At 36.5% G+C, this 115,343-nt stretch carries 115 protein-coding genes (1 of these 115 only partly in view); 110 read left to right on the forward strand and 5 right to left on the reverse strand.

Going from position 1 to position 115,343, the window contains the following annotated elements; all coding sequences use genetic code 11:
* Positions 1-250 precede the first annotated feature (250 nt).
* On the reverse strand, positions 251-949 hold the full coding sequence (locus MHB55_RS07020; RefSeq protein ID WP_229654110.1) for a YetF domain-containing protein: 699 nt from the start codon (positions 947-949) through the stop codon (positions 251-253).
* 156 nt (positions 950-1,105) lie between these two features.
* Entirely contained in the window at positions 1,106-1,375 is a 270-nt protein-coding gene (locus MHB55_RS07025) for a translation initiation factor 2 (protein WP_154311136.1), read from the reverse strand.
* Positions 1,376-1,910: 535 nt separating this feature from the next.
* On the opposite strand from MHB55_RS07025, the gene MHB55_RS07030 reads away from it, so the two are divergent.
* The gene (locus MHB55_RS07030; RefSeq protein ID WP_445678246.1) at positions 1,911-3,353 is read left to right on the forward strand and encodes a spore germination protein; all 1,443 of its coding nucleotides are present in this window, start codon (positions 1,911-1,913) and stop codon (positions 3,351-3,353) included.
* A gap of 128 nt (positions 3,354-3,481) precedes the next feature.
* Positions 3,482-4,216 (forward strand): polysaccharide deacetylase family protein, encoded by a 735-nt coding sequence (locus MHB55_RS07035; RefSeq protein ID WP_154311135.1) that lies wholly within the window; start codon positions 3,482-3,484, stop codon positions 4,214-4,216.
* Between the two features lie 174 nt (positions 4,217-4,390).
* Here the strand turns inward: MHB55_RS07035 and MHB55_RS07040 are convergent, their stop codons facing one another.
* Complete coding sequence (locus MHB55_RS07040) at positions 4,391-4,534, reverse strand: YjcZ family sporulation protein (RefSeq protein WP_154311134.1); 144 nt, start codon at positions 4,532-4,534, stop codon at positions 4,391-4,393.
* 650 nt (positions 4,535-5,184) lie between these two features.
* Between MHB55_RS07040 and MHB55_RS07045 the strand changes: the two genes are divergently transcribed.
* Together MHB55_RS07045 and MHB55_RS07050 are read left to right on the forward strand one after the other, a co-directional pair.
* The gene (locus tag MHB55_RS07045) at positions 5,185-5,385 is read left to right on the forward strand and encodes a hypothetical protein (protein ID WP_340862884.1); all 201 of its coding nucleotides are present in this window, start codon (positions 5,185-5,187) and stop codon (positions 5,383-5,385) included.
* A gap of 91 nt (positions 5,386-5,476) precedes the next feature.
* A complete protein-coding gene (locus MHB55_RS07050) occupies positions 5,477-6,601 on the forward strand; it encodes a CamS family sex pheromone protein (RefSeq protein WP_340862885.1) in 1,125 nt (374 codons plus the stop codon).
* 735 nt (positions 6,602-7,336) lie between these two features.
* Here MHB55_RS07050 and MHB55_RS07055 read toward each other — a convergent pair.
* On the reverse strand, positions 7,337-7,735 hold the full coding sequence (locus MHB55_RS07055) for a VOC family protein (protein WP_340862886.1): 399 nt from the start codon (positions 7,733-7,735) through the stop codon (positions 7,337-7,339).
* A 653-nt stretch (positions 7,736-8,388) separates the two neighbouring features.
* Between MHB55_RS07055 and topA the strand changes: the two genes are divergently transcribed.
* The 98 genes from topA to MHB55_RS07545 all read left to right on the forward strand — a co-directional run bounded on the left by topA (position 8,389) and on the right by MHB55_RS07545 (position 109,227).
* Positions 8,389-10,464: a type I DNA topoisomerase gene (topA, locus tag MHB55_RS07060; protein ID WP_154311130.1), complete on the forward strand. Its 2,076-nt coding sequence runs from the start codon at positions 8,389-8,391 to the stop codon at positions 10,462-10,464.
* Between the two features lie 15 nt (positions 10,465-10,479).
* On the forward strand, positions 10,480-11,790 hold the full coding sequence (gene trmFO, locus MHB55_RS07065; protein ID WP_154311129.1) for an FADH(2)-oxidizing methylenetetrahydrofolate--tRNA-(uracil(54)-C(5))-methyltransferase TrmFO: 1,311 nt from the start codon (positions 10,480-10,482) through the stop codon (positions 11,788-11,790).
* Between the two features lie 46 nt (positions 11,791-11,836).
* Complete coding sequence (gene xerC, locus MHB55_RS07070; RefSeq protein ID WP_154311128.1) at positions 11,837-12,754, forward strand: tyrosine recombinase XerC; 918 nt, start codon at positions 11,837-11,839, stop codon at positions 12,752-12,754.
* Positions 12,755-12,772: 18 nt separating this feature from the next.
* Positions 12,773-13,333, forward strand: a complete 561-nt coding sequence (hslV, locus tag MHB55_RS07075) for an ATP-dependent protease subunit HslV (RefSeq protein WP_144538044.1) — start codon at positions 12,773-12,775, stop codon at positions 13,331-13,333.
* On the forward strand, positions 13,320-14,714 hold the full coding sequence (hslU, locus tag MHB55_RS07080; RefSeq protein WP_154312326.1) for an ATP-dependent protease ATPase subunit HslU: 1,395 nt from the start codon (positions 13,320-13,322) through the stop codon (positions 14,712-14,714). Before hslV ends, hslU begins: the two co-directional genes overlap by 14 nt.
* 86 nt (positions 14,715-14,800) lie before the next feature.
* Positions 14,801-15,580, forward strand: a complete 780-nt coding sequence (gene codY / locus MHB55_RS07085) for a GTP-sensing pleiotropic transcriptional regulator CodY (RefSeq protein WP_144538045.1) — start codon at positions 14,801-14,803, stop codon at positions 15,578-15,580.
* Positions 15,581-15,859: 279 nt separating this feature from the next.
* Positions 15,860-16,252, forward strand: a complete 393-nt coding sequence (flgB, locus tag MHB55_RS07090) for a flagellar basal body rod protein FlgB (protein WP_154311127.1) — start codon at positions 15,860-15,862, stop codon at positions 16,250-16,252.
* Between the two features lie 2 nt (positions 16,253-16,254).
* Positions 16,255-16,716, forward strand: a complete 462-nt coding sequence (gene flgC, locus MHB55_RS07095) for a flagellar basal body rod protein FlgC (RefSeq protein WP_340862887.1) — start codon at positions 16,255-16,257, stop codon at positions 16,714-16,716.
* 20 nt (positions 16,717-16,736) lie between these two features.
* The gene (gene fliE / locus MHB55_RS07100) at positions 16,737-17,042 is read left to right on the forward strand and encodes a flagellar hook-basal body complex protein FliE (protein WP_154311125.1); all 306 of its coding nucleotides are present in this window, start codon (positions 16,737-16,739) and stop codon (positions 17,040-17,042) included.
* Positions 17,043-17,099: 57 nt separating this feature from the next.
* Positions 17,100-18,686 carry a flagellar basal-body MS-ring/collar protein FliF gene (fliF, locus tag MHB55_RS07105; RefSeq protein ID WP_340862888.1) on the forward strand — a complete coding sequence of 529 codons (1,587 nt, stop codon included), beginning with the start codon at positions 17,100-17,102 and terminating at the stop codon, positions 18,684-18,686.
* Positions 18,687-18,698: 12 nt separating this feature from the next.
* Complete coding sequence (gene fliG, locus MHB55_RS07110) at positions 18,699-19,712, forward strand: flagellar motor switch protein FliG (RefSeq protein ID WP_151110556.1); 1,014 nt, start codon at positions 18,699-18,701, stop codon at positions 19,710-19,712.
* Complete coding sequence (gene fliH, locus MHB55_RS07115; protein WP_154311123.1) at positions 19,696-20,472, forward strand: flagellar assembly protein FliH; 777 nt, start codon at positions 19,696-19,698, stop codon at positions 20,470-20,472. The genes fliG and fliH overlap by 17 nt, the downstream gene beginning before the upstream one ends.
* A 6-nt stretch (positions 20,473-20,478) precedes the next feature.
* Positions 20,479-21,801 carry a flagellar protein export ATPase FliI gene (fliI, locus tag MHB55_RS07120; protein WP_154311122.1) on the forward strand — a complete coding sequence of 441 codons (1,323 nt, stop codon included), beginning with the start codon at positions 20,479-20,481 and terminating at the stop codon, positions 21,799-21,801.
* Between the two features lies 1 nt (position 21,802).
* Positions 21,803-22,252 (forward strand): flagellar export protein FliJ, encoded by a 450-nt coding sequence (fliJ, locus tag MHB55_RS07125; protein ID WP_154311121.1) that lies wholly within the window; start codon positions 21,803-21,805, stop codon positions 22,250-22,252.
* Between the two features lie 8 nt (positions 22,253-22,260).
* Entirely contained in the window at positions 22,261-22,860 is a 600-nt protein-coding gene (locus MHB55_RS07130) for a MotE family protein (protein ID WP_340862889.1), read from the forward strand.
* Positions 22,861-22,894: 34 nt separating this feature from the next.
* Positions 22,895-24,121, forward strand: coding sequence for a flagellar hook-length control protein FliK (locus tag MHB55_RS07135; RefSeq protein WP_340862890.1), 1,227 nt, complete (start codon positions 22,895-22,897; stop codon positions 24,119-24,121).
* 2 nt (positions 24,122-24,123) lie between these two features.
* Entirely contained in the window at positions 24,124-24,762 is a 639-nt protein-coding gene (gene flgD / locus MHB55_RS07140) for a flagellar hook assembly protein FlgD (RefSeq protein WP_154311118.1), read from the forward strand.
* Between the two features lie 21 nt (positions 24,763-24,783).
* Positions 24,784-25,164 (forward strand): TIGR02530 family flagellar biosynthesis protein, encoded by a 381-nt coding sequence (locus tag MHB55_RS07145; RefSeq protein ID WP_154311117.1) that lies wholly within the window; start codon positions 24,784-24,786, stop codon positions 25,162-25,164.
* 74 nt (positions 25,165-25,238) lie between these two features.
* Positions 25,239-26,165 (forward strand): flagellar basal body rod protein FlgG, encoded by a 927-nt coding sequence (flgG, locus tag MHB55_RS07150; protein ID WP_154311116.1) that lies wholly within the window; start codon positions 25,239-25,241, stop codon positions 26,163-26,165.
* A gap of 61 nt (positions 26,166-26,226) precedes the next feature.
* The gene (locus tag MHB55_RS07155) at positions 26,227-26,448 is read left to right on the forward strand and encodes a flagellar FlbD family protein (protein WP_154311115.1); all 222 of its coding nucleotides are present in this window, start codon (positions 26,227-26,229) and stop codon (positions 26,446-26,448) included.
* Positions 26,438-26,869, forward strand: a complete 432-nt coding sequence (gene fliL / locus MHB55_RS07160; RefSeq protein WP_154311114.1) for a flagellar basal body-associated protein FliL — start codon at positions 26,438-26,440, stop codon at positions 26,867-26,869. The genes MHB55_RS07155 and fliL overlap by 11 nt, the downstream gene beginning before the upstream one ends.
* 28 nt (positions 26,870-26,897) lie before the next feature.
* Positions 26,898-27,896 (forward strand): flagellar motor switch protein FliM, encoded by a 999-nt coding sequence (fliM, locus tag MHB55_RS07165; RefSeq protein WP_151110537.1) that lies wholly within the window; start codon positions 26,898-26,900, stop codon positions 27,894-27,896.
* Positions 27,889-29,055, forward strand: a complete 1,167-nt coding sequence (fliY, locus tag MHB55_RS07170) for a flagellar motor switch phosphatase FliY (RefSeq protein WP_151113725.1) — start codon at positions 27,889-27,891, stop codon at positions 29,053-29,055. Before fliM ends, fliY begins: the two co-directional genes overlap by 8 nt.
* Before the next feature lie 19 nt (positions 29,056-29,074).
* Positions 29,075-29,437 (forward strand): response regulator, encoded by a 363-nt coding sequence (locus MHB55_RS07175; protein WP_144538062.1) that lies wholly within the window; start codon positions 29,075-29,077, stop codon positions 29,435-29,437.
* 6 nt (positions 29,438-29,443) lie between these two features.
* On the forward strand, positions 29,444-30,148 hold the full coding sequence (locus MHB55_RS07180; RefSeq protein WP_191963874.1) for a flagellar biosynthetic protein FliO: 705 nt from the start codon (positions 29,444-29,446) through the stop codon (positions 30,146-30,148).
* The gene (fliP, locus tag MHB55_RS07185) at positions 30,141-30,806 is read left to right on the forward strand and encodes a flagellar type III secretion system pore protein FliP (protein WP_144538064.1); all 666 of its coding nucleotides are present in this window, start codon (positions 30,141-30,143) and stop codon (positions 30,804-30,806) included. Before MHB55_RS07180 ends, fliP begins: the two co-directional genes overlap by 8 nt.
* 12 nt (positions 30,807-30,818) lie before the next feature.
* Entirely contained in the window at positions 30,819-31,088 is a 270-nt protein-coding gene (gene fliQ, locus MHB55_RS07190; protein ID WP_144538065.1) for a flagellar biosynthesis protein FliQ, read from the forward strand.
* 4 nt (positions 31,089-31,092) lie between these two features.
* Complete coding sequence (fliR, locus tag MHB55_RS07195; RefSeq protein ID WP_154312325.1) at positions 31,093-31,869, forward strand: flagellar biosynthetic protein FliR; 777 nt, start codon at positions 31,093-31,095, stop codon at positions 31,867-31,869.
* A gap of 1 nt (position 31,870) precedes the next feature.
* Positions 31,871-32,956: a flagellar biosynthesis protein FlhB gene (gene flhB / locus MHB55_RS07200; RefSeq protein ID WP_340862891.1), complete on the forward strand. Its 1,086-nt coding sequence runs from the start codon at positions 31,871-31,873 to the stop codon at positions 32,954-32,956.
* Positions 32,957-32,974: 18 nt separating this feature from the next.
* Positions 32,975-35,008, forward strand: coding sequence for a flagellar biosynthesis protein FlhA (gene flhA, locus MHB55_RS07205; RefSeq protein ID WP_144538068.1), 2,034 nt, complete (start codon positions 32,975-32,977; stop codon positions 35,006-35,008).
* Positions 35,005-36,117, forward strand: coding sequence for a flagellar biosynthesis protein FlhF (gene flhF, locus MHB55_RS07210; protein WP_340862892.1), 1,113 nt, complete (start codon positions 35,005-35,007; stop codon positions 36,115-36,117). The genes flhA and flhF overlap by 4 nt, the downstream gene beginning before the upstream one ends.
* Positions 36,101-36,964: a MinD/ParA family protein gene (locus MHB55_RS07215; protein WP_154311110.1), complete on the forward strand. Its 864-nt coding sequence runs from the start codon at positions 36,101-36,103 to the stop codon at positions 36,962-36,964. Before flhF ends, MHB55_RS07215 begins: the two co-directional genes overlap by 17 nt.
* 9 nt (positions 36,965-36,973) lie before the next feature.
* Positions 36,974-38,044 (forward strand): protein-glutamate methylesterase/protein-glutamine glutaminase, encoded by a 1,071-nt coding sequence (locus MHB55_RS07220; RefSeq protein ID WP_151110523.1) that lies wholly within the window; start codon positions 36,974-36,976, stop codon positions 38,042-38,044.
* 15 nt (positions 38,045-38,059) lie between these two features.
* Positions 38,060-40,102 (forward strand): chemotaxis protein CheA, encoded by a 2,043-nt coding sequence (locus MHB55_RS07225; protein ID WP_151110521.1) that lies wholly within the window; start codon positions 38,060-38,062, stop codon positions 40,100-40,102.
* A 12-nt stretch (positions 40,103-40,114) separates the two neighbouring features.
* The gene (locus MHB55_RS07230; RefSeq protein WP_144538073.1) at positions 40,115-40,570 is read left to right on the forward strand and encodes a chemotaxis protein CheW; all 456 of its coding nucleotides are present in this window, start codon (positions 40,115-40,117) and stop codon (positions 40,568-40,570) included.
* A gap of 3 nt (positions 40,571-40,573) precedes the next feature.
* Positions 40,574-41,203 carry a chemotaxis protein CheC gene (locus MHB55_RS07235; RefSeq protein WP_144538074.1) on the forward strand — a complete coding sequence of 210 codons (630 nt, stop codon included), beginning with the start codon at positions 40,574-40,576 and terminating at the stop codon, positions 41,201-41,203.
* A 1-nt stretch (position 41,204) separates the two neighbouring features.
* Positions 41,205-41,711 (forward strand): chemotaxis protein CheD, encoded by a 507-nt coding sequence (locus MHB55_RS07240; RefSeq protein ID WP_154311109.1) that lies wholly within the window; start codon positions 41,205-41,207, stop codon positions 41,709-41,711.
* Positions 41,711-42,007, forward strand: coding sequence for a hypothetical protein (locus MHB55_RS07245; protein WP_144538076.1), 297 nt, complete (start codon positions 41,711-41,713; stop codon positions 42,005-42,007). Before MHB55_RS07240 ends, MHB55_RS07245 begins: the two co-directional genes overlap by 1 nt.
* A 66-nt stretch (positions 42,008-42,073) precedes the next feature.
* The gene (locus MHB55_RS07250) at positions 42,074-42,874 is read left to right on the forward strand and encodes a FliA/WhiG family RNA polymerase sigma factor (protein WP_340862893.1); all 801 of its coding nucleotides are present in this window, start codon (positions 42,074-42,076) and stop codon (positions 42,872-42,874) included.
* An 18-nt stretch (positions 42,875-42,892) separates the two neighbouring features.
* Positions 42,893-43,192, forward strand: a complete 300-nt coding sequence (locus MHB55_RS07255; protein WP_144538078.1) for an RNA polymerase subunit sigma — start codon at positions 42,893-42,895, stop codon at positions 43,190-43,192.
* An 8-nt stretch (positions 43,193-43,200) separates the two neighbouring features.
* Positions 43,201-43,698: a hypothetical protein gene (locus MHB55_RS07260; protein ID WP_151110517.1), complete on the forward strand. Its 498-nt coding sequence runs from the start codon at positions 43,201-43,203 to the stop codon at positions 43,696-43,698.
* A gap of 150 nt (positions 43,699-43,848) precedes the next feature.
* Complete coding sequence (gene rpsB, locus MHB55_RS07265; RefSeq protein ID WP_144538080.1) at positions 43,849-44,571, forward strand: 30S ribosomal protein S2; 723 nt, start codon at positions 43,849-43,851, stop codon at positions 44,569-44,571.
* 91 nt (positions 44,572-44,662) lie between these two features.
* Positions 44,663-45,547 (forward strand): translation elongation factor Ts, encoded by an 885-nt coding sequence (gene tsf / locus MHB55_RS07270; RefSeq protein ID WP_144538081.1) that lies wholly within the window; start codon positions 44,663-44,665, stop codon positions 45,545-45,547.
* 107 nt (positions 45,548-45,654) lie between these two features.
* Positions 45,655-46,380 (forward strand): UMP kinase, encoded by a 726-nt coding sequence (pyrH, locus tag MHB55_RS07275; RefSeq protein ID WP_144538082.1) that lies wholly within the window; start codon positions 45,655-45,657, stop codon positions 46,378-46,380.
* The gene (frr, locus tag MHB55_RS07280; protein WP_144538083.1) at positions 46,380-46,937 is read left to right on the forward strand and encodes a ribosome recycling factor; all 558 of its coding nucleotides are present in this window, start codon (positions 46,380-46,382) and stop codon (positions 46,935-46,937) included. Before pyrH ends, frr begins: the two co-directional genes overlap by 1 nt.
* A 138-nt stretch (positions 46,938-47,075) precedes the next feature.
* On the forward strand, positions 47,076-47,870 hold the full coding sequence (locus tag MHB55_RS07285; protein ID WP_151110515.1) for an isoprenyl transferase: 795 nt from the start codon (positions 47,076-47,078) through the stop codon (positions 47,868-47,870).
* Positions 47,867-48,658 carry a phosphatidate cytidylyltransferase gene (locus tag MHB55_RS07290; RefSeq protein WP_151110513.1) on the forward strand — a complete coding sequence of 264 codons (792 nt, stop codon included), beginning with the start codon at positions 47,867-47,869 and terminating at the stop codon, positions 48,656-48,658. The genes MHB55_RS07285 and MHB55_RS07290 overlap by 4 nt, the downstream gene beginning before the upstream one ends.
* An 18-nt stretch (positions 48,659-48,676) precedes the next feature.
* Positions 48,677-49,825: a 1-deoxy-D-xylulose-5-phosphate reductoisomerase gene (dxr, locus tag MHB55_RS07295; RefSeq protein WP_144538086.1), complete on the forward strand. Its 1,149-nt coding sequence runs from the start codon at positions 48,677-48,679 to the stop codon at positions 49,823-49,825.
* Between the two features lie 41 nt (positions 49,826-49,866).
* Complete coding sequence (gene rseP, locus MHB55_RS07300; RefSeq protein ID WP_340844318.1) at positions 49,867-51,126, forward strand: RIP metalloprotease RseP; 1,260 nt, start codon at positions 49,867-49,869, stop codon at positions 51,124-51,126.
* 356 nt (positions 51,127-51,482) lie between these two features.
* Positions 51,483-55,796: a PolC-type DNA polymerase III gene (locus MHB55_RS07305; RefSeq protein WP_427658679.1), complete on the forward strand. Its 4,314-nt coding sequence runs from the start codon at positions 51,483-51,485 to the stop codon at positions 55,794-55,796.
* Between the two features lie 135 nt (positions 55,797-55,931).
* On the forward strand, positions 55,932-56,411 hold the full coding sequence (gene rimP, locus MHB55_RS07310; RefSeq protein ID WP_144538089.1) for a ribosome maturation factor RimP: 480 nt from the start codon (positions 55,932-55,934) through the stop codon (positions 56,409-56,411).
* A 22-nt stretch (positions 56,412-56,433) separates the two neighbouring features.
* Positions 56,434-57,564: a transcription termination factor NusA gene (gene nusA, locus MHB55_RS07315; RefSeq protein ID WP_144538090.1), complete on the forward strand. Its 1,131-nt coding sequence runs from the start codon at positions 56,434-56,436 to the stop codon at positions 57,562-57,564.
* Between the two features lie 20 nt (positions 57,565-57,584).
* The gene (gene rnpM / locus MHB55_RS07320) at positions 57,585-57,863 is read left to right on the forward strand and encodes an RNase P modulator RnpM (protein WP_144538091.1); all 279 of its coding nucleotides are present in this window, start codon (positions 57,585-57,587) and stop codon (positions 57,861-57,863) included.
* Positions 57,860-58,180: a YlxQ family RNA-binding protein gene (locus MHB55_RS07325; RefSeq protein WP_144538092.1), complete on the forward strand. Its 321-nt coding sequence runs from the start codon at positions 57,860-57,862 to the stop codon at positions 58,178-58,180. The genes rnpM and MHB55_RS07325 overlap by 4 nt, the downstream gene beginning before the upstream one ends.
* Before the next feature lie 4 nt (positions 58,181-58,184).
* Positions 58,185-60,560 (forward strand): translation initiation factor IF-2, encoded by a 2,376-nt coding sequence (gene infB, locus MHB55_RS07330; protein WP_144538093.1) that lies wholly within the window; start codon positions 58,185-58,187, stop codon positions 60,558-60,560.
* Complete coding sequence (locus MHB55_RS07335) at positions 60,560-60,838, forward strand: DUF503 domain-containing protein (RefSeq protein ID WP_144538094.1); 279 nt, start codon at positions 60,560-60,562, stop codon at positions 60,836-60,838. The genes infB and MHB55_RS07335 overlap by 1 nt, the downstream gene beginning before the upstream one ends.
* 22 nt (positions 60,839-60,860) lie before the next feature.
* Positions 60,861-61,205: a 30S ribosome-binding factor RbfA gene (gene rbfA / locus MHB55_RS07340; RefSeq protein WP_144538095.1), complete on the forward strand. Its 345-nt coding sequence runs from the start codon at positions 60,861-60,863 to the stop codon at positions 61,203-61,205.
* Between the two features lie 71 nt (positions 61,206-61,276).
* Complete coding sequence (gene truB / locus MHB55_RS07345; RefSeq protein ID WP_144538254.1) at positions 61,277-62,197, forward strand: tRNA pseudouridine(55) synthase TruB; 921 nt, start codon at positions 61,277-61,279, stop codon at positions 62,195-62,197.
* 1 nt (position 62,198) lies between these two features.
* Entirely contained in the window at positions 62,199-63,143 is a 945-nt protein-coding gene (gene ribF / locus MHB55_RS07350; protein ID WP_144538096.1) for a riboflavin biosynthesis protein RibF, read from the forward strand.
* A 228-nt stretch (positions 63,144-63,371) separates the two neighbouring features.
* Entirely contained in the window at positions 63,372-63,641 is a 270-nt protein-coding gene (gene rpsO / locus MHB55_RS07355; RefSeq protein WP_053589935.1) for a 30S ribosomal protein S15, read from the forward strand.
* Between the two features lie 343 nt (positions 63,642-63,984).
* Complete coding sequence (gene pnp, locus MHB55_RS07360; RefSeq protein ID WP_154311101.1) at positions 63,985-66,102, forward strand: polyribonucleotide nucleotidyltransferase; 2,118 nt, start codon at positions 63,985-63,987, stop codon at positions 66,100-66,102.
* Between the two features lie 249 nt (positions 66,103-66,351).
* Positions 66,352-67,581 (forward strand): M16 family metallopeptidase, encoded by a 1,230-nt coding sequence (locus MHB55_RS07365; protein WP_154311100.1) that lies wholly within the window; start codon positions 66,352-66,354, stop codon positions 67,579-67,581.
* 432 nt (positions 67,582-68,013) lie between these two features.
* The gene (locus MHB55_RS07370; protein WP_144538099.1) at positions 68,014-68,286 is read left to right on the forward strand and encodes a YlmC/YmxH family sporulation protein; all 273 of its coding nucleotides are present in this window, start codon (positions 68,014-68,016) and stop codon (positions 68,284-68,286) included.
* Positions 68,283-69,080, forward strand: coding sequence for an NAD(P)-dependent oxidoreductase (locus MHB55_RS07375; RefSeq protein WP_340862894.1), 798 nt, complete (start codon positions 68,283-68,285; stop codon positions 69,078-69,080). The genes MHB55_RS07370 and MHB55_RS07375 overlap by 4 nt, the downstream gene beginning before the upstream one ends.
* Positions 69,080-69,667, forward strand: coding sequence for a dipicolinate synthase subunit B (locus MHB55_RS07380; RefSeq protein ID WP_151110509.1), 588 nt, complete (start codon positions 69,080-69,082; stop codon positions 69,665-69,667). The genes MHB55_RS07375 and MHB55_RS07380 overlap by 1 nt, the downstream gene beginning before the upstream one ends.
* An 80-nt stretch (positions 69,668-69,747) precedes the next feature.
* The gene (locus MHB55_RS07385; protein WP_154311098.1) at positions 69,748-70,785 is read left to right on the forward strand and encodes an aspartate-semialdehyde dehydrogenase; all 1,038 of its coding nucleotides are present in this window, start codon (positions 69,748-69,750) and stop codon (positions 70,783-70,785) included.
* A gap of 267 nt (positions 70,786-71,052) precedes the next feature.
* Positions 71,053-71,934 carry a 4-hydroxy-tetrahydrodipicolinate synthase gene (dapA, locus tag MHB55_RS07390; RefSeq protein WP_340844320.1) on the forward strand — a complete coding sequence of 294 codons (882 nt, stop codon included), beginning with the start codon at positions 71,053-71,055 and terminating at the stop codon, positions 71,932-71,934.
* 117 nt (positions 71,935-72,051) lie between these two features.
* Positions 72,052-73,719, forward strand: a complete 1,668-nt coding sequence (locus MHB55_RS07395; protein WP_154311096.1) for a ribonuclease J — start codon at positions 72,052-72,054, stop codon at positions 73,717-73,719.
* Between the two features lie 119 nt (positions 73,720-73,838).
* Positions 73,839-76,148, forward strand: coding sequence for a DNA translocase FtsK (locus tag MHB55_RS07400; protein WP_404814863.1), 2,310 nt, complete (start codon positions 73,839-73,841; stop codon positions 76,146-76,148).
* Between the two features lie 494 nt (positions 76,149-76,642).
* The gene (locus tag MHB55_RS07405; RefSeq protein ID WP_144538105.1) at positions 76,643-77,371 is read left to right on the forward strand and encodes a GntR family transcriptional regulator; all 729 of its coding nucleotides are present in this window, start codon (positions 76,643-76,645) and stop codon (positions 77,369-77,371) included.
* A gap of 42 nt (positions 77,372-77,413) precedes the next feature.
* On the forward strand, positions 77,414-78,490 hold the full coding sequence (locus MHB55_RS07410; protein WP_144538106.1) for a BMP family lipoprotein: 1,077 nt from the start codon (positions 77,414-77,416) through the stop codon (positions 78,488-78,490).
* Between the two features lie 132 nt (positions 78,491-78,622).
* The gene (locus MHB55_RS07415) at positions 78,623-80,170 is read left to right on the forward strand and encodes an ABC transporter ATP-binding protein (protein WP_144538107.1); all 1,548 of its coding nucleotides are present in this window, start codon (positions 78,623-78,625) and stop codon (positions 80,168-80,170) included.
* The gene (locus MHB55_RS07420) at positions 80,160-81,206 is read left to right on the forward strand and encodes an ABC transporter permease (RefSeq protein WP_154311093.1); all 1,047 of its coding nucleotides are present in this window, start codon (positions 80,160-80,162) and stop codon (positions 81,204-81,206) included. The genes MHB55_RS07415 and MHB55_RS07420 overlap by 11 nt, the downstream gene beginning before the upstream one ends.
* Positions 81,207-82,166, forward strand: a complete 960-nt coding sequence (locus MHB55_RS07425) for an ABC transporter permease (protein ID WP_144538109.1) — start codon at positions 81,207-81,209, stop codon at positions 82,164-82,166.
* A gap of 216 nt (positions 82,167-82,382) precedes the next feature.
* Positions 82,383-83,660, forward strand: a complete 1,278-nt coding sequence (gene yfmF / locus MHB55_RS07430; RefSeq protein WP_340862895.1) for an EF-P 5-aminopentanol modification-associated protein YfmF — start codon at positions 82,383-82,385, stop codon at positions 83,658-83,660.
* Positions 83,653-84,957 (forward strand): EF-P 5-aminopentanol modification-associated protein YfmH, encoded by a 1,305-nt coding sequence (gene yfmH / locus MHB55_RS07435; protein WP_340862896.1) that lies wholly within the window; start codon positions 83,653-83,655, stop codon positions 84,955-84,957. Before yfmF ends, yfmH begins: the two co-directional genes overlap by 8 nt.
* On the forward strand, positions 84,950-85,681 hold the full coding sequence (gene ymfI, locus MHB55_RS07440; RefSeq protein ID WP_154311091.1) for an elongation factor P 5-aminopentanone reductase: 732 nt from the start codon (positions 84,950-84,952) through the stop codon (positions 85,679-85,681). The genes yfmH and ymfI overlap by 8 nt, the downstream gene beginning before the upstream one ends.
* Positions 85,682-85,797: 116 nt before the next feature.
* Positions 85,798-86,607: a DUF3388 domain-containing protein gene (locus MHB55_RS07445; protein ID WP_151110492.1), complete on the forward strand. Its 810-nt coding sequence runs from the start codon at positions 85,798-85,800 to the stop codon at positions 86,605-86,607.
* A gap of 16 nt (positions 86,608-86,623) precedes the next feature.
* Positions 86,624-87,493 (forward strand): helix-turn-helix domain-containing protein, encoded by an 870-nt coding sequence (locus MHB55_RS07450; RefSeq protein WP_154311090.1) that lies wholly within the window; start codon positions 86,624-86,626, stop codon positions 87,491-87,493.
* 50 nt (positions 87,494-87,543) lie between these two features.
* Positions 87,544-88,122: a CDP-diacylglycerol--glycerol-3-phosphate 3-phosphatidyltransferase gene (gene pgsA / locus MHB55_RS07455; protein WP_144538115.1), complete on the forward strand. Its 579-nt coding sequence runs from the start codon at positions 87,544-87,546 to the stop codon at positions 88,120-88,122.
* Between the two features lie 15 nt (positions 88,123-88,137).
* A complete protein-coding gene (locus tag MHB55_RS07460) occupies positions 88,138-89,394 on the forward strand; it encodes a competence/damage-inducible protein A (RefSeq protein WP_154311089.1) in 1,257 nt (418 codons plus the stop codon).
* A 172-nt stretch (positions 89,395-89,566) separates the two neighbouring features.
* On the forward strand, positions 89,567-90,634 hold the full coding sequence (gene recA / locus MHB55_RS07465) for a recombinase RecA (protein WP_225215853.1): 1,068 nt from the start codon (positions 89,567-89,569) through the stop codon (positions 90,632-90,634).
* A gap of 598 nt (positions 90,635-91,232) precedes the next feature.
* Positions 91,233-92,786 (forward strand): ribonuclease Y, encoded by a 1,554-nt coding sequence (gene rny, locus MHB55_RS07470; RefSeq protein WP_144538257.1) that lies wholly within the window; start codon positions 91,233-91,235, stop codon positions 92,784-92,786.
* A 77-nt stretch (positions 92,787-92,863) separates the two neighbouring features.
* Complete coding sequence (locus tag MHB55_RS07475; protein ID WP_144538117.1) at positions 92,864-93,661, forward strand: TIGR00282 family metallophosphoesterase; 798 nt, start codon at positions 92,864-92,866, stop codon at positions 93,659-93,661.
* An 86-nt stretch (positions 93,662-93,747) separates the two neighbouring features.
* Positions 93,748-94,014 (forward strand): stage V sporulation protein S, encoded by a 267-nt coding sequence (locus MHB55_RS07480; RefSeq protein ID WP_144538118.1) that lies wholly within the window; start codon positions 93,748-93,750, stop codon positions 94,012-94,014.
* A gap of 263 nt (positions 94,015-94,277) precedes the next feature.
* Positions 94,278-96,032, forward strand: a complete 1,755-nt coding sequence (locus MHB55_RS07485; protein ID WP_340862898.1) for a 2-oxoacid:acceptor oxidoreductase subunit alpha — start codon at positions 94,278-94,280, stop codon at positions 96,030-96,032.
* A complete protein-coding gene (locus MHB55_RS07490) occupies positions 96,019-96,885 on the forward strand; it encodes a 2-oxoacid:ferredoxin oxidoreductase subunit beta (protein ID WP_144538120.1) in 867 nt (288 codons plus the stop codon). Before MHB55_RS07485 ends, MHB55_RS07490 begins: the two co-directional genes overlap by 14 nt.
* Before the next feature lie 768 nt (positions 96,886-97,653).
* The gene (gene miaB / locus MHB55_RS07495) at positions 97,654-99,201 is read left to right on the forward strand and encodes a tRNA (N6-isopentenyl adenosine(37)-C2)-methylthiotransferase MiaB (protein WP_340862899.1); all 1,548 of its coding nucleotides are present in this window, start codon (positions 97,654-97,656) and stop codon (positions 99,199-99,201) included.
* Positions 99,201-99,635, forward strand: coding sequence for a RicAFT regulatory complex protein RicA family protein (locus tag MHB55_RS07500; RefSeq protein ID WP_144538122.1), 435 nt, complete (start codon positions 99,201-99,203; stop codon positions 99,633-99,635). The genes miaB and MHB55_RS07500 overlap by 1 nt, the downstream gene beginning before the upstream one ends.
* A 230-nt stretch (positions 99,636-99,865) precedes the next feature.
* On the forward strand, positions 99,866-100,855 hold the full coding sequence (locus MHB55_RS07505; protein WP_151110482.1) for a TAXI family TRAP transporter solute-binding subunit: 990 nt from the start codon (positions 99,866-99,868) through the stop codon (positions 100,853-100,855).
* A gap of 72 nt (positions 100,856-100,927) precedes the next feature.
* Entirely contained in the window at positions 100,928-101,443 is a 516-nt protein-coding gene (locus tag MHB55_RS07510) for a DUF1850 domain-containing protein (RefSeq protein WP_340862900.1), read from the forward strand.
* Positions 101,427-103,451 (forward strand): TRAP transporter permease, encoded by a 2,025-nt coding sequence (locus MHB55_RS07515; protein ID WP_144538124.1) that lies wholly within the window; start codon positions 101,427-101,429, stop codon positions 103,449-103,451. Before MHB55_RS07510 ends, MHB55_RS07515 begins: the two co-directional genes overlap by 17 nt.
* Before the next feature lie 108 nt (positions 103,452-103,559).
* Complete coding sequence (locus MHB55_RS07520; RefSeq protein ID WP_144538125.1) at positions 103,560-104,597, forward strand: LytTR family transcriptional regulator DNA-binding domain-containing protein; 1,038 nt, start codon at positions 103,560-103,562, stop codon at positions 104,595-104,597.
* Positions 104,598-104,737: 140 nt separating this feature from the next.
* Entirely contained in the window at positions 104,738-105,586 is an 849-nt protein-coding gene (locus MHB55_RS07525; RefSeq protein ID WP_340862901.1) for an ABC transporter ATP-binding protein, read from the forward strand.
* Positions 105,583-106,290, forward strand: coding sequence for an ABC transporter permease (locus MHB55_RS07530; protein WP_144538127.1), 708 nt, complete (start codon positions 105,583-105,585; stop codon positions 106,288-106,290). Before MHB55_RS07525 ends, MHB55_RS07530 begins: the two co-directional genes overlap by 4 nt.
* 337 nt (positions 106,291-106,627) lie before the next feature.
* Positions 106,628-107,821, forward strand: coding sequence for an MFS transporter (locus MHB55_RS07535; protein WP_340862902.1), 1,194 nt, complete (start codon positions 106,628-106,630; stop codon positions 107,819-107,821).
* A 119-nt stretch (positions 107,822-107,940) separates the two neighbouring features.
* Positions 107,941-108,396, forward strand: a complete 456-nt coding sequence (locus MHB55_RS07540) for a helix-turn-helix transcriptional regulator (protein ID WP_151110472.1) — start codon at positions 107,941-107,943, stop codon at positions 108,394-108,396.
* A gap of 54 nt (positions 108,397-108,450) precedes the next feature.
* Entirely contained in the window at positions 108,451-109,227 is a 777-nt protein-coding gene (locus MHB55_RS07545) for a hypothetical protein (RefSeq protein WP_151110470.1), read from the forward strand.
* Between the two features lie 111 nt (positions 109,228-109,338).
* Here the strand turns inward: MHB55_RS07545 and MHB55_RS07550 are convergent, their stop codons facing one another.
* Complete coding sequence (locus tag MHB55_RS07550) at positions 109,339-109,791, reverse strand: NUDIX hydrolase (protein ID WP_340862903.1); 453 nt, start codon at positions 109,789-109,791, stop codon at positions 109,339-109,341.
* Positions 109,792-109,950: 159 nt separating this feature from the next.
* Here MHB55_RS07550 and MHB55_RS07555 point away from each other — a divergent pair, with 159 nt between their 5' ends.
* The 8 genes from MHB55_RS07555 to MHB55_RS07590 form a co-directional block, all read left to right on the forward strand.
* Entirely contained in the window at positions 109,951-110,277 is a 327-nt protein-coding gene (locus MHB55_RS07555) for a hypothetical protein (RefSeq protein ID WP_144538132.1), read from the forward strand.
* 18 nt (positions 110,278-110,295) lie between these two features.
* On the forward strand, positions 110,296-110,994 hold the full coding sequence (locus MHB55_RS07560) for a class I SAM-dependent methyltransferase (protein ID WP_340862904.1): 699 nt from the start codon (positions 110,296-110,298) through the stop codon (positions 110,992-110,994).
* Between the two features lie 53 nt (positions 110,995-111,047).
* Positions 111,048-111,884: an alpha/beta fold hydrolase gene (locus MHB55_RS07565; protein WP_340862905.1), complete on the forward strand. Its 837-nt coding sequence runs from the start codon at positions 111,048-111,050 to the stop codon at positions 111,882-111,884.
* 68 nt (positions 111,885-111,952) lie between these two features.
* Positions 111,953-112,753 (forward strand): methyltransferase domain-containing protein, encoded by an 801-nt coding sequence (locus MHB55_RS07570; protein ID WP_144538259.1) that lies wholly within the window; start codon positions 111,953-111,955, stop codon positions 112,751-112,753.
* Between the two features lie 8 nt (positions 112,754-112,761).
* A complete protein-coding gene (locus tag MHB55_RS07575; RefSeq protein WP_151110460.1) occupies positions 112,762-113,238 on the forward strand; it encodes an AraC family transcriptional regulator in 477 nt (158 codons plus the stop codon).
* A 136-nt stretch (positions 113,239-113,374) separates the two neighbouring features.
* The gene (locus MHB55_RS07580) at positions 113,375-114,046 is read left to right on the forward strand and encodes an AlkZ-related protein (RefSeq protein ID WP_191696359.1); all 672 of its coding nucleotides are present in this window, start codon (positions 113,375-113,377) and stop codon (positions 114,044-114,046) included.
* A gap of 96 nt (positions 114,047-114,142) precedes the next feature.
* Complete coding sequence (locus tag MHB55_RS07585; protein ID WP_340862906.1) at positions 114,143-114,496, forward strand: VOC family protein; 354 nt, start codon at positions 114,143-114,145, stop codon at positions 114,494-114,496.
* Positions 114,497-114,943: 447 nt separating this feature from the next.
* Positions 114,944-115,343, forward strand: partial view of a protein adenylyltransferase SelO gene (locus tag MHB55_RS07590; RefSeq protein ID WP_340862907.1) — the 5' end (the start) only. 1,070 nt of this gene lie beyond the right edge of the window; the window shows 400 of its 1,470 coding nt (coding positions 1-400); it begins with the start codon at positions 114,944-114,946; its stop codon lies beyond the right edge, outside the window.

A 115,343-nucleotide genomic window follows, 5' to 3' on the forward strand; every position in this document is an offset into this window, starting at 1 on the left:
TAATAATATGTAAAGAATGTGTCATAGTTCGTAGATAGTACGTCGCAATATAAAAAGGATCTTCTAAAGAAGATCCTGAGACCAACTGGACAATAAAGCGGAGGTTAAAAACAGACACACACCCCAGCTGTTTTATAGCATATGAGTGGGGAAAATTATTGAATGGGTATTTGTCTAGAAAGGTGCAATGGTTTAGCACTTTATTTAAGTTTTTTTCAATTTGCAAGCATAGTGCTGTCATAACGAATAGTTATAAACCGTTATCTTTCAGGTTAACCGAAAGCGATCCATTAGTTTGTAATTGTGCAAAGTACACCTCTTCAATCAATTGAACCCCTTGTTTACGTAGCTTTTTCATTACCCATTCTTCGTCTAAATTTAATTCTTTTAAATTTTTAACTAGAAGTTTGCCATCTGATATGATTTCTGTTGGCATAAAGGTAGGTAAAGAAACATCTGCCTTCACATCTTGTTTTGTTGCGTTTTGTTCCGAAGGCTTTTTGAATACACTAAGCTCTCCATTTGTTTCTAATACCGCAAACAGAACGTCATCTATAGAGAAGATGGATTGTTCTCTTAATAACATCATAACTTCGTCCATGTTCATGCGTAAAGATTTCAAGGATTTTAAAGATATTTTTCCATCTTTAATAATAATAGTCGGTTCATCATCTAAAAGTAGACGTATTTTAGGAGAAAGCTGAGAAAGATAAGTCATAAGGATCGTGAGTACAGCCCACCATATTAATGAAATTATTCCGTCAAAATAGGGAGTCTCTTTTTGTGAAGCTATTTCTGAAGCAATTGACCCGATAGTTATACCAGTGATGTAATGAAAGAAAGTGAGCTGACTTATCTGCTTCTTACCTAATATGCGTGCTAAAAATAGCAAAATTAAAAATGAAGAGGTAGTTCTCCATATCATTTCCCAAAAATTTATATCATTCATTATGAACAGTGCTCCTTTAAAAATTACTTCTACATATTGTGACCGATTAGTATAGAACTATTCTCAATAATGGTATTTTAAAGGTTTAATTAAGTTATTTTATGTATACTACTTTATCCAGGATATTAAAAAAATAAAAAAGTAAGAGATAAATTTTTATCCCTTACTGCGCTCAATATTATTTAACTTTCTTGTTAATTCGTTAATTTGTTTTTGCATTTGCTCTAATTGAGCTGTTTGATTTGATTGCTCGGAAGAATTTTGAGCATTTGACTTTTCCAATTCTTGAAGAGCGATTCCTGCAGCTAAGGCTGTTATCCCATCACCTAATGTAGCAAGTGTGCCTCCAAAAAAAGCTAGTTTAGCCACTAAAATATCCGTAGATTCTTCACCTTGACCATTTTTAAAGTTATTATTATTTTTCATTAGCATACTTCCTTGTTTATATTATAAGCAACAACGCCTTAAAACATATTATTCACATAAATTGAATAAGTATGGGCGTTTTTCAAAAGAAACTTAATAAAAATAGGACCCATCAAAAAAAGGTCCTAAAAACAGCTGAGAATTACCCAGAAGGAGGGCAGAATTAAACACACAACTTAGTAGTACTTACAGTCTAAGTTAAGGGAAAATTATTGTATAGGGGGATATTAATTAAAATAGTATTCTTAAACAAATTTTATGAATAGTGACAAAATATTTTAGGACTGTATAAATCCTTTTATAAAGTTAAAAGTAAAAAAGATTATTGATTTGTATTAATAAGTCGATTGTGATGATTAATGAATAAAATGTTCACTTTTTTGGAGTATGCCATACCTCAATGTAATTAGTTCTCAGAATGACTTTCAAACTTTTATATTATCCGTTTTTTGTTTATAGCTTTCTTAAATAAGTAAAGAATATAAAGAAAAAATATACGGAAGGAGGGGATATAGTGAATCCAATAGAGGAACCGATGGATCTTCAAACATATAAAAATCTATTTAAGAAGAATGCAGATGTAATCTTTCAATTGTATACCTATGGAGAATTTAAAGTTCATTTTATAACTTGTGACTCTATGGTAAACATTCAGCTTTTGAATGAAGTGATTGTCCCCCGAGTTCAAGAGACATGCACTCAGATAGAGCAAACATCGGTTGAGGAAACTATACTAGAGAAACTTCATATCCCAGAACTAAAAATACTAAACACAAAAGAAGAAGTTATCACAAAGCTATTTAATGGTTATTTAATTTTATATTTTGAGGATGGAAATCATACTTTTTCAAGCAATATATCAAAGAAGCCCAATAGAAGTCCAGAAGAGTCCAAAATGGAAGTACTTATTAAGGGACCAAGAGATAACTTTATTGAGGATATATCGGTTAATATCGCCATAATAAGAAAAAGATTGCCTACCAATTCTTTAAGTGTTGAAAAAATGGAGATAGGGAAAAGGTCAAAGACAACGGTAGCCATCCTTTATATGGAGGACATTGCCAGTAAGGATATACTCCAGGATATTTTAAATCAAATAAAAAAAGTTGATATAGATATCGTATTTAGTGGAGAGTTGTTTATGGAAAGGGTGAACAAGCGATCACTTATTTTTCCGAAAAATGATTATACAGGAAGACCAGATTTTGCAGTACAAGCGTTGGTACGAGGAAGATTTCTTATACTAGTAGATGGGGTTTCGTATGTTGTGATTACCCCAGTGAATTTATTTTTGCTTTTAAAGGCCGGTGAGGATATAGAATATCCTGTTATATATAGCTCTGCAGAAAGGCTATTAAGAATAATTGGCCTTATGATAGGTGTGGCATTACCAGCTTTTTGGTTAGCGTTAACAACCTTTCATCAGGATCAGCTGCCCTTTCAATTATTGGCCACAGTTGTCCAAAATAATACTGGTCTCCCACTGCCTTCTGTGTTGGAGATGCTCATTATGTTAATCATGTTTGAACTTTTTAGAGAAGCAAGCCTTCGATTACCGAGTGTTATTGGAGGAACTATCAGCGTAATAGGAGGAATAATAGTCGGGGACGCGGCAATTCGGGCAGGGTTGACTAGTCCTGCAATGATTGTAATTATTGCTATATCAACTATTGCTACTTTTACTCTAGTCAATCAATCCCTTGTTACTTCTGTGAGTATTGTTCGAATCATTATGATTCTCATAACATCAATATTTGGCTTATTTGGGTTTTTTATCACCATATATCTATTACTTCTTTATTTATCAAATATGAGAATATTTGGGGTGTCTTACATGAACATTGCAACGGACCTTAGTTGGTCCACTATTAAAAAATCTTTGTTTAGGCCATCTGCTACCGAATATAAGGAACGTCCTCATTCACTTGATCCCCATGATTCCACACGAACTGGAGGAATAGAACCTGAAAAGAAATAACCAATTAGGCATAATCTGTGGAATATTATGCCTGAAGACCAAAAGTTTTATGATTGTATAAAACCTTTTATTAAGTAAAAAGTAAACAAAGGTTGGTGATTTTTTAAGAGATTGGATTGTGATGATTAATGAAAAAGGTATTCACTTTATTTATATGCTTGCTGTTTTTCGGGTTAATACTTGCACTTGAATCCGATATATGGGCTTCAGCTGAGAAGGACAGATTTTATTATGAGAAAACAGGGGAAATAATGTGGGAAATTGATACGGAAGAAAAAGTAGTGGCTCTTACGTTTGACGATGGACCTCATCCAAAATACACAGCGGAGATATTAGATATTTTAGCAAAACATAACGCGAAAGCAACCTTTTTTGTTATTGGTGAAAATGCTGAAAAAAACCCAGAGTTAATTTTACGACAATACAGCGAGGGACATGAAATAGCAAATCATACCTTTACTCATCCGCTAAAAACAACACTATCCAAATTAGAGATTGAGTTAAAACAAACAGATGATTTAATTTTTAGTATCACTGGGTATCATCCAGAACTTTTCCGACCCGTTGAAGGACAATATACCGACCAAATGATTCAAAGTGTTGTAAAAAAGGGTTATAGAGTGGTGATGTGGTCTTGGCATCAAGATACAGAGGATTGGAAAAGTCCGGGAGTTCATCGTATAGAAAAAACAGTATTAAAGGGAGTAGAGCCTGGAAACATAATTTTATTTCATGATGGTGGAGGCAATCGAAGTCAAACTGTTAAAGCTTTGGATAATATTGTTGAGAAACTTCAAGAACGAGGTTATGAATTTGTAACAGTGTCAGATTTGATTAAGATGAAAAATGTAGTTGAAAAATAGGTTATAAGAAGCAATATCTTAAACTTGTTAACTAGATAAATACTAGAGCCTAGATTTTATTGATCTCCTAGTTTCCGATAACTTCAGAAAAATTATAAATCTGGTATAAGATGTTGGGAAATAAATAAGACAGGTCAAAAATCCTGTCTTATTCTATCGACTATATTGCTGATTTTAGCAATAGTTACCGTGATGTCCGCGGTGATTTATAAAAGTCGCACCAATAATTATTAACAATATAAACAATACAATAAGTAATGCAAATCCTGCACCAGATGGTCTAACATATTCAGGACCACATCCAGTTGAATAACTCATTTTCTACACCTCCGCTAACTAAGATAGTTCATATTATGTACTTTAGTTATGGTTGATTGGTTCATTTGCTTATTTAGTTATTATTTTATTAATAACGCCTGAGTGATGAAGCAAAGGGAGGTGCAAGCATCTCTCAGGGAATTTGTAATGTCTACAGTTACAACATATTCAAGTAAATAATACCGAGATTGGGCTAAGCGATATAATTAGGGACCAATTATGAATTAGGTATAGACTATCTTTATAAATACTGTATTAAAATGAATGAAAATCCGTTTGAGGTATCAGTTGATGATCTGTCATTAGATATTAAGGAGTGAAAGTATGGAAATAATAAAAAATTACGTTGATCTGTGAAGAAATTAATTTACTTAAGTAGTTAATTTAAATGGAACTGTATTTAAATTATTTATAATGATTGTATTCAAATGAAGCATAAAAATCTTTAGTTAAATTCTAAACTAATGAAAATAATGTGACAAAGTCATGACAACAGATGCTAAATAGAATTATAATTGAAACAAAGAGACCACGTGTACGCTTGTGGTGATGTGATAGTAATACTAACTTAATATATTTATATAAGGCGCTCGCAGGTTGTGGGTGCTTTTTTCATGCCTAAAAATAAAGGAGTTTGTAGGTGATGTGACATGGTCAACTGGAATGAGATAAAACAAGAGTGGGAATCCACAAAAGTAACATTAGCTACATTAGCTGAAAAACATGATATCAAACTGGGTACATTAAAGAGCCGAAAGAAAATACGATTTAAAGTAGGTAATCATACGCCTTTAAAAAAGTCTCTTTCCAAGTGTTTTTTAACGTATCTTAAGTTAGACTTATATAACTAATTTGGTTCTCTGTTTTACTTTTTAGTCTAAGTTACCTAAAATGGAAATGTAAGTAATAATTATATGTAAATTGGTAAGGAGGTTCCGGTAAATGGAATTATGGAAGAGGATATTGTTTTTTATAACACCACTATTTTTTTTAGTTTCTTGTAGTAATGATGATCAAATTGTTGTTGAAAATAAAATATCACTTTTTCAAGAAAAGAACATATATGAAATTATGCAACCTGCAAAGTCTAACGTTTCAAGAGGATTGATACTGATTAATATAAACAATATATTAAATGTAACTGAAATTGAGCAAGGACTAATGGAATTATCAGTAAATCACTTTTCTACAAACAAGTTTTATATGCAGGAAGGTCAATATTTAGAAGAAAATATTATTAGTCAATGGTTAGATAGAAAATCAAAAGAAGGTTTTGGTTTAAACCCATCTATAAAAGATAGTACGGGAGATGTTGTAAAAGATCAAAAAAATAATCCTAGGATCTTATCTCATGTATTAGAACAAAATTTTATTAATAAAGAAAATGGAAAATTAGAGGGAATATCTTTAGCAATATCTTTAAATGAATTTTACGACTTTAGAGTAACTGATGATAATGGTTTAGTTCATACAGGTCAAGTTAAGGTCGATAGTAACGATGATAATGTAAATTATGTGGAAAATTATGGTAAGGAAATAGCCGAAGTTATAATTAAAGATATTAGAAACAATAATAAAATACCTAATGTCCCTATTTATTTAACTTTATACCAAGAATCAAATATAAATGGTATACTTCCAGGAATATTTTTAGCTGAAACATTTATTCCAGAAGGAGATAGAATAGATAAATGGACTGATATAGATATAAAAAATTATACTTTCCCTTCAGATTCATTATATAGTTTAGACAAAGGAACGTATGATAAATTATTAATTTTCAAAGAAGATATTCAGAAACTTTTTGGACATTTAAATCCTAAAATAAGTGGCAAACTTCGATATCAAAACGGCGAATTAATTGATTTAAAAATAGATGTTAGTGTGCCTTTAATAAATGATCCTGAATTAATTGGTCTTTTACAACTCACTGGTGATAAAATAAATACTGTTTTAGTTGATTATCTTCCAATACCTATTACTATTACTTTTACAGATCTAAAACAAAATGTTGGAATTATCATTTGGGATCCAATAAAAAAACAGCTTTATGCGAGACCAATATAATTTTAAAGAGGCAACTTAACTAGCTGATATTCAAGAAAAAGAGTGTTTTTTATAAACTATCCTATATGAGCAATGATCATAGCAATTTATATAATCACTTTAAATTTGTTTAAAATTATTCGATTCATCAAATGTTCAAAATGAACGATCGCCTGAGAATCCCATGTTAATTGGTGAAGCAGTATTACCAATAAATAATTTGATTGATCAATGGATAGAGTACTTACAAGATAAAGGGAAATTTTGTTAAAGAATATCCACACAATGAACCTTTGGAACATAATGCGCAAGTTCCTAGTCAAACTAATGGAAATTATAGTTAATATAATATTAATTATTCATAGTTTAAGGGGGTCTTATTTATAAGATTGTTAGTACTTTTATTTGGTTGTAATTCAAAAGAAGATGATAAATATGTTTATAGGACAGAAAAAACAGACAACCAAATTCAACGTTTAGATCAGGCAAATATTCTAACCCATATTTCCCCTTCTTTAATTTCGTGAAGTTTCACAGAACATACAACATGGAACACACTAGGAGACCTATTTGTACAAGCTTATGGTAATCCTATCCTATTAGTTGCTATGCTTTATGCAAGTTATAATTTATTGATTCAACAACTAAAGGTCATTCTGACTCTACACAGGCAATGAATTAAAGCAAACCAAAGGAGGGGGGTAAATGGTATATTTTTATTTTTGAAATCAGCACGACAATACTAAGTTCTTCATATTATTTAGGAAGATTTAGTTGCCACGAAACTCCAAAGCGGTCATTTAGCCAACCGAACTTTTTACTGAAACCATAATCACCTAAAGGCATGAGTGCTTGTCCACCTTCAATGAGTTTATCATAAATATTGTCAAGTTCCTCTTCAGTATCACAAGTCACAAAGATCGAGAATGAAGGAGTGAAAGAAAATTGATGCTTCACATTACTGTCAATACACATAAATTCTTGCCCTTTTAAAGTAAAAGTAGCTTGTATTACAGTTCCTTCTTTCCCAGATTCATTAGGTCCGTATCGAACAATGCTTGTAATTTGAGAATCCTCGATGAGGGATGTGTAATAATTCATTGCCTCTTCTGCATTGTCATCTTGAAACATTAAGAATGATGTTACCTTCTCCATTATAAATCTACTCCTTTCCATACCTATCACTTAAAGTATAAATCAATTCTTATAAAAAAATTCTTTCTTCAACTAAACTAATCATATTCTAACATATCCAATTGTAATTCTTTGTAGAATATTACATTTCAGTTATTCAAAATAAATTAATTCATTTTGCGATGCTTTGGGTAGTAGCATGTATATATTACAAGCATAGATATGAGCTTAATTAAAAGAAGGATTCTTATTGTCGATTAGAAGAGAATAAGATTGTTTGTATGGAGAATTGTTTCGGTGGCAGGAGTATAATATTTCAAGTTTCGACATATTTAATAGAAGAAAGACCACTTTTTTAAAAGTGGCCTAGTATGTCGATAAATATTTTCTAATACAGATTGTAACAGATTGAGAATTAATTTATAATACAGGTTAATTAGTAGTCACTTAGTGACCAAAATAGTGACCAACTAAAAAATAATAAAAAATTTTAAAGGTGTTCAAAAAAGTATTATTTACGTATGTTGAAATATACAGCTAGATATACCTAGTTAAACAAGAATAAAAAAATATTGAAGTTTAGACTTGCAAAACTCAGAAAACTGTTATACATTTTGCAACAGGTATTTGTTTTGCAGATTGAAGCGAGTTACCTTCTATAAGGAGGCACATCTATGTCGGATTATTTAGTAATAGTAGAATCGCCAGCGAAAGCAAAAACGATTGAGCGATATCTAGGGAAAAAATATAAAGTAAAAGCATCGATTGGACATGTAAGAGATTTACCTAGAAGTCAAATGGGTGTCGATGTGGAAAATAATTATGAGCCCAAATATATTACAATACGCGGTAAAGGTCCTGTCCTTCAGGATTTAAAAAATGCTGCCAAAAAAGCGAAGAAAGTTTATCTCGCTGCTGACCCCGACAGAGAAGGGGAAGCTATTGCTTGGCATTTAGCTAACTCTCTAAATGTGGATATAGATTCAGACTGTCGAGTTGTATTTAATGAAATAACAAAAGATGCTATACTAGAATCTTTCAAACATCCAAGACCACTTGATTTGGATTTGGTAGATGCACAGCAAGCAAGACGTGTTTTAGACCGTTTAGTTGGATACAATATAAGCCCTATTCTATGGAAGAAAGTAAAAAAGGGTCTTTCGGCGGGAAGAGTTCAATCAGTAGCTTTACGTCTAATAATTGATCGTGAACAAGAAATAGAACGATTTGTTCCTGAGGAATACTGGTCTATCGAAGCTGAATTTGAAAAGGGTAAAAAAACCTTTGAAGCGCTTTATTTCGGAAAAGAAAAAGAGAAAGCTAAGCTTACTAACGAAGATGAGGTTAAGGCAGTATTAAAACTCATGAAGGGCAAAAAGTTTGAAGTCACTAATGTGACGAAAAAAGAAAGAAAACGTAATCCAGCTCCATCATTTACAACTTCTTCCTTACAGCAGGAGGCAGCAAGAAAGTTAAACTTTAGAGCTAGAAAAACAATGATGCTTGCGCAACAACTATATGAAGGAATAGATCTTGGTAAAAAAGAAGGTACCGTCGGTCTAATAACTTATATGAGAACGGATTCTACTAGAATCTCAGATACAGCTAAGACAGACGCTGCTGAATTTATTAAAAATGAATATGGCTCAGAGTTTCTTTCGATTAAGAAAGCTGAAAAACAAGATAAGAAAGCACAGGATGCACATGAGGCTGTTCGACCTACAAGTGTATTAAGAACACCTGAGTCCTTAAAGGCTATATTATCACGCGATCTTTTCCGCTTATACAAACTGATTTGGGAAAGATTTATAGCAAGCCAAATGGCTCCAGCAACATTAGATACCGTTGCTGTGGACCTTAAAAATGGAGAAGTTATTTTTAGAGCAAATGGTTCCCAAGTGAAGTTTCCTGGTTTTATGAAGGTATATGTAGAAGGTTCGGATGACCAGACGGATGACAAAGATAAATTGTTACCTGTTATGGATGTTGGAGATAAAGTTAACGCTATAGAAATTGAGCCTAAGCAGCATTTTACTCAGCCTCCACCACGTTATTCCGAGGCAAGACTTGTTAAAACACTTGAAGAACTGGGCATAGGTAGACCATCTACATATGCTCCAACATTAGATACAATTCAAAAAAGAGGTTATGTGACTCTAGAAACAAAGAGATTTGTTCCTACTGAACTAGGAACAATCATCCATCAACTTGTATTAGAATTCTTCCCAAATATCGTAGATATAAAATTTACTGCCCAAATGGAAAAAGATTTGGATAGTATAGAAGAAGGGCAAGTGGAATGGAAAAAAATAATAGACGAATTCTATGTAGAATTTGAAAAACATTTGAAGCATGCTGAAGCTGAAATGGAAAAAATAGTGATTAAAGATGAGCCTACTGGTGAGGATTGTGAAGAATGCGGTTCTCCTATGGTTTACAAGCTTGGTCGTTATGGTAAATTCATGGCATGTAGTAATTTTCCAGATTGTAGAAATACAAAAGCTATCGTTAAAGAAATTGGAGTTAAGTGCCCAGCGTGTGAAGAAGGACAGATCGTTGAGCGAAAAAGTAAAACGAAACGCTTATTCTATGGCTGCGATCAATATCCTACGTGTGATTTCTTATCATGGGATAAGCCGATAAGTAGACAATGTCCAAAATGTAATGAGATGCTGGTAGAGAAGAAGTTGAAAAAAGGAATACAAATACAATGTGTTGCGTGTGATTATAAAGAAGATCCGCAAAGTTAGAAAGAAGGATACGACATGACTGAAATAGTAAACGTTATTGGTGCTGGCTTAGCAGGAAGCGAGGCGGCATGGCAAATAGCTAGTAGAGGTGTGAAGGTACGCCTCTATGAAATGCGACCTGTTAAACAGACACCGGCTCATCATACGGATAAATTTGCTGAATTGGTTTGTTCCAATTCATTAAGAGCAAATAATTTAACTAATGCTGTAGGCGTTATTAAAGAAGAAATGCGTATGCTCAACTCCCTCATCATATCATCGGCAGATAACAGCAGTGTGCCGGCTGGTGGCGCACTTGCGGTAGACAGACATGACTTTGCGGGAAGAGTAACTGATTCAATTAGAAACCATCCGTTAATAGAAATAATAAATGAAGAGGTAACTGAAATACCTGAAGGAATAACAGTTATAGCTACTGGTCCTTTGACATCTCCTGCACTAGCAGAAAAAGTGAGAGAAGTTACAGGACAAGATTATCTTTACTTTTATGATGCTGCTGCGCCAATCGTAGAAAAAGACAGTATTGACATGGATAAGGTATACTTAAAGTCTAGATACGACAAAGGAGAAGCAGCTTACCTAAACTGTCCGATGACTGAGGAGGAGTTTAACCGCTTCTACGACGCATTAATCGAGGCAGAGGTTGTTCCTTTAAAAGAATTTGAAAAAGAAATTTATTTTGAAGGTTGTATGCCAGTAGAGGTAATGGCGGCAAGAGGAAGAAAGACGCTGTTATTTGGGCCAATGAAGCCAGTTGGTCTGGAAGACCCTAAAACCGGTAAACGACCATATGCGGTAGTCCAGCTTAGACAGGACGATGCTGCAGGGACTCTATATAATATTGTAGGGTTTCAAACACATTTAAAATGGGGACCTCAAAAGGAAGTATTAAAGTTAATTCCTGGTCTTGAAAATGTAGAAATCGTTCGTTATGGCGTGATGCATCGAAATACGTTCATTAATTCGCCATATGTTTTAAAGCCGACATACCAACTAAAAGCCAAACAAAATGTGTTCTTTGCTGGACAAATGACTGGTGTTGAAGGCTATGTAGAGTCTGCAGGAAGTGGTTTATTAGCAGGCATAAACGCTGCGAAATTGGCAAAAGGTGAAGAATTAATTGTGTTCCCAGCCGAGACGGCTCTAGGCAGCATGGCGCGTTACATCACTGAGGCAAACCCGAAGAATTTCCAGCCGATGAATGTTAACTTTGGTTTGTTTCCTGAACTACAACCGAAAGTTAGAGACAAAAAAGTTAGAACTGAACAGCTTGCAAATAGAGCGTTGACAACAATTCAAAATTTTATGAAAAATACAGCGATATAATTGCTAAAAGCCTCTAAAAAGTTGTATACTTTTAGAGGCTTTTACAATGTATAAATTGGAGTGGTTAGTTGTGATTGGGAAAGATGAACTTCATTCTTTTATTGCACACATACAACTGGAAAAAAATTATTCTAATCTTACAGTCCGAGAGTATGAAAAAGATATTATTCAATTTTTAAAGTTTTTAGAAGCTGAGGGTGTTAAGGAATTAAATGACGTGGAATATATTCATGCACGATTGTATATTACTAAGCTATATGAAGAAAAATTAGCAAGGACGTCTATTTCTAGGAAAATTTCATCCATAAGATCATATTATAAATTTTTAAACAAGGAATATAGTATTCGAGACGACGCTTTCCAGTCATTGTATCATCCCAAAAAAGAAACAAGATTGCCACAGTTTTTCTATGAAGAAGAAATGGAAAAGTTATTTGAAGAAAATAAAGGGACGGATTTATTGTCTGTTCGAAATATTGCCATACTTGAATTATTATATGCAACTGGAATGCGTGTGAGCGAACTTATTTCGATTGAAAACAGTCATATAGATAGTAGCTATGGAGTAGTCCGAGTAATGGGTAAGGGAAGGAAAGAAAGATACATACCTGTTGGAGATTATGCACTTGCTGCGGTAGAAGAATATATGCAAAATAGTCGACCAAAATTGATGAAAAAAACTACTCATCCATACTTATTTGTAAATAGTCGAGGTGAGCATCTTACCACAGATGGTGTACGTTACATTCTTAATAGCATGATTAAAAAAGCTTCTCTGCATACGAAAATATATCCTCATATGCTACGCCATACATTTGCTACTCATCTGCTTAATAATGGAGCAGATTTAAGGAGTGTCCAAGAATTGTTGGGACACACTCATCTTTCCTCGACTCAAGTTTATACACACGTTACGAAAGAGCATCTAAGAAAAACATATATGAATGCCCATCCAAGGGCGTAATTATAGGAGGTCATACAAATGAGTTCAATTCATGCAACTACTATATTTGCGGTAAGTCATAATGGAAGTTGTGCAATGGCAGGCGATGGTCAAGTTACTTTAGGAAATCAAGTGGTAATGAAGCATACTGCTAAAAAAGTTAGAAGACTGTTTAACGGTCAAGTCATAGCAGGTTTTGCGGGATCTGTCGCAGATGCATTTACGCTTTTTGAAATGTTTGAAGGTAAACTGCTAGAGTATAACGGCAATCTTCAAAGAGCAGCGGTTGAGCTAGCTAAACAGTGGCGTGGTGATAAAATGCTCCGTCAGTTAGAAGCAATGCTATTAGTGATGGACAAAAACAATTTATTACTTGTATCAGGTACAGGAGAGGTTATTGAACCTGATGACGGAATATTAGCCATTGGTTCCGGTGGTAATTATGCACTGGCAGCAGGTAGAGCGTTGAAGCAATTTGCGGGTGATAAATTAACTGCAAAGGAAATAGCAAAGGCCTCTTTAACAACGGCGGCAGACATTTGTGTTTTTACAAACCATCAAATAGTTGTGGAGGTATTAGGTGAACATGAAGGAAACTAACTTAACCCCTAAACAAATAACTGAGCACTTAAATAAGTATATTGTAGGCCAGGAAACGGCTAAAAAAGCAGTGGCAGTTGCTTTACGAAATCGTTATAGAAGACAACTGCTAGACGAGGAATTAAGAGCAGAAGTAATTCCTAAAAATATTTTAATGATTGGTCCTACAGGAGTAGGGAAAACAGAAATAGCTAGAAGAATTGCAAAGCTGACTAAAGCTCCTTTTGTGAAGGTTGAAGCGACCAAATTCACGGAAGTAGGGTATGTAGGTAGAGATGTAGAGTCTATGGTTAGAGATCTAGTAGAGGCTGCTATACGTATCGTTAGGGAAGAAAAAATGGAAGAGGTAAAGGATCAGGCAGTTCGATTGGCCAATGATGCCATTGTAAAGCTTCTTGTACCTTCCTTAAAGAAGAAGAATGCTACGCAAAATCCATTTGAGGCTCTGTTCGGTGGAAAGCCTGAAGATGATTCATCTGACAATGATGATACAGAAGTACGTATAAAACGATCCCAAATTGCCGAAGACTTAAGAGATGGCAAGCTGGAAGATGAAATGGTAACAGTTGAAGTGACAGAACAAGCTCCTTCCATATTTGATGCATTGCAAGGCGGCGGTATGGAAAGTATGGGAATGAATATGCAAGATGCTTTTTCTAACTTAATGCCAAAGAAAAAGAAAAAAAGAAAAATGAAAGTAAAAGATGCGAGAAAAGTATTAATTCAAGAAGAAGCGGGTAAATTAATAGATAACGATGAGTTGTCACAAATTGCCATTGAAAAGACTGAACAAACGGGTATTATTTTTATAGACGAGATGGATAAAATCGCTAGCAAAAGTGGTGGAAGCTCTTCTGTTGACGTCTCTCGCGAAGGTGTCCAAAGAGATATTTTACCAATTGTAGAAGGTTCGACGGTGACGACAAAATATGGAGCAGTTAGAACGGACTATATATTATTTATAGCTGCAGGAGCTTTCCATATGTCTAAGCCTTCTGATTTAATTCCAGAGCTTCAAGGACGCTTTCCTATTCGTGTAGAGCTTGAAAAGCTTTCGAAGGAAGACTTTGTCCGAATTCTAAAGGAACCTCATCAATCGCTTATAAAGCAATATGAAGCACTGCTACAAACGGAGGAAGTGAGTATTACTTTTTCTGATGAAGCGATTGAAAGAATCGGAGATATAGCATATCAGGTAAACCAAGAAACAGATAACATTGGGGCAAGACGTCTTCATACGATTCTAGAGAAAATATTAGAAGACCTTTCTTACGAGGCTTCGGAGATTTCTCCGGCACAAATTCAAATTACTCCTGCTTATATTGACTCTAAACTTGACAATATTGTGAAAAACAAAGATTTATCACAATTTATATTATAAAATCCGATTCTTATTACTTTCAAAAACAATTAAAAACCTTTAGAATATTAAAATAAATATGAAAACTACAATGGAGGATTTATTCAATGAACTTATTAGACAAAACACGCAAAATTAACTCGATGTTACAAGCATCTGCTGGGAAACCAGTTAACTTTAAAGAGATGGCTGCAACATTAAGTGAAGTTATAGAATGTAATGCATTTATCGTTAGTAGAAAAGGAAAATTACTAGGGCATGAAGTACATCAACAAATCGAAAATGACCGTATTATTAAAATGATGGAAGAGCGTCAATTCCCAGAGGATTACACAAAAAACCTTTTCCATGTTAATGAAACATCTTCTAACCTAGATGTGTACAGCGAACATTCTGTATTCCCAGTTGAAAATAGAGAATTATTTAAAGATGGCTTAACTACTATTGTTCCGATTATCGGTGGTGGTGAGCGTCTTGGTACTTTAATACTTGGACGTTTGAAAAACGAATTCCAAAATGATGATTTAATCCTTGGTGAATACGGTGCTACTGTTGTTGGTATGGAAATCTTACGTGAAAAATCAGAAGAAATTGAAGAGGAAGCAAGAAGCAAGGCTGTCGTTCAAATGGCTATCAACTCATTGTCTTACAGTGAATTAGAAGCTATTGAGCATATCTTTGAAGAGCTAGACGGTAACGAAGGCTTATTAGTAGCTTCTAAAATCGCTGACCGTGTAGGAATCACTCGTTCAGTAATCGTAAATGCACTACGCAAATTAGAAAGTGCAGGAGTTATTGAGTCAAGATCATTAGGTATGAAAGGAACTTATATTAAAGTTCTAAATGATAAATTCTTAGCTGAACTTGCTCAGCTTAAAATGCGATAATTTACTAAAAAATGGAGCCAATTCTAGATAATTCTAGAATTGGCTCTTTTTATTTATTGAAAAGTAGAGTAGAATTTGTAATTGCATGCTAAAATTCGTCAAGGTTCCCCAAATGTGACAAATATTTTGACGAACAATAAGAAAAAAAGGAAAAAAGACCTACAAAAATGCAAAAAATAGAATAGACACTGTGCATCTAATTCTTTACAATTAAATTATTGTGATTTTAACAGATTATTACTAAAATTAGGACGTTAGAAAAATAGGGGTGAGTAATTTATGGGTATTTTTAGTGGTACAATTGAGAATTTAGAACGAGGTTTAAATTTCTCAGCTATGAAACAAAAGACTATTGCGCAAAATATAGCGAATGTTGACACGCCGAATTACAAGGCAAAAAGCGTAAGTTTCAATGATTATTTAGATAATGCTAAGAAAACATCAATTTCTGCTTATCGAACAGAAGAGAAACATATTAACTTTCAAGCTAGTTCTAGTTCTTCCGCAGTATTCGATTATTCCAATCTAAGATATAGCAACAATGGCAATGGAGTAGATATGGATAAGGAGCAGGCTAACCTAGCGACCAATCAACTCTATTACAATGCTTTAGTTGATCGTATGAGCGGAAAGCTGAACACCTTACAAACGGTGATTAAAGGAGGCAGTTGATAATGTCAATATTTCACGGGATGAATACTACAGCATCAGCTCTTACTGCTCAGCGTTTACGTATGGATGTTATCTCATCTAATATGGCTAATGCAGAAACAACTCGAGCGAAAATGGTTGATGGTGAGTGGCAAGCATATAGACGGAAAACAGTAACATTGCAACCAAATGAAGGTTCATTTTCAAGTTTTTTAAATGTAGCAAGAGGCACATCAAATAAAAATGGTGTTGGTAATGGAGTAAAGGTATCTCAAGTAAAAGAGGATACTGAAACACCATTTAAGCTCGTATATGATCCAAGTCATATGGACGCAAACGAAGAAGGTTATGTTGAAATGCCTAATGTAGATCCTTTAAGAGAAATGGTTGACCTAATTTCAGCTACTCGTTCTTATGAGGCAAACGTCACTGTGTTTAACGCGAATAAAGCAATGCTTTCAAAGGCTCTTGAAATCGGAAAATAGGAAAGAAGGTTTAACTCTTTATGGCTATTGAATCAGTATCAATGTTTAATGTTGCTCAGGTAAATGCACCCATGGCGACTAATAAGGTAAGTCCGTCGCAGGCACAAGAAAACTTTGGAGATTTTCTGCAAAGTGCTATTAACTCGGTGAATGAGACTCAAAAAGCTTCAGATGTAGCAACAAATAAGCTTATCAATGGTGGAGATATAGAGCTTCATGAAGTGATGATTGCCTCTCAAAAATCAAGTATTGCTTTAAATGCTACATTAGAAATTCGAAACAAAGTCGTGGAGGCTTATCAAGAAATCATGCGTATGCAAGTTTAGTCCTCGGTTAAAGTTAATATATCGAGCTAAAATATTCACCATAACCGGAGGATAAAAATGAATGAACGTATAAAGAAAATAAAAAATGATATAACAACCTTTTGGAAAAGTCGTTCTAAAGGCCAAAAAGGAACTATGATAGGTGGTCTTTTAGGAGTAATCGCTCTTGCGGCTATACTAACTTTTTTCCTGACAAAAACTGAAATGGTTCCTCTATATTCAGAAGTAACCCCTTCGGAAGTAGGGCGCATTAAAGAAAATTTAGATTCAAAAGGCATACCAAATGAAATTGCAACTGGAGGGACTTCTATATTAGTTCCTAAGGAACAGAAGGATACACTGCTAGTGCAAATGGCGGCCGAAGGATTTCCTCAATCGGGAATGATAGATTATAGCTTTTTCTCTCAAAATGCAGGTTTTGGGATGACAGATAACGAGTTTAATGTACTTAAGCTTGCCACTACGCAAACAGAGCTAGCGAATTTGATTGGAAGTGTAGAAGGGGTTAAAGAAGCTAAGGTAATGATTACATTGCCTGAAGAAGGGGTATTTTTATCTCAAAGCAATGAATCCGCTAGTGCATCTATAGTACTTAACACAGAACCAGGTTATCAATTTTCAGAAACTCAAATAGCGTCCTTATATAATTTAGTATCTAAATCTATACCTAATTTATCTACTGAAGATATCGTTATTAGAAATCAATTCCTAGAATACTTTGATTTGGAGAAAGCAAACGGTTCTGGCGGGACAAATGTTACAGATCAAATGACATTAAAGAAAACCATTGAGCGCGACCTACAACGCCAAGTACAAACAATGCTAGGTACTTTGATGGGGCACAATAAAGTTGTTGTATCTGTAACTACAGATATAGACTTTAAACAAGAAAACCGAGAAGAAAATCTAGTGGAACCTGTTGATGTCGAAAATATGGCGGGTATCGAAATTAGTGCTCAACGAATCTCTGAAACTTTTACTGGTAATAGTCCATTAACGGGCGGTACTCCTCAATCAGAAGACGCTACTGATAATTTTACTAATTACGTAGAAGGTTCTACAGCAGATGGTGACTATGAGAGAACAGAAGATACGATTAACAATGAAGTAAATCGTATTAGAAAAGAAATTGTCGAAAGCCCATATAAAATAAGAGATATAGGCATTCAAGTGATGGTGGAACCTCCTCAAGCTGACGATGTTACTTCTTTACCAGCTGATGTCCAAGGAGATATAGAACAGATTCTTGCAACGATTGTTCGCACATCTATTGATAAAGATGCTGGCGAACTAACAGAGGAACAGATTGAAGAAAAAGTTGTTGTCTCTGTTCAAGAGCTTAAAGGTAAAAATGAACTTGCTGATGTCGCTTCCTCAACAATTCCTTGGTGGATTTATGTGATAGGTGGGGTTTTATTAGTAGCAATTATTCTCCTTGTTGTATCCTTGTTACGATCTAGAAGAAGTGAGGAAGAGGAAGAACTAATTATTCTTGAAGAAACAAGAGAAATACCAGAAGTTGATGATATTAATAATGAAAAAGAAACAGAATCTACTTTAAGACGTAAGCAACTAGAAAAAATGGCAAAAGATAAGCCTGAAGACTTTGCTAAATTGTTACGTACTTGGATAGCAGAGGATTAAGGGGGGACGGCTATGAACAAAAAAGAAAAAGGACTAACTGGTAAGCAAAAAGCCGCGCTCTTATTAATTTCTCTAGGACCGGAAGTGTCTGCTTCTATTTATAAGCATTTAAATGAAGAAGAAATCGAGCGGTTAACTCTAGAAATCTCTGGAGTGAAAAGAGTAGAGCCAGAAATAAAAGAAGACATTATAGAAGAGTTTCACAATATTGCCCTAGCACAGGATTATATTTCACAGGGCGGTATTGGTTACGCTAGAACTGTTCTTGAAAAGGCGTTAGGTAGTGAACATGCACAAGCAATCATTAACCGATTGACATCTTCGCTACAGGTTCGCCCTTTCGATTTTGCTAGAAGAGCAGAGCCAACCCAATTGTTTAATTTCATTCAAAATGAGCACCCACAAACTATTGCTCTTATTTTATCGTATCTTGAACCGCAGCAAGCAGGGATTATATTATCTTCACTGCCTCAGGAGGTACAAGCGGATATAGCAAGAAGGATAGCTACTATGGACTCCACTTCGCCTGAAGTGATTAGTGAAATTGAAGCAGTTTTAGAACGAAAGCTCTCATCCACAGTGACACAGGATTATACAGAAACCGGTGGAGTAGATGCAGTAGTAGAAGTTCTAAATGGAGTAGATCGTACTACAGAAAAAACGATTTTGGATGCTCTAGAAATTCAAGATCCAGAGCTTGCTGAAGAGATTAAGAAGAGAATGTTCGTATTCGAAGATATTGTTACTTTGGACAATCGTTCTATACAACGAGTTATTCGTGATTGTGAAAACGAGGATCTTATTCTGTCCATGAAGGTGTCGAGTGAGGAAGTAAAAGATATAATCTTCCGTAATATGTCTACACGCATGGCGGAGACATTCAAAGAAGAGATGGAAATCATGGGACCTGTTCGACTACGCGACGTAGAGGAAGCACAGAGCAGAATTGTGTCAGTAATCAGACGCTTAGAAGACGCTGGTGAAATCATTATTGCCCGTGGTGGAGGAGATGACATTATTGTCTAGAATTTTCCGAAACGTACAAATGAATGAGAACTCTGAAAAAATTCGTCCCATTCACATAAAAAATCTTTATGTGGAAGAGGATACAACAGAAGAGTCAGTTGTACATGAAAATTTTTCTGCTGATCGAAACAGAATGTTAGAGGAAGTAAATCAGGAAATAGCTAAAAAACAACAAGAACTTCAACAAGAACTAGAACATAGTAGGAACATTATTCAAAACGAGTTAAATGAGTGGAACGAGCAAAAGCTTAGTTATCAAAAAAGTGCTTATGATGAGGGTTTTGCGCAGGGACTAGAAGAGGGAAGACTAAAGGCTATGGCTGACATGCAAAATAAGCTAGCCGTAGCCAATGAAGCAATGCAAACAGCGTATACGAATGCCGCTGCTTACTTACAGCAACAAGAACAGGTGATTCTTGAGTTAAGTATTCGAAATGCGGAACGTATTTTAGGTGTTAAGTTAGAAGATGAACACGAGTTGTTTTTATCTATTGTTAGAAGGGGATTAAAGGAAGCTAGAGAAATGAAAGAAATCAAAATATATGTTTCTCCAGTATACTTTTCATTAGTCTCTGAGAATCGAGAAGAGCTTGCATCTATTTTTCCGGTAGACGTACCTTTTATGATTTTTGTTGATGAGGAAATGAATGATACCGATTGCTATATTGAGACAAACCATGGTCGGATTGTTGTAAGTATTGATGAACAAGTAAAAGAATTGAGACGTAAGCTAGTCGATATTCTTGAAAGTATGGAGTGAAAGTAAATGAAAGCAATCGATTTAATTCAACAAATACCAAACGTATCCACCTTTAAAAAGTATGGTCGCGTAAATCGTGTTGTTGGATTAATGATTGAATCCCAAGGCCCCGAGAGCTCCATTGGTGATGTATGTAAAATTCATATTAATTCCGTTAAAAATGGACCGTCAGTAATACTTGCAGAGGTAGTCGGTTTTAAAGAGGAAATAGTTATTTTAATGCCTTATACAAACATTCGCGAAATTTCAACAGGTTGCTTAGTGGAAGGAACTAATAGTCCTTTAGAGATAAAAGTAGGGCCAGAGCTGATAGGTAAAGTATTAGATTCTATGGGAAACCCGATAGATGGAACAGTATTACCTAAAGGGTTAAGCGCGGTTGGTACCGAACAAGATCCGCCAAATCCATTAACGAGACCACCTATCCATGAGCAAATTGAGGTGGGTGTGAAGGCGATTGATGGTATGCTTACAGTCGGAAAGGGACAAAGGGTTGGTATATTTGCTGGTTCGGGTGTAGGTAAAAGTACCTTATTGGGAATGATAGCAAGGAATACTAACGCTGATTTAAACGTTATAGCTCTAATTGGAGAACGTGGAAGAGAGGTTCGAGAGTTTATCGAACGTGATCTCGGCAAAGAGGGGCTGGAAAAATCTATAGTTGTTGCAGCTACATCTGATCAACCAGCACTCATGCGTATAAAAGGAGCTTTTACTGCGACTGCTATTGCAGAATATTTCCGTGATAAGGGCTTAAATGTCATGCTGATGATGGATTCTGTTACCCGTGTGGCAATGGCTCAACGTGAAATTGGACTAGCGGTAGGTGAGCCACCAGCAACAAGGGGCTATACACCTTCTGTTTTCTCTATTCTTCCGAAGTTGTTGGAGAGAACAGGTACAAATGAACGAGGAACTATTACTGCTTTCTACACAGTTTTAGTAGATGGTGACGATATGAATGAGCCAATAGCAGATACTGTACGAGGGATATTAGACGGGCATATTGTTCTGGATAGATCTCTTGCTAACAAAGGACAATTTCCTGCCATCAATGTGTTGAAAAGTATTAGTCGACTAATGAACCATATTTCAGATGAAGACCATGTAAAAGCAGCAGAAAGACTTAGAGAACTCTACTTTACTTACAATAAATCAGAGGATTTGATCAATATCGGTGCATATAAACGTGGAACCTCTCGGGAAATCGATGAGGCAATCCAATTTGAACCTTTAATAACCTCCTTTTTAAAGCAAGGATATCTCGATAAGGTTTCTTTGGAAAATAGCGTAAATGAATTAGTGACATTATCGGGTGGTGGAGCTTAAGATGGTTGCTTATCAATATAAATTTGCTAAGGTACTTACGGTTCGAGAACAAGAAAAGTCAGAGACAGAAATAGCATATAAGGAATCGGTGAATTCTTTTGAAGAGGTTGCTACTGAGCTATATAATCTTTTGAAAAAAAGAGAAAATACATTAGATGCACAAAATAATCTTTTAGTAAATGGTTTAAGTATAGATGGAATACATCATTACTCCAACTTTTTGGAAGGCTTACAAAAAAGAATTGAAGTAGTGCAGAAGGAAGTAGTTCAAGCTAGAGCAAAGATGAATTGGTATGAAGAAAAGTTATTAGAAAAAAGCTTAGAAGTTCGTAAGTTTGAAAAAATGAAAGAAAAAGATTTTGAAAACTTTCAACAAGAACAGTTTCGATTAGAGTCAATTGTATTAGATGAGATATCTTCCTTAAAGTTTCAAAACAAAGAGATTAGGTGAGTAAAGGCATGGCTAAACCGAATAACAAAAAGAAAAGCATACAAACGATGGACAAAGAGCCGAAGAAAGTGGGCTTAGGCAAGAAAATACTATATTTGTTTATCATACCGCTTCTCTTTGCTTTGGCTCTCCTTTTAACTTTTGCACAGATAACAAATATTAATGTTTTTGAAAAGGCTAAAGAACTAACCTCTCTAGGCCAAGAAGAGCCCATAGATGAAAACAAGAAAACATCTCGCTTAGAGGAGAGAGTTGTTTCTCTTCAAGCAGAGATCCAGCAAAAAGAAGTCCAAATCGATAAGCTCCAAGCCGAAGTAGATGGTTCAGAGAAATCTCAAGAATCATTGTTATTGGAACAGGAGAGTCTATTACAGCAAATTGAGGAATTAAAGAGACAAAACGAACAATCTAAAAGAGATTATGCAGAAGTAGTTTCTACTTTTGAAAAAATGTCAGCGAAGACTGCAGCACCTGTTATTACAAATATGAGTGATGCTGAGGCGCTAAGAATCTTAGCAAGTTTAAAACCAGATACAGTTGCAAAAATTTACGAAAAAATGTCCCCTAAGGATGCAGCAAAATATACCGAGCTAATGACTAAACAATAGAGCATGCTTCTTGTATTTGAAGGGAGGTGAAAAAATGAACATAGCGGCAATGATTAATATGGGAAATTCAGTAGCAGTACAATCCAAACCACAGTTACAAGCAGGTAACGGACAGGCTTTTGGTAATGTATTTGGACAAATTCTTTCTAGTCAATCTATGCAACCTTCAGATGTATCGAATGGGGCAGATAAAGAGCTAAATTTTATTCAGGATTTACTTTCCCTTTTAGATGTTCAATCTATTGAAGAAGCACAGGAGTTGCTACAAGCTAATGATTTAACGGTAGATTCTAGTTCACTAAAACAATTGTTAAATAAGCTTCTAGGCGAAACTGATGATTTGTCCGAGCTGGAAGATCAAAAACAGGACATATGGGATATTCTCGCTGTCGTTTCGGAACAACCTAATAAGCTTGTTGAATCTATCCTTTTATCCTTGAATGGACAAGCGATGGCAAACCCAGTTGAGTCGATGCAAATAGTAATAAGCCCTGTTGAAGCAAAACAAGCGGTGGAGCTTTTAAAAATTGCTCAACTTATCGGTAACAAAAGTGATTTAACTTTTAAACAAGAATCTACGCTGTTTGATTTAAAGCAAACGTTAGAAACATTAAAGGAAAACTTAATGAATGTCTCTCTTAATCAAGGAAAGAGTACAATTCCTATTCCTAAAGCCTTTTTACAGCAAATGATGATGAATCAAACTGTTGTAAAAGGAGCGAATACAGAAGTAGTGACGGAAAGTAAAGAGATAAGTTCTTTGGTTCAAGGTCAAACGGCCACTGTACAAACAAAGGTAGAAACAGTAACAATGACTCTTCCTACTGAAAAACCTGCTCAGTCAGAGGAGTTTTTGAAAGAGCTTCAAAAGGTCATGAGCCGAGTACAATTTGGACAAGCTGGTGGAGCTAATAGGTTAGTTATTAAACTATATCCAGAACAGCTTGGGACGATTCGTATCGAGTTGATACAAAAGGATGGAATCCTTACTGCAAAAATGTTAGCCTCAACTGCTTTAGGGAAAGAAATGTTAGATACACATTCTGGTCAATTAAGACAAGGATTGGCAAATCAGAACATACAGGTTGAAAAACTAGAGATTACTCAAGCATTGCAGGACACTGCTAAGCAGGAGAGAAATCAAGGCTTCCAAGATTCGTCCTTTAAGCAGCAACAAGAGCAGGAGCAACAAGATTCTAATACAGAAAATCAGGATACTCAAACTACTTTCCAAGAATTTTTAAATGAAATAGAGGTATAACTATGGCCGACTTATCACCAATTACGAGTAATATGTATTTATCGTCTAAGAAGACTACTAAAACTACGGGTAATAGTACCCTTGGTAAGGATGAATTCTTAAAGATATTAATGGCACAGCTTCAAAATCAAGATCCGACAAATCCGATGAAAGACAATGAATTCATTGCCCAAATGGCTCAATTTTCATCTTTAGAGCAAATGACAAACCTAACAGCTGCATTTGAGAAGTTTGCAGAGGCACAAGAGCAAACTCAAATGATTGAATATAGTAACTTTGTTGGAAAACAAGTGAAATGGCATGAACTGACAGACAAGCTAGATGAAGCAGGTAAGCCAATTACCAATGAAGGTATCGGTTCAATCTCGGGAGTTAAATTTGTCAATGGAAGTGTAGAGTTCACGCTTTCGGATGGAAAGAAAATTACACCGGGTAATATATCTGAAGTACTATCAAGCAATGCAAACTCTAATAGTTTAGTAGAGGCAAGTATGATGATAGGAAAAACTGTTGGCTACACTACTGAAGCTGAGGAAGCGACAGGTGTTGTTGAGTCAGTATCAAAAAAAGACGGAGTAATCGTGTTTAATCTTGTTGGAGGAACAACAATAACATCAGACAAAATTAATTCTATTCAATAATAAATAGAACGGAGACATGCAATGGACCAAGTTACTATTAACCGCGTCACGCTGCAGCCAAGTATCCGTCAACCAATCACTTCTAAACAAGTCACATCGTCAAAGCAAGCGTTTTTACAGCATTTACATGAAGCCACGGTTAAAACGGAACTAAAGGTAAGCAAACATGCTAATCAGCGATTAATAGAAAGAGATATTCATATATCAGATGCGCAGTGGCAGCTTGTAAGTGATAAAGTATCAGAAGCGCGCTCAAAAGGTGTCAATGACTCATTAGTATTGATGGATCAAGCAGCTCTAATCGTAAGTGCAAAAAATGCAACGGTTATTACTGCTATGGATCGCACGGAAGCGAAAAACCAATTGTTTACCAATATTGACGGCACAATCGTGCTAGGATAGCAGGACCTTTATAGGATGCTATGTGCAGTGGACTGATTGAAGCTAGCACACAAATCGAAGGGAGAAATTAATCAATGATTCGTTCAATGTACTCAGGTATCTCAGGACTAAAAAACTTTCAAACAAAATTAGACGTTATAGGTAACAATATCTCAAACGTAAATACTTACGGATTTAAAAAAGGTCGTACTGTTTTTAAAGATTTAATCTCTCAAACAACTTCCGGTGCCTCTGGTGCTTCAGAAAATAGAGGAGGAGTAAATCCAAAGCAAGTAGGTTTAGGATCTCAATTAGCATCAATTGATACTATTCATACTGGGGGATCCCTTCAATCAACAGGTAATACACTAGATCTTGGATTGTCTGGAGACGGGTTCTTTATTGTAGGAGAGACAAATGCCACGCCTGTTCCTGGAGGAGCTGCAGCAGGATTGCAGAATTTTCAGTACACTCGAGCTGGGAATTTTTACATGGATGCAAATGGTTACTTAGTAAATGGAGAAGGAAAGTATGTTTATGGTTTTAGTGAAAATATGGAGGATATTGATACAACTGGAACTCCAGCAGGTCCAGGGACAGACCCTAACTATTCCATCGACCCAGATGGAACACCTACAGGGACAGTAGGACCCATCCGAATTCCTACAAACGCTAAAAGTATGTCAATATCTCAAGATGGTACTGTAACTTTTGTTGATGCATTCAATGAACTTCAGTATGCAGGAAAACTTATTACTGCTAAATTTCCAAACGCGGGTGGTTTAGAGAAATCGGGCAGCAACTATTATACACCATCAAGTAACTCTGGGGATCCTTTGTTCAGCTTTGCCACAAAAAATGGTGTAGGCTCAATCCAATCAGGCTTCCTAGAAATGTCTAACGTTGACTTATCTGAAGAGTTCACAGATATGATTGTGGCACAACGCGGATTCCAAGCAAATACTCGTATTATAACAACTTCAGACCAAATTCTAGAAGAATTAGTTAACTTAAAACGATAATCTGATAGTTTCAATGTAAGGGAGGGTTGGGCCGTTCCTTGAACGGTCCGGCCCTTAATAAATGATTAGTTTGACTCGTTTAAACGGTAAAGAGTTTTCGTTAAATGCATTATACATAGAGACGGTTGAATCTTTTCCGGATACTACGATAACGCTAACGAATGGTCATAAATATGTGGCGTTAGAATCTCGAGAAGATGTGTATTATAAAATCGCTCAGTTTTACAAGGAAGTACATATTTTATCGAATCCTTATTTAAGAGGTGAACAGGATGAAGAGTAACAGCAAGGTATTGACTATTATGTTAATAATTTTAGTTTCACTTACTTTAGTAGGTGTAGTTGCACTTATTGTATTTTTACAATTGAATAACGGGGATGAAAGCAAAGAGCCTACAATAGATGAAATTGTCGAATCCTCTGTAGACATTCAGGAAATCACAACCAATTTAGCTGGCGACAAATTTATCCGAATTTCTATGAAGGTACAAACGGATAGTACTGAGGCAGCTGAGGAGCTTACAAAACGTGATTTTCAAGTGAAAAATATTCTAATCACTGAGCTTTCAGAAATGACGCCAGAGGATTTAGAAGGTAAGCAAGGAAAGATAATATTGGAATCTTCTTTAAAAACTAAAATAAATGAATTAATGGATGATGGGGAAGTACAGCAAGTATATATTACTTCTTATATTATTCAGTAAAGTACTTTTTTGAATGGAGGTGGGCAGATTGGCAGGAGATATATTATCTCAATCAGAAATAGATGCATTGTTAAGTGCCCTTTCAACCGGTGAAATGACAGCAGATGAAATGAAGAGCGAACAAGAATCAAAAAAAATTCGTTCCTACGATTTTAAAAGAGCTTTGCGTTTCTCGAAAGATCAAATACGCAGTCTTACTCGTATACATGAAAATTTTGCTCGTCTTTTAACCACATTTTTTTCTGCCCAGTTAAGAACATATGTCCAAATATCTGTAGTATCGGTTGACCAAATCCCTTTTGAAGAGTTTATACGTTCTGTACCACATATGACTCTTATAAATGTTTTTGAGGTACCACCATTAGAAGGAAATATACTAATGGAGATTAACCCAAACATCGCCTATTCTATGCTAGATTTGTTGATGGGTGGGAAAGGGCAGGCGCATACAAAGGTAGATAATTTAACAGAGATTGAAACGAAAATAATGACTAATTTATTCGAACGTTCCTTTGATAACCTGAGAGAAGCCTGGGTTAATATAGCAGATATCGATCCTATATTGACGGAGTTAGAGGTAAATCCTCAATTTCTTCAAATGATTTCGCCAAATGAAACAGTGGTTGTGATATCCTTTAATACTGTTATTGGTGAAACTAGCGGAATGATAAATATTTGTATCCCTCATGTAGTATTAGAGCCGATTGTGCCAAATCTTTCTGTTCGTTACTGGATGCAGACTAATAAGAAAGAGGTATCCCCAGAGCAATTGGCTGTACTGAAAAAACGAGTTAAATCTGCTGAAATACCAGTCGTAGCTGAGCTTGGTTCCACTGATATATCGATTGAAGATTTATTATATTTACAGCTTGGGGATGTTGTACAACTAAACGCTAAAATTGAGGATGCCCTTACAATAAAAGTAGGAGACATACCAAAATTTAAAGCACAACCAGGAAAACTAAAGAAACATATGGCAGTACAAATTATTGAAACTTTGAAAGGAGGAGAGGATGATGATGAGTGATGATATGCTCTCCCAAGAAGAAATTGAAGCCCTCCTACGAGGAACGGTTGACAATATAAGTGGAAATGAAACAGACACAAATACAACAAATGTAGAAGATTATTTAGACTCTTTTGCAATCGATACTTTAGGAGAAATTGGTAATATATCCTTTGGAAGCTCAGCGACTGCATTATCTTCGCTATTGGGTCAGAAAGTTGATATTACAACTCCAAATATAAGCATGATTAATAGAAGTAAATTAGTAGAGGAGTTTCCACATCCGTATGTTGCTGTACAAGTTCAATATACTGCTGGATTAATAGGTATGAACCTATTAGTCATTAAGCAATCAGATGCAGCAATAATTGCAGATTTAATGTTAGGCGGAGACGGAATAGATCCTAGTCCTCAACTAAGTGAAATTCAATTAAGTGCAGTTCAGGAAGCAATGAACCAAATGATGGGTTCGGCTGCTACTTCTATGTCAACTGTATTCAATAAAAAAGTGGACATCTCCCCACCATCCATAGACATTCTAAATTTATTAGAAGGTGAAGGCGAAGAAGCAATTCCTAATGATGACTTACTAATTAAAGTGTCATTTAGATTGCGTGTAGGAAGTTTAATAGACTCCAATATTATGCAGCTAATCCCTCTGGAATTCGGTCTGAATCTTGTTAAATCATTATTGGGAGAGGAAGAAGCAGAACCAGAAGCTGCTGCCACTGTATACGAAGAAAGAGTTAATAACAATCACGTATCTGCACCGGAACCAGATTATTATGAGGCACCACAGATTCAACAGCCCGTTGCTCCACAGCAACCTCAACAATCTAGACAAAGTAATACACGTCCGGTAGAAGTGCAACAAGCGCAATTTGCAAGCTTTGAAGCATCAAACCTTACTCCTAACGAGTCAAGAAATTTAAATTTACTTCTTGATATACCGCTTCAAGTAACAGTAGAATTAGGACGTACTAGAAGAACGGTAAAGGAAATTCTGGAACTTACTAGTGGTTCAATCATAGAACTGGACAAATTGGCAGGAGAGCCTGTAGATATTCTTGTCAATAATCGTCATATTGCAAAAGGCGAGGTAGTAGTAATTGATGAGAACTTTGGTGTTCGTATTACAGATATTCTAAGCCAAGCAGAACGAATTAATAATTTACGATAAGTACTGGAGGAGACATATTATGTCGAAAAGAATTTTAATAGTGGACGATGCTGCATTTATGCGCATGATGATTAAGGATATTTTATCTAAAAATGGTTTTGAAGTAGTAGGTGAGGCGGCTGACGGGGCACAAGCAGTTGAAAAATACGCTGAGCTTAAACCAGATTTAGTGACAATGGATATCACTATGCCTGAAATGGACGGTATTGCTGCATTGAAGAAGATTAAAGAAAAAGATCCTAGCGCAACTATTATTATGTGTTCAGCAATGGGGCAACAAGCAATGGTTATTGATGCCATTCAAGCAGGAGCAAAGGATTTTATCGTTAAACCATTCCAAGCAGATCGAGTAATTGAAGCAATCTCAAAAGCGATAGGGTAATTAATGATGTGGAAGCTTTACCTCAGTATTTGCATCGCATTATTTTTATTAGTTTTACCTTTTCCAATGGGAGCAGAAGCTTCTGTAGATTCAAATGAAAGCATCAAGGAACATCTGGAACGTGTAAATAACGAATCCGATGCAACTAAAAAGTCAGAACAAAATATTGAGGAAGATAATGCGGTAGTACCTGAAGAAAATACTTCGCAAGATTCGAAGTCAAGTGGAGTATCTATTACAGCTTGGGATTACATCAAAATGATATTCGCTTTGTTATTTGTGATTGCTTTACTTTATGGACTATTACGTTTCCTCAATAAAAGAAATAGAAGCTTCCAGCATAACCAACTCATCCATAATCTTGGAGGAGTTGGAATGGGGCAGGGAAAATCAATTCAATTATTGCAAGTGGGCAACTCACTCTATTTAGTTGGAATTGGAGAAAATATTAACTTATTAAAAGAAATCACTGATCCTCAAGAAATAGAAGAGTTAACTAAGATATATGAAGACAAGCTTGGTAGTGGGCCAACACTACCTCATGTAATGGAATTAATGAACAAAGTGATTAAAAACAAGACTAGTTCTACTAAAAATAATGAAAATCCTTCATTCAATGAAACGTTCCAAAAGAAATTAGAAGATATTAAAAGAGACCGTAGTGAAGTATTAAAGGATTGGAAGACAAAGGAGCGCAAAAACAATGAATGATTTCGTCCAATTTTTCTCGGACAGCGATCCGTCAAATGTCTCCACTTCTATCAAATTAATGCTATTACTTACGGTCTTGTCTTTGGCGCCGAGTATATTAATATTAATGACATCTTTTGCAAGAATCATTATAATTTTGTCTTTTGTTCGTACTGCTCTAGCAACACAGCAAATGCCACCAAACCAAGTATTAGTTGGATTGGCACTTTTCCTTACGTTTTTTATCATGGCGCCAACGCTCCAGGAAGTGAATGAAACAGCCTTAACTCCTCTATTTGACGAAGAGATAACTTTGGAAGAGGCATATGAGAATGCTAGTGGACCTTTTAAAGAGTTTATGAGTGAGCATACAAGGCAAAAGGATTTAGAGTTATTCTTACGATATACCGAGGCAGAACGACCAGAAACGATTGATGATATTCCATTAACGGTGATGGTTCCAGCTTTTGCTTTAAGTGAGATTAAGACAGCCTTTCAAATAGGCTTTATGATTTTTATCCCTTTCCTAGTGATTGACATGATCGTCGCTAGTGTATTGATGTCTATGGGGATGATGATGTTACCTCCGGTAATGATTTCATTACCATTTAAGATTTTACTATTTGTGTTAGTAGATGGATGGTATTTAGTCATGAAATCCATCTTACAAAGTTTTTAGGAGCTGATTGTATTGAGTAATGAAATGGTAATATCAATTGCAGAAAGAGCCATTTGGGTCATTCTTCTTGCATCAGGTCCTCTTTTGTTGGTTGCATTAATAACTGGTCTTGCGGTGTCTATCTTTCAGGCGACCACACAGATTCAGGAACAAACTCTTGCATTTGTTCCTAAAATTATTGCAGTATTAGTGGCTATTGTCTTTTTTGGGCCATGGATGCTGTCACAAGTAACCTCCTATGCAGCAGATATTTTTGAAAATTTAGTGAGATATATTGGTTAGTTCAATGGAAGAAATAATACCAAGCCTAACTATATTATTATTGATCATTGCAAGAGTTTCTGCGTTTTTTGTTACTTTACCTTTATTTTCACATCGTACTATTCCAGCCACGCATCGAATAGGCTTTGCAATTGTTCTTTCATGGATGATGTATTATACGTTGGATGTTACACCATTTGAAATAAATGGAGAGTACATATTACTAATTATAAAGGAAGTTATGGTTGGGTTATTTATAGGGTTACTTGCTTACATAATTCTTTCTGCCATACAAATTGCTGGTGGATTTATCGATTTCCAAATGGGATTTGCGATAGCGAATGTTATAGACCCCCAAACGGGAGCTCAAAGTCCTCTAATCGGTCAATTTCTAAACATTATTGCTCTTCTTCTATTACTAGCATTAAATGGGCATCATTTGCTATTGGATGGAATTTTTTATAGCTATCAATTTATTCCTATGGAAACTTCATCGCTAGCATTTGGGCAAGAAAACTATGTGGAGTTCATCATGAAGACATTTGCAGGAGTGTTTGCAGTTGCCTTTCAGATGTCTATTCCTATAGTAGCAACTTTGTTTTTAGTAGATATTGCATTAGGGATAACTGCTCGTACAGTTCCTCAACTGAATATATTTGTAGTGGGTTTCCCTATTAAAATAGGAGTTACATTTATTGTTTTGTTAGTCATGATGGGAGTTTTACTAGCAGTTATGCAGAAAATGTTTGAAATCATGATTATAAGTATGCGAGATTTAATGATTATTTTAGGTGGTGGCTAATATGTTGATGCTCCGATTGGATCTACAGTATTTCGCAGGAGAAAAAACAGAAAAAGCTACTCCTAAAAAACGGCAGGATTCTAGAAAAAAAGGACAAGTGTTAAAGAGCCAGGATGTTACAAGCGCCATTGTGTTGCTTGCAGTATTCCTCTTCATGTTTTTCTTTGCGGGGTTTTTACGCAATGAAATATTTACATTTTTTAATGTTACTTTTACTAAATATATGCTGATGAATACAGTAACTATAGAAATAGCCTTAGAAATTTATAAAGATATGCTGATGGAAATGGCTTTTATCTTGTTACCTATCATGCTGGTAGCTGTGGTTGCAGCTATTGCAGCTAATTTTTTTCAGTTTGGGTTGCTCTTTACGACTGAGCCCTTAAAGTTTGACTTAAAAAAAATAGACCCTATAAAAGGGTTAAAACGAATCTTCTCGATGAAGGCAATAATTGAACTATTAAAGTCCATTCTTAAAATTTCTTTTATTGGATCGGTTACGACTCTTATTATATGGATGAATCTGGAGCAAGTGCTTTCCCTTTCTTTTAAAACTGCTTGGGATACCTTATCTACCATCGGATGGCTTACAGGAATGATGGGAATAGCAGCTTCCTTTGTATTGTTGTTTATATCGATCTTAGATTTCTTCTATCAACGCTTTGATTATGAGAAAAATTTGAAGATGTCTAAGCAGGATATAAAAGACGAGCATAAGAACACAGAGGGAGATCCTATCATTAAATCCCGAATTCGTCAGCGTCAAAGAGAAATGGCCATGCGGAGAATGATGCAGGAAATTCCAACAGCAGATGTTGTTATTACGAACCCTACCCATTTTGCAATTGCTTTAAAGTATGATGATTCCTCTATGGATGCGCCAGTAGTAATAGCTAAGGGGGCAGACTTTGTTGCTCAGAAGATTAAATTGATTGCTAAAGAAAATAATGTAGTCATGGTTGAAAACCGGCCACTTGCTAGAGCAATGTACGATCAAGTTGAAATTGGTCAAAGAATTCCTGATGAATTTTTTAAGGCTGTTGCAGAGGTTCTAGCTTATGTATATCGCATTAAACAAAAAATTTAAAGATTGAGGTGGAAGTATATGCAAGTTCGCGATATATCCGTATTAGCAGCAGTAATTTCTATTGTGGCTATGCTCGTGATACCTCTTCCTCATTGGTTATTGAGTTTTTTAATAATCGTTAATATTACTATAGCTTTATTAATTTTAATGACCGCAATGAATATGCAGGAGGCGCTACAATTTTCCGTCTTTCCTACACTGTTATTACTAGTAACTTTGTTTAGGCTTGCACTTAATGTCTCAACGACACGTGCGATTTTGTCCGAGGGAGATGCAGGGAAGGTAGTTGAAACCTTTGGTACTTTTGTAACCGGGGGGAATATGTTAGTTGGTCTAGTCGTTTTTGCTATTTTAGTAATTATTCAATTCATTGTAATAACAAAAGGTGCTGAGCGTGTATCAGAGGTTGCAGCGCGCTTTACATTAGATGCTATGCCTGGTAAACAGATGAGTATTGATGCGGATCTTAATGCTGGGATGATTTCTGAAAAAGAAGCAAGAGAACGACGTGAAAAAGTCAGCGGAGAAGCAGATTTTTACGGGGCAATGGACGGTGCTACGAAATTCGTAAAAGGTGATGCTATTGCGGGTATTATTATCGTAATTATCAACCTTCTATTTGGTGTCATCATTGGAGTCGTTCAGTTTGGTTTGCCTTTTGGAGAAGCAGCGGTATTATTCTCTACATTGACTGTAGGGGACGGACTTGTGTCACAAATTCCGGCGCTTTTAATCTCTACCGCGACGGGTATAGTTGTTACAAGAGCTGCGTCAAAAGGAAATTTGGGCGGAGATATTACTGGACAGCTATTGAATCAGCCTAAGCTTCTTTATGTAGCTGCGGGGACAATTGCACTTCTAGGGATAGTAACCCCTATTGGACTTCTTTTAACTTTACCTATTTCTCTTATACTTGTCATTGGCGCTTATATGATGAGTAAGGCAGAAAAAGAAGACCCAGAAGAGCTAGAGGAATTTCAAGAGGAAGCAGCCACAGATAATATGAAAAGTCCAGAGAATGTTATTAATCTATTAAACGTAGATCCAATAGAATTTGAGTTCGGCTATGGATTGATACCACTTGTGGATACTGCACAGGGCGGAGATTTACTTGATCGAGTAGTTATGATAAGAAGACAGCTTGCATTAGAGCTTGGAATAGTTATACCGGTTGTACGGATTCGAGACAATATCCAGCTTCAGCCAAATGAGTACCGTATAAAGATTAAAGGGAACGAGATGGCTAGAGGAGAGCTATTGCTCGATCATTATTTGGCGATGAGCCCTGGTGATGACGATACAATCGATGGAATAGACACAGTAGAACCATCTTTCGGTCTTCCAGCTAAATGGATAACAGAGGCTGTAAAAGAGGAAGCAGAGATAATGGGCTATACAGTGGTTGACCCACCAAGCGTAGTCTCAACGCATATGACGGAAATTATTCGAAATCATGCACATGAATTATTAGGTAGACAGGAAACTAAGCAATTAATCGATCATATTCGCGAGACTTCACCTATATTAGTGGATGAATTAACTCCAACTCCGATGACTATAGGAGAGATTCAAAAGGTTTTAGGCAACCTGCTAAGAGAGCATGTATCGATAAGAAACTTACCTATTATTTTTGAAACACTAGCTGATTATTCAAAAATGACATCTGATGTCGATATATTAACTGAGTATACGAGACAAGCATTAGCGAAGCAAATAACTTCTCAATATGCTGGTAATAGTAATGTGCTAAAAGTTTTAACAGTATCTGGCAGAGTTGAAAAAATTGTCGCGGATAGTATTCAACAAACGGAGCATGGGAATTACCTTTCCATCGATCCGAATGACTCACAGGCTATTTTAGAATCTATGGCTAGAGAAATTGAACGTGCTTCACTGATGGAGCAGTCACCAATTATACTATGCTCTCCAGCAGTAAGAATGTATTTAAGACAAATGACAGAGAGATATTTCCCTCAAATACCGATTCTTTCCTATAACGAGTTAGAATCATCAATTGAGGTACAAAGCGTCGGGGTGGTGAATGTGGAGTGAAGATGAAAAAATATGTAGCAGCTACAATGCCAGAAGCGATGAAGGCTATTCGAAATGAATTGGGTGAGGAAGCGGTAATCTTAAGCTCTAAAGTAGTATATTCAAAGGGCTTCATTGGAATGTTCAAAAAGAAGTCTATTGAAGTATTAGCTGGCATAGACACAGTTGAACCTCCCGTTCATACACCTGATTATCCCGTCTTTAAGCAAGAGCCCGACGTTAACCATGCGTCAGAGATAAAAAAAGAACTAGAAGACTTAAAGAAAATGGTGAAATCTATCCAACGTCCGCAGCTAGAGCAGCAATACCCGGAAGAATTTCAAATACTTATAAATCATCTTAAGCAGCAGGAATTGGCAGAGGAGCTTATCACTAGCATGAGTGATGAGCTTTTTGTGCATGAAATAAATAGAGATTCTATAAATATAGAGGAACAGATTGAGCTTACAAAAGACTATATTTATAACTTGCTTAAGGATCTCCCTTTCGGAGGTATATCCTATGAAAGAAAATTCATCAATGTGTTAGGCCCAACTGGGGTTGGTAAAACAACGACTATAGCAAAAATGGCTGCTCGTGCTGTTTTAGAGAAAAAGAAAAAGGTTGGATTCATCACAACTGATACTTATCGGATTGCTGCTATTGAGCAGTTGAAGACTTACGCCGGTCTTCTTCAGGCACCCATTGAAATAGTTTACAGTCCTAAAGATTTTCAGCAAGCTGTTGAGAAGTTTGAATCATTGGATCTTGTATTTATAGACACCGCTGGTCGGAATTACAAGGAAAAGAAATTCGTTGAGGATTTACAAAAACTGATAGATTTTAAGAGTAATACAGAAACGTATCTTGTTCTCTCTTCAACCTCAAAAGAAACAGACATGAGTGTAATTATAGAACAATTTGTAGATTTTCCTATTGAAAAATTAATTTTTACTAAAATAGATGAAACAAATTCTATTGGCTCCATTATTAATTTAATGGTTAAATATAACAAGGGCCTTGCGTACTACACAGATGGTCAAGAAGTACCTGAAGATATCGTTGAAGCTAGTCTAGAAGAATTACTTGATTTATTATTAAAGGGGATTCACTATGAGAGATCAAGCTGAGGAATTAAGAATGAAGATGCTTCGAAGCCACAGTAAATTAGGTCGCTCTATAGCTGTTGTCAGCGGTAAAGGGGGAGTAGGTAAAAGTAATTTTTCAACCAACTTTACAACAATGCTTAGTGCTCAAGGAAAAAAAGTAGTATTAATAGATATGGATATCGGTATGGGTAACATCCATATTTTACTAGGTAAAACTGTTCCTACTAATTTAAAGGATTATTTACTTGGAGAAAAATTATTGGAGAGTGTCATGTATGAAGGGCCATACGGACTTCAATATATCTCAGGAGGATCTGGATTAAATGGTGTTATGGAATGGACCGATACTATGTTTCAACGACTGATTGAAGCCTTTGAATATCTTCAAAAATCCTTCGATTTTATCGTGTTTGATATGGGAGCCGGAGCAACTTCACAGGCATTAGATTTAATTGTTGCAGTGGATGATATTATCGTTATTTCAACTGCTGAGCCTACTTCGATTACAGATGCTTATTCTATGATGAAATATATACATTATAAGGATCCTGAAAAGAACTTTTTTCTTTTGTGTAATCGAGCGTTTTCAGAGGAGGAGGGAAAAGACACTACAGCTAGACTTAAATTGGCAATGTCTAAATTTCTCTCTAAGGAAGTATTAGTCCTTGGTTCCTTGCCAGAAGATCCATATGTTCGCAAAGCTGTCCAACAACAAGAACCATTTTCTGTGTTATATCCACAGGCAGAAATTAGTAAAAAGCTTTACAAGATAGTAAACAAATTTACAGAAGTACAAATAGAGGAGATACCCTCAAAACCTAGTAAATTTATCGATAGATTAAAGAGTATCTTTAAAGGGAGGCCTTAAAGATTTGGCATGATTTCTAAAAAAAAATTACTTATAGTAGATGATTCAGCCTTCATGCGCAAATTGATAGGAGATTTTTTTAAGGAAAGTACCCTAATCGAGGTAGTCGGTATCGCGCGCAATGGTGCCGATGCCATTCGAAAGATTAAATCACTTCGACCAGATGTAGTTACTATGGACGTTGAGATGCCAGAAATGAATGGACTAGAGGCTTTAAAGCAAATCATGTCTGAAAGTCCTGTTGCAGTTATCATGCTGTCTAGCAATACCCAACGGGGAACAGAAAGTACATTGCTTGCTATAGAATATGGAGCAGTAGATTTTGTAGCTAAACCAAGCGGTACCATTTCACTAGACTTACATAAGATTAAAGATGAATTGGTTGAAAAGGTAGAGCATGCAGCAACCATTCCTATTACGAAAATAAAAACACGTGCATTAATACCTTCAAACAAGCAAGAGGTAAGAGAAATACAACCAATTAAGCATTCATGGAACAAAAACAAAAAAAAGATGGTTTTGATTGGTACTTCCACGGGAGGTCCGAGAGCATTACAAGAAGTTCTACCTAACTTACCAAAAGATATGAAGGCACCTGTTCTCATCGTTCAACATATGCCTGCAGGATTTACTAAATCACTAGCGGATAGACTAAATCAACTATCCGAAATTGAGGTGAAAGAGGCCGAGCAAGGGGATATCATTCGAGATGGCCATGCTTATATTGCTCCAGGTGGCTTTCATATGAGAGTTCAAAAAACAGGAAGTGTTTATACGATTAAACTAGACGACATTGAACCACCTAGAGGAGGGCATAGACCATCTGTAGACGTACTCTTAGAAGATAATAGTATGTATAATGATTTTGATAAAATTACAGTCATTATGACAGGAATGGGGTCAGATGGCTCCAATGGCCTCAAGCAATTAAAGAAGATGGGAAATGTAGTTGCTATAGCTGAATCCGCAAGTACGTGCATTGTATATGGAATGCCTAAGGCAGCGGTGGAAACAAAATTAGTAAATGATGTAGTTGATTTAGATAAAATTGCAAACACAATAATACAATACTTGCCTTAAAGGGGTGTTAAGTTCATGGATACAAATCAATATTTAGAGATGTTCATTGAAGAAAGTAAGGAGCATTTACAAGCTTGTAATGATCATTTGCTTGAGCTAGAGAAAAATCCTCAAAATCTTTCAATCGTAAATGAGGTATTTCGTTCTGCCCACACATTAAAAGGTATGTCTGCAACGATGGGATACGAGGATATTGCCAATTTAACGCATAAAATGGAGAATGTTCTCGATGAAATTAGAAACAGTCGTTTAGATGTTACACCGGAATTACTTGATGTAGTTTTTGTTGCAGTCGATCAACTGGAAGAAATGGTTTTTAATATTGCGGATGGTGGAGATGGCAAGCTAGACGTTGAAGAAACCGTTCGAAAACTTCATTTAATCGAAAAAGGTGAAATGGAAGTTGCAGCTACTGTTATGAGTAAAGTAGATAACAATGAAAAACACCAGAATTTTTTATCCTATGACGACTATGAAATGACTGTTCTTCAACAATCGGCGGAGCAAAACTATTTTACATATGAAATCTCGGTAAAGCTACGCGAGGATTGCTTGTTAAAAGCTGCACGTGTTTATATGGTGTTTGAGCTCTTAGAAAAAATGGGTGATGTTATCAAATCCTCACCTACAGTTGAAAGATTAGAGGATGAAGACTTTGATGAACAGTTCTACATTGCAATTGTTACGACTGAAGAGCAAGAAGATGTTCAAAAGAAACTGATGAAAGTATCGGAAGTTACAGAGGTAATAGTAAATCCGGTTAGTATAGAGCAGCTAAAAACTCGTCAAAACGAAGAGTTTGAGAAGCAAGAGAGTAAAAAAGAAGAGATAAAGATTGAGGAAAAACCTTCTTCAGAAGTGAAAAAAGCGGAAGAAAAGCAATCATCACCTAAAAATGGGCAAACCCATGGTAACAAAACAATCAGAGTAAATATCGAGAGATTAGATATTTTGATGAACCTGTTTGAAGAGCTAGTAATCGATAGAGGTAGACTTCAATCTATCTCAGAAAACCTGCATGATAGTGAATTAGAAGAGACTGTAGAACGAATGGCTAGAATTACAGGAGACTTGCAAAACATCATTCTTAACATGCGTATGGTACCTGTAGATACGGTCTTTAACCGATTCCCTAAAATGGTTAGACAATTAGCTAGAGATTTAAACAAAAAAATCAATCTCCAAGTCATTGGAGCAGAAACGGAACTAGATCGTACAGTTATTGATGAAATCGGGGATCCCCTTGTTCATCTCATTAGAAACTCGTTAGATCATGGTATTGAGAGTCCTGAGATTCGTAAGGCAAATGGAAAGCCTGAGGAAGGTACCGTAGTTCTTCGAGCTTATCACAGCGGAAACCATGTGTTTATAGAAATCGAGGATGATGGAGCAGGTATAAGTCGAGAAAAAGTATTGAAAAAAGCTATAGCTAAAAATATTGTTACGCCAGAAGCTGCTGCTTTATTGTCGGATAAACAGGTAGCAGAGCTAATTTTATCTTCTGGTTTTTCAACTGCGGAAGTCATATCCGATGTATCTGGTCGTGGTGTAGGATTAGACGTAGTGAAAACAACCATTGAATCTTTAGGCGGTTCAATTGAGATTTCGTCAACAGAAGGGAAAGGCTCCTTATTCTCTATTCAATTACCTTTAACATTGTCTATTATATCAGTTATGTTAGTAGAGCTAGGTGAAGAGATTTATGCTGTTCCTCTTTCTTCTATCATTGAAACTGCTATCATCCGATCTTCTGACATTTTGAACGCACACAATCAAAAAGTAATTGATTTCCGTGGGAAGGTCGTTCCACTTGTCTTTTTAGAAGAGGTGTTTGAAGTACCTAGAGCACACAAGGAAGAAGAATTCCATTCAGTTGTTTTAGTTCGCAAAGGGGATAAAATGGCTGGTCTTGTTGTAGACTCATTCATTGGTCAACAAGAAATTGTTCTAAAATCTCTAGGAACCTATTTGTCTAGTGTATTTGCTATTTCAGGTGCAACTATTTTAGGAAATGGAAAAGTGGCTCTTATAGTAGATTGTAACGCGTTAATTATGTAAGGAGGAGAAACAATGGCAGAAGCTTTAGATTTACAAAACTTAAAAGTAGTTGTTTTTCAGTTAGCTGACAAAGAATATGTTATTCCTGTTAGTCAAGTCCAAGGAATTGAAAAACTAATCCATATAACTAGAGTTCCAAAAACTCCTTCATTTGTAAAAGGAGTTATTAATCTTCGTGGTGTAGTTACACCTATTATTGACTTAAAGAGCAGATTCAATCTAGGAGAGAGCACGTTAGATGAATCTTCTCGAATTATTATTATCTCTTTAGAGGATATGAATGTTGGAGTAATCGTGGACTCTGCAAATGATGTATTAGATATACCGATGGACTCCATAGAGCCTCAGCCAGAAGTAGTAGGAGGATTAGAACAAGATTTTATTGCAGGAGTTACTAAAATTGATAAACGTTTGTTGATTTTACTACATCTTGACTTAGTATTAAATCCTATTAAGGCTGGAGCTTAGTATATGTTTGAAAATAAGATTACGTCTATGCATCTTGATGTATTAAGGGAAATAGGTAATATTGGTGCAGCGCATGCTGCTACTGCATTATCTACCTTGTTAAATAAGAAAATAGACATGAATGTCCCTAAAGTTGAGATGGTAACTTTTGATGAAATGATGGATCTTGCTGGTGGAGCAGAAAGCGTAGTTGCTGGTATCTATCTTCGCATCGATGGAGATGTCAATGGTAGTATGTTTTTTGTTTTACCCGTTGAGCAGGCAAACCAATTCATCAGAAGATTGATCCAAGATGAAAGTTTAGACTTTGAAAAGGGACAGGTTACAGAGATGGGAGCGTCTGCGCTTCAGGAGCTAGGAAATATCTTGTCCGGTTCATATTTGTCTGCGTTGTCCGATTTCACTAAACTTAGTATTTATCCAACAGTTCCAGCACTTTGCGTTGATATGGTGGGAGCTATCATAAGTTTTGGGCTTGTAGAGCTTTCACAAGTAAGTGATTATGTCATTGTTATCGATACCGCTATTCATGAAGATGAAGATGAGAGTGGTAAAATTGTTCATGGTCATTTCTTTTTATTGCCAGAGCCGGATTCATTTCAAGCTATTTTCCGAGCATTAGGAGTAGAATAATATGATTGAACAAAGTCAAATTGGTCACGTAGTAAAAGTCGGGATAGCTGATATGAATATAGCAAAGGCACCACATACGATAAGGACATCTGGATTGGGTTCATGTGTAGGAGTTGTTCTTTACGATGATAGAAATCAAACAGCCGGCATGGTGCATGTAATGCTTCCGAATTCTAGTTTAGGAAGATCTGAAAAGATTAATATAGCCAAATTTGCTGATACTGGTATACCAGCGCTTATTGAACTATTAAAAATGGAAGGGTTGGCTCCTTCGAGACTCCGCGCTAAAATAGCTGGCGGTGCTCAAATGTTCCAATTCTCTTCCAGTAGAGATACTATGCGAATAGGTCCTAGAAATGTGGAGGCAGTAAAAGAGTATTTACACAAATACTCTATTCCCATTATATCTGAAGATACTGGGGGAAATAGTGGACGTACTATTGAGTTTGATCCATCCACAAAGCTATTGAACGTTAGAACAGTAAATCAGGGAGTGAGAGACATTTAATGGCAGGTTCAATTTTATTTAATTGCTGGGTAGCTCTTCTTGCATTTAGTTGTTACTTTCTTTTTTCATACCCCTTTGTAGAAGGGATTGTAATTTTAATACCATCTCTTATATGTGCACTATTATTTTTTATATTAGCCTTTTTTGGAAGAGCGGCTATATCATATGTTCTAGAAGATAAAACTAAAAAAGTAGAGGAAGAGGTCCTTTTATCTCAAAATACCACTTCCTCACCAATAGATTCATCAAAAGAATACGCTAACATTATAAAAAACATGATAAATAATGAATCATAAATGGGGGGCGATATATTTTCGCCTCCCCTTTTTATACGAAATTTTGGTATAATATCCATATATATAATGGAAAAGGTCGAAAGGGGGATTATTGTGTCAAAACTAAATTCGACAGAGGAGCAGCTCCTTTGGAAGAAATGGACAGAAAGCAAGGATCCTCAAGCAGGAGATTTACTTCTAAGAAAATATACTCCTCTTGTAACCTATCATGTGCAGCGTATTGGAGCTGGCATTCCTCAAAATGTTTCAAGAGATGAACTGAAAAGCCTTGGTATGATGGGACTTTTTGATGCTTTAAATAAATTTGATCATTCCAGAGATTTAAAGTTCGATACGTACGCATCCTTTCGTGTTAGAGGTGCAATAATAGACGGCTTGAGAAAAGAAGACTGGCTACCAAGGTCCTCACGTGAAAAGGCAAAAAAGCTAGACCAGAAGATTGAAGAGCTAGAACAAAAACTAATGCGTCATGCAACACCTGAGGAAATAGCACAATTTGTTGAGGTTTCGGTTGAAGAAGTTTATCAGACAGTGCAGGAGCATTTCTTCTCTAATGTTCTATCGATCGATGAACAGCTACATGACCAAGACGAAATGGATAATAAAGCATTTGTCATTAGAGATGATACGCAGACTACGCCTGAGCAGCAGCTTGTCAAGGGCGAGTTACTTAATGACCTAGTGAACCAAATTCAACACTTAAATAAGAACGAACAATTAGTTTTAAGCTTATTTTATACTGAAGAGTTAACCTTGACGGTTATAGGTGAAATGTTAGGCCTATCAACCTCCAGAATTTCTCAAATACATTCCAAGGCTCTTTTTAAGCTTCGGAAGCTTTTGGCAAGTGAAATGATGAATTCATAATATGCGGAGGGAAATTCTATGAGCTTAAAAGTTGTTGAACTACAGATTGCTATACCGAAAACATTTGATGCGGGTAAAATGTCTGAGCAAATGCAGCAACAAAGTGCTATAAACCAAGCGAATGCTCAAGCTGCAACTGAAAGGCAAATTGAGAGAAATAGAGAAACAGTTATTAAATCCAATAATATAGAAGCAGACGCCGAACAAGGCTCAAAGCAACAAACTGAGCAAGAAAATGAAAAAAGAGAAAAAAAAGAACAAGAAAATAAAGAGACAAAGCACCCCTTTAAAGGTAACTTTGTAGACTTTAGCGGATAGGAGTAAAAATGACGTCTATAATTTTAACAGTTTTATTTCTACTCCAAATAATTAGTTTTTATTTCATCGCATTGTTGAATATGAAAATGTCTAAGTATAAGGGTATGGAAGACAAGCAAGAGCAGATGATTAAAGAAATAGAAAATTCTTTTAGTGCCTACATTGCAGAAATCAAGGACGAAAATGATCGCCTTTTACATGAGCTCAAAGAACAAAATAATTACTCTTCTGAAAAGAAGGAAGTAATCTCTATTGCTAAAAAAGAGATTTCATCTGCTTCAAACGAGGAAAGCCAATCATTAATAATATCAAGACCACTAGTTTCAAAACAAAAGGCAGCTAGTAGTTATGTTCAATCTTCCAATTTACCAGAAAAAGAGATTCCTATTACTTTAAAGGAAAAAGTATTGTATTATTCGGAAGAAGGTAAAAACCCTACAGAAATAGCTAAGTTGCTCCAAATTGGAAAGACAGAAGTCGAGCTCTTCTTGAAATTTCAGGATTAAAATGGTTGAAAGTTAATTATATCTATGGTATATTACAAGACGGTATGAATATACACGCATTTCTGATGGAATTGGCAGGTGCTCTTACAAAAGAGTAGCCGATGAAAAATGAAGAATGCGGAAGACTAAACCAAACCAGGAGGAAATAAAATGTCAGTAATCTCTATGAAACAATTACTTGAGGCTGGTGTACACTTCGGTCACCAAACTCGCCGTTGGAATCCAAAAATGAAAAAATACATTTTTGTTGAGCGTAACGGAATCTACATCATCGATCTTCAAAAAACGGTGAAAAAATTAGAAGAAGCTTATGACTTCATGCGCCAAGTAGGTCAAGATGGCGGGAAAGTTCTTTTCGTTGGAACTAAAAAGCAAGCTCAAGAAGCTATTAAAGAAGAAGCAGAACGTTCAGGAAACTACTATATTAACCAACGTTGGTTAGGTGGTACTTTAACTAACTTCGGTACAATTCAAAAACGTGTAGCACGCTTAAAAGCAATTGAAAAAATGGAAGAAGACGGAACTTTCTCTGTACTTCCTAAAAAAGAAGTAGTTCAACTTAAAAAAGAACACGAACGTCTAGTTAAATTCTTAGGCGGTATCCGTGACATGAAAGCTATCCCGGATGTAATGTTCGTAGTTGACCCACGTAAAGAGCGTATTGCAGTTGCAGAAGCTCGTAAATTGAACATTCCATTAGTAGGAATCGTTGATACAAACTGTGATCCAGATGAAATCGACTATGTAATTCCTGCAAATGACGATGCAATTCGCGCAGTGAAATTATTAACTGCTAAAATGGCGGATGCATTACTAGAAGCAAGACAAGGTGAAGATGCAGAAGTAGCTTCAGCTGAAGTTGCTGCTGAGTAAGACACATGTAAGTAACAGGTGATAAGCGGCCAAACCACTTATCACCTTTTTTTGAGAAAATGACATTTAATTGTACTAGGAGGAATTTATAATGGCAGTTACAGCACAAATGGTAAAAGAATTGCGTGAAAAAACTGGCGCAGGTATGATGGATTGTAAGAAAGCTCTAGTTGAAACAGATGGCAACTTAGAAGCAGCAATTGACTTCTTACGTGAAAAAGGTCTTTCTTCTGCAGCTAAAAAAGCTGATCGTATCGCAGCTGAAGGTACAACTTTCATCGAAATCGATGGCAATAAAGCTGTATTATTAGAAATGAACGCAGAAACTGACTTCGTTGCCAAAAATGAAGGCTTCCAACAATTAGTTAAACAAGTAGCTTCTCATTTATTAACTACTGAACCAGCTTCAGTTGAAGAAGCATTAGCTTCTAACATTGAAGAAGGCGTTACAGTTGAAAATGCTATTTCTAACGCAGTAGCTAAAATTGGAGAAAAAATTACTCTTCGTCGCTTTGTTATTGAAACAAAAACAGATGCGGATGCATTTGGTCCATACCTTCACATGGGAGGTCGTATCGGAGTTCTTACAGTACTTGAAGGTTCTACTGATGAGCAAGCGGCAAAAGACGTTGCAATGCACATTGCTGCTTTAAACCCATCATACATTTCTCGTGATGAAGTATCTGCTGAGGAAGTAGAGCACGAGCGTAAAGTATTAACAGAACAAGCATTAAACGAAGGTAAGCCAGAAAATATTGTAGCTAAAATGGTAGAAGGCCGTCTTGGTAAATATTTTGAAGAAGTGTGCTTATTAGACCAATCTTTCGTTAAAAATCCAGATCAAAAAGTTCGTACATTTGTGGAATCAACTGGTGGTAAACTAGTTTCATTCACACGCTACGCTGTTGGTGAAGGAATTGAGAAACGTGAAGATAACTTTGCTGAAGAAGTAATGAGCCAAGTTAAAGGTAAATAATAAAAAATAAATAGTAAGAACGTATGTTGTTCTTATTTTATAGAAAAACTCTAGGGAGCACGTAATTTGTGTTCCCTATTTTTCAAGAAAAGAGATGGAGGATATCTATGAGCACACCACAATATAAAAGAATTGTTTTAAAACTAAGTGGCGAAGCATTGGCTGGAGAAAAAGGTTTTGGATTGTCTCCTGAGATTATTAAATCAGTAGCGGAACAAGTGAAGGAAGTTGTTGATCTTGGAGTTGAAGTTGCTGTTGTAGTTGGAGGAGGCAATATTTGGAGAGGTAAAATAGGCAGCGAAATGGGAATGGACCGTGCTAATGCCGATTATATGGGCATGTTGGCTACGGTTATGAATTCATTGGCACTGCAAGATTCTCTAGAACAATGTGGAGTTGAGACGCGTGTACAGTCTTCCATTGAAATGCGTCAAGTGGCAGAACCGTACATAAGAAGAAGAGCGATTCGTCATTTAGAAAAAAAACGTGTAGTAATATTTGCAGCGGGAACGGGTAATCCATACTTCTCGACTGATACTACAGCAGCTTTAAGAGCAGCTGAAATAGAAGCTGATGTTATCTTAATGGCTAAAAACAATGTAGATGGTGTGTATTCAGCTGATCCAAAAATGGATAAAACAGCAGTGAAATATGATGAATTGTCTTTCTTGGAGGTAATTCAGCAAGGCCTACAGGTGATGGATTCAACGGCTTCCACTTTATGTATGGACAATGATATTGCACTTATTGTATTCTCAATTATGGAAAATGGAAATATTAAACGGGCTGTCCTAGGTGACTCTATTGGAACAGTCGTTAGGAGGAATTCATAATGCCGAAACAAGTAATAGAGCAAACAAAAGACAAAATGGCTAAAACAATTCAAGTGTATACAAGAGAGCTAGCTTCTATTCGTGCTGGTCGTGCAAGCGCATCTTTACTTGATAAAATTACTGTGGACTACTATGGTGCGCCAACACCGATTAACCAAATGGCTGGTATATCGATACCAGAAGCGCGCTTACTAACAATTCAACCTTATGATAAATCCATTCTGGGAGATATCGAAAAAGCAATTATGAAATCAGACTTAGGAATCACTCCTACAAACGATGGTAATCTTATTCGTATTGCTATTCCTGCACTGACAGAAGAGCGCCGTAAAGAATTAGTAAAACAAGTTAAAAAAGAAGCTGAAGAAGCTAAAGTGAATATCCGTAATGTACGTCGTGATGGGAACGACGACCTGAAAAAAATGGAGAAAGCTGGAGAAATCACAGAAGATGATTTAAGAAGCTACACAGAAGAAATCCAAAAAATTACGGATGCAAATATTGATAAAATCGATGCAATCACTAAAGATAAAGAAAAAGAAATTCTAGAGGTTTAAGATACTCTTCTAGCAAGTAGTACAGTTGAACCTTTATCCGAAGAAGGCGTCCTTTTAGAAGGACGTCTTTTTATATTCGTTTTTATTTGTTATGATAAGACTATATGCTTCGATAAGGTTTAAAGTGGAGGTTAATGCATGCTAAAAAAACTTATTCGTAAAAATGATAAAGCGATAAGTATCTATTTAAATGAACGAGTGGAAAATGCACAAAAAGAACAGTTGCCAGACCATATCGCCATTATTATGGATGGTAATGGCAGATGGGCTAAAAAGAGAGCCTTGCCAAGAGTAGCTGGACATCATGAAGGAATGCAAACTGTAAGGAAAATAACTAGATTTGCCAATGAAGTGGGTATAAAAACGCTCACATTATATGCATTCTCAACAGAGAACTGGAAAAGGCCTAAAATTGAAGTTGAATTTTTAATGCGTTTACCTGAAGAATTTTTAAACTCCTATCTACCTGAGTTAATGGAACAAAATATTCAGGTAAGAATGATGGGTAATATTGAACTTTTGCCAGAGCATACTAAGAAGGCTGTTACAAAAGCAATGGAGCAAACTGCCGAAAATAACGGTCTCATATTAAACTTTGCTCTAAACTATGGAAGCAGAGATGAAATTGTTCAAGCGGTAAAAAAAATTGCTCTAGATATTCAAGAAGGTAATATGGAGATAAATGATATTACAGAAAATAATATTAATAGTTATTTAATGACGAAAGATTTAAGTGAACCAGATTTACTGATTAGAACTAGTGGGGAAGTACGTTTAAGTAACTTCATGCTTTGGCAACTCGCATATACAGAATTCTGGTTTACAGACACATTGTGGCCAGATTTCGATCAGGAATGTTTGATAGAAGCTATTGAAACCTTTCAAAAGCGAAATAGAAGATATGGTGGAATTAAGGAGGAAGAAACAAATTGAAAACAAGAATTATCACGGGTGCCGTCGCTTTAGCACTCTTTCTTCCAATAGTTCTGCTAGGAGGACCTGTATTTACTGTTCTTATATACGCAATTGCTACAGTAGGATTATATGAAATACTAAAAATGAAGGGTTTAAGTCTCTTTTCTTTTTCAGGTATCATATCGCTACTTCTTTTGTTTTTACTATTATTCCCTTCAGCTTATACAGAAAATATAGTTAACCTTACAGGTCATACAAAGCTCGAATGGGTATTCGTAGCTGTTTTTCTCTTGCTTATTTTCACTGTGCTAACGAAAAACAGTTTTACATTTGAGGATGCCTCCTTCGTGCTTGTGAGTACTTTATATGTAGGGATAGGTTTTTATTATTTTATTGAAACTCGAGAAAGTGGATTGGCATATCTCATATTTGCGTTACTGATTGTATGGACTACTGATTCAGGTGCTTATTTTACAGGTAGAAAAATTGGGAAACGAAAACTATGGCCAGAGATTTCTCCAAACAAAACAGTAGAAGGATTTGTAGGAGGGATACTATGGGCAATAATCACTGCTCTAATTATCCAATGGATTAATCCACTTACTTCCTCATACATTGTCCTAATCGGGATTACTATTATAGCCTCCATTTTTGGACAACTGGGGGATTTGGTTGAATCGGGTATTAAAAGACACTTTAATGTAAAAGATTCAGGTAAACTACTACCTGGACACGGTGGAATATTAGATCGCTTTGACAGTCTTCTTTTTGTCTTGCCATTATTGCACTTTTTACATTTTATATAAGGGAGACGACATTATTTCATGGGTAAAAGAATAAGTTTATTAGGTGCAACTGGTTCTATTGGGCTCCAAACTTTGGATATAATAAGAGAGCACCCAAATAAGTTTCAATTAGTTGCATTTTCGGTAGGTAAAAATATAGAAGAAACAAGAAAGATACTAAATGAGTTTCATGTAGAAGTTGTATCTGTACAAAAAGAAGAAGATGCACTTTTACTGCAACAAGAATATCCAAAAATAGAAGTAGTTTTTGGAGATGCCGGTTTGATACAAGTTGCAGCTCATACGAACGCGGATGTTCTAGTAAATGCGGTTTTAGGGAGTGTAGGTTTAAGACCAACATTAGAAGCTATTAAAAAGGGAATTACCATTGCTATTGCAAACAAAGAGACATTGGTTACGGCTGGTCATTTAGTTATGCAAGCTGCCCAACAATATAATGTGCCAATCCTGCCTGTTGACAGTGAACATTCTGCGCTATTCCAAGCGATGAATGGAGAAAAGAAAAGCGAGGTTTCCAAGCTTATTATTACTGCATCTGGAGGTAGCTTCAGAGATCGAACACGTGAAGAATTAAAAAGTGTCACTGTAAAAGAAGCGTTAAACCATCCTAACTGGTCAATGGGTTCAAAAATTACGATTGACTCAGCTACGATGATGAACAAAGGGTTGGAAGTAATTGAAGCTCATGTCCTCTTTGATATTTCCTATGATGACATTGAAGTGTTATTACATCGTGAAAGTATTATCCACTCCATGATTGAATTTAAAGATACTAGTGTTATAGCCCAATTAGGGACGCCGGATATGAGGGTGCCTATTCAATATGCGTTGTCCTATCCAGATCGTCTAGAACGATCAAATGCACACCGATTAAACTTAGCGGAAATTGGCAAGCTTCATTTTCAAGAGATGGACTACAAGAGATATCATGCATTAAAGCTGGCGATTGACGCAGGACGAGCAGGCGGAACAATGACAACTGTATTAAATGCGGCTAATGAAGCAGCAGTTAGTCTATTTTTAAAAGAAAAGATTACATTCTTAGAAATTGATGAATTAATTGAGCGAGCAATGGACGAGCATTCGAATGTTTCTTCACCAGATTTAGATACTATATTATTTGTTGATAGCCAAACGAGAAAAAGTGTACAAAACATGGTAAAATGATGTATTGAGGAAAGACAAGCAGGAGAAAAAGGTGGGGTATAATGGAAACAGCCATTGCGTTTATAATCATATTTGGAAGTATTGTTTTTTTTCATGAACTAGGGCATTTTATTTTTGCAAAAAAAGCTGGAATAATGGTTAGAGAATTTGCCATTGGTTTTGGACCTAAAATTTTTGGTATGACAAAAGGGGAAACACTGTATACAATCCGTTTATTACCTTTGGGTGGTTATGTACGGATGGCTGGAGAAGATTTAGATTCTATTGAATTACAGCCTGGATATCGTCTAGGTGTTCGCTTAAATGAGAACAATGAAATAGATCAAATTGTACTCAACCAGAACAAACAATTCCCTGATATGCTCTTTCTAGAAGTAGAAAGATCTGATTTGATGAAAGAAATGTATATCGAAGGCTACGATGAAGAAGAGCGTTTAGTTCGTTATCAAGTTGCAAGAAAAGCTGTTATTATTGAAAATAATACCGAAACCTTTATCGCCCCTTATGATCGACAATTCGGTTCCAAAACAGTTGGACAACGTTCTATGGCGATTTTCGCAGGACCTTTGTTTAACTTTATATTAGCATTCTTTATATTCTTAGCTTTAGGATTACTTCAGGGAATTCCAACTAACGAGCCTATTATTACAACAGTTGTAGATAATAGTCCAGCAGCTTTAGCAGGAATGAAAGATGGCGATTTAGTTAAAGAGATTGACGGAATGCCAATTACCGAATGGGAAGAACTATCGCTAGCCGTTAGAGATAGCGCTAACGAACCGATGACCTTCGTGATAGATAGAGATGGTACTACGGAAGAATTGATAGTAACTCCAAAGGAAGTAACGACAGAAGCAGGTAAGGTTGCCCAAATTGGTGTTCAATATATGAGTCCTTTAGAAAAAAATCCAATTGGGGCAATTTTCTTTGGGGCTGAACAAACCTATGAATGGACTAAAAGAATATTTACTATCTTAGGTACATTAGTTACTGGCTCCTTTTCTATTGATGACTTGTCTGGTCCAGTGGGAATATATAAAGCGACGGAAACAGTCGCGCAATCAGGCGTATATAACCTAATGCACTGGGCAGCTATTTTAAGTATAAATCTAGGGATTATGAATTTGTTACCATTACCAGCCCTCGATGGAGGAAGATTGTTGTTCTTCCTTTTTGAAGCAATTAGAGGAAAACCAGTCGACAAACAAAAAGAAGGAATGGTTCATTTTGTAGGAATCATGCTTCTTATGGTATTGATGGTTGTAGTCACTTGGAATGATATTCAAAGATTCTTCTTTTAAAATAATTTTGTGAGAAAATGGAAGAACTATTTATTTGTGGTTTTGATAAAATTACGTTAGGGAGGAAGTTCGAGTAGCTGAACTTCCTTTCTTTTTCTGTAAATTGTTCTTTCATATTATAAAGGAATCAATTTTTTGAAATCTATATGCATTTCAAATAAAGTAGAATTAAATTTCGCTTTCGGAGGACGCTTTCCGTGGGGTGAGCGATAAGCTATTACCCGTCGCTTATGTGCGCAGTTTTTATGTCTTATTTGTTACTCATCCCACAGAAGTCGCCGCCTAACCCTACAATCATACAGAAAAGAAATAAAATAAATAGAAAATAACTTTTAAAAGAAGGGGGAATAGCTAAGATGCAAGATGGCAAAATGAGAATGCATTTATTGCTGCAACAACTAGAGCTGACTGAAGATGCTTTTGTACAGCATTTTGAGAATGCTTCTATTACCAGATTTACGGTCCATAAAAAGCAAAGACAATGGCATTTTCAAATCAATTTAGCAAACATTCTTCCGATTGAGGTTTATACTAAATTCCAAACAAGACTACAAGAAAAATTTCAGGGTATAGCAACTGTTTATTTAAATATAAAAAGCGAAAATCCAGAAGTCTCTGAACCGCTAGTAAAAGCGTACTGGACAAGTGTCTTAAAAGAAATGAGCGATATGGCTCCTCCATTAAAAGATTGCTTGCTAGGTCAGGAGCCAGAGTGGAATGGACAGATGATACAGCTTACTTGTGGGCAGGATTTACAGCTCCGTACATTCAAAAAAAAATATATCGAACACATTTCAAATGTGTATGAAAGCTTTGGATTTCCTAAACTCGCAATAGATTTTAAATTGGTTGAGGATACCGAAGCACTAGCAGAAGCCCAAGTTGCCTTCTTAGAACAAAGAAGAATGGAAGAAGAAGAGCTAGGGAAAAAAGCTTTAGTTGATTTACAAAAGAGAGAATCTCAACGTCAGGATAGTGGAGATGCGGGAGAAGATGGACCATTCCAGCTAGGTACCCCTTTGAAAAAAGAAGAGGCGAGCGTGGAAATACGTTCTATTCAGGACGAGGAGCGTAGAGTTACGATTGAAGGCTTTGTTTTTGACGTGGAGGTTAAAGAGCTTAGAAGTGGAAGATCTCTATTAACTGCAAAAGTGACGGATTACACAGATTCAATCCTAGTTAAAATGTTCTCAAGAGACAAAGAAGACGCTGGAATGATGGCACGTCTTAAAAAGGGAATGTGGATAAAAGTAAGAGGCTCCGTGCAAAATGATACATTTGTGCGCGATTTAATCGTAATGGCTCAAGATATGTGTGAGATTAATCCAGTACTAAGATATGATACTTCAAAAGAAAAACGAGTGGAGTTACATATGCATACCCCGATGAGTCAAATGGATGCTGTTTCTTCTGTTTCAGCTCTAGTTTCTCAAGCAGCCAAATGGGGGCACAAAGCAGTAGCGATTACTGATCATGCCAATGTACAATCATTCCCAGAGGCGTATGCAGCTGGTAAGAAGAATGGTATAAAAATTTTATACGGCTTAGAGGCAAATCTAATTCACGATGGAGTGCCAATAGCTTATGACGAACAACATATTGCACTGGAAGATGCTACGTATATTGTCTTTGACGTAGAAACGACAGGGTTATCTGCTACTTATGATAAGATCATTGAGCTTGCAGCAGTAAAAATGCACAACGGTACTATTATTGACAAATTTGAAAGATTTGTTAATCCGCATCATGCTTTGTCCGCAACAACAATTGAGCTAACTGGTATCACGGATGATATGGTTCGTAATGCTCCAGAGATAGAGGATGTTATTAGAGATTTTCATGAATTTATCGGTGACGGGATTATTGTTGCGCATAATGCGTCGTTTGATATGGGCTTCTTGTATGAGGGTTATCGAAAATGCGATATTAACCATTTTGACCATCCAGTTATCGATACATTAGAACTAGCTCGTTTTTTACATCCGGAAATGAAAACACATAAACTAGGTACACTAACGAAAAAATTTAATATCGAATTAACCCAAGCCCATAGAGCGATCTTTGACTGTGAGGCAACAGGTTATCTTTTATTGCATTTATTAAAAGAAGCTGAAGCACAAGACATTCATTATCTTGATGACTTCAATAAGCATATTGGGCAAGGTGATTCCTACAAACGAGCAAGACCATCACACTGTACTATTTTAGCGGTTAACGATGAGGGTCTAAAGAATCTATTTAAATTAGTTTCCCTTTCCCATACAACTACCTTCTATCGCGTGCCACGTATTAAACGTTCGGTGCTTCAAAAGCATAGAGCAGGGTTAATAATTGGCTCTGGTTGTGATCGTGGAGAGGTTTTCGAAGGGCTTATGCAAAAGCCTTTGGAGCAAGTTGAAGAAATTGCCAAGTTCTATGATTATTTAGAGGTACATCCTAAAGAAGTGTACGCTCATTTAATTGAAATGGAACTAGTAAGAGATGAATGGAACTTAGAAGACATTATTCGCAAGCTGATTAAAGTAGGGAAAAAGTTAGGGAAACCAGTTGTTGCTACTGGAAATGTACATTATTTACATGAGACGGATGCAATGTTCCGCAAAATTTTGGTGAATTCTCAAGGGGGAGCAAATCCTTTAAATCGTCATGAGCTACCAAAGGTTCACTTTAGAACTACCAATGAAATGCTAGATTCCTTCTCGTTTTTAGGAGAAGAGCTGGCAAAAGAAATAGTCATTACGAATCCTAACAATATTGCAGATTCGATCGAAGACATTAAGCCAATCAAAGACGATCTTTATACTCCAAAAATTGAAGGAGCAGATGACGAAGTTAGAGAGTTAACCTATACGAAAGCTAAGGAAATTTATGGTGAGGAATTGCCAGAGATAGTTGAGGCACGTATTGAAAAAGAGCTTACGTCTATTATTGGACATGGATTTGCTGTTATTTATTTAATCTCTCACAAACTAGTGAAGAAATCTTTAGATGATGGTTATTTGGTTGGATCCCGTGGATCTGTAGGCTCATCACTTGTCGCAACCTTGATGGAGATAACTGAAGTAAATCCTATGCCTCCTCATTATATTTGTCCTAGCTGTAAACATTCTGTATTTTTCCAAGATGGTTCTGTAGGATCTGGATTTGACCTTCCCAATGCCAACTGTGAAAAATGTGATACTCCTTACGTTAAGGAAGGACAAGATATTCCTTTCGAAACATTCTTAGGGTTTAAAGGAGATAAGGTTCCTGATATTGACTTAAACTTTAGTGGAGAATATCAACCAACAGCACATAACTATACAAAAGAGCTGTTTGGGGAAGAGTATGTATTCCGAGCAGGTACTATAGGAACAGTAGCGGAAAAGACAGCGTATGGATATGTTCGAGGTTATATGAATGATAATAATATATCATTACGTGGAGCAGAAATAGATCGCTTAGTACAAGGATGTACAGGTGTAAAACGTACAACTGGACAGCATCCAGGAGGTATTATTGTTGTACCTGACTATATGGATATATTTGATTTTTCACCAATTCAGTTTCCGGCAGATGCACAGGATTCAGAGTGGAAAACGACGCATTTTGACTTCCATTCCATCCATGATAATCTACTGAAATTAGATATTCTTGGACACGATGATCCGACCGTTATACGGATGCTGCAAGACCTTTCTGGAATTGATCCGAAAACGATACCGACGGATGATCCGGAAGTTATGAAGATCTTTAGTGGACCAGAAACTCTTGGAGTAACAGAAGAACAAATTGATTGTAAAACGGGAACGCTAGGTATTCCGGAGTTCGGTACTCGATTCGTAAGACAAATGCTCGAGGAAACAAAACCATCAACCTTCTCAGAACTTGTTCAAATATCAGGTCTTTCTCATGGGACGGATGTTTGGTTGGGCAATGCACAAGAACTTATACAAGCAGGAACATGTCAGCTTTCAGATGTAATTGGCTGTCGTGATGATATTATGGTTTATCTAATCTATCAAGGCTTAGATCCTTCACTTGCATTTAAAATAATGGAGTCTGTGCGGAAAGGGAAAGGACTAACACCAGAATTTGAAGCAGAAATGAAATCAAAAGGTGTAGCTAACTGGTATATTGAATCATGTAAAAAGATAAAATATATGTTCCCTAAAGCTCATGCTGCTGCCTACGTTTTAATGGCCGTTCGTATTGCATATTTTAAAGTTCACTTCCCAATACTATACTATGCAGCATATTTTACAGTACGAGCATCCGATTTTGATTTAATCTCTATTGTAAATGGCTCACATACAATTCGAGCTAAGTTAGATGAAATTAATGCAAAGGGATTAGAAGCATCTAACAAAGAAAAAAGCTTGGCGACTGTATTAGAGCTTTCTCTGGAAATGTCTGAGCGAGGAATTAGAATGCAAAAGATTGATCTTTATAAATCTAAGGCACATGAATTTACTATTGAAGGGAATACTTTAATACCTCCATTTGATGCCGTTCCAGGCTTAGGTACGAACGTTGCTGTTCAAATAGTAAATGCTCGACAAAATGGAGAGTTCTTATCTAAAGAGGATTTGCAGCAAAGAGGTAAAGTTTCCAAAACGATTATTGAGTATCTGGACTCGATGGGTTGCCTAGAAGGGCTACCTGACGCGAATCAGCTATCTCTGTTTTAGTCACTAATTTGCAAACAAACCTATGGTATGGTAAGATAAAACTACCAATGTTTCATAGTTCTGTGACGAAAGAGTGGGATTTCCCGCTCTTTTCTGTTGTTATATAGAAAATCATGGTTGTGTAGGGAGGCCTTTATGAGTAATATAACTAGTAAAATTGAAGAGCTTGTTTTACCTATTTTGCAAGAGATGACCTTAGAGCTCGTTGATGTTGAATATGTTAAAGAAGGTCGCGATTGGTTTTTACGTGTATATATTGATACACCTTCTGGTGGCATTGATATTGAGCAATGTGCCCAAGTAAGTAATAAGCTAAGTGAAAAATTGGATGAAGAAGATCCTATTAAGGAAAATTATTTTTTAGAAGTTTCCTCGCCTGGGGCAGAGCGTCCTTTAAAGAAAGAAGCTGATTTTATCTCAGCTATAGGGAAATATGTTTTCATTAAAACTTATGAGCAAATTAACGGGGCTAAAGAGTTTGAAGGAACATTACTTTCTTATTCTGCTGAAGAAGGCGCTTTAATAGAAGTTCGCATCAAAACAAGAAGAGTTAAAATTCAAATTGAAAAAGAGAAAATTGCGCTTGCTCGTTTAGCAATCGATTTCTCTGCATAATGTATATTGAGGAGTGACAGCTGTGAGTAGTGAGTTATTAGATGCGTTAACTGCGCTAGAGAAGCAAAAAGGAATTTCAAGAGATGTCTTAATGGAGGCGATTGAGGCTGCATTAGTTACGGCATACAAAAGAAACTTCAATCAAGCTCAAAATGTTCGAGTGGATATCAATTTAGCTAACGGTTCTATGTTAGTTTATTCTAGAAAAGATGTAGTAGAGGAAGTTAGTGATAGCAGACTGGAGATTTCTCTTGAGGATGCACAAGCTATTAACCCACATTATGCTCTTGGAGATGTAGTAGAGGAAGAAGTTACTCCACGTAACTTTGGACGTATTGCAGCACAAACAGCAAAACAAGTGGTGACTCAGCGAGTACGTGAGGCAGAGCGTGGGTTAATATATGAAGAGTATGTTGATCGTGAAGATGATATAGTAAACGGTATTGTTGAACGACTTGATGCTCGCAATATTTATGTAGGATTAGGGAAAGTGGAAGCTGTTTTACCAGTAAACGAACAAATTCCGACTGAAACTTATCGTCCTCATGACCGTATCAAAGTTTATATTACAAAGGTTGAACGTACAACTCGTGGACCACAAGTGTTTGTTTCTAGAACACATCCAGGATTACTTCGTCGCTTATTTGAGATGGAAGTGCCTGAAATTTTCGAAGGTATTGTAGAGATTAAATCTATCGCTCGTGAAGCTGGAGATCGTTCGAAAATATCTGTATTCGCTCATAACGATGAAATTGATCCAGTTGGTTCATGTGTAGGTGCGAAAGGTGCTCGTGTTCAAACGATTGTCAACGAACTAAGCGGAGAAAAAATTGACATTGTGGAATGGTCAGAAGATCCGGTAGTTTTCGTGGCAAATGCACTTAGTCCTTCGAAAGTTTTAGACGTTCAAGTAAATGAAGAGGAAAAATCCACTACAGTAGTAGTCCCGGATTATCAGCTATCTCTCGCTATTGGTAAAAGAGGTCAAAATGCAAGACTTGCAGCTAAGCTAACAGGTTGGAAAATTGACATTAAAAGTGAGACGGATGCTAGAGAACTAGGAATTTATCCTAACGAGAATTCTCCGCAACTAATTGTAGAAGAATTAGAAAACGATATGGATGATTTTGATTTTTACAAAGACGAAGAGTAAGAATAGGAGGCTGATTTAGTATGGCCACTCAAAAAAAAATCCCATTACGAAAATGTGTTGCTACTGGAGACATGTTTCCTAAAAAAGAAATGATTCGAGTAGTTCGTTCGAAAGAAGGCGAGGTTAGCGTGGATCCGACTGGAAAGAAATCTGGTCGCGGCGCGTATGTCTCTAAAACTGTAGAAGCAGTTAACCAAGCAAAGAAGAAGAATTCTTTAGGAAATCATTTAGAAGCAAGCATACCAAATGAAATCTATGACGAGTTAATAGTCATGATCGAAAGAGAAAAATTGAAATGAATTTAGAACAACAAATTACTCAATTATTAGGACTTGCAACTAGAGCTAGAAAAACTATATCTGGTGAAGAGTTAGTCGTAAAAGAAATTAGAAGTAAAAAAGCAAAGTTAGTTATATTAGCTAATGATGCTTCACAAAATACGGCAAAAAAATTGAATGATAAATGTGCATCTTTTAACGTTGAGCTGCATGTCTTTGGAGACCGGCACGATCTCGGACATGCGACGGGAAAAGAGGCCAGGGTGGCAATAGCCATTATGGATGACGGTTTCGCTAAAAAACTGTCCGGCCTTCTCAACGAATATAACCGGGGGTGAGCTAATGACTAAAATCAGAGTTCATGAATACGCGAAACAAATTAATAAATCAAGTAAAGAAGTTATTGAGCAACTAGGAAAAATGAATATTACAGTTACGAATCATATGTCTACGCTTGAAGGGGATGCTGTAAGTAAATTAGACGGCGTTTATAAAAAAGGTGGCGCTGGAAATAATTCAGCTTCACAACAGACTAAACCTTCTAATCAAGGGCAACAAAGACCAAGTAACCAGAACCAATCTAGACCGTCTTCACAAGGACAACAGAGACCAAACAACCAGAACCAATCTAGACCGTCTTCACAAGGGCAACAAAGACCAAATAACCAAAATCAATCTAGGCCATCTTCAGGGGGACAATCACGTCCTTCAACCAATGGTCAATCACAACAAAGACCTGCAAATACGTCGAATAATCAAGGATCTAATTCTCAAGGTTCAAATAATCAACCAAAAGAGAAAAAAGTCTTTAATAATAATAACCGACCTGGAGGACAAAATCGTCCGGGTGGTCAAAATAGACCAGGGGGACAAAATCGTCCAGGCCAACGTCCAAACAAGCGTAGAAAAGGACCGACAACTCCTGTTCAACCACCAGTGCCAAGAAAAGAAAGAGAACTTCCAGAAAGAATTACTTTTACGGAATCTCTAACTGTAACAGAACTTGCGAAAAAATTAGGTCGTGAACCTGCAGAAATTATTAAAAAATTGTTCTTACTTGGTGTAATGGCAACAATTAACCAAGAGCTAGATAAGGATGCAATTGAACTTATTTGTGCAGACTACGGTGTAGAAGTGGAAGAAGAAATCAAAATCGATATTACTGATTTAGAAGTTCATTTCGAAGCTCCTGTGGAAGAAGATTCTACACACACAGTAGAGCGTCCACCAGTAGTAACAATCATGGGACACGTTGACCATGGTAAAACTACTCTGTTAGACTCTATCAGACACACTAAGGTGACAGCTGGAGAAGCGGGTGGTATCACTCAGCATATTGGTGCATACCAAGTAGTGGATAACGGTAAAAAGATTACTTTCTTAGATACTCCAGGGCATGCTGCGTTTACAACGATGCGAGCGCGCGGAGCAAAAGTAACTGATTTGACCATTTTAGTAGTTGCAGCAGATGATGGAGTAATGCCTCAAACGGTTGAAGCTATTAACCATGCGAAAGCTGCAGAAGTTCCAATCATCGTAGCAGTTAACAAAATGGATAAACCAGGAGCAAATCCTGATCGTGTAATGCAAGAACTTACAGAGCATGGTTTAGTGCCAGAAGCTTGGGGTGGAGAAACAATTTTCGTACCAATCTCTGCATTAAAAGGCGATGGTATTGATAACCTGCTTGAAATGGTTCTACTTGTTTCAGAGGTTGCTGAGCTAAAAGCTAACCCTAAACGTCTTGCTTTAGGAACAGTAATTGAAGCACAGTTAGACAAAGGTAGAGGTTCTGTTGCTACGTTATTAGTTCAAGATGGAACTTTAAAAGTTGGAGATCCAATCGTAGTAGGTCATGCATTCGGCCGTGTCCGTGCAATGGTTAATGACCTTGGCCGACGTGTGAAAGAAGCTGGTCCTTCAACTCCGGTTGAAATTACTGGATTAAACGAAGTTCCACAAGCAGGAGATCGTTTCGTTGTATTTGAAGACGAGAAAACTGCTCGTCAAGTTGGTGAAACACGTGCATCTCAAGCACAAGTGAGCCAACGTTCTGAAAAAGCACGTGTTACTTTAGACAACTTGTTTGATCAAATGAAACAAGGGGAAATGAAAGAACTAAACCTAATTGTGAAAGCAGACGTTCAAGGTACTGTAGAAGCAATGGCTGCTTCATTGATGAAAATTGAAGTTGAAGGTGTAAATGTTCGAATTATCCATACTGGAGCTGGAGCAATCACTGAGTCAGATATTAGCCTTGCAGCTGCTTCCAATGCAATTGTAATTGGATTTAACGTACGTCCTGATACAAATGCGAAACGTGCCGCTGAACAAGAGGGCGTAGATATTCGACTTCACCGTATTATTTATAAAGTAATTGAGGAAATCGAAGCAGCTATGACTGGACTACTTGATCCAGAATTCCAAGAGAAAATCATTGGTCAAGCTGAGGTTCGTGAAACATTCAAAGTATCTAAAGTGGGAACTATTGCTGGTTCGTATGTAATCGATGGCAAAATCACTCGTGATAGTGGCGTTCGCGTAATCCGTGATGGAATTGTTATTTTCGAAGGTGAGCTAGATACGCTTAAACGCTTCAAAGATGATGCTAAAGAAGTTGCAAAAGGTTATGAATGTGGTATTACGATTAAAAACTTCAATGATGTCAAAGAAAGCGATATAATCGAAGCTTACATTATGGAAGAAATTAAACGATAATGATTGTGTATGCAGAGTGTGAATTTCTCATCCCTACTGCACATTCATTGAAAGAAAAAAGAGCAGTATTACAGCGTATGCTCACTAGAACAAAACAAAAATTCAATGTTTCAATATCTGAGTTAGATCACCAAGACGTTTGGCAGCGTACTAAAATCGGAATAGTTGCCATTGCCTCTGACAAGCGTGCAGTGGAACGCGAGTTAACACTTGCCATTCGTTTTTTGGAATCTAACCCAGAATGGGAATGTATTGATATCAACAAAGAATATTTATGATAGAAGATGAGGTGTAGCAATTATGTCAATGCGTGCTAACCGAGTTGCCGAGCAAATGAAAAAAGAGTTAGGCGAAATCATAGGACGAAAATTAAAAGATCCTCGTATCGGTTTTGTCACAGTAACCGATGTAGCAGTTACAGGCGACTTACAACAAGCGACGATTTATATTACAGTGTTAAATGGTAACCGTAACGATACATTAAAGGCTTTAGAAAAAGCAAAAGGCTTTATCCGTTCAGAAATTGGGCAGCGTATCCGTTTACGAGTTACTCCTGAGTTATTGTTTGAATATGATGAATCTGCTGCTTATGGCAATCATATTGACGATTTACTAAGACAGATTAACAAATCTTCTGAGGAATAAAACACAAAAAAGAAGTCTGCTTATCCAATGAGCAGACTTCTTTCTTGTATTTTGAATATGGGGTGAATAATATGTACGAAGGCATACTTCCTCTATGGAAGGAAAAAGGGATGACCTCACATGATTGTGTCTTTAAATTACGGAAAATCTTGAAGATGAAACGAATAGGTCATACTGGAACACTAGATCCAAGTGTTGAAGGTGTGTTACCAATTTGTCTTGGTCAGGCAACTAAGGTGTCTGAATATGTAATGAATGAGGGAAAAACTTACGTGGCTACTGTTGCTATTGGAATTTCAACTACAACAGAGGATGCTGATGGAGATATAGTTTTAGAGGATAACTCGGAAAAGAAATTTTCTCGTGAGCAAATATTAAATGTACTGCAGCAACTTACGGGAGTCATTACACAAACACCTCCGATGTATTCTGCAGTTAAAGTAAATGGGAAAAAATTATACGAGTATGCAAGGGAAGGGAAAGAAGTAGATCGTCCCAGCAGACAAGTAACTATTAATGATTTAAAATTACTTGATGATGATTCCGTATTTTCTGGCCAACAAGTGTTATTCTCTATTGAGATTAACTGTAGTAAAGGCACCTACATCCGTACACTTGCCGTTCAAATAGGCGAGCTACTTGGATATCCGGCCCATATGTCATCGCTAGTGCGCACTGCTTCTGGAAATTTTACAAAATTGCAGTGTCTAACTCTTTCAGAAGTACAACAATCTTTGGAAAATGATGCTCTGGAACAAAGTATTTTACCGTTTAAACACGCATTATCCAAATGGCCATTCGAGGAACTAGATAATTCATTGAAAAAATGGATTACAAATGGCTCTGTATTGGAAATACATCCACTGCTGAATACAAATGACAAAATGGTCTTCACAGACAATGGGGAGCCAATTGCGGTATATATTAAACATCCAACAAAAAGTGGTATGATGAAACCAGAGAAAATGTTTTCATCAGATAAAGGAGAATAATATGAACGTATATCACTTATCTTATCCCAATCATTTATATAATGTTACTAACAATGAAGCTTATTCCCTAGCAATAGGATTTTTTGATGGTGTCCACACCGGACACCGTGCAGTTATCCAAGAGGCTTTAAATAAAGGTAAAGAAAAGAGTATCAAGACAGCTGTTATGACGTTTGATCCTCATCCTTCTCTTGTTCTAGGTGGGAGAAAAGAGCAAGTATTCTATATTACACCTTTGGAACAGAAAATCGAGATACTGGAACAAATGAATGTAGATGCTTTATTTGTCGTAAGGTTTACTTCAGACTTTGCGAAGCTCTCGCCTGCTCAATTTATTGACTCATTTATTAAGCATGCAAATGTTAAACATGTGACTGCAGGGTTCGATTTTACGTTTGGATCTTTTGGTAAAGGTACGATGCAGGATATGGAGGAGCTTTCTAACGGAGAATATTCCGTTTCTATAGTTGGCAAGCAAGAGCTTGCTGGCGATAAAATAAGTTCTACTAGAATACGTGAGGCACTAAAAGAGGGCAAAGTGGAAGTGGCAAAAGAGCTTTTAGGTCGTCCTTTTATGCTATCTGGTGTAGTTGTCCATGGTGATAAACGAGGTAGAACAATAGATTTTCCTACTGCTAATATCCAACCAAAGGAAGGACAATTTACTCCGGCTATTGGTGTATATGCAGTGAAGATACAGGTCCAGGAAATCTGGTATGAGGGAGTATGTAACGTTGGGTATAAGCCAACATTTAATAACCCGGAAGAAAAGAAATTATCGATTGAAGTACATATTATAAATTTCGACCAATCTATTTATGGAGAAGAAGTATCCGTGCATTGGTACAAGCGTATACGTGCCGAACAAAAGTTCAATGGGATTGACGAACTTAAAAAACAAATCGGGAAAGACAAAAATTACGCTATGGAATACTTTAAAATGTAAGCTTTTTATAATTTCTAATATCCAGAAGATAAATTTTTATGGTTATTAACCCTCTCGCTATTATTTTAAAGTAACAAATGGAATACCTTTCATAAAAGTTGCTTCGTATAAGAGATTATGCTATTCTTTATAAGTACAAAAATGTACTTAACCTTTCCTTGGCTTTCTCGATTCTCCAACGGCTGCTCAGGAACAGGGGATATTAAGATTTTTAGGAGGAAACCTATAATGGCAATTACACAAGAACGCAAAAACGAACTAATCGCTGAGTTCAGAACTCATGAAAGCGATACAGGATCTGCAGATATCCAAATCGCAATCCTTACTGAAGAGATTAACTCTTTAAACGAACATTTACGTACACATAAGAAAGATCATCACTCACGTCGTGGTCTATTCAAAATGGTTGGACGTCGTCGTAACTTATTAAAATACTTACGTGAAAACGAAGTACAACGCTACCGTGAACTAATCGCAAAACTTGGTTTACGTCGATAAGATACACCTAGGAAAGCGGGATTTATCCCGCTTTTTCTATTGGTATAAAATTTATTTCTAAGGGAAATTGTTATATATTAGTATTAGCGAGTAATTTTTGTTTTTTTTAGTAAAATATTTCGCATAGTTTCGATATTTTTGATACACTACTTATGATACATATAACCATTAGAACGTCCTTTTTTAAAGGCCGTGTTATATTTCAATTTGTACAGAAATAGCAGATAGTGAGCAAAAGAGCTTACATATACCTTTGGATATGAAAGATTTTGCGAAAATCATAGTAGAAAATAATCATCGCCTTATTTAAGGAGTTTTTTGAAGTCGAGAGGAGTCCAGAGCAATGAGTGAAAAGAAAGTATTTACACACGAATGGGCAGGCCGTCCATTGCAAGTAGAAATTGGACAACTTGCAAAACAAGCTAATGGAGCAGTATTAGTAAGATACGGAGATACTAGTGTATTATCTGTAGCTACTGCTTCTAAACAACCAAAAAATCTTGATTTCTTTCCATTAACAGTGAATTATGAAGAGAAGTTATATGCGGTTGGTAAAATTCCTGGTGGATTTATTAAACGTGAAGGACGCCCTTCAGAACGAGCTATTTTAACAAGTCGCTTAATCGACCGTCCAATTCGTCCATTGTTCCCAGATGGTTTCCGTAATGAAGTTCAAGTAATTTCTATTGTTATGTCAGTAGACCAAAACTGTTCCTCTGAAATGGCAGCGATGCTTGGCTCTTCCTTAGCACTAAGTGTATCGGATATTCCATTTGATGGACCGATCGCAGGTGTACAAGTTGGCTTAATTGGGGACGAGTTTATCATTAACCCAACAGTTGAGCAAATGGAAAAAAGCATGTTAGATCTAACTGTAGCTGGGACAAAAGATGCGATTAACATGGTAGAGGCAGGAGCTAAAGAAGTTTCTGAGGAAGTCGTTCTAGAAGCTATTATGTTCGGACACAGTGAAATCGTTAAGCTAATTGAATTCCAAGAAAAAGTGGTTGCAGAAATCGGGAAAGAGAAAAAAGAAATTCCTTTATTTGAATTAGATAAGGAGCTTTTTACGGAAGTAAAAGGGCTTTGCGAAGCTAAGCTAGTTCAAGCTATTCAAGTACAAGAGAAACATGCCCGTGAAGATGCTATATCTGAAGTGAAAACTGAAGTATTAGAACAATATACTGAAAAAGAAGCAACCGATGAAACTTTGAAGCAAGTGCGTGAAATTTTAGATGCTATGGTCAAAGAAGAAGTTCGTCGTTTGATCACAGAAGAAAAAGTACGTCCAGATGGTCGTGGCGTAGCTGAAATTCGTCCATTGTCTTCTGAAGTTGGTGTTTTACCTCGTACACATGGTTCTGGTCTATTTACGCGTGGACAAACTCAAGCTTTGAGTATTTGTACATTAGGGCCACTAGGTGATGTTCAAATTATTGATGGTATCGGCTTAGAGGAATCTAAACGTTTTATGCATCATTATAACTTCCCTCAATTTAGTGTAGGGGAAACGGGCCCAATTCGTGCTCCTGGTCGTCGTGAAATCGGTCACGGTGCTTTAGGTGAACGTGCATTAGAAGCAGTTATTCCAGATGAGAATGATTTCCCGTATACTCTACGTTTAGTTGCTGAAGTACTGGAATCTAATGGTTCTACTTCGCAAGCAAGTATTTGTGCTTCTACACTTGCTATGATGGATGCAGGCGTTCCACTTAAAGCTCCAGTTGCTGGTATTGCTATGGGACTTGTAAAAAAAGGTGAACATTATACAATCTTAACAGACATTCAAGGAATGGAAGACCATCTTGGAGATATGGACTTTAAAGTAGCTGGTACTTCTAAAGGTATAACAGCACTTCAAATGGACATTAAAATCGATGGATTGTCTAAAACGATTTTAGAGGAAGCTCTTGAGCAAGCTAAAATTGGACGTATGCAGATTCTTGAAAGTATGCTTGCTACTATTAGTGAGCCACGTGGAAAATTATCTAAATACGCACCAAAAATTACTGTTATCAAAATCAATCCTGATAAAATTCGTGATGTTATCGGACCTGGTGGTAAGCAAATCAACAAAATCATTGATGAAACTGGCGTAAAAATTGATACTGAGCAAGATGGTACAATTTATATCGCTTCACCAGATGAAGATATGATTGCTCGTGCAAAACAAATCATTGAAGACATTGTTCGCGTAGCTAAGGTTGGCGAATATTACCTAGGAAAAGTAAAACGTATTGAAAAATTCGGTGCTTTCGTAGAAATCTTTAATGGAAAAGATGGTTTGCTTCATATATCAGAAATCCAAGAAGAACGTACGAAAAACGTGGAAGACGTTCTTAAAATTGGGGACGAGTTATTAGTGAAAGTGATCGAAATTGACAATCAAGGCCGTGTTAACTTATCTCGTAAAGTAGTATTAAAAGAAGAAAAAGAACGTGCTGAACAAAAAGAAGATTAATTAATAATATATAATTACGTACAAGGTTGACCGTAGATCCAATCTACGGCAACTTTTTTTAAATAGTAAGAAAAGCGCAGGCACCTATGTTTGCCCCGACAAGCAAATGGGGAAAGTGAGGAGGCAGTTCCCCAGCCACCGGAGCTTTTTCCATTTGACCTCGAGGGGCAAGGTGCTGGAGCTAGACATTGACAAGAAACAAAAAAGTATATGCATAAATCGAAGAATAGATTAGATAGAGGTGTTATATTGATTAAGAAAACAACTTGTAAAAACGGATTACGTATTGTGTATGAACATATCCCACATGTGCGCTCAGTTGCAGTAGGGATTTGGGTGCAGGCAGGATCTCGCTATGAGCTGCCAGAGGAAAACGGGTTGACTCATTTCATCGAGCATATGCTATTTAAAGGAACTGCTACTCGTTCCGCAAGACAGATTGCTGAAGAATTTGATCGTATTGGTGGAAATATTAATGCCTTTACTTCCAAAGAAAATACTTGTTATTACGCGAAAGTACTCGATCATCATGCAAAATATGCTGTAGAGATTCTTGCAGATATGTTCTTTAACTCCACATTTGACCCAATGGAAATAGATAAAGAACGCCAAGTAGTACTTGAGGAAATCAAAATGGTAGAGGATACGCCGGATGATATTGTCCATGAATATTTATGGCAGGCTATGCTTCCTAATGATCCATTAGGTGCACCTATACTAGGAACGGAAGAAACATTAAATACATTTACTAGAGAATCCATTATTTCTTATATGGAAAAACACTACACACCAAAAAATGTAGTGATTTCTGTAGCTGGTAATATTTCAGAGGATTTATTGAGTCATATTGAAGCGTTATTTGGCGACTTTAAACAACCGTTAACAGAAGTGACACAGTTCAGTACTCCTACTATAAAACCTGTATATACAGAAAGTCATAAGGACACAGAACAAGCTCACTTATGTCTAGCATATCCAGGACTTAGTGTGAAGGCTGATAACATATACAGTCTGGTTGTGTTGAATAACATACTTGGAGGTAGTATGTCCTCAAGACTATTCCAAGAAATTCGAGAAGAAAAAGGGCTTGCCTATTCCATTTATTCCTATCATTCATCTTACGAGGACACAGGAGTAGTAGCTATATATGGTGGAACATCTTGCAATCAATTAGAAGAATTAAAGAGTTCAATCAATGAAACAATTCAAACTGTCATGGAGCAAGGTTTTACCGAAACAGAAATTTCGAATGCAAAAGAGCAACTTAAAGGAAACCTGCTATTAGGGTTGGAAAGCTCTAATTCTAGAATGAACCGTAACGGTAAAAACGAATTGTTATATGGCAAGCATCGTTCCCTAGATGAAGTAAGTGACACAATCGATGAAGTTACTCTTGAATCGGTAATGGAACTAACAAAAGAAATATTCTCTCATGAACCAGCGGTATCGGTAATCATGCCTAAAGACGTCGAGTGCTAATCGGCGTCTTTTTTTCGTTCTTAAAAAAGCATATACTTTTTTCAAGTGATTAAAGGGAATGATATAGGAGCTTTGTTGACTCAAAAGACTAAAAGAAAGCTAGCTCAAATACATACATTTTTTCGATTACGTCATCAAATATCTTCTGAAAGTTACAAAGCTTGCTTAGAATAGTTTGAGATGCTCCCGTAACCTTTATATTCTTTGTAATATTTACCTATACCACTTTTTCACACACCTAAAGTGAAAATTAGCAAATTATAATCCATGCTTTTTACCTATGTTTATAGGATGTATATATAGAACTACACAATTTAAATGAATCCTATGGGAAGTGTTCTATGCAACAGCCTTTTATTTTAATGGGATTTTAATTCACTTTGTTTTGAAAATGGCATATACATAAGTAGAGATGAACAAGGAGGGGACAGATTGTTACTTTCAGAACTTGCAGAAAAAGAGCTTATTCAAGTGAAAGATGGTACCAGATATGGGAGGCTTGCAGATACTGAATTACTTTTTAATCCACAAACCGGTAAGATACAAGGTTTTGAATTATTTCAAAAATCTTCGTCTTTCTTTCAATCCAATAAAACACCTAGAAAAAAAGAGTTTATATCGTGGGAAGAAATTATTCTCATTGGGAAAGATCGTATCCTTTTTAACGAAACAGACTCATCTATCGAAACCAGTGTATACCCATGAATAAAAAAATTGCGATAATTGGAACTGACCCACGCTTGAACTACTTGCAGCAATCTGTATCAGATTATTTAGACACCCAGCTCTATCCAACGATGACATGGGATAAAGAACTAAGGGAAACCGTCTTTTCATATGAACCAGATATAGTTTTTTTGCCAATCCAACCGATTCATACTGAAGGCCCTTTTGAATTACCTATAAGCTGTCAAACTGTTTTTATAGGGAAATCTACTGAAAGCATAGAGAAGGCAGTAAAAAAGGATAATATACAGACCTTTTATTATCTAGAAGATGAAGAATGGATATGGGACAATGCAAATTTGACTGCTGAGGGATTCATTAATTACTTCTACTCGCAAGAGAAACAAGTAATCTATAACAAAGAATTCATAATTACAGGTTATGGCCGGGTAGGTAAAAGGCTAGCTTTAGCACTGCACCATCTTGGAGCGAAGGTTATTATCTCGGTTCGATCCGAACATCAGCTCTATGAAGCGAAAAGCTATGGTTATCAAATATCTACATTAGATAACTTACTTGAAGAACAGATGAGACCTTCACTTTACATGATAAATACCATTCCGTCCAAATGGCTAAAAAATGAAAATGCTGTTTATTTTAAAAGAGTTTTTGACCTTGCATCAAATCCAGGGTGTCTGATAGATGTAGAAAACACCCCTCTTAATTATAGTCTCTCTACAAGCTTACCAGGAATGTATTTTCCACAAGATGCAGGGCAATTACTTGCCAGAGCTGTTTTAAAGCATCTGGCTTTCTTAGAGGAGGAAAAATAGTGTTAGAAGGTCTTCGAATTGGTCTTGGAATTACCGCTTCTCACTGTACTTATGAGGAAGTAATTCCAATGATCAAGCAATTTACGGATGTTGGTGCCACTGTAGTGCCCATCATCACGTATTCTGTTTTAACAGCAGCCACTCGATTCGGTACTGGAGAAGAGTGGGTAGAAAAAATAGAAGCTGCAAGTGGCAATAAAGTAGTTTCAAAAATAGTGGAGGCAGAGCCTTTTGGACCTACTAATCCACTAGACTGTATGGTGATAGCACCAATGACGGGTAATTCAATAAGTAAGCTAGCTAATGCGCAAACGGACTCTCCAGTATTAATGGCTGCTAAGGCTACGCTGCGTAACGGTAAACCTGTCGTTCTAGGGATATCAACTAATGATGCTCTTGGTCTTAATGGCATGAATATTATGAAGCTACTCTCAACTAAAAATATTTACTTTATCCCCTTTGGTCAAGACAGTCCTCACAAAAAACCTAATTCCTTAATAGCTGATTTTAAACAGATTGTGCCCACGGTTGAACATGCAATTGCCTCCAAACAAATACAGCCTTTACTCATAAATTATGAATTATAAATATTAATAATAGTGTATTTTTATAGTATGTATGATACAATATCGCCAATATGTTTTGATTTTTGAAAGGAGAGCTTTACATGTCACAAAAATTTACAACAGCAATTGTAGGGGCTACAGGTGCTGTCGGCCAAAAAATTATTGAAAAATTAGTTGAGAGAAGCTTTCCATTTGCGGAATTAAAATTGTTAGCTTCTAAGAAATCAGCAGGTAAACAAATTGAAGTAAACGGAAAAAACTATACAATCGAAGAAGCCACACCAGAGGCTTTTGAAGGTGTTGACATAGCATTTTTTTCTGCAGGAGGTTCGATTTCGAAAGCATTAGCTAAGGAGGCTAGTAAGAGAGGCGCCATAGTCGTGGATAATACAAGTGCATTTCGAATGGATCCAGATGTTCCATTAGTAGTACCAGAGGTAAATAAGCAAGCCTTGCACGAACAGCAAGGAATCATTGCTAACCCTAATTGCTCTACTATTCAGATGGTCGTAGCTTTAGAGCCAATCCGAAAGCAATATGGATTATCAAAAGTTATTGTCTCAACTTATCAGGCAGTATCAGGAGCAGGAGCGGCAGCTATTCATGAATTGACATCTCAGAGTGAGAGAATAGCAGAAAAGCAACCCACTTCTGAAATTTTACCTGTTAAAAGTGAAGAGAAGCACTTTCCGATTGCAGGAAATGTTATCCCACAAATCGATGTGTTCAATGAGGATGGATTTACATTCGAAGAACATAAAATGATGAATGAAACGAAAAAAATTATGTCTCTTCCAGATCTCTCTATTGCTGCTACTTGTGTGAGAGTGCCAGTAGTAACTGGTCATTCTGAATCGGTGTACATTGAGGTAGAAAAGGAAAATGTAACAGTAGCAGATATTAAGCAGCTCTTGGCAAGTGCAGAAGGTGTTACTCTGCAGGATGATCCTAGTGAGCAACTGTATCCTATGCCTTACTTTTCCGAGGATGAAGATGCTGTTTTCATCGGACGTATTAGGAAGGATCCTTCTAGTGAGTATGGCTTCCATATGTGGATCGTTGCTGACAATCTCTTAAAAGGTGCGGCTCTTAATTCAATTCAAATTGCTGAAGCTCTCATCGATGAAAAAATCTTATAATTAATATTATATATACGTTGGATAGGTTAGATAAACCTACCGACATATAAGAATAGTAATATAAGGAGAAAGATTAACTTTCTCCTTTTCTAACGAAGAAGAAAGTCTGTGCTTTTTTAATTGTCAAGCTCCAGCGCAAAGCTCGTCTCAAGTAAGAGGGTTGCGGTGGCTTAAGAACTGCCTCCTAGCTTTACCATTTGCTAGTCAGGGCAGACATAAGTGCTTGTGCTTTTATTAAAAGGCGAATTTGATAAGAGGTGTAATTCAATGAATATCGGAAATATTTCTACAGCAATGGTGACTCCGTTTCACGCAGACGGTACTATTGACTTTCGCGCAACCGAAGAACTTTTAGAACACTTGCTTTCAAACGGAACAGATTCCCTAGTAGTAAGTGGTACAACAGGTGAATCTCCAACACTATCGACAGATGAAAAACTAAAGCTTATACAATTTGTAGTAGAAAAAGTAAACAATCGAGTACCAGTTATCGCTGGAACAGGTAGCAATAATACAGCTGCATCTATAGAACTTTCTCAAAAGGCAGAAGCTCTTGGAGTTGATGCTTTAATGATTGTTACTCCTTACTACAACAAGCCGAATCAGCGTGGAATGATTGCACATTTTGAAGCAATTGCATCTGCGACTTCAATTCCCATTGTAGTATATAATATTCCAGGGCGTTCCGTTGTTAATCTGGAGCCTGATTCGATTGTGGCTCTAAGTAAAATTCCATCGATCCAAATTGTAAAAGAAGCTAGTGGCAGCTTAGATCAAATGACAAAAATTTTAGCGGATACGGATGATGATTTCCTTGTATATAGTGGTGATGACGGATTGACTTTACCATTGCTCGCAATAGGGGGATCTGGAATTATATCGGTTGCTTCCCATGTAATAGGGAAAGAAATGCAAGAAATGATACAACTGTTCCGTCAAGGCGAGCATTTGAAGGCTGCTAAAATACATCAACAAACGCTACCTGTGATTAAAGCGTTGTTCCAACATCCGAATCCAGTAGTAGTGAAATATGCACTTACTAAAATTGGAGTTGAAACTGGATCTTTAAGACTTCCATTAGTAGAAATGACAAAGGAAGAAAAGCTGGAATTTGATAATGTTTGGGAGAAATATTTAGAAGCCAAGTAATTACGTGAAAAGCTGAAGAATTCAACCTTCAGCTTTTTTTATTTGTGTGAAACGGTGACGTCCGATATAATAAAAAATAGTGGATGTTGGTCGGGTTAACAATTAGGAGGAAAAGAATTGGTAAAAGTTAAAAATGAACTTATTCGTATTATACCGCTCGGTGGAGTTGGCGAAATCGGTAAAGCGATGTACGTAGTAGAAATAGACGATGAAATCTTTGTAGTAGATAGCGGTCTTATGTTCCCGGAAAACGAAATGTTGGGTATTGATATCGTCATTCCTGATATTACGTATTTAGAGGAAAACAAAGATCGGGTTAAAGGAATCTTTTTAACGCATGGACATGAAGACGCAATTGGCTCTATTGCTTATTTACTGCAAAAGATTCAAGCGCCTGTATATGGCTCCAAGCTAACTATTGCTTTGGCAAAAACTCATGTAAAGGCAATGCCAGCAAAGCAACAAGTAAAGTATTTTGAAGTAACAAATAAAAGTCGAATGAACTTCCAAAACACACACGTAACATTTTTTCACACAACACATAGTATCCCGGATTCTTTAGGTATCGTATTCCATACTTCTGAAGGTGCTATTGTGCATACAGGAGAATTTAAGTTTGATCAATCTGCTAGAGGGAAATACCGCCCAGATATAGCAAAAATGGCAGGACTAGGAGAAGAAGGCGTGTTTATCCTCATGTCTGATTCAACAGAAGCAGAAAGACCCGGATATACAACATCAGAAGCAGTTATTGAAAACCAATTATCAGAAACATTCCACGCTGCTAAAGGTCGTATTCTTGTATCTCTTTATGCATCCAATTTTATAAGAATTCAACAGGTATTTGACAAAGCTGCTGAGACTGGCAAAAAAGTTGCTATTGCAGGAAAAAGCTTAGAGAATATCTTTGCTATAGGTTTAGACTTAGGTTATTTTACTGTCAAAGAAGAAACTATGATTCCGATAAAAGAAATCTCTAAATATAACGATGAAGATATTGTAATTATCGTTTCTGGTAATCAAGGAGAACCTTTAGAGGCTTTAGAGAAAATGGTTCGCAAGCATCATAAGGATATTAAGATTAAAGATACGGATACTGTACTTATAACATTTACACCATCTCCAGGAATGGAAGTTGGAGTATTTAATACGATGAATCTTATCGCAAAAGCTGGAGCAAAAGTTTTGACCTCTAGTAAAAATGTCCACGTATCAGGACATGGTAGTCAAGAGGATTTAAAAATGATGTTAAACCTCACAAAGCCTAAATACTTTATTCCAATTCAAGGGGAGTATCGTATGCTGATAGCTCATTCTAAATTGGCTCAGGACTTGGGGATGGCAAAGTCAGAAATATTTATAGCTGATAAAGGCGATATTGTAGAATACAAAAATGGAAAAATTAGAATGAGTGGAAGAGTACAAGCTGGCAACGTTCTAATAGATGGGATTGGCGTTGGAGATGTAGGTAACATTGTCTTAAGAGACCGTAAACTATTATCTCAGGACGGAATCTTTATCGTAGTAATTACACTTAACCGTGCTCAAAAGAAAATAGCTTCAGGACCTGAGATTCTATCAAGAGGTTTTGTATACGTAAGAGAATCAGAAGAGTTAATGGATGAATCCGCTAAATTAGTAAGAACAATTGTTGAAAAATATGTGAATAAAGAAACGTTTGAATGGACAAACATTAAACAAGAAATCCGTGATACGCTAAATTCATATTTATTCCAACAAACGAAGAGACGTCCGATGATTATTCCAATTATAATGGAATATTGATATCTAAAATCAGGATTTCCTTTCCCATTGTGGAAGGAAATCTTTTTTATCTTCTGAAGCTGTTATATTTTACCTGTTAAGTGCATGCTATTGGAAAAGATTATTTTTAAACAAAGTAGGTGACATTCGTGGCAAAGAAGAAAACTAAAAAGAAAGTCAAAAAAAACAAGAAAAAATCACTTCATCCATTAATGTTTGAAATTATAGGACTTCTCATATTGGGAATCGCTGTAATTTCTTTCTTTGAATATGGCCTAGTTGGCGAAGTTTTCGCGTATATAGGCTATTTCTTATTTGGTAACTGGCATATTGCAATACCGTTTATGTTCGTTATTTATGCTTTTATAATTATGATAAAACAAACGTTTCCACCATGGAATCATCGTTTGCTGTTAAGCGGTGCATTTATTTTGAGCAGTTTATTAATATTTAGCCATTTAGCACTCTTTGAGCAATTGTTTGAAGGAAAGGCATTAATGTCAAACTCTGTATTAAGGGAAAGTTATAGAGTATTAGTTGAAAGTGGAGGAATTTCAAACAGAAGTAGCTCACTTGGCGGAGGTATGATTGGTGCTATATTGTTTGCATCATTTCATGTGTTGTTTGACTCTGCAGGTGCTAAAGTTATTAGCTGGCTCTTACTTTTAATTGGTATCGTTTTATTAACTGGAAAAGCATTAGTTCCCTACTTAGTAGAGATATCACCTAAGATGGCAGAAAGCTTTAAGAAAAGAGCGAAAAAAGAAAAGCAAAAACCAGCAACAGAGACCAAAAGAGTTTCTCGCAGATCTCGTAAGGATGCAGTAGAGGAAGAGGCTGAGCAAGCTGTTACTATACATGACATGAATCCTGGGCAACAGGAAGAGCCAGAAGTAGCATCCGCTCCTATCATCTCTGCATTCACTGAAAGAATTACGAGAAGAGAAGATCCTGCTGAACAAACAGAACCAACTGAACCTATAGAGATTAACATGGATGCTGATGAACTTGAAAATGAAGATTATCAGCTGCCTAGCATTAATCTGTTGGATTCTCCAGAGCATAATGACCAAAGTGGAGAGTTAAATGCTATACAAGCAAATGCTAAAAAATTGGAGCAAACTTTCTTAAGCTTTGGTGTAAAAGCTAAGGTTATGCAGGTCCACCTAGGTCCAGCGGTTACTAAATATGAAGTTCTACCTGACGTAGGTGTCAAAGTTAGTAGAATTGTGAGCCTTCATGATGATTTAGCACTGGCGTTAGCAGCTAGAGATATTCGAATTGAAGCACCAATTCCTGGAAAATCTGCTGTAGGGATAGAAGTACCTAACAAAGAGGTGGCAATAGTCAGCCTGCGAGAGGTATTGGAAGCAAAAGAGAACAATAAGCCGAGCCAAAAGCTATTGATAGGTTTTGGCCGAGATGTAACAGGACAGGCGGTATTAGCCGAGTTAAACAAAATGCCCCATCTACTTGTGGCAGGTTCTACTGGAAGCGGGAAGAGTGTATGTATTAATGGGATTATTACAAGTATCATGATGCGAGCAAAACCGCATGAAGTGAAAATGATGATGATTGATCCTAAAATGGTTGAGCTAAATGTCTATAATGGCATTCCACATTTATTGGCACCTGTAGTAACCGATCCGCGAAAAGCATCACAGGCACTAAAGAAAATCGTTTCTGAGATGGAAAGAAGATATGACCTGTTCTCTCATACAGGAACTCGTAATATCCAAGGCTATAATGATCATATTGAAAAATGGAATGAGGAAAATGAAGAGAAGCATCCAAAGCTCCCGTTTATTGTAGTAATTGTAGATGAGCTGGCTGACTTGATGATGGTAGCTTCAAGTGATGTAGAAGATTCTATTACACGAATTGCACAAATGGCTCGTGCGGCAGGAATCCATTTAATAATAGCAACACAAAGACCAAGTGTTGACGTTATTACAGGTATTATCAAAGCTAATATACCTTCAAGAATTGCATTTGCAGTATCTTCATCCGTAGATTCTCGAACTATTCTAGATATGGGTGGCGCAGAAAAACTGCTTGGTAGAGGGGATATGTTATTTCTGCCAGCAGGAAGCTCTAAGCCGGTTCGAGTACAGGGAGCTTACTTATCAGATGCCGAGGTGGAAAGAATTGTCGACTTTGTAATTGAACAACAAAAGGCCAATTACCAAGAAGAAATGATTCCAGATGAAGTGGAAGAATCACAAGAGCAGCTGGATCGTGATGATTTATACGATGATGCTGCGCAGTTGGTTATGGAAATGCAAACGGCATCTGTTTCCTTAATACAAAGACGTTTCCGTGTAGGTTATTCTAGAGCAGCTCGAATAATTGATCAGCTTGAGCTGGGTGGAATCGTAGGACCTTATGAAGGAAGTAAGCCAAGACAAGTGTTAATATCGAAACAAGAGTATGACCAAGATACTCTGTGAGAAATTAATGCGTATAGAAGACTTATTTTAATGCTCGATTTTTATAATACGAAGCAAATTTTATTAAAAAACTAAAGAAAGATAATCGAGAGGCATTTTCTCGGTTATCTTTTTTATTTGTGTTTTATATATAAGCACTATAGAAAAAATATGAAATTACTGAATCTATATTTCGATAAAAGTATACCTGTGATATTACTAACATCCAATTGAATTATAATTCTCTATCCAAAAAAACTTTTTTAGACTAAAATAAAGTAAAGAATACAAATATCGAAGAATTCAGTGTTTATAAGCTTTTTGGCAATTAGTATCACACATTAATCCATATATTATGACAAAATGATTACATTTATATAATATTAGTATAAATTCTTTTCTAATATTCGAAAATAAAGTATTTATTTAAAGGATTAAAAATGTTATAGTATGTACTGATTAGTAGGAAAGTTTTACATCAGAGGTCTGATCTCTTCATAATGGTGGTGTTTTAAATGACAATAAAAATGGATCAAAGGCATTTGTACCTACAAGTGATCGATCGTCTTAAACAAGACATTGAAAAGGGGATATTCAAAGAAAAGGAGAAATTACCTTCTGAATTTGAATTAGCCAAGCTCCTTGGGGTTAGTCGAGCGACTTTACGTGAAGCTCTACGTGTGCTGGAGGAAGAAAATATTATCGTAAGAAGACATGGCGTAGGAACCTTTGTTAACTCAAAGCCAGTTTTTACATCGGGGATTGAACAGCTCTCCAGTGTTTCGACGATGATTCGAAACGCAGGTATGGAGCCTGGTACTATTTACCTTAGTTCTATGGAATCAGCTGCTTCGGAGGATGATAGCAAACGTTTCCAATGTGTGGAGGATGCAACTATCGTCACGATGGAACGTGTCCGAACTGCAGACGATGAGCCAGTAGTGTATTGTGTCGATAAAGTTCCACAAGATTATTTGCCGACGGATTTTCTAATTAGAAAAGAAGGATCCATTTTTACTGCTTTGGAGGAAACAGGGGACATTCGTATTTCGCACGCAGTCGCTTACATTGATCCAGTGGGATATCATGAAGTAGCTACGCCGACTTTAAATTGTGAACCAGAGACTTCATTGCTAGTTTTAAAACAACTTCATTATGATGAGAATGATCGTGTAGTTTTATATTCGAAAAATTATTTTCGAGCTGATAAATTTAGCTTTCATGTAGTTCGGAAAAGGGTGTAGAAATAGTTCCTGCTAAGAAGAAAAATAATGGGGGTTTTCAAGTTGACAAAACGTAAATTTGGTTTAGGCTTATCACTTGTATTAGCTGCTGGTACTATTCTTGGAGCTTGTGGTTCTAAAGATGAAGAGAAGACTGACGAAGGTTCAAACACTGGCAGTGGAACAGAAGAAAAAGTAGATTTCTCTTTAGCAATGGTTACTGACGTTGGTGGAGTAGATGACAAATCATTTAACCAACTAGCTTGGGAAGGTATTGAAGCATTTGGTAAAGAGCATGGCCTTAAAAAAGGTGATGGCGGTTATGATTATCTTCAATCTCAATCTGATGCAGATTACATCAATAACATTACTAACCTAGTTCGTCGTGATTTTGACGTAGTTTATGGTATCGGTTTCTTGATGGAAAAGCCAATTGGAACTATTGCTAGTCAACAACCAGATGCTCAATTAGCTATTATTGACTCTATAGTTGATGCTCCAAACGTAGCTTCTGTAATGTTTAAAGAACAAGAAGGATCGTTCCTTGCAGGAGTTGCTGCAGCATTAATGTCTGAATCAAAACAAATTGGTTTTGTTGGTGGAATGGAGATTCCTGTTATTGAACGCTTCGAAGCAGGATTCCTTGAAGGTGTTAAAGCAGTTGATCCATCTATTAAAGTAGACGTTCAATATACTGGTAAGTTTGATGATGCAGCTCTTGGTAAAACAACAGCTAATCGTATGTACTCTTCAGGCGTAGATATTATTTTCCACGCAGCTGGTGGTACTGGTAATGGTGTATTTGCTGAAGCAAAAGAACGTAAAACTAAAGATGCTAATGCTAACGTATGGGTAATCGGAGTTGACTCTGACCAATACGAAGAGGGTGCAGTTGGAGATACTAACGTAACACTTACTTCTATGCAAAAACGTGTAGATGTTGCAGTACAAAACATTGCAAAAGAAGCAATGGATGGTAAATTCCCTGGTGGAAAAACAGTTACTTACGGTTTAGCTGAAGAAGGCGTTCAACTTGCTGATTCTCGCGGAGCTATTCCGGATGATGTTTTAGCAAAAATTGATGAGTATTCTAAAAAGATTGCTGCTGGTGAAATCGTAGTTCCTGAAACTGTAGAATAATTTGACTTAACATCATAAAGACCGACTTGCTCGGTCTTTATGATATTTTAAATTAGTAGAAGAAAGATTTTAAATATTTAAAGTCTTTCCTGTATTAATTTAGTACTAGTATTCAAGTAGGGAGTGAATTCATTGGATTATGTAATAGAGATGCTAGGCATTCGGAAAGAGTTTGGATCGTTTGTAGCAAATGATAATATAACCCTTCAATTGAAGAAGGGAGAAATACATGCTCTTTTAGGTGAAAATGGAGCGGGAAAATCCACTCTAATGAATGTTTTATTTGGTCTATATCAGCCTGAAGGCGGAGAGATAAAAGTTAGAGGTAATTCTGTAAAAATTACCGATCCAAATGTTGCTAATGATCTTGGAATTGGCATGGTTCATCAGCATTTCATGTTAGTAGAAAATTTTACAGTTACTGAAAATATTATTTTAGGTAACGAGCCGACAAGTGGCGGAGTAGTTAATATTAAAGATGCTGCACGTAAAATTGAACAGCTATCAGAAACTTATGGATTAAACGTAGATCCATATGCAAAGATTGAAGATATTTCAGTTGGAATGCAGCAAAGGGTGGAAATTTTGAAAACGCTTTATCGTGGAGCGGAGATCCTTATTTTTGACGAGCCAACTGCTTCACTAACTCCACAAGAGATTAATGAGCTTATACAAATTATGAAGCGCCTTATTAAAGAAGGTAAATCTATTATTCTAATAACTCACAAACTAAAGGAAATTATGGATGTTTCTGATAGAGTGACAGTTATTCGTAAAGGTAAAGGGATTGGGACTGTAATAACAGCAGAAACAAATCCAAATGAATTGGCATCTCTAATGGTCGGTCGTCAGGTCGAATTTAAAACAGTTAAGGGAGAAGCTACTCCTAAGGAAGAAGCGTTAATTATTAAGGAGTTAGTGGTAACTGATTACCGTGGGATTGAAAAGGTAAAAGGATTAAATTTAACTGTTCGTAAGGGTGAAATTCTAGGACTTGCAGGAATTGATGGGAACGGTCAAAGTGAGTTGATTGAAGCCATTACTGGTCTTCGTAAATCTAAAAGCGGATCTATCTTTGTAAATGGACAAGATGTCACAAACAAAAAGCCTCGTAAAGTAACTGAGGCGGGAGTAGGACACATACCACAGGATAGACATAAGCATGGTTTAGTTTTAGATTTTCCAATCGGTCATAATATTGCACTACAAACCTATTATTTAGAGCCTATTTCTAAAAGAGGAATCATTAATTATAAAAAAGTTTCTAATTTAGCTCAAAAAATTATTAAAGAATATGATGTTCGTACACAAGGAGAGCACACATTAGCTCGATCCTTATCTGGAGGTAATCAACAGAAGGCTATTATTGGTCGTGAGGTTGTCCGTGATCCTGAGCTTTTAATTGCAGCACTTCCTACTCGTGGTCTTGACGTAGGAGCCATTGAATTTATTCATCAGCGTTTAATAGAGCAAAGAGATAAAGGAAAAGCAGTTTTACTTCTTTCGTTTGAATTAGATGAGGTAATGAATGTATCTGACCGTATTGCCGTTATTTATGATGGGCAAATTGTCGATACACTTTCTCCTAAAGAAACTACTGAGCAAGAGCTTGGTCTATTAATGGCTGGACAAACTAGAAACAAAGACAACAAACAGGGGGATGTAGAGCATGTCGAATAGAGTAGTAAATATACTTGTCCCTGTTATTTCTGTAATACTAGGGTTAATCGTCGGCGCGATTGTCATGCTAGTAAGTGGATATGATCCTATACTAGGATATTCAGCGTTATGGGAAGGTATATTTGGTGACGCTTATAGAATTGGTGAAACAGTACGCCAAATTACACCTTACCTATTATCAGGGCTTGCGGTAGCATTTGCATTCCGAACAGGTTTGTTTAATATTGGTGTAGAAGGTCAATTACTAGTAGGGTGGTTTGCAGCTACTTATGTTGGAATTGCATTTGACCTACCGATGTATATTCATCTTCCTTTAGCCGTTCTTGCAGCAGCAGTTGCAGGTGGGTTATGGGCTTTCCTTCCGGGGTTATTAAAAGCAAAGCTACAAGTTCATGAAGTAATTGTAACGATTATGATGAACTATATTGCACTCCATACAACTAATGCACTTATTAAAATTGTTGCGGATGGCGGAGACAGTACCGAAGCGATTAAACCAACAGCTTCACTTACATCCGCTTTCTTCCAAAGCATTACTGATTACTCTCGTTTACACTACGGAATTTTCATTGCGCTAGCAATGGTTTTAGTTATGTGGTTTATTTTAGAAAAAACAACTACTGGTTATGAACTGAAATCAGTAGGTTTCAACAAACATGCTTCAGAGTATGCTGGGATGAATGTTTCTAAGAATATTATTCTATCAATGGTTATCTCAGGTGCTTTTGCTGGTCTAGCTGGTGCTATGGAGGCATTGGGTACATTTGGTTACGCAAGCTCAAAGGGTGCCTTTACTGGTATCGGATTTGATGGAATCGCCGTAGCTTTACTTGGGGCGAATACACCTCTAGGAGTAATTTTTGGTGCTACATTATTTGGCTCGCTTAAATATGGAGCAACCAATATGCCGAACGCAGCGGGAGTACCAATAGAAATCGTATCGATCGTTATTGCGATTATTATTTTCTTCGTTGCATGTGGATATGTCATTCGCTATTTCCTTGAAAAGATTAGTAAGAAAAAGGAGGCGAACTAAATGAGCTTTTTAGACGTATTATATTTCATTATTCCATCAGCAATTTTCTATGCAGCCCCTTTGGTTTTCACAGCTATTGGAGGAGTTTTCTCTGAAAGATCAGGTGTGATTAACATCGGACTTGAAGGTATGATGGTTATGGGTGCCTTTATCGGGATTATTTTTAACTTAACGTTTGTAGATACTTTTGGTTCTATGACTCCGTGGGTTGCTGTAATTGCAGCAATGCTTGTTTCTGGTCTATTTGCATTACTTCATGCGGTGGCTTCTATTTCATTTAGAGCTGACCAAACGATTTCAGGGGTAGCAATTAACATGCTAGGTATTGCGATTGCCTTGTTTTCTGTAAAAATGATTTATGACAAAGGACAAACAGATTATATTGAAGAACGTTTTATCCGTTTTGATATCCCTGGTTTAAGTGAAATACCTATAATCGGTCCAATGTTATTTAAGGATGTTTACTCTACTTCTATATTAGCTGTTGCAGTAGCAATTCTTGCTTGGTTTGTTATTTATAAAACTCCATTTGGACTCCGTCTTCGTGCTGTAGGTGAACATCCGATGGCTGCAGATACAATGGGAGTTAATGTTAAGAAAATGCGTTATATTGCGGTAGTACTATCTGGTATGTTAGCAGGTATTGGTGGAGCTGTTTATTCTCAATCAATTTCTGGGGAATTCAGTCATACAACAATTAACGGTCAAGGATTCATGGCACTAGCAGCTATGATTTTTGGTAAATGGCATCCGCTTGGTGCACTAGGAGCAGCATTATTCTTCGGGTTTGCACAAGCATTAAGTATTGTAGGAGGTCAGATTCCTTACATTGATCAAATTCCAAGCTTTTATTTACACATTTTACCGTATGTATTAACTATTCTTGCTGTAGCTGGATTCATAGGAAAAGCTAATGCACCTAAGGCAAGTGGAATTCCATACATTAAAGGGAATAGATAAAAATATATTAATTGAGTTATTTTCATATATAATGACTTTTGAAATTGATTCAACTAGTAAGTTTTTAGGCATTAAATGGGACAACTAATAAAATAATCTTATTTATGTAAAAGGGACCAATCATTTGGTCCCTTTTGTTTGTATTGATATAATTAGAAGATGTATAGTGAAAAGGTATATGAGCAACACTAGAAAGAAAAAGGGGGAATTATTTTCATGTTTCAACATTTTGAATTAGCCAAAGGTGTTCAGCTTTATATAAGACCTACTGAGCAATTTAAGACCATTAATATTTCTTTTAAATGGAAAAAACCATTAACTGTAGAAACAGCAGCTATTCGTGCTGTCTTAGCAAATGTGCTGCAGTATAGTAATGCAGAATATCCTACCTACGCTTCTTTTAGAAAGCGATTAGATGAATTGTTTGGAGCTATTTTATATTTTGATACATCTAAAAAAGGTTTAAACCATATTTTTTCTTTAAATGCTGAAACGGTAAACGACGCATATTTGTCTAATGAAACTGTAGTTGATGAGGTACTTTCATTACTGCAGACAGTTCTTTTTAAACCGAACTTGGACAACGGGAAATTCGTAGAGTCAGTAGTAAAAAGAGAGAAAGAGCAAGTTATAGAGCGTATCCAGTCAATGTATGATGACAAAACCCGCTTTGCACAACAAAGATTACTTGAGAATATTTTACCAAACCATCCTGCCTCAATTAGTGCAAATGGTGATGTGGAAACAGTAAAACAAGTGACTAATGAGCAGCTAGTTGAAATGCATCAAACTTTGCTTACTAAAGAACCACTGTCAATTTATATTGTAGGAGATGTAAATGTAGAAGAAATGAAAGCTAAAATTGGAGAGTATTTCCCATTTGAAGGCCGTTCTGCAGACATCCCTAAAGAAACCGAAAGTGCTGTTTCAACTATCAACACAGATTTTGTCCATGAAAAACAAGACATGAAGCAGGGGAAATTACATATTTCTTATCGTACTCCAGTCACGTTTTACTCTAAAGAGTTTCCAATCATGCAAATTACTAATGGTATTTTGGGAGGCTTTGCACATTCAAAAATATTTATGAATGTGCGTGAAAAGGAAAGTATGGCATATTATGCTTCTAGTAGCTTTTCTTCTCTTTATGGCCGTATTTTTGTTCTTGCAGGGATTGATCCTACAGTAGAGGAAAAAGCTGTAGCATTGATAGACGAACAGTTAAAAGAGATGCAAAATGGAGAAATAACAGATTTAGAAATCAATCAAACAAAATCAATGCTTAAAAACCAACTAAAAGAATCCCTTGACTCTGCTAGGGCACAAATAGAAATCTATGATCAATATAAAGAACTTGATGAATCCTTCACAGTGGAGAACTGGACAGCTAAGTGGGAAAAAGTAACGAAGGAGCAAATTCAAGAGATGGCAACAAACATCCAAAAAGAATTTGTCTATTTCTTATCTGGTAAGGACGGTGCAGACAATGAATAAAACTCACTTTGAACAATTAGAAGAAACGCTCTACCATGAAGAACTTTCCAATGGATTAAATGTTTATATTTTGCCAAAGAAAGGCTTCTCTAAAACTTATGTAACCTTTACAACAAAATACGGTTCAATTGACCGAGAATTTATCCCACTTGGAAAAAAAGATCCTGTCATAGTGCCTGACGGAATAGCCCACTTTTTAGAACATAAAATGTTTGAAAAAGAAGAAGGGGATGTTTTTCAAAAATTTAGTGAAAACGGGGCTTCTGCTAATGCATTTACTTCCTTTACTAGAACCTCCTATCTGTTTTCTTCTACTGACAATATTTTAGAAAACACAAAAACTCTTCTTGATTTTGTACAGGAGCCATATTTTACTGAGCAAACGGTGGAAAAGGAAAAGGGTATAATCGGCCAAGAGATTACAATGTACGATGATCAGCCGGACTGGCGTTTATACTTTGGAACGATTGAAAATATGTATAAGGAGCATCCGGTGAAAATTGACATCGCAGGAACAATCGAGTCAATTAGCCATATTACAGCGGAACATTTATACGAGTGCTACAATACTTTCTATCACCCATCTAATATGGTGCTGTTCGTAGTGGGAGCAGTGGATCCTAAAGAGATGATGGAGTTTGTAAAAGATAATCAAGCGAAGAAGGATTTTAAAGCTCCTGAGGAAATTGTTCGTTTTTATCCAGAGGAGCAAACGCAGGTGGATAAAAAAGAGCGTACACTTAAAATGGATGTCCAAAAATCCAAGCTTCTATACGGTGTCAAATCGAGTAATGTTAATATTACTGGGGAAGAGATGCTAAACTATGAGTTGGCAATGCAGGTTGCTGTTGAACTTATATTCGGTAGAACCTCCGCCTTTTTCCAAGATGTTTATGAAAAAGGACTAATAGATGAATCCTACAGCGCAGACTTCTCGATGGAAGAAGGGTATGGTTTTGCGATGATTGGTTCAGATACCGCAAACGTAGATGAACTTAGTCAGAGTATAAAAGAAACTATTAACAAGTCCGCAACAAATTGGACATTTGAAGAGAAAGACTTAAAACAAATTACAAGAAAAAAAATCGGGCATTTCTTGAGAGCCCTCAATTCTATTGAATATATTGCAAACCAATTTACGCGCTATAAATTTAATGATATGAATTTATTCGACGTAGTGCCTGCTTTAGAAAATTTGAAAATGGAGCAGGTTAAAACAGCTTTTGAAGCATTTAAGGACGAAAATACACATACCGTATTTAAAATTATTCCTTCGAAAGAAACAAATAATGGATAAAAGATTTGCTTTAGTAGTAGGAGCATCTGGAGAGATAGGGATTGCAGTCAGTCATAGTCTGGCTGAGTCGGGATGGTCCTTATACCTTCATTTTGCTAGCAATAAAGAAAAAATGGATGAACTTTTAGCTACTTTGAATCTTGCTTATCCTGAACAGGAATTTATATCCATTCAAGCTGACCTCTCAGACTCTAATGCAATAGAAATAATGGCAAATTCTATATTCACATTGCAATCTGTAGTATTTGCCCAAGGGCATAGCTTGTATAAAGGACTGGAGGAAACTGCTTTAAATGAGATTCAGAAGCTTTTCCAAGTTCATATTGAGCATCCAATGTTTTTAGTTGGGAAGTTATCTCCGAAGCTACGTAAACATGAGCATAGCTCAATCATCTTTGTCGGCTCTATTTGGGGTGAGACAGGTGCTTCCTATGAAGTTGCCTATTCTGCTGCCAAGGGTGCTCAGCATGCTTTCGTTAAGGCTTATGCGAAAGAGGTTGCCATGCAGAAAACAACGGTGAATGTGGTCGCTCCAGGTTTCATTGATACGAAAATGAATGCTCATCTAGACGAAGAATCACGAAATCTTATATTAGAAGAAATTCCTTCAGGTATATTCGGTAACCCTCAGGACGTAGCGAATGTCATCGCCTTTTTGGCTAGTGAAAAAGCATATTATATTACCGGCCAAATTATCCGAGTAAATGGTGGATGGTATATTTAAGTAAAAGAAAAGAGAGAATTGCCTCTCTTTTCTTTTTTCCTTTTATTCAGGTATAAAATCATATATGATAGAACTATTAATGAAGTGAAAACGTCATTCTAAACAGGGAGGAATACATGTTGGCAAGTGAGTGGTTTTTTGAATATGAAATTCAAGTAAATCGTCCCGGACTTTTAGGAGACATTTCTTCTCTATTAGGTATGTTACGCGTAAATATAGTTACAATTAATGGAGTGGACGAGGGTAGACGTGGTATGCTCATTAAGGCAGAGAAAAAAGAAAATATTGAACGCTTTGAGCACATCATTTCTACAATGGAAACGATTCATTTGACTAAATTCCGTGAGCCTAAGTTAAGAGACCGTTTAGCTGTTCGTCATGGAAGGTACATACAAAGAGATGCGGATGATAGAAAGACTTTTCGTTTTGTAAGAGATGAGCTTGGACTTCTTGTTGATTTTATGGCTGAAATTTTTAAACAGGAAGGACACAAGCTGATAGGTATAAGAGGAATGCCACGAGTTGGAAAAACAGAGTCTGTAGTGGCGGCTAGTGTATGTGCGAACAAAAAGTGGATTTTCTTATCGTCTACCATGATTAAGCAAACTATTAGAAATCAGCTCGCAGGAGATGAATTCAGTGATCGTAATATTTTTATACTGGATGGTATTGTTACCCGAAAATCAAACGATGAAAAACATCTCCAGCTAGTAAGGGAAATGATGAGGATGCCTACTATTAAAGTAGTTGAGCATCCAGATATGTTCATCCAGCATTCAGAATATTCCATTGAAGATTTTGATTATATAATTGAGCTTCGCCATAGTCCTGATGAGGAAATAACGTATGAAATGATGGAGAAGAATCACGGTATGTCCGACAAGGGAATGGGTGGCTTTGGCGGATTTGGCGGATTTAATTTTTAACGGGTAGGTGTTTTATATGACTGAACTTGGAACTCGCTTAAAAGAAGCGAGAATAGCAAAAGGCTATAGTATTGAGGATTTACAAGAAATAACTAAAATACAAAAAAGATATTTGGCGAATATTGAAGAAGGAAACTATTCAACAATGCCAGGAGCCTTTTATGTAAGAGCTTTTATTAAGCAATATGCAGAAGCTGTCGGCTTAAATGGCGATGAACTTTTAGAAACTTACAAAGCAGAAATTCCAAGCCCTGCAAATGAGGAAGTTGCTAAAAGCATACCAACTACACCATCAAGAAGAACCTTAGGTGGGCGATCTTCGAATAAGTTTATGGAGATAGTGCCGATGATTATAGTTGCATTGTTTATTGTAGCGATTATTGTGATTGTATGGGTATTAAGACAGAATTCGCCTGAAGCAGACGATTCAAGTGAATTGAAAACTGAAGAAAATGTAACACTAGAAACGAACCGTCCTTCAACTGATCAAACAGCAGTAGATAACGAAGAGGAAGAAAAGGAAAAAGAGGCAGTAGTGGAGGAAGAGGAAGAGGCAGAGAAACCTACACCTGAGCAAGTGGTTACCTTAGTGGGAACCGCGGGAGAAACTACTACTTATACTGTCAGCGGTTCAGAGACTTTTAAGCTTAAAGTTGTGGCTAATAGTGCTAAAACTTGGTTAAACTTAAAAGATCAGGATAGTAATAAATTATATGATAGCTGGGTCAATTCAGGGACTCCATACGAATTGGATGTAACAGATAAGTCCCAAATCCGTGTTCGTGTTGGGGATGTTCCAATCAGCGAGGTATATATTAATGACCAGTTAGTAGAATTTCCAACGGATAAAAGCCCACAAAATTTAGTTATACAGTTCAACAAATAGTCATCGATGAGATGGCTATTTTGTTTGAAAGATGAAAGGAGTTTTTCAAAATGAATATACCAAATAGAATTTCTATGTTTCGAATTTTTTTAATCCCAATTTTTATGATTTTTATGCTAGTAGACTTTAACTGGGGAGAAGTTAGCTTTTTAGGTGCAACAATTCCAACCAATCATCTAATAGGTGCAATTATTTTTATTATCGCCTCTATTACTGACTTTATCGATGGCTATTACGCTCGAAAATATAATTTAGTAACTAATATGGGTAAATTTTTGGACCCATTAGCAGATAAATTGCTTGTGTCAGCAGCATTAATAATTCTTGTTCAGTTTGGAGTTGCACCAGCTTGGGTAGTTATATTAATTATCAGCCGCGAATTTGCCGTGACTGGACTACGATTAATTTTAGCTAATACTGGAGAGGTAGTGGCGGCAAACCAGCTTGGCAAGATAAAAATGTGGACACAAATAATTGCGATTTCATCCTTACTATTAGGAAATGTATTCTTTGAAATGTTCAACTTCCCATTCGATATGATTATGCTGTATGTTTGTCTATTCTTCACAGTATGGTCGGGATTTGATTATTTCTATTTGAATCGTAAAGTGTTACTTGACTCAAAGTAGGAAGGAAGTATAGGAATGAAAGCAGAGATTATTGCGGTAGGTTCAGAGCTATTATTAGGTCAGATTTCTAATACAAATGCCCGATTCATATCTTCCCAGCTCGCGGAGTTAGGGATAGACGTATATTACCATACGGTAGTTGGAGATAATCCCAATCGGTTATTAGACTCCATCAAAATCGCAGAAGAACGAGCAGACCTAATTATTTTTTCAGGAGGTTTAGGGCCTACTAAGGACGACCTAACAAAAGAAACAATTGCTAAACACCTTAACAAAAATCTTGTACTTGATGATCACGCGATTATGTATATAGAAGATTTCTTTAAAAGATCAGGAAGAATGATGACTGAGAATAACAAAAAACAAGCGCTGGTTTTAGAAGGCTGTACAGTCTTGGAAAACAAGCATGGGATGGCTCCAGGAATGCTTCTTTCAACAGAGAACCATGCATATATGTTATTACCTGGGCCCCCAAAGGAATTGGAACCGATGTTCCAATTTGAGGCTAAGCCACTACTACCTAAGTTGTTGTATAAAGAAAACGTTATTATGTCTCATGTAATACGCTTTTATGGAATAGGAGAAGCAGAGTTAGAGACACAGGTCCAAGACTTGTTAGACAATCAAACAAATCCAACTTTAGCTCCTTTGGCTTCTGATGGAGAGGTAACGTTAAGACTTACTGCGAAAGCAGACACTGAGGAAGAAGCATGGAAAAGCATTGAAATGCTACAGGCTGAAATTTTAAACCGTGTCGGTAAATATGTGTATGGCTATAATAACGAATCACTTGCCTCGAAGTTAAGAGATATTTTAATTGACAATGAACTAACAATATCTGCTGCAGAAAGTATGACGGCAGGTCTTTTCCAATCGGAGTTGGCAGCGGTCCCGGGAATGGGGGTTGCGCTAGTAGGTGGTGTTATCACTTACACTGAAGAAGTAAAAATCAATCAACTAGGTGTTAAGAAGGAAACCATTGATGAACACAGTGTAGTCTCTAGTCAGGTTGCCGAGGAGATGGCAATCCGTGTTAAAGAGAAATTTAATACAACAATTGGTGTAGGTATCACTGGAGCTGCAGGTCCAGACGGACATGGCGACCAACCGGCCGGTACGGTTTGGATTGGAATTGCCTATGGGGACGTTGCGCCAATTTCCTATAAATTGAATCTTTCTGGCATGAGAAACACGAATAGATTAAGAACTGTGAAATTTGCAATCCATTATCTTATTCGTTTACTCAGAGAAGAGGGACTTTCAAAAATATAATTTTGACTATAAAAAACGGCCCAAAATACTATTTTGAGCTGTTTTTTCCTATCAAATTATGATAGTCTTAATAAATAAACGAATAGACGTTCGCTTTTTTCTTGTAAATTTCTCAAAGACCGAGTATACTAAAGATAGTAAAAAAAATGATAGTTTCTAGGAGGAAATACATTTGGCTAATGATCGTAAAGCAGCGTTAGAAATGGCTTTAAAACAAATAGAGAAGCAATTTGGGAAAGGTTCAGTTATGAAGCTAGGAGAGAAAACAGACCGTGAAATCTCCACTTCTTCAAGTGGTTCCCTAGCTTTGGATGCAGCTCTTGGAATAGGCGGATATCCACGTGGCCGTATTATTGAAATCTATGGACCTGAAAGCTCAGGTAAAACAACAGTAGCTCTTCACGCAATTGCAGAAATTCAAAAAACTGGTGGCCAAGCAGCATTTATTGATGCTGAGCATGCATTGGACCCTGTCTATGCACAAAAACTAGGCGTTAATATCGATGAATTATTATTATCTCAACCTGACACTGGAGAGCAAGCCCTTGAAATCGCAGAAGCTCTAGTTCGCAGTGGTGCGGTTGAAATCATAGTTATTGATTCCGTAGCAGCTTTAGTACCAAAAGCAGAGATAGAAGGGGAAATGGGAGATTCTCATATCGGTCTTCAAGCTCGCTTAATGTCTCAGGCTTTGCGTAAGCTTTCTGGTGTTATTAACAAATCTAACACGATAGCTATTTTCATCAACCAGATTCGTGAAAAAGTAGGCGTAATGTTTGGTAACCCAGAGGTAACACCAGGTGGTCGTGCGCTTAAATTCTATAGTTCCGTTCGCTTGGAAGTAAGACGTGCAGAAGCTATTAAACAAGGTACTGACATTATGGGTAACAAAACAAAAATTAAAGTAGTAAAAAATAAAGTAGCTCCACCATTTAAAACTGCAGAAGTAGACATTATGTATGGAGAAGGGATTTCTCAAGAAGGAGAAATCGTCGACATAGGTTCTGAATACGATATTATCCAAAAAAGCGGTTCTTGGTATGCATACAATGAAGAACGCATAGGTCAAGGGCGAGAAAACGCTAAACAATTCTTGAAGGAAAATCCTGCTATTAAAGACGAAATCGCATCAAAAATTCGTCAATCTTTAGGAATGACTTCAAATTCATTTGTTATTGCGGCACATGAACAAGAGGAAGAAGACGGCGAATTCGAGCTACTTTTAGATGATGAAAAATAAAAAGTTAAGCTTCTTTTAGGGAAGAATTACAAAAGGTATTAAGAGTCTATCTCTTGATACCTTTTTTTAAAATAAAGTTTAAAGCTGAGAACCCCGGGATGGCATATCATACCTACGGTGGAAAATGTATATTCATCTATTATTCATTTTTCAAGGAAAATATTATTTGATAGCTTTATATAATGAGTAAGTTTGATCCAAACGACTTTTTAGGTGAAGACTCTTGGTTGTTGTTGGTGAGAAAGATAAGCTATCATACAATGGCAATAATCGAAGGAGAAGGGTTATGCTTCCTTGTGAAAAGCGTCCATCTGAAGTAAAAATTAACCATATCTATCACATATCATAATATCAATAAAAAAGTATTTACCCAAAATCACCCTATACTTTTCTTTTGCTCTTTATAATATGAAGACCCCCCTCCCCTAAAACTAATAATATTCTCCCGTTTCCTTGACAGAGTATTTCTACATCTATACAATTAAAATTGTATAATTTCTTTATTAAATGATAAAAAGGCTGTACAAATATGCACTAATTATTGCATATTTGTGCCAACTGAAACTTAAAAGTATAGCAATAGGGGGTGTTCGAAATGATGGAAATTATCATCTCCGCTTTGCTTGGTCTACTTGTTGGTGGCGCTGTTGGTTACACTTATCTGAAAAAAGTGAATGATTCAAAAGTGACTGGTGCAAAACAATCTTCTGCGCTCATTTTAGAGGAAGCAAAGCGAGAAGCAGAAGCATTAAAGAAAGAAGCACTATTAGAAGCCAAAGATGAAACTCACCAATTACGAAATGAAGCTGAATCTGACATCCGAGAACGCCGCATGGAACTGCAAAAACAGGAAAATCGGTTATTACAAAGAGAAGAGAACCTAGATCGTAAAGATGATGCTCTAAACAAGAGAGAAGTAAGTCTTGAGCGTAAAGAAGATGCTCTAACACAAAGACAACAGCATATCGAACAGAAGGAAAGTGAAGTGGATGAATTAGTTGATAAGCAACAAAGCGAGCTTCAACGTATTTCTACGTTAACACGAGAAGAAGCAAAAACAATTATTCTTCAAGAGGTAGAAAACGAACTAGCAACCGATATTGCTGTGATGACTAAAGAGTCAGAAACAAGAGCCAAAGAAGAGGCTGACAAAAAATCTAGAGAAATACTTTCACTTGCTTTGCAAAGATTTGCGGCAGATCATGTTGCTGAAACAACTGTGTCAGTTGTAAATTTACCAAACGATGAGATGAAAGGGCGAATTATCGGACGCGAAGGACGAAACATTCGTACGTTAGAAACATTAACAGGTATTGATTTGATCATTGATGATACGCCAGAAGCTGTTATTCTTTCTGGATTCGATCCTATTAGAAGAGAGACTGCTCGACTTGCTCTAGAAAAATTAGTACAAGACGGACGTATCCATCCAGCTCGAATCGAAGAAATGGTAGAGAAATCTAGAAGAGAAGTAGATGAACAAATTCGTGAAATTGGTGAACAGACTACATTTGACGTAGGTGTTCATAATTTACACCCAGATTTGATGAAAATTTTAGGTCGTTTAAGATACCGTACAAGTTACGGACAAAACGTACTAAAACATTCCACAGAGGTTGCATATTTAGCTGGACTATTAGCAGCTGAACTAGGGGAAGACGTTACATTAGCTAGACGTGCTGGCTTACTACATGACATTGGTAAAGCTATTGACCATGAAGTAGAAGGTAGTCACGTAGAAATTGGTGTAGAACTTGCTAGAAAGTATAAAGAACATCCAGTAGTGATTAACAGTATCGCTTCCCACCATGGTGATACAGAGGCTACATCTGTTATTGCGGTATTAGTAGCTGCTGCAGATGCATTATCCGCAGCAAGACCAGGTGCAAGAAGTGAAACATTGGAAAACTATATTCGCCGTCTAGAAAAGTTAGAAGAGATTTCAGAATCATATGATGGTGTTGAAAAATCTTTTGCTATTCAAGCGGGTAGAGAGATTCGCATAATGGTACGTCCAGACCAAATCGATGACATTACAGCACATCGCTTGGCTAGAGATATCCGTAAGCGAATTGAAGAAGAGCTCGATTATCCAGGTCACATTAAAGTAACAGTAATCAGAGAAACAAGAGCTGTCGAGTATGCAAAATAAATAAAGAAAAAATGAAATTGAAATTAAAAGGCTTCGAAAATGAAGCCTTTTTTTCGTGAAGGGAAGTTATTAAAATAATGAAAATTTTATTTATTGGTGACATTGTTGGATCTGTTGGTAGAGATACGTTAGAAAGCTACTTGCCAAGATTGAAAAGAAAATATAATCCAGATGTAGTAATTGCAAATGGAGAGAATGCAGCAGCAGGTAGAGGCATTACAAAAAATATTTTTAACTCCCTTTTACATATGGGGGTAGATGTAGTAACTATGGGAAATCATACATGGGATCAAAAAGAAATTATGGATTTCATTGATGATACAGATTATTTAATTCGCCCAGCTAATTTTTCAGAAGAGGCACCTGGAAAAGGAATGACCTCTGTTACGAAAAACGGTCATACTATTTCAGTTATCAATATGCACGGCAGAACCTTCTTGCCGCCGCATGAAGATCCATTTAAGATGGCAACGGAAATGGTAGAGGAAGCAAAAAAGCTATCGCCAATCGTATTTGTAGACTTTCATGCAGAAGCGACAAGTGAAAAGATTGCTTTTGGCTGGCATTTAGACGGACAGGCATCTGTCGTTGTTGGTACTCATACACATGTACAAACAGCAGATTCTCGTATTCTGCCTGGTGGTACTGCTTATATTACAGATGTAGGGATGACAGGACCTTATGACGAAGTATTAGGTATGAAAAAAGAAGATGTCCTGTACCGTTTTCAAACAAATATGCCAACTCGCTTTGAAGTGCCAAAGAGTGGGCGTTCGGTACTAAGTGGATTTTTCGTAGAGGTAGATAACAAAACAGGTAAAGCGATACATCAGGAAAGAATTTATATTAACGAAGATTATCCATTTGAGGCTTAAAAATGTCTAAATAATTTCTTCCGAGCATAAGTTAGTTTATGAACGAAAGCAAGTTCATAAATATAGCGATAAAAGGAGAAATGATAGTGGATTCTTTAAAAGTATCTTCTCGTTCAAACCCAAATTCAGTTGCTGGTGCATTAGTTGCAGTTATAAGAGAACAAGGTTATGCAGAAATGCAAGCAGTAGGCGCAGGAGCATTAAACCAAGCGATAAAAGCTATTGCTATAGCAAGAGGATTTGTTGCTCCAAGTGGCACAGACCTAACTTGCTCCCCGGCTTTCACAGATATTGTTATCTCTGGTGAAGACCGAACTGCTTTGAAATTACTGGTGGAAAAGAAAACAAAATAATATATTGTTGCAAATCGTTCTCCATAAGGAGACTTTGCACTCTATATAAGTTATTCAAAAAGTCGCTACTTATTATAAGTGGCGGCTTAAATTTTGGGGAAAGTACATACAGTACTAATTTTTTGAATAATTGGTGACGAAGCATTTCCGTCAAAGGTCTGAAATTCTATAAAAATACAGGGAATACATAGTGAATATCCCTACTTCGTGATAAACTAATGAAGGAAAAAAGCATTTAAAGAGAATAGTAAGGAGATGTTTATATGTTGCAACAGCTTTCTTGGAAAGTAGGAGGGCAGCAAGGAGAAGGTATTGAGAGTACGGGCGAGATTTTCTCTATGGCTATGAATCGCCTAGGATACTACTTATATGGATACCGTCATTTCTCTTCTCGAATTAAAGGTGGACATACTAACAATAAAATTTGTGTACGTCCTACTCAAGTACGTACCATTCCAGATAACTTAGATATTTTAGTGGCGTTCGATCAGGAAACCATTGATGTAAATTATAAAGAGCTTACAGAACAGAGTGTAATACTAGCAGATGCTAAATTTTCACCTGAGGCACCAGAGGACTGTCTAGCACCAATGTATATCGTACCTTTTACAGAGATTGCTTCTGAGCTTGGAACTTCTCTTATGAAGAATATGGTGGCAATTGGGGCAACGTCTGCTTTATTAAACTTAGACAAAGCAGTATTCCAGAGCGTTGTCGATGAAATTTTTGGTAAAAAAGGGCAAGAAGTTGTAGAAAAAAATATGCAAGCTATTCAACAAGGCTATGACACTATGGCACAGCAGCTTGGCGACCGTTTAGGAGAATGGGAGGTAGCTCCTGCTGATGGCAACCGTCGTCTATTCATGATTGGAAACGATGCAATCGCTATGGGGGCATTAGCCGCTGGAGTACGCTTTATGGCAGCGTATCCAATCACACCAGCCTCTGAAATAATGGAATACATGATTAAAAAGCTACCACTTTTCGGTGGAGCAGTTATTCAAACAGAGGATGAAATTGCTGCAGCAACAATGGCAATTGGTTCTAACTATGGTGGTGTACGTGCATTCACTGCATCTGCAGGTCCTGGTTTGTCTCTAATGATGGAGGCAATCGGATTATCAGGTATGACCGAACAACCATTAGTGGTGGTGGATACTCAACGTGGTGGCCCATCTACTGGATTACCAACAAAACAAGAACAGTCCGATTTGATGCAAATGATCTACGGCACACATGGTGAGATTCCAAAGGTTGTTATTGCACCAAGTACTGGTGAGGAAGCGTTCTACGATACGATACAAGCATTTAACATTGCAGAAGAGCTCCAACTACCGGTAATTATTCTTTCGGACTTACAATTATCACTTGGTAAGCAAACAGTAGAGCCTTTTGATTATTCTAAAATTGAAATTCGTCGCGGTCGCTTAATGATTGATGAAGAGCTTCCAGAAACTGACGATAAGGCTTACTTTAAACGCTATGAAGTAACAGAGGATGGTATTTCTCCTCGTGTATTACCTGGCATGAAGCATGCTATCCACCACGTAACAGGGGTAGAGCATGACGAAACTGGTAAGCCTTCAGAGGCAGCCTTAAATCGTAAGGCTCAAATGGATAAGCGTATGAAAAAGCTGAACTACGTTAACTTCGACCAACCGGTGTATGTCAACGCTCCTCATGAAGAAGCAGATATTTTATTTGTAGGCTTTAATTCTACTCGCGGGGTATTAGAGGAATTACAACAAACGTTAAACGAAAACGGAGTTAAAGTGAACCATGCACATATTCGCTTGATACACCCTTTCCCAACAGCAGAAATGCAGCCTTTAGTATCAAAGGCTAAAAAAGTAGTGGTTGTGGAAAATAACGCAACAGGACAATTGGCGAACATTATTAAAATGAATGTTGGCGGTCATGACAAAATAGTGAGTGTCTTAAAATACGACGGCACCCCATTCTTTCCATTAAGCCTTGCAAAACAAGTAAAGGAGATGCTAACAGATGGTAACATTTAAAGATTTTCGTAACAATGTAAAACCAAACTGGTGCCCGGGATGTGGTGACTTTTCTGTACAAGCGGCTATACAACGCGCAGCAGCAAATGTCGGCATCCAACCGCATGATCTAGCAGTAATCTCCGGAATTGGATGTTCAGGACGTATCTCAGGATATATCCATTCTTACGGCTTCCATGGTATTCACGGAAGAGCTCTACCAATCGCCCAAGGGTTAAAAATGGCCAATAAGGATTTACACGTTATCGCATCTGGCGGTGACGGAGATGGATTTGCCATCGGTATGGGGCACACGATTCACTCGATTAGACGTAATATTGATTTAACATACGTAGTAATGGACAATCAAATTTATGGATTAACAAAGGGACAAACGTCTCCTCGTTCAGCAGAAGGATTTAAAACGAAGTCAACACCGGGCGGAGCAATAGAACCTTCTGTTAAGCCGCTTGAGCTGGCACTTACATCTGGAGCTACATTTGTTGCACAGGGCTTTTCATCAGATATAAAAGAGCTGACGGCTATCATCGAAGCTGGTATTCAGCATAAAGGCTTCTCCTTTATTAATGTTTTCAGCCCATGTGTTACTTATAACAAAGTAAACACATACGACTGGTTCAAAGAACATTTAACGAAGCTATCCAACGTGGAAGGATACGATTCAACTAATCGTGAAGAAGCACTACGAGTAGTTATGGAAAACGAAGGATTAGTAACAGGTATTATCTATCAGGACGAAAATGCACCATCCTACCAAGAACAGGTACCAGGATATGCACCAACCCCACTTGTTGATCAAAACTTGAAGATGAGTGAAAAAGAATTTAGCACATTGTTAAAAGACTTTATGTAATAACAGAAGGCTCCTGGACTTTTAATGTCTAGGAGCCTTTTATTTGTGGTTTATCAATCATGCTTGAATAGTTTCTGTCTAGAAATTCAGTGGTAAAGTGGTGTTGGACCCCTGAAGTAGGGTGATAGTGTCTCGTAAATAGAAGCAAAGTGCTCCTAAATCAGTGGAACGCCCATAAATAGTAGAGAAGCGCCCCTAAATAGCTGGAACCCGCCCCTAAATAGGCGAAAGTGTCTCGTACATAGAAGCAAAGTGCTCCTAAATCAGTGGAACGTCCATAAATAGTAGAAAAGCGCCCATAAATAGCTGAAACCCGCTCCTAAAGTAGGATAAAGTGTCTCGTAAATGGAAGTAAAGTGCTCCTAAAGCAGTGGAACGCCCCTAAAAAGTAGAAAAGCGCCCCTAAATAGCAGAAACCCGCCCCTAAAATAGGAGAAAGTGTCGTAAATAGAAGTAAAGTGCTCCTAGACAAGTGGAACTCCCCTAAAAAGTAGAAAAGCGCTCCTATAACAGGGGACGCCCATAAATAGCTGAAAACTACCCCTAAGTAATGTAAATCTTATAATATGGAAATATATAAGCAAATAACGTATCCCAGTTTCTCTAAGCCTATCTAATTCTATGTAAAATATCACATAAACCTCAAAATCCTTATATATTTTGTCTAAATAAGAACTTTTAAGCTTAATACCTTGTAGCAATGGAGCACTATTCAGTATAATAGGATGGATATACGGATTTTGGCGAATGAAAGAAAGGGGAGTTCTTATGAACGAGGAATCACGTTTACAAAGTACTCAAATTAAAGAAACTACTTCTCCAGAAAAAAAAATGGAGAAAGATTATAGTAAATATTTTCAAGCAGTTTACACTCCCCCGTCCTTAAAAGATGCAAAAAAACGTGGGAAAGAAGAAGTGGCTTACCACAACGACTTTTCAATTGCAGATGAATTCAAAGGGATGGGACAAAATCGTAAATTTTATATACGTACCTACGGATGTCAAATGAATGAGCACGATACAGAAGTAATGGCTGGTATTTTCATGCAATTGGGATATGAGCCGACTAACACAGTGGAAGATGCCAACGTCATTCTACTAAATACATGTGCAATTCGTGAAAATGCGGAAAACAAAGTATTTGGTGAGCTTGGGCATTTAAAGCATTTAAGAAGAAGCAATCCTGATTTACTTATTGGTGTTTGTGGCTGTATGTCACAGGAAGAATCAGTTGTGAAGAAAATATTAAAAACCTACGATCAAGTAGATATGATTTTCGGTACACATAATATTCATCGTCTACCTAATATTCTAAACGAAGCATACCTATCAAAAGAAATGGTAATTGAAGTTTGGTCTAAAGAAGGAGATGTAATCGAGAACCTTCCACGTGTGCGTAAGGGATCTATTAAAGCATGGGTAAACATCATGTATGGTTGTGATAAGTTTTGTACATATTGCATCGTACCTTATACACGAGGTAAGGAGCGTAGCCGTCGACCAGAGGATATCATTCAAGAAATCCGTCATTTGGCAGCTCAAGGATATAAAGAAATTACCCTTCTAGGTCAAAATGTAAACGCCTATGGTAAAGATTTTACTGACTTAGACTATCGTTTTGGAGATTTGATGGATGATTTAAGAAAAATAGATGTAGCAAGAATTCGCTTCATGACTAGTCATCCCAGAGATTTTGATGATCATTTAATCGAAGTGTTAGCAAAGGGTGGAAATTTGGTAGAGCATATTCATTTACCAGTTCAATCAGGTTCAACAGATATTCTTAAAATCATGGCTCGCAAATATACAAGAGAACACTACCTAGAGCTTGTAAGAAAAATCAAGGCAGCTATTCCAAATGCTTCATTGTCTACTGATATTATTGTTGGTTTCCCTAACGAAACTGATGAGCAGTTTGAGGAAACGCTTTCTCTTTATAAAGAAGTAGGATTTGAAATTGCTTACACTTATATTTATTCTCCACGGGAAGGCACACCTGCAGCTAAAATGATTGATAATGTGCCTATGGAAGTTAAAAAAGAACGACTTCAAAGCTTAAATGCTTTAGTAAACGAAATGTCTGCCACTGCTATGAAAAAGCATGAAGGGGATATTGTAGAGGTATTAGTAGAGGGGGAAAGTAAAAACAACCCTGATGTACTTGCTGGATATACTCGAAAAAGCAAGCTAGTAAATTTCGTTGGACCGAAGGATATTATTGGTCAGCTTGTTAAAGTCAGAATTACAGATGCTAAAACATGGTCACTGACAGGTGAACTAGTAGAAGCGACAATTGAAGAAAAGGTGGGTATATAATGGCTACTAAATACACTAGAGACGATATTATTGAAAAGGCTAGAGAAATTGCTACAATGATTGCAAACACGGAAGAGGTTGACTTCTTTAAACGTGCAGAAGCACAAATTAATGAAAATCAATCCGTTCGTGAAAAAATTGCTAGCTTAAAGAGCCTACAAAAACAAGCGGTTAACTTCCAGCATCTTGGTAAAGAAAAAGCACTAAAGATGATTGAAGGTAAAATTGCTGCAATAGAAGAAGAAATCGACAATATTCCTATTGTACAAGAGTTTAAGCAATCCCAAGGCGATGTGAATAGTTTGTTACAGTTAGTTGCTAATTCAATCTCTAACAATGTTACTAACCAAATTATTGAATCGACCGAAGGAGATTTACTTAGAGGTGAAACTGGCTCTAAAGTAAAAAATACTACTTACGATAGCTGTTCATAATTATTAACGACAAAACATACATTGTATCGACAAGATACAATGTATGTTTTTTGTTTGGTATCATTTTACAATCATATGAGAAAAATTTAGCTTACGTTAAGGTTATTTCGTATTATCTTGTGTTGAATTGACGGAATTTATGCAATTGATTGACAAAGTGATGAGAAATTGTGATAGAATTATAGAGAACATTGGGGTATTTTTATATAAAAAGGGAGGAATTGTAAAATATGAAAAAGAGACAAATGAAATGGTTAGCTGTCTTAAGTATTTTTCTAATACTTTTTTTAGCAGCATGCGGAACAGATGAGTCAGGAAGTGGATCAGGTGACGACTCAGGAAAATCAAAAGATCCAAAATTTTTAAGTATTCTAACTGGTGGGACCCAAGGAACGTATTATCCACTAGGTGGTACTTTTGCTGAATTAGTTTCTGAAGAGACAGGTATAAAAACTACTGCAGAAGTATCTCAGGCATCTGCTGCGAATATGACAGCTTTACAGGAAGAAGAAGGAGATATTGCCTTCGTACAAACTGACATAGCTTATTATGGAACTGAAGGCACAGAAATGTTCGAAGGAAACAAGTTAGATACAGTAGTGGCTCTTGGCGCTCTTTACCCAGAAACTGTACAATTAGTTACCTTAGCAGACTCAGGCATTAATTCTTTTGAGGATTTAAAAGGTAAGAAGGTTTCTGTAGGGGCTCCTGGTTCAGGGACTTACGCAAACGCTGAGCAGCTTTTAGAAATTCATGGTCTATCTATAGAAGATGACATTCAAGCTCAAAACTTGGACTTTGGAGAATCTACCGATGGTTTATCGACTGGTCAAATTCAAGCAGCTTTTATTACAGCTGGTTATCCAACATCAGCAGTTGAGGCTTTAAATGCTACAAACAAAGTTAACATTATCCCAGTAAGTGAAGACAAAGCAAAAGAACTTATCGAAAAATATCCATATTATGCAGTAGATGCAGTGCCTAAAGGAACTTATGGTCTTGCAGATGAGGTACCAGCAGTATCCGTATTAGCGATGCTAGCAGTTAAAAAAGACCTTTCGGAAGATTTAGTCTACAAAATAACTAAAGGCATTTATGGAAACACAGATAAGATCAGTCACGCAAAAGGTGAGTTTATCAAAGCAGAAACAGCTCTTGATGGTATTGGTATAGATGTTCATCCAGGTGCACAAAAATACTTTGATGAAGTGAACAAGTAACGTTTAGTGAAAAGAGGCTCTGATGCGTACAGCTTCGAGTCTCTTTTCTAGTTAAGTGAGGTTTCAAACTTTGTGAAAAATAAAGTAATATTTGTCTTTATACTGATAGCGGTCATATTTATTTTTATACCGTTCATACCTGCATTTTCGTTTACAGAAACTCGTACAGATTCGCCAGTTTCATATTATCTATTGATAAACGAAGAAAATAACTTTCAGATTGTATTTACTCACACTATACATAAAACAGATGTGATTGAAAACTATCAAATAATGGACAGTGAGATTCTATTACAGTCAATGGAGTATAGTGATGTAGCAATTGGGATGCCAAGTTATGCAGAAAAAGGGCAAACTCTGATTTATAAAGAAGGTACATATACTTTGTCAAATGATGAACCAGTTGTTTTGCCTCATTTTACTTTGTTTATCGGAGATGTGAAGGATAAATTGTATTTTAAATATGGATTAAAAAAATATGATTTAAAAGAAAAATTAAAAAAAGGGAAATCTTATAAAGTCGAAGTGACAAAGCTTTCCTTAGTAGAAGTAATGAAAGGAGTTAACCTGAATGAAAGAAAACCATGATGACAAAACGAAGCAAAACACTGAGTCCAGTAATTTTCAGGAGCTATCAATAGAGGAGCAACAAGCTCTTTTAGAAAAATATGATCCAGAATCCAATACGCGTAGTATAGGTGGCAACTTGAAATACCTTATTTATATAGGCTTGTTGGCATTTTCATTATTTCAGCTTTATACTGCTATATTTGGGCAATTTCCTGCACAAATTCAGCGTACTGTCCATTTAGGATTTGGTTTATTATTTGTATTTCTTTTATTTCCTGCACGAAAGAAACTATCTAAAACGAAAATTCCCTTTTATGACTTCATATTAGGGGCGGGAGCGATTTTTGTTGGGAGCTATTGGGTTATAAACTATGAAAGACTTGTCCAAAGCCTAGGAAGTTTGGGTACGTTAGATTTTATAGTAGGTTTAATTGCTATAATATTAGTTTTAGAGGCTGCACGTCGAGCAGTAGGTTTACCAATAACTATTATAGCAGCATTATTTTTACTTTATGCATATCTGGGGGAGTACTTCCCAGCCTTCATGGCTCATCGAGGTCAAAGTTTGGATAATATCGTTAATTTAATGTTTTTCTCTACAGATGGTATTTTAGGAACACCTTTAGCGGTTTCCTCTACTTATATTTTTGCGTTCCTGTTATTTGGAGCCTTTTTAGTTAAAACTGGGGTTGGACAATATTTTAATGATCTGTCAGTTGCAGTAGCCGGAAAACTCATTGGTGGTCCAGCAAAAGTAGCGATTTTCTCATCTGCACTACAAGGGACTATTTCAGGAAGCTCCGTTGCAAACGTAGTTACATCAGGGGCGTATACGATTCCGATGATGAAATCTCTAGGATACAAGAAAGAATTTGCTGGAGCAGTTGAGGCCTCCTCTTCAACTGGTGGACAATTAATGCCACCAATCATGGGGGCTGCTGCTTTCTTGATGGTTGAATTCATCGGACGTGGAGTGACATACTGGGATATTGCCAAAGCAGCAGCTATACCAGCACTTCTATACTTTACTGGGATTTGGATTATGACTCACTTTGAAGCAAAGCGTTTAGGTTTGCGCGGGTTGACAGATGAACAGATGCCGGATCGTAAAGAGATTTTTAAGAAGATTTATTTAATCTTGCCTATTTTCTTAATCATAATTTTAATGATGGTTGGTGTTCCTGTAATTCATTCAGCATTATATGGTATTCTGGCATGTATCGTAGTCGGCTGGATTAATAAGGACACGCGCCTTGGTCCTAAAGAAATAATGGATGCATTAGTGGATGGAGCTCGTACAGCACTTAGTGTAGTTGCGGCTACGGCTTGTGCAGGTATTATTGTAGGAGTTGTTGTAAAGACAGGTCTTGGTCTAAGTCTGGCAACTAGTCTTGTTAAACTTGCAGGTGGTAGTATTATTCTTACATTATTCTTTGTAATGATTGCCTCCCTGATTCTAGGGATGGGAGCTCCAACAACTGCCAACTATGTTATCACATCGACTATTGCAGCGCCTGCAATCATTGCGTTACTAGCACCAGATACAGCGCAAAATGCAATTCCGATTGTTGTTTTACTATCTGCACATTTCTTCGTATTTTATTTTGGGATAGTCGCAGATATAACACCGCCGGTTGCCTTAGCCGCCTTTGCTGCATCAGGAATATCGGGTGGTGACCCAATTAAAACGGGGATTCAGTCCTCCAAGTTGGCAATTGCCGCATTTATCATTCCATATATGATTGTATTCTCGCCAACCCTGTTGATGATAGATACAACATTATGGCAAGTGTTATGGGTGACCTTTACTGCCATCATTGGAATGCTAGCGATTAGTGCTGGTATGATTGGTTATTGGTACCGTAAAGTGAATCCTGTTGAAAGGTTGTTTGCAATTCTCGCAGGACTATTGCTTATTTACCCAGAAGGCTATTCAGATATGGCTGGCTTAGCTTTATTCGGTATTCTGTTAGCAATTCAACTTGCTACTCGAGAAAAAGACAATAAAAAGGTAGTTACACTATAAGGAAAACCATGGGCCTAAAACGGCTCATGGTTTTTGTTTGTATATAGAAAAACATGAATATATTGGTATAATATAGTTATTAGAATACATAGAATAGAGGATTTATTAATGACTTTGAAATTTATACAAGCAGAAAAACATACAAATGATATGGTGCTCTTTCCTGAATTCAATTTAGACATAATACAAGGAGAGGTTACCGCCATTGTTTCTACTGTTAATGTGAAGGAGCAGCTGTTAAATACTTTGTTAGGAAAAACAAGATTATCTAATGGAAAAATTGATTATATTCCTGAAAACAAAATTGGGTTTTTCTTTTTGCATGAGGGAGGATATGAACGACTGACGGTCTTGGAAAACTTAAAATTTTATAAAAAACTATATAACTCTCCTGAACAAATAGACAAAATCATGCACTCCGTACAACTTGGTGCCCAAAAAAATAAAAAATTAATGAATTTAACGTATTCTGAAAGAAAACGCGTTCAGCTAGCATGGTTACTTATTCACAGTCCAGACATTTACATAATGGAAGAGCCTGATCAAAATTTAGATATTGAATCGAAACGTATTCTTTTATCCATTTTAAGAGAGCTTCGTCTAGCGCAAAAAATTATATTAGTATTAACAGGTCAAGTGGAGAGTGGGGTTGCTTGCTCGGATAACGTTTACCGATTAAATGAAAAAGGACTTCATCCAATTCACACAAAGGAAGAAGAAAGTGAGGAAGTGAAAGAAATAGAGTCACCTACCGCTAAGATTACAACAACCGATGAATCAGTGGAAGAGAAATTAATTCAGCCTATTCGTTTTGAAAAAATACCAACTAAAGTAAATGAAAAAATTGTATTGTTTGATCCTCCAGAGATAGATTACATTGAAAGCACAGAAGGACAAACTTATTTACATATAAAAGGAGAAAGCTTTGCTTGTTCCTTTACATTAAATGATCTAGAAGAAAGATTATTAGCCTTTGGTTTCTTCCGATGCCATCGTTCATATATCGTGAATTTACAAAAAGTGAGGGAAGTTATTACGTGGACACGAAATAGCTACAGCTTGGTACTAGATGATACAGAAAAATCATCTGTTCCACTTTCTAAGACTAAAATGGCGGATTTAAAGGGAATGTTAGGACTTAAATAAGCTCCATTCAACTAAAATAAGAGTCCACTCACCCTAAATTTGACTCCTTTCACCGGAAATATAATGTTTTCGATTTAAATATCTCATAATCTTAGGTTGTAGATACGAAATGTTCAACCAAACAATTAGGAGGTTTTCAAATGGAAAATGTAATTGAAGTAAAAGGTCTAGCCAAATATTTTTCAAATTTTAAGGCAGTAGAGGATGTTAACTTTCAAGTAAGAAAAGGTGAGATTTTTGGATTTCTTGGCCCAAGTGGTTCAGGGAAAACAACTACTATTAAAATACTAACGGGTCAGTTAGACCCAACAGAGGGGGAAGCGCTTGTTTTTGGTGAAAAAGTATCCAACTTCAAGAACCCTAATGAAAGAAAGCGGTTCGGTGTCCTTACTGATAATAGTGGACTATATAGTAGATTGTCTATTTTCGAAAATTTAAAGCTATATTGCGAGCTATATGATTTGCCAATTTCCAAGGTAGATGAGGCACTAAATTTTGTAAACCTAACGGAGGCACGCAAGAAAAAAATATCTGTACTATCTAAAGGGATGATTCAGCGAGTAGTACTTGCGAGAGCCATTCTACATGAACCGGAGCTATTGTTCTTAGATGAACCAACCTCTGCTCTAGACCCAGTAAACACATTGCATATTTATAACGGATTACGTGCTTTGAATGAAAAAGGAACAACCATCTTCTTAACAACCCATGATATGCAAGAAGCAGATACGCTTTGTGACCGAGTTGCTTTTTTAAATGAAGGGAAAATTCAATTACTGGATAAACCTAGTGAGCTGAAGAAACAGTTTTCGGATGGAACGATGACAATAGAGCTAACTAATAATGAAACGGTAATACTCAAAAGAGATGAAGCTGGAGCAGATAAGATGTTCCAATTGATGAAGGAGAATCGTATTTCAACTGTACATTCCAATGAACCATCATTAGGTGATATTTTTGTTAAAGTGACTGGAGGAGAATTAATATGACATTTTCATGGAAACGCGTAAACGCAATCTTTCAAAAGGATTTTAAAGAATTTACTAGAAACATAGCAGTCTCAATGGTTATATACTTACCTGTTTTAATGGCCGCTATTTTTAGCAGAATGGGAATGGATCCAATAGTCAATAGTAATTTCACAATAGGCTTTGCTTTTACTATGGTAGGCTCGTACGTTCAATGTTGTTTAATCGCAGAAGAAAAAGAAAAAAATACACTGCGTGGATTAATGCTATCTCCTGCAAATACCTATGAAATTCTTGGTGGAAAAAGTGCATTATCATTCGTTTTAACAATGGTTGTAGCTGTGGCTAGTGTTATGCTTGCTGGGTATACTCCAGCCAACATACCCGTTTTGGGATTAGGATTAGCTCTATGTGCAATATTCTTTATAGGCTTAGGAACGTTATTAGGGTTAATAGCTAAATCCGTAATGGAATCATCAGTAATTGTATTACCAGTTATCTTTTTGTTCTCCACGGGATCAGGAATCCTTAGCTTTAGCGAAAAGTATCCGATTTTTAGTGTAATCGAATATATACCCAACCTTCAGCTGCTTGAAATGGCAACGAAAGTAGATGCTGGAGCTGGATTTGGAGAAATATGGAGTCATTTAGGTATAATCGCTTTATGGTCAGTAGTAATCTATATTATTACAGCTGTCGTTTATAAAAAACAAATGGTAGATTGACGATGATTCATTTTCGCTCTACTCGGTTGCTTTATAGCCTATGATCGATAAAGCCATCACAGTCGAATTCATCCGATTGTGATGGCTTATCTAACTTCAATCTAGCTTTTACGCGTCCTGCTTAAATTTACAGAATAATAGATGTTTTTATTTTAAAGGTAAAGTGTTAATATGAAATTAACTCAATCAATTTAAAATAGTGCTCAATGAAAGGAAAAGTTTGTAATCCCCCAGAACTTCTCCGATCAGCACATCAAAAGGAGGCTACAATTTATGTCTTGTCCAATTTAATCCATAACCTTATTAAATAGAACGAAATTTAATATGGGGGATTGAAATGAAAAAAAATAAAAATTTTCTATTGTTACTGACTGGTCAATCGTTCGCGAATCTAGGGGACGTATTTTATATAGTTAGTGTAATTAGTGTCTTATATAATTTAACTGGCTCTGCAACAATCTCATCAATTGTGCCTTTTACTATTACTTCAGCAATGTTTGTATCGAGTTTATTTACACCTTTATTTCTTGGGAAATACAAATTGAAGACATTGCTCGTTTGGTCACAAATGGGAAAAACTGTACTATTAATAATACTAGGGATTTTTCTGTTTATGTTTATGCAATCAACCAATTATTGGATTGTTTTTGTGCTCATCGCAGGGATAGCACTTCTTGATGGATGTGCTAATCCTATAATGCGGGCTTTTCTACCTCATTATGTTGCAGATGATAAGCTTGTAAAAGCTAATAGCACTGTGGAAACGGTTAACCAGATAATACAAATTGGTGCTTGGTTGTTTGGAGGATTGTTACTTCTTTTATTTAATCCTTTTTGGTTGATCATAATAGTAAGTGGCTTGTTTTTAGTTTCAAGTATTTTGACTTACCTTTTAGACCATGTGAATCACGTAGAAAAAAAGGAAGAGTCTCTTTTCACACAGCTATCAGTAGGCTGGATAAGTATAATGGATACACCAGTTCTTAGAAAAATTATACTAATTGATATTTTGGAGACAATCGCTGGGACTGTGTGGATAGCAGCTATTCTCTATATATATGTGGAGCAGGCACTGAAAGAAGGAGAGCATTGGTGGGGGTTTATCAATGGAGCGTTTTTTGTAGGATTACTTTTAGGTAGCATTATTTGTATAAAATATTCTCACTTAGCAGATACCTATAAGCACTATTTTATCGGTTTTGGTGCTTTGTTGAGCGGTGTGCTTACTATTTTGTTCGGCTCTACAAGCTATCCTTTACTTGCTCTTGTCCTATCAATAGGAATCGGTCTGTTTGGTCAATTAAAAAACATACCACAGCAAACTGTTATTCAAAGAAGTGTGCCCTTAGAAAAATTAGTAACTGTTTATACATCTCTTGGGACGGTGGGTACTGGATTGTTTGGTATATCTTCCTTAGCAGTAGGTGTTGCTGTTGATTTGGTCGGTGTAAGAGTCGTGTTTATTATTTCAGGTGCACTATTACTACTAGTAAGCTTAATAGTTTTGCGGCACAAACGATTGTTTATTTAAGAACGAGTAAAAAGAGCATTAATTTTTCGTTTAAGAAGCTCAGTTATCCGACTGAGCTTTTGGTATTTTATTTAGTATATTTCAGTTATAATTAGTGTAAAATTACACGAGGTGAGCCCATGGATCGTGATTTCTTAATACATATAACTTCTCAAAGTCTTAAGCTTATTAGAGTAGAAAATGACTATACACAAGATAAAATGGCCGAACTCTTAGGCATCTCAAAGAAAACTTTGGTTCAGATAGAAAAGGAAAGGACTTTTGCAAATTGGACGACTACTATCGCAATATGCGCTTTGTTCCGTGATAGTCCTACGCTACAAAATCAAATTGGGGGAGATCCAATGGAGGTCATTGAGCTCACTGCCCATGATGTAATTATAAGACCAAAGGATAAAACGCTTGGCGGCTATATATGGTGGAAAAATGTAGAGGAGAAAAATGGTTTTCGTCTTCAACAAAATGTGCTCAGCAAGCACTTTCGAATAGTGGATGAAGAAAATTACCGTATACTTAGCACCTTTGATGAATTGGTAGCTAGAGAAAAATGGAGTATTATTAGTCAAAAAATATAATGTTGTTCAAACCTCCCTTTTAGTGTAATATTACACTAAAAGGGAGGTTTAGTTATGAGGGAAATAAAAAAATATATCCTGATACTTTTGTATTTAGTTGCGTTGGTGTTTAATTTCATGCCTGCTATTAAATTTCCAGATGGCAATTTAAACTTTTATCATTTAGTTATTTCTATATGTCTTTTGGTAGGGTTATTAATTTACACTGGCAAAAAGATGTTGAGGATTTGGATATTAATAGCTTTTGGAGCATCATTGACTGTATTCGGTATAAATAGTTTGGAAAATCAATTTTTGCATTTTTCCTTTTTAGACGTAATTGCGAATATACAATATCCACTGTATATGTTTTTCGTTATTCCGTTGTTTGGACTAAACAAATTATTGAATTTGAGCTATGGGAGTTTTTCGTTGATCGTTTCTCTAATATATTTAGTCATTCTGGCAAGTAACTATGCCCAATATAAGTGGAAAAAACAAAACGTAGCTTTTATTATTTTAGTTCTTATGTTTTATTGTTTCCCATTTGGATATTATGCAATGTATTTAGACTTTACGAAAGGAACGATGATTGGATACCTAATTATGATTATAGGGACAATAGTTCTTGCCTACATATGTAAGTCGTTTCTCTTTATTTCAGTCCTGTTAATAGGAAATATATTGTCAATTATCAGTTCTTTATATTTTATTCATATGATGAATACGACTGTAGACTGGGGATATTATTTTAAACCATTCCGTCCCTATACTGTATTTTTTATAAGCTTCCTCTTAAACTGTATTCCTCAATGGATTATCAGTAAATCAGTTAAAAGGAGGTCTATATAAAGACAAAAAAAGGCTGACTTTCTTTAGAGCTATTGGAATCCATGTATTACTAATACAAATTTGAAGTGTCAAATTCTGTTTGATAATAAAATGAATTAATAATTTACAATTTCACCTAGTGATCCATTGCATGTCCACCGCTTTTTTCTTTGCTAGTTGTAAAATTTGAAGTCTAGGGGCATATTTGTTTTCAAGTTGTGTGATAAGCAGCTCGAAAGTTAAGAAATTACTTATAAGATAACCGGTTTTTTCGTTTTGAAAGTCATATTTTCCAAGTGTTTTTACTTTAGAATGGTACCAAACTGTATATGTATCTGTAGAAGACCAGTACCAGGATGCAAATGGTATCTTTTCCTCCATTAATGTAATACCTACTTCCTCCATTACTTCTCGAACCAAAGCTTCCTCTAAGGTCTCGCTATTTTCAACTCGACCACCAATAGTGGTGATTAGCTGTTCATCTTTGTCCCAAGCAAGCATAATCATACCTTGCTCATTTATGGGGATACAATGAACCCCAGCAATTTGTTTATCGGTTGGTAGAGTATCGATAAAATTTAGCATGAAATTTCCTCCTTCGTTTTTAAAAGTATTCGATAATAATTGTAAAATACCTCTTAAAATAAAATACAGAATAATTAAAAATCTATTATTATATTTACAAATTTTGGTGTATAATTTAGTAGAAAGCTATTTTCAGTTCTCATAAAAGGGGGTCTAAGGTTGAAAAATTTATACGTAATAGTTGCTACTTTACTTGTGGAAACTGCATTAATCTGGGGTGTTTCTATCTTATTAAATTGGAAGATGGTTGATATAATCTTCCTTGGAGGATTAGCTTTATTTGGACTGATTTGGTTTTTTCAACTTAATTCAAATAGACAAAGCAATGCTGAAAATGCACATCTGAAAGGCTGGAATGGGCAGAACGGTGGAGCGATTACTCCGTTTCAGTTTAAGAGTTCTCCAGTAATTATTGGTCTATTACTTTTTATTGTAGTGAGCTTTTGTGTCACAGCATTTACTTATTATCCTTACTTTATTGATTAAACGAGATGGGGTTTACTAATGCGGAGGTTAGTTACTGAACCAGAAGATTTATATCTATTGTTAGATAGTCTATTAAGAGAGCCAAAATTATTTTGGAATGGGTTTTATAGTGATCGAAAAAAAGATATTCCTTTCTTTAGTAACGTACCCGATGAAAATTTAGTCGATTATATAGATTGCGGTATATTTAAGCCGGGGAGAGTATTAGAGCTAGGCTGTGGCCCGGGGCGAAATGCTATTTATCTTGCCAAAAAAGGATATGTAGTAGATGCCGTTGATCTTTCGAGGGAAACTATAAACTGGGCTATCGAGCGAGCTAAAATAGAACAAGTAGATATCAATTTTAATTGTCAAAATATTTTTGAACTGAATTTTCAGGAAGGAAGCTATGATATCGTGTATGATTCTGGCTGTTTTCACCATATTGCACCCCATCGACGAATAAGTTATATCCAATTAGTAAAGAAAGCTTTAAAAACAGGTGGTTATTTTGCTATCACATGCTTTGCACCAAATGGTGAGTATGGCGGGTCTACAATTTCAGACATAGAAGTTTATCGGACTCAAAGTTTAAAGGGAGGGTTTGGTTATGATGAAGAGAAATTAAGAGCTGTCTTTAAAGACTTTGAGGAAATAGAGATAAGACAAATGAAAGAAAGTGATCAGTCAGTACTAGGCCTGGCTGGTTTTATGACAGCAATTTTTCAAAAGAGATAGATAGTAAGTAAAATTTTGAGCATTAAAGTGATAAAGAGTAAGGAGAAGTTTCAATGTCTAAATGGTTAAGACAAATGGTAACAACTAGTCGAGGGGTTTTTGAAGTGTTTATTAAAGGAGAAGGGGAACCAGTTTGCGTTACCCATCTTTACTCAGAGTTCAATGATAGTGGTGACTATTTTGCAGATGTTTTTACAACTACAAACAAAGTATTTCTTGTGAACCTGAGAGATGTGGGTAGCTCGGACAAGCCTAAATTTCCACACGAATTAAGCATGATAGATGCAGTTCTTGATTTAGAAGAAATCCGTCAGGCATTTGAATATGACAAGTGGACCTTTGCAGGACATTCAACAGGAGGGATGCTGGGTTTAATATATGGCATTCATTTTTCCTACTATTTGAAATCTCTTGTAGTAGTTGGATCCTCTGCAAGGGAGTATAGCTCCACCTCTCCTAAATGTATCTATAATGAGGAACACCCAAATTATAAAAGAATGCAAGCCTTAATGGAGCTGTTAAAAAAACCTGATCTTACTAAAGAAGTAAGACTTCAACTCTCAAAAGAGAGGACACAATTTTCTTTGTACCACCCGGAAAACTATGATGAATTGTTTTCATGTAATATACATAAGAAAATATCTGCAAACAGATTAAACTTCTTTGGAAGAGAGGTTTTAATCTATGATGTGACTCGCCAGCTTGATAAAGTTGAAACTCCTGTACATATTCTTTGTGGACGACATGATGTTCAATGTCCTGTAGAACTTTCTATAGAGATGAAAGAGCTATTGCCGCACGCATCCATCCATATATTTGAACAGAGTAATCACTATCCATTTTTAGAAGAAAAAGAGTTATTTATTCAAACTATTAATGAAGTTTTATAAACGAAAGAAATTTAGTTTAGTATCAATCGTTAAATGATTTATTTTCAATGAAGGAAGGGCATGAGTATATGAGAAGCTATGGAAATGATTTGTTTTCAGGAACAGCTAGATATTATTCACTTTATCGACCACTTTACCCTGATACTCTTATCAGATTTTTAATACATAAATTTGCTTTAGATGGTACAGGACAGATGTTGGATTTAGGTTGCGGTGATGGAAGATTGGCATTAAGATTTGTCGATTGGTTTGAAACGATAGTAGGGGTAGATCAAGAACCAGAGATGATTGAAGAAGCTAGATATCTACAGAAAGAATCTAGACATGACAATATTGAATGGTTTACAGGTAATCTTGAAAAATTTAACGCTCAGCAAAAAAAGACGTTTAAGATGATAACTATTGCAAAAGCTTTTCACTGGATGGAACGAGAAAAAACGCTTGAAATGTTATTTGACATGTCTTCACTAGGGGGAGGGATTGCAATTATCGACCCATGTTCTAAAAAAAATGAACGTTCTTTATGGCAAAACAAAGTGGATGAGGTTATCAAGCATTGGTATGGTTCAGAGCGAAGGGCAGGAAATACAATTTACCAATCCCCTAGTGAGAATTATGAGCAGCTAATTGAACGTTCTAAATTTAAATTGGACAAAGTGGAGCTTCCACCCTATGAACAAAGGTGGAGCATAGATTCTATTATTGGCAATATATATTCTACATCCTATGGAGCAAAACACTTTTTAGGTGATAATGTTCATTTATTTGAAGAACATTTAAAGAAGGAGTTATTGGCAATAGAACCAACTAATACTTTTAAGGAAAATATACATCTATCAGTCATTCTAGCACTTAAACAAGGAGAGTAGGTTGAAAAATGAATATAACTATAGTGGAATTGCCTAATTATGAAGTAGCATATATAAGACGTTTTGGCAGTTATCTTGAACCTAATACACACTGGGGAAGACTAATGGAATGGTCGTTCTCCGAAGGTCTTTTTCCGCCTGCGCAAGATTTCATAGGAATCTCATTAGACAACCCCAGCCTAGTAACCCCAGACAATTGCAGACATGATGCTTGCGTAACTTTACCTAGCAATTTTAAAAAAGGAGAACATAAGGAAATAAAGTACCAAACGTTAGAAGGTGGATTATTTGCCTTATGTTCCTATTACGGAGAACCTCAAAATCTACATATTGCTTATGATCAAGTATACGGTCAGTGGCTTCCAGCAAGTGATTTCGAACCAGATTTTAACCGATCCAATTTGGAATTTAGCCGAAATAACCCTGCAGAAGACTCAAAAAGATATGCTAAGGTAGATCTTTATGTACCTATTAAGGAAAAGTAACTGAACTTCAATGTATACGGTGATTATGATCAATAAGAATCTAATACAGCTTCCTGTTGAACATCTGCTGCATACAATTTTATAGATGTTTAAACAAAACATATAAGTAAGAGGATTTTATAGGAGGGTTAAATGTATGGAAAAACAGATTAAATCATATGAAGAAGCTGTTCTGATAATAGAAGAAATAGGGTTATTACCCCTTGCCCCCTTAATACCCGATTATCCTTCACTTAGTAGTGTAACACCTAAAGATAGCTGGCATTCTGATACGGCATTCGATCCATGGATATGGCGAACAAAATTTTCAACGGATGGAGTAGCAGGATACGGAAAGTTTATTAAGAAAAAATCTGTGCTAATTTCTCGTGAGCTTCTCCCATATTTTAAAAAGGTACTAGGAGAGGTAGCATCAATTGAAAAACGTTTTGCAGATGGAAAATTATCAAGAGAGGCATTAGCAATCTTTCAGTTAATTGAAGACGAACAGGGTATAGATACTAGAGTTTTAAGGAAAAGGGCGGGACTTTCACATAAGGATCAGAAGAAAATATTTGAGAATGCTTTATTAGAACTCCAAGGAACGATGGATATAGTTATAGCAGGAATTCAAGAAAAAAAAGATGAGCATGGAGAGAAAAATGGGTGGAATAGTACTGCATTTGAAACCTATGAAGCATGGACAGAAAGAAACAGTATAAAGAATCTAGAACTTAGTAAAAGGGAAGCTATAGAGTTTTTGATTGCTCATTTTGAAAACAAATGCAATGAGAATGCGATGAAGAAGCTAATGAAAATATTGACATGAGTTTGTCTAGAGCAATATCCATGGGATTTTATAGTACTTAAATCTGAAGAGCAATTGGATTGAAAAATCGATAAAACAATAGAAAGTGGGTAAAAGATGGGTAAAGTTGTAGGCTTTGAGATGAACAGTCAGGAACCAGAAAAGGCTTCGAAATTTTACGCAGAAGTATTTGGATGGAAGGTACATGAACCAAGCTGGGATTATTGGCCGGTCACTACAGATGAAAACACTGAAAGTAATCATCTGCAAGGTGGTATCAGTAAAGGACCTCATGATTATCCACATGGCACTAGAGTTCAAATTGAAGTAAATTCGATAGATCACTCTTTATCCAAAGCTGTTGCAAATGGAGCTATGGTACTGAGAGAAAAAATGGAATTTGATGATTTCTATCTTGCTTATCTTGTTGACCCAACAGGAATCGGTATTGGTTTAATAGAGAATAAATGAAAAATAACAAGAAGGAGCGGCGTGTGCCAGCTCCTTTTTATAATTCATGCTCAACTCCCCTATTCCATACGATTTACTACACCCTCCTTTATTTTTACTACAATCAACGCGTCGTTGACGACAAGAATTTCAAATTTTACGACAATCCGAAATCTGAACTATCCATTAAAATAGTTTGGTCTTTATAACTAATTAGGGATCATTTGTCACTCGGAGCTCCAGCGATTTGGCCTTCCTTATTGCTCACATTGCTAAAAAATGTCTATCTATAACTGAATTGAATTTTGCTTCATACTCTTTTCTGTTCTTCATATAAATTATACATATGTAAAACACCGATCAAATAAAGGTAAGTCATTAACTAGCGTATTACCCTACAATGAAGGGTATAATGAGAACAATAAGTAGAAGATAACTATTAAATGCTAGAGAGGAAAGGAAGATAGGATGTCAGAACAGAGAAAACGAGCTGGATGGAATTTAGACAACAGTTATGCAAGTCTTCCACCAATATTTTATACAATAATAGAACCTAATCCTGTTAGGTCACCAAAGCTAGCTATCTTGAATGAATCGCTTGTAGCTGAGTTAGGATTAGATGCAAATCTTATGAAAAGTGAACAAAGTTTACAAATCCTTGCAGGTAACAAAGCACCTAAAGGTAGCGAGCCTCTTGCTCAGGCATACGCAGGACACCAATTCGGCAATTTTACTATGCTAGGTGATGGACGTGCATTATTGTATGGGGAACAGATAACTCCAAACGGAGTGCGTTTAGATATTCAGCTAAAAGGTTCAGGGAGAACACCTTATTCCCGTGGAGGAGATGGAAGAGCGGGACTAGGCC

This window comes from Psychrobacillus sp. FSL K6-1267 (genome assembly GCF_038003265.1).
In the GTDB taxonomy this organism is placed as follows: domain Bacteria; phylum Bacillota; class Bacilli; order Bacillales_A; family Planococcaceae; genus Psychrobacillus; species Psychrobacillus faecigallinarum.

What these genes read in the sequence shown, in the direction of transcription:
- MHB55_RS07020 (WP_229654110.1), bottom strand. Translation starts at nt 949, where the DNA reads ATGAATGATATAAATTTTTGGGAAATGATATGGAGAACTACCTCTTCA.
- MHB55_RS07025 (WP_154311136.1), bottom strand. Translation starts at nt 1,375, where the DNA reads ATGAAAAATAATAATAACTTTAAAAATGGTCAAGGTGAAGAATCTACG.
- MHB55_RS07030 (WP_445678246.1), top strand. Translation starts at nt 1,911, where the DNA reads ATGGATCTTCAAACATATAAAAATCTATTTAAGAAGAATGCAGATGTA.
- MHB55_RS07035 (WP_154311135.1), top strand. Translation starts at nt 3,482, where the DNA reads ATGAAAAAGGTATTCACTTTATTTATATGCTTGCTGTTTTTCGGGTTA.
- MHB55_RS07040 (WP_154311134.1), bottom strand. Translation starts at nt 4,534, where the DNA reads ATGAGTTATTCAACTGGATGTGGTCCTGAATATGTTAGACCATCTGGT.
- MHB55_RS07045 (WP_340862884.1), top strand. Translation starts at nt 5,185, where the DNA reads ATGGTCAACTGGAATGAGATAAAACAAGAGTGGGAATCCACAAAAGTA.
- MHB55_RS07050 (WP_340862885.1), top strand. Translation starts at nt 5,477, where the DNA reads ATGGAATTATGGAAGAGGATATTGTTTTTTATAACACCACTATTTTTT.
- MHB55_RS07055 (WP_340862886.1), bottom strand. Translation starts at nt 7,735, where the DNA reads ATGGAGAAGGTAACATCATTCTTAATGTTTCAAGATGACAATGCAGAA.
- topA (WP_154311130.1), top strand. Translation starts at nt 8,389, where the DNA reads ATGTCGGATTATTTAGTAATAGTAGAATCGCCAGCGAAAGCAAAAACG.
- trmFO (WP_154311129.1), top strand. Translation starts at nt 10,480, where the DNA reads ATGACTGAAATAGTAAACGTTATTGGTGCTGGCTTAGCAGGAAGCGAG.
- xerC (WP_154311128.1), top strand. Translation starts at nt 11,837, where the DNA reads ATGTATAAATTGGAGTGGTTAGTTGTGATTGGGAAAGATGAACTTCAT.
- hslV (WP_144538044.1), top strand. Translation starts at nt 12,773, where the DNA reads ATGAGTTCAATTCATGCAACTACTATATTTGCGGTAAGTCATAATGGA.
- hslU (WP_154312326.1), top strand. Translation starts at nt 13,320, where the DNA reads ATGAAGGAAACTAACTTAACCCCTAAACAAATAACTGAGCACTTAAAT.
- codY (WP_144538045.1), top strand. Translation starts at nt 14,801, where the DNA reads ATGAACTTATTAGACAAAACACGCAAAATTAACTCGATGTTACAAGCA.
- flgB (WP_154311127.1), top strand. Translation starts at nt 15,860, where the DNA reads ATGGGTATTTTTAGTGGTACAATTGAGAATTTAGAACGAGGTTTAAAT.
- flgC (WP_340862887.1), top strand. Translation starts at nt 16,255, where the DNA reads ATGTCAATATTTCACGGGATGAATACTACAGCATCAGCTCTTACTGCT.
- fliE (WP_154311125.1), top strand. Translation starts at nt 16,737, where the DNA reads ATGGCTATTGAATCAGTATCAATGTTTAATGTTGCTCAGGTAAATGCA.
- fliF (WP_340862888.1), top strand. Translation starts at nt 17,100, where the DNA reads ATGAATGAACGTATAAAGAAAATAAAAAATGATATAACAACCTTTTGG.
- fliG (WP_151110556.1), top strand. Translation starts at nt 18,699, where the DNA reads ATGAACAAAAAAGAAAAAGGACTAACTGGTAAGCAAAAAGCCGCGCTC.
- fliH (WP_154311123.1), top strand. Translation starts at nt 19,696, where the DNA reads ATGACATTATTGTCTAGAATTTTCCGAAACGTACAAATGAATGAGAAC.
- fliI (WP_154311122.1), top strand. Translation starts at nt 20,479, where the DNA reads ATGAAAGCAATCGATTTAATTCAACAAATACCAAACGTATCCACCTTT.
- fliJ (WP_154311121.1), top strand. Translation starts at nt 21,803, where the DNA reads ATGGTTGCTTATCAATATAAATTTGCTAAGGTACTTACGGTTCGAGAA.
- MHB55_RS07130 (WP_340862889.1), top strand. Translation starts at nt 22,261, where the DNA reads ATGGCTAAACCGAATAACAAAAAGAAAAGCATACAAACGATGGACAAA.
- MHB55_RS07135 (WP_340862890.1), top strand. Translation starts at nt 22,895, where the DNA reads ATGAACATAGCGGCAATGATTAATATGGGAAATTCAGTAGCAGTACAA.
- flgD (WP_154311118.1), top strand. Translation starts at nt 24,124, where the DNA reads ATGGCCGACTTATCACCAATTACGAGTAATATGTATTTATCGTCTAAG.
- MHB55_RS07145 (WP_154311117.1), top strand. Translation starts at nt 24,784, where the DNA reads ATGGACCAAGTTACTATTAACCGCGTCACGCTGCAGCCAAGTATCCGT.
- flgG (WP_154311116.1), top strand. Translation starts at nt 25,239, where the DNA reads ATGATTCGTTCAATGTACTCAGGTATCTCAGGACTAAAAAACTTTCAA.
- MHB55_RS07155 (WP_154311115.1), top strand. Translation starts at nt 26,227, where the DNA reads ATGATTAGTTTGACTCGTTTAAACGGTAAAGAGTTTTCGTTAAATGCA.
- fliL (WP_154311114.1), top strand. Translation starts at nt 26,438, where the DNA reads ATGAAGAGTAACAGCAAGGTATTGACTATTATGTTAATAATTTTAGTT.
- fliY (WP_151113725.1), top strand. Translation starts at nt 27,889, where the DNA reads ATGAGTGATGATATGCTCTCCCAAGAAGAAATTGAAGCCCTCCTACGA.
- MHB55_RS07175 (WP_144538062.1), top strand. Translation starts at nt 29,075, where the DNA reads ATGTCGAAAAGAATTTTAATAGTGGACGATGCTGCATTTATGCGCATG.
- MHB55_RS07180 (WP_191963874.1), top strand. Translation starts at nt 29,444, where the DNA reads ATGTGGAAGCTTTACCTCAGTATTTGCATCGCATTATTTTTATTAGTT.
- fliP (WP_144538064.1), top strand. Translation starts at nt 30,141, where the DNA reads ATGAATGATTTCGTCCAATTTTTCTCGGACAGCGATCCGTCAAATGTC.
- fliR (WP_154312325.1), top strand. Translation starts at nt 31,093, where the DNA reads ATGGAAGAAATAATACCAAGCCTAACTATATTATTATTGATCATTGCA.
- flhB (WP_340862891.1), top strand. Translation starts at nt 31,871, where the DNA reads ATGTTGATGCTCCGATTGGATCTACAGTATTTCGCAGGAGAAAAAACA.
- flhA (WP_144538068.1), top strand. Translation starts at nt 32,975, where the DNA reads ATGCAAGTTCGCGATATATCCGTATTAGCAGCAGTAATTTCTATTGTG.
- MHB55_RS07215 (WP_154311110.1), top strand. Translation starts at nt 36,101, where the DNA reads ATGAGAGATCAAGCTGAGGAATTAAGAATGAAGATGCTTCGAAGCCAC.
- MHB55_RS07220 (WP_151110523.1), top strand. Translation starts at nt 36,974, where the DNA reads ATGATTTCTAAAAAAAAATTACTTATAGTAGATGATTCAGCCTTCATG.
- MHB55_RS07225 (WP_151110521.1), top strand. Translation starts at nt 38,060, where the DNA reads ATGGATACAAATCAATATTTAGAGATGTTCATTGAAGAAAGTAAGGAG.
- MHB55_RS07230 (WP_144538073.1), top strand. Translation starts at nt 40,115, where the DNA reads ATGGCAGAAGCTTTAGATTTACAAAACTTAAAAGTAGTTGTTTTTCAG.
- MHB55_RS07235 (WP_144538074.1), top strand. Translation starts at nt 40,574, where the DNA reads ATGTTTGAAAATAAGATTACGTCTATGCATCTTGATGTATTAAGGGAA.
- MHB55_RS07240 (WP_154311109.1), top strand. Translation starts at nt 41,205, where the DNA reads ATGATTGAACAAAGTCAAATTGGTCACGTAGTAAAAGTCGGGATAGCT.
- MHB55_RS07245 (WP_144538076.1), top strand. Translation starts at nt 41,711, where the DNA reads ATGGCAGGTTCAATTTTATTTAATTGCTGGGTAGCTCTTCTTGCATTT.
- MHB55_RS07250 (WP_340862893.1), top strand. Translation starts at nt 42,074, where the DNA reads ATGGAAAAGGTCGAAAGGGGGATTATTGTGTCAAAACTAAATTCGACA.
- MHB55_RS07255 (WP_144538078.1), top strand. Translation starts at nt 42,893, where the DNA reads ATGAGCTTAAAAGTTGTTGAACTACAGATTGCTATACCGAAAACATTT.
- MHB55_RS07260 (WP_151110517.1), top strand. Translation starts at nt 43,201, where the DNA reads ATGACGTCTATAATTTTAACAGTTTTATTTCTACTCCAAATAATTAGT.
- rpsB (WP_144538080.1), top strand. Translation starts at nt 43,849, where the DNA reads ATGTCAGTAATCTCTATGAAACAATTACTTGAGGCTGGTGTACACTTC.
- tsf (WP_144538081.1), top strand. Translation starts at nt 44,663, where the DNA reads ATGGCAGTTACAGCACAAATGGTAAAAGAATTGCGTGAAAAAACTGGC.
- pyrH (WP_144538082.1), top strand. Translation starts at nt 45,655, where the DNA reads ATGAGCACACCACAATATAAAAGAATTGTTTTAAAACTAAGTGGCGAA.
- frr (WP_144538083.1), top strand. Translation starts at nt 46,380, where the DNA reads ATGCCGAAACAAGTAATAGAGCAAACAAAAGACAAAATGGCTAAAACA.
- MHB55_RS07285 (WP_151110515.1), top strand. Translation starts at nt 47,076, where the DNA reads ATGCTAAAAAAACTTATTCGTAAAAATGATAAAGCGATAAGTATCTAT.
- dxr (WP_144538086.1), top strand. Translation starts at nt 48,677, where the DNA reads ATGGGTAAAAGAATAAGTTTATTAGGTGCAACTGGTTCTATTGGGCTC.
- rseP (WP_340844318.1), top strand. Translation starts at nt 49,867, where the DNA reads ATGGAAACAGCCATTGCGTTTATAATCATATTTGGAAGTATTGTTTTT.
- MHB55_RS07305 (WP_427658679.1), top strand. Translation starts at nt 51,483, where the DNA reads ATGCAAGATGGCAAAATGAGAATGCATTTATTGCTGCAACAACTAGAG.
- rimP (WP_144538089.1), top strand. Translation starts at nt 55,932, where the DNA reads ATGAGTAATATAACTAGTAAAATTGAAGAGCTTGTTTTACCTATTTTG.
- rnpM (WP_144538091.1), top strand. Translation starts at nt 57,585, where the DNA reads ATGGCCACTCAAAAAAAAATCCCATTACGAAAATGTGTTGCTACTGGA.
- MHB55_RS07325 (WP_144538092.1), top strand. Translation starts at nt 57,860, where the DNA reads ATGAATTTAGAACAACAAATTACTCAATTATTAGGACTTGCAACTAGA.
- infB (WP_144538093.1), top strand. Translation starts at nt 58,185, where the DNA reads ATGACTAAAATCAGAGTTCATGAATACGCGAAACAAATTAATAAATCA.
- MHB55_RS07335 (WP_144538094.1), top strand. Translation starts at nt 60,560, where the DNA reads ATGATTGTGTATGCAGAGTGTGAATTTCTCATCCCTACTGCACATTCA.
- rbfA (WP_144538095.1), top strand. Translation starts at nt 60,861, where the DNA reads ATGTCAATGCGTGCTAACCGAGTTGCCGAGCAAATGAAAAAAGAGTTA.
- truB (WP_144538254.1), top strand. Translation starts at nt 61,277, where the DNA reads ATGTACGAAGGCATACTTCCTCTATGGAAGGAAAAAGGGATGACCTCA.
- ribF (WP_144538096.1), top strand. Translation starts at nt 62,199, where the DNA reads ATGAACGTATATCACTTATCTTATCCCAATCATTTATATAATGTTACT.
- rpsO (WP_053589935.1), top strand. Translation starts at nt 63,372, where the DNA reads ATGGCAATTACACAAGAACGCAAAAACGAACTAATCGCTGAGTTCAGA.
- pnp (WP_154311101.1), top strand. Translation starts at nt 63,985, where the DNA reads ATGAGTGAAAAGAAAGTATTTACACACGAATGGGCAGGCCGTCCATTG.
- MHB55_RS07375 (WP_340862894.1), top strand. Translation starts at nt 68,283, where the DNA reads ATGAATAAAAAAATTGCGATAATTGGAACTGACCCACGCTTGAACTAC.
- MHB55_RS07385 (WP_154311098.1), top strand. Translation starts at nt 69,748, where the DNA reads ATGTCACAAAAATTTACAACAGCAATTGTAGGGGCTACAGGTGCTGTC.
- dapA (WP_340844320.1), top strand. Translation starts at nt 71,053, where the DNA reads ATGAATATCGGAAATATTTCTACAGCAATGGTGACTCCGTTTCACGCA.
- MHB55_RS07405 (WP_144538105.1), top strand. Translation starts at nt 76,643, where the DNA reads ATGACAATAAAAATGGATCAAAGGCATTTGTACCTACAAGTGATCGAT.
- MHB55_RS07420 (WP_154311093.1), top strand. Translation starts at nt 80,160, where the DNA reads ATGTCGAATAGAGTAGTAAATATACTTGTCCCTGTTATTTCTGTAATA.
- MHB55_RS07425 (WP_144538109.1), top strand. Translation starts at nt 81,207, where the DNA reads ATGAGCTTTTTAGACGTATTATATTTCATTATTCCATCAGCAATTTTC.
- yfmF (WP_340862895.1), top strand. Translation starts at nt 82,383, where the DNA reads ATGTTTCAACATTTTGAATTAGCCAAAGGTGTTCAGCTTTATATAAGA.
- yfmH (WP_340862896.1), top strand. Translation starts at nt 83,653, where the DNA reads ATGAATAAAACTCACTTTGAACAATTAGAAGAAACGCTCTACCATGAA.
- ymfI (WP_154311091.1), top strand. Translation starts at nt 84,950, where the DNA reads ATGGATAAAAGATTTGCTTTAGTAGTAGGAGCATCTGGAGAGATAGGG.
- MHB55_RS07445 (WP_151110492.1), top strand. Translation starts at nt 85,798, where the DNA reads ATGTTGGCAAGTGAGTGGTTTTTTGAATATGAAATTCAAGTAAATCGT.
- MHB55_RS07450 (WP_154311090.1), top strand. Translation starts at nt 86,624, where the DNA reads ATGACTGAACTTGGAACTCGCTTAAAAGAAGCGAGAATAGCAAAAGGC.
- pgsA (WP_144538115.1), top strand. Translation starts at nt 87,544, where the DNA reads ATGAATATACCAAATAGAATTTCTATGTTTCGAATTTTTTTAATCCCA.
- MHB55_RS07460 (WP_154311089.1), top strand. Translation starts at nt 88,138, where the DNA reads ATGAAAGCAGAGATTATTGCGGTAGGTTCAGAGCTATTATTAGGTCAG.
- rny (WP_144538257.1), top strand. Translation starts at nt 91,233, where the DNA reads ATGGAAATTATCATCTCCGCTTTGCTTGGTCTACTTGTTGGTGGCGCT.
- MHB55_RS07475 (WP_144538117.1), top strand. Translation starts at nt 92,864, where the DNA reads ATGAAAATTTTATTTATTGGTGACATTGTTGGATCTGTTGGTAGAGAT.
- MHB55_RS07485 (WP_340862898.1), top strand. Translation starts at nt 94,278, where the DNA reads ATGTTGCAACAGCTTTCTTGGAAAGTAGGAGGGCAGCAAGGAGAAGGT.
- MHB55_RS07490 (WP_144538120.1), top strand. Translation starts at nt 96,019, where the DNA reads ATGGTAACATTTAAAGATTTTCGTAACAATGTAAAACCAAACTGGTGC.
- miaB (WP_340862899.1), top strand. Translation starts at nt 97,654, where the DNA reads ATGAACGAGGAATCACGTTTACAAAGTACTCAAATTAAAGAAACTACT.
- MHB55_RS07500 (WP_144538122.1), top strand. Translation starts at nt 99,201, where the DNA reads ATGGCTACTAAATACACTAGAGACGATATTATTGAAAAGGCTAGAGAA.
- MHB55_RS07505 (WP_151110482.1), top strand. Translation starts at nt 99,866, where the DNA reads ATGAAAAAGAGACAAATGAAATGGTTAGCTGTCTTAAGTATTTTTCTA.
- MHB55_RS07515 (WP_144538124.1), top strand. Translation starts at nt 101,427, where the DNA reads ATGAAAGAAAACCATGATGACAAAACGAAGCAAAACACTGAGTCCAGT.
- MHB55_RS07520 (WP_144538125.1), top strand. Translation starts at nt 103,560, where the DNA reads ATGACTTTGAAATTTATACAAGCAGAAAAACATACAAATGATATGGTG.
- MHB55_RS07525 (WP_340862901.1), top strand. Translation starts at nt 104,738, where the DNA reads ATGGAAAATGTAATTGAAGTAAAAGGTCTAGCCAAATATTTTTCAAAT.
- MHB55_RS07530 (WP_144538127.1), top strand. Translation starts at nt 105,583, where the DNA reads ATGACATTTTCATGGAAACGCGTAAACGCAATCTTTCAAAAGGATTTT.
- MHB55_RS07535 (WP_340862902.1), top strand. Translation starts at nt 106,628, where the DNA reads ATGAAAAAAAATAAAAATTTTCTATTGTTACTGACTGGTCAATCGTTC.
- MHB55_RS07540 (WP_151110472.1), top strand. Translation starts at nt 107,941, where the DNA reads ATGGATCGTGATTTCTTAATACATATAACTTCTCAAAGTCTTAAGCTT.
- MHB55_RS07545 (WP_151110470.1), top strand. Translation starts at nt 108,451, where the DNA reads ATGAGGGAAATAAAAAAATATATCCTGATACTTTTGTATTTAGTTGCG.
- MHB55_RS07550 (WP_340862903.1), bottom strand. Translation starts at nt 109,791, where the DNA reads ATGCTAAATTTTATCGATACTCTACCAACCGATAAACAAATTGCTGGG.
- MHB55_RS07560 (WP_340862904.1), top strand. Translation starts at nt 110,296, where the DNA reads ATGCGGAGGTTAGTTACTGAACCAGAAGATTTATATCTATTGTTAGAT.
- MHB55_RS07565 (WP_340862905.1), top strand. Translation starts at nt 111,048, where the DNA reads ATGTCTAAATGGTTAAGACAAATGGTAACAACTAGTCGAGGGGTTTTT.
- MHB55_RS07570 (WP_144538259.1), top strand. Translation starts at nt 111,953, where the DNA reads ATGAGAAGCTATGGAAATGATTTGTTTTCAGGAACAGCTAGATATTAT.
- MHB55_RS07575 (WP_151110460.1), top strand. Translation starts at nt 112,762, where the DNA reads ATGAATATAACTATAGTGGAATTGCCTAATTATGAAGTAGCATATATA.
- MHB55_RS07580 (WP_191696359.1), top strand. Translation starts at nt 113,375, where the DNA reads ATGGAAAAACAGATTAAATCATATGAAGAAGCTGTTCTGATAATAGAA.
- MHB55_RS07585 (WP_340862906.1), top strand. Translation starts at nt 114,143, where the DNA reads ATGGGTAAAGTTGTAGGCTTTGAGATGAACAGTCAGGAACCAGAAAAG.